At 44.3% G+C, this 115,343-nt stretch carries 86 protein-coding genes (2 of these 86 cut by a window edge); 45 read left to right on the forward strand and 41 right to left on the reverse strand.

The window, feature by feature from the left end:
- The 5 genes from LWP20_RS07115 to LWP20_RS07135 form a co-directional block, all read left to right on the forward strand.
- Nucleotides 1-1,840, forward strand: partial view of an ABC transporter permease gene (locus LWP20_RS07115; RefSeq protein WP_242927428.1) — the 3' portion only. 569 nt of this gene lie to the left of the window's left edge; the window shows 1,840 of its 2,409 coding nt (coding positions 570-2,409); its start codon lies beyond the left edge, outside the window; the stop codon is at nt 1,838-1,840.
- 334 nt (nt 1,841-2,174) lie between these two features.
- On the forward strand, nt 2,175-4,046 hold the full coding sequence (locus LWP20_RS07120; RefSeq protein WP_242927429.1) for a M61 family metallopeptidase: 1,872 nt from the start codon (nt 2,175-2,177) through the stop codon (nt 4,044-4,046).
- Nucleotides 4,047-4,077: 31 nt separating this feature from the next.
- Nucleotides 4,078-5,433, forward strand: a complete 1,356-nt coding sequence (locus LWP20_RS07125) for a TolC family protein (RefSeq protein WP_242927430.1) — start codon at nt 4,078-4,080, stop codon at nt 5,431-5,433.
- A 190-nt stretch (nt 5,434-5,623) separates the two neighbouring features.
- Entirely contained in the window at nt 5,624-7,936 is a 2,313-nt protein-coding gene (locus LWP20_RS07130) for a TonB-dependent receptor (RefSeq protein ID WP_242927431.1), read from the forward strand.
- Nucleotides 7,936-8,748: a DUF4249 domain-containing protein gene (locus LWP20_RS07135; RefSeq protein ID WP_242927432.1), complete on the forward strand. Its 813-nt coding sequence runs from the start codon at nt 7,936-7,938 to the stop codon at nt 8,746-8,748. The genes LWP20_RS07130 and LWP20_RS07135 overlap by 1 nt, the downstream gene beginning before the upstream one ends.
- Nucleotides 8,749-9,513: 765 nt before the next feature.
- Here LWP20_RS07135 and LWP20_RS07140 read toward each other — a convergent pair.
- From LWP20_RS07140 to LWP20_RS07155, 4 genes are all read right to left on the reverse strand, one after another.
- The gene (locus LWP20_RS07140; protein ID WP_242927433.1) at nt 9,514-10,329 is read right to left on the reverse strand and encodes a purine-nucleoside phosphorylase; all 816 of its coding nucleotides are present in this window, start codon (nt 10,327-10,329) and stop codon (nt 9,514-9,516) included.
- A gap of 280 nt (nt 10,330-10,609) precedes the next feature.
- Entirely contained in the window at nt 10,610-12,388 is a 1,779-nt protein-coding gene (gene sppA, locus LWP20_RS07145; RefSeq protein WP_242927434.1) for a signal peptide peptidase SppA, read from the reverse strand.
- A 216-nt stretch (nt 12,389-12,604) separates the two neighbouring features.
- Nucleotides 12,605-13,873: a replication-associated recombination protein A gene (locus tag LWP20_RS07150; protein WP_242927435.1), complete on the reverse strand. Its 1,269-nt coding sequence runs from the start codon at nt 13,871-13,873 to the stop codon at nt 12,605-12,607.
- A 150-nt stretch (nt 13,874-14,023) separates the two neighbouring features.
- Nucleotides 14,024-15,166 (reverse strand): AI-2E family transporter, encoded by a 1,143-nt coding sequence (locus LWP20_RS07155; RefSeq protein ID WP_242927436.1) that lies wholly within the window; start codon nt 15,164-15,166, stop codon nt 14,024-14,026.
- An 80-nt stretch (nt 15,167-15,246) separates the two neighbouring features.
- Here LWP20_RS07155 and LWP20_RS07160 point away from each other — a divergent pair, with 80 nt between their 5' ends.
- The 3 genes from LWP20_RS07160 to LWP20_RS07170 all read left to right on the forward strand — a co-directional run bounded on the left by LWP20_RS07160 (nt 15,247) and on the right by LWP20_RS07170 (nt 21,257).
- Nucleotides 15,247-16,152: a DMT family transporter gene (locus LWP20_RS07160; protein ID WP_242927437.1), complete on the forward strand. Its 906-nt coding sequence runs from the start codon at nt 15,247-15,249 to the stop codon at nt 16,150-16,152.
- Between the two features lie 234 nt (nt 16,153-16,386).
- Nucleotides 16,387-17,112 carry a hypothetical protein gene (locus tag LWP20_RS07165; RefSeq protein ID WP_242927438.1) on the forward strand — a complete coding sequence of 242 codons (726 nt, stop codon included), beginning with the start codon at nt 16,387-16,389 and terminating at the stop codon, nt 17,110-17,112.
- A gap of 299 nt (nt 17,113-17,411) precedes the next feature.
- Nucleotides 17,412-21,257, forward strand: coding sequence for a hypothetical protein (locus LWP20_RS07170; protein ID WP_242927439.1), 3,846 nt, complete (start codon nt 17,412-17,414; stop codon nt 21,255-21,257).
- A 197-nt stretch (nt 21,258-21,454) separates the two neighbouring features.
- Here the strand turns inward: LWP20_RS07170 and LWP20_RS07175 are convergent, their stop codons facing one another.
- The 4 genes from LWP20_RS07175 to LWP20_RS07190 all read right to left on the reverse strand — a co-directional run bounded on the left by LWP20_RS07175 (nt 21,455) and on the right by LWP20_RS07190 (nt 24,870).
- A complete protein-coding gene (locus LWP20_RS07175; protein ID WP_242927440.1) occupies nt 21,455-22,663 on the reverse strand; it encodes a multidrug effflux MFS transporter in 1,209 nt (402 codons plus the stop codon).
- 77 nt (nt 22,664-22,740) lie between these two features.
- On the reverse strand, nt 22,741-23,184 hold the full coding sequence (locus LWP20_RS07180; protein ID WP_242927441.1) for a hypothetical protein: 444 nt from the start codon (nt 23,182-23,184) through the stop codon (nt 22,741-22,743).
- A 52-nt stretch (nt 23,185-23,236) separates the two neighbouring features.
- A complete protein-coding gene (locus tag LWP20_RS07185) occupies nt 23,237-24,214 on the reverse strand; it encodes a YpdA family putative bacillithiol disulfide reductase (protein ID WP_242927442.1) in 978 nt (325 codons plus the stop codon).
- Between the two features lie 131 nt (nt 24,215-24,345).
- Entirely contained in the window at nt 24,346-24,870 is a 525-nt protein-coding gene (locus LWP20_RS07190; protein ID WP_242927443.1) for a GNAT family N-acetyltransferase, read from the reverse strand.
- A gap of 273 nt (nt 24,871-25,143) precedes the next feature.
- On the opposite strand from LWP20_RS07190, the gene LWP20_RS07195 reads away from it, so the two are divergent.
- Nucleotides 25,144-25,419, forward strand: a complete 276-nt coding sequence (locus LWP20_RS07195; RefSeq protein ID WP_242927444.1) for a YMGG-like glycine zipper-containing protein — start codon at nt 25,144-25,146, stop codon at nt 25,417-25,419.
- Nucleotides 25,420-25,598: 179 nt separating this feature from the next.
- Here LWP20_RS07195 and LWP20_RS07200 read toward each other — a convergent pair whose 3' ends face one another.
- The 4 genes from LWP20_RS07200 to lpdA all read right to left on the reverse strand — a co-directional run bounded on the left by LWP20_RS07200 (nt 25,599) and on the right by lpdA (nt 30,656).
- Nucleotides 25,599-26,828, reverse strand: coding sequence for a DEAD/DEAH box helicase (locus tag LWP20_RS07200; protein WP_242927445.1), 1,230 nt, complete (start codon nt 26,826-26,828; stop codon nt 25,599-25,601).
- Between the two features lie 141 nt (nt 26,829-26,969).
- Nucleotides 26,970-28,082, reverse strand: coding sequence for a fatty acid desaturase family protein (locus tag LWP20_RS07205; protein ID WP_242927446.1), 1,113 nt, complete (start codon nt 28,080-28,082; stop codon nt 26,970-26,972).
- A gap of 278 nt (nt 28,083-28,360) precedes the next feature.
- Nucleotides 28,361-29,119, reverse strand: a complete 759-nt coding sequence (locus LWP20_RS07210; protein WP_242927447.1) for a DUF3108 domain-containing protein — start codon at nt 29,117-29,119, stop codon at nt 28,361-28,363.
- Nucleotides 29,120-29,261: 142 nt separating this feature from the next.
- Nucleotides 29,262-30,656 (reverse strand): dihydrolipoyl dehydrogenase, encoded by a 1,395-nt coding sequence (gene lpdA / locus LWP20_RS07215; protein ID WP_242927448.1) that lies wholly within the window; start codon nt 30,654-30,656, stop codon nt 29,262-29,264.
- Nucleotides 30,657-30,865: 209 nt separating this feature from the next.
- Between lpdA and LWP20_RS07220 the strand changes: the two genes are divergently transcribed.
- A complete protein-coding gene (locus LWP20_RS07220; RefSeq protein ID WP_242927449.1) occupies nt 30,866-31,474 on the forward strand; it encodes a tetratricopeptide repeat protein in 609 nt (202 codons plus the stop codon).
- 258 nt (nt 31,475-31,732) lie between these two features.
- Here the strand turns inward: LWP20_RS07220 and LWP20_RS07225 are convergent, their stop codons facing one another.
- The gene (locus LWP20_RS07225) at nt 31,733-33,055 is read right to left on the reverse strand and encodes a M23 family metallopeptidase (protein WP_242927450.1); all 1,323 of its coding nucleotides are present in this window, start codon (nt 33,053-33,055) and stop codon (nt 31,733-31,735) included.
- A 278-nt stretch (nt 33,056-33,333) separates the two neighbouring features.
- Here LWP20_RS07225 and fabG point away from each other — a divergent pair, with 278 nt between their 5' ends.
- From fabG to LWP20_RS07245, 4 genes are all read left to right on the forward strand, one after another.
- Entirely contained in the window at nt 33,334-34,080 is a 747-nt protein-coding gene (gene fabG / locus LWP20_RS07230) for a 3-oxoacyl-[acyl-carrier-protein] reductase (RefSeq protein ID WP_242927451.1), read from the forward strand.
- A 151-nt stretch (nt 34,081-34,231) separates the two neighbouring features.
- Nucleotides 34,232-36,313 (forward strand): VWA domain-containing protein, encoded by a 2,082-nt coding sequence (locus LWP20_RS07235; protein ID WP_242927452.1) that lies wholly within the window; start codon nt 34,232-34,234, stop codon nt 36,311-36,313.
- A 108-nt stretch (nt 36,314-36,421) separates the two neighbouring features.
- Nucleotides 36,422-37,015 carry a GNAT family N-acetyltransferase gene (locus LWP20_RS07240; protein WP_242927453.1) on the forward strand — a complete coding sequence of 198 codons (594 nt, stop codon included), beginning with the start codon at nt 36,422-36,424 and terminating at the stop codon, nt 37,013-37,015.
- A gap of 52 nt (nt 37,016-37,067) precedes the next feature.
- Nucleotides 37,068-37,685, forward strand: a complete 618-nt coding sequence (locus tag LWP20_RS07245; protein ID WP_242927454.1) for a pseudouridine synthase — start codon at nt 37,068-37,070, stop codon at nt 37,683-37,685.
- 89 nt (nt 37,686-37,774) lie between these two features.
- On the opposite strand, the gene LWP20_RS07250 is transcribed toward LWP20_RS07245, so the two are convergent.
- From LWP20_RS07250 to LWP20_RS07275, 6 genes are all read right to left on the reverse strand, one after another.
- Nucleotides 37,775-39,439, reverse strand: coding sequence for a M1 family metallopeptidase (locus tag LWP20_RS07250; protein ID WP_242927455.1), 1,665 nt, complete (start codon nt 39,437-39,439; stop codon nt 37,775-37,777).
- A 155-nt stretch (nt 39,440-39,594) separates the two neighbouring features.
- The gene (locus tag LWP20_RS07255) at nt 39,595-42,522 is read right to left on the reverse strand and encodes a VPS10 domain-containing protein (RefSeq protein WP_242927456.1); all 2,928 of its coding nucleotides are present in this window, start codon (nt 42,520-42,522) and stop codon (nt 39,595-39,597) included.
- A 264-nt stretch (nt 42,523-42,786) separates the two neighbouring features.
- Nucleotides 42,787-42,987 (reverse strand): helix-turn-helix transcriptional regulator, encoded by a 201-nt coding sequence (locus LWP20_RS07260; protein WP_242927457.1) that lies wholly within the window; start codon nt 42,985-42,987, stop codon nt 42,787-42,789.
- The gene (locus LWP20_RS07265; protein ID WP_242927458.1) at nt 42,984-43,451 is read right to left on the reverse strand and encodes a hypothetical protein; all 468 of its coding nucleotides are present in this window, start codon (nt 43,449-43,451) and stop codon (nt 42,984-42,986) included. Before LWP20_RS07265 ends, LWP20_RS07260 begins: the two co-directional genes overlap by 4 nt.
- A 230-nt stretch (nt 43,452-43,681) precedes the next feature.
- Entirely contained in the window at nt 43,682-46,093 is a 2,412-nt protein-coding gene (locus tag LWP20_RS07270) for a TonB-dependent receptor (RefSeq protein ID WP_242927459.1), read from the reverse strand.
- Between the two features lie 17 nt (nt 46,094-46,110).
- Nucleotides 46,111-46,641 (reverse strand): PepSY domain-containing protein, encoded by a 531-nt coding sequence (locus LWP20_RS07275; RefSeq protein ID WP_242927460.1) that lies wholly within the window; start codon nt 46,639-46,641, stop codon nt 46,111-46,113.
- Between the two features lie 195 nt (nt 46,642-46,836).
- Between LWP20_RS07275 and LWP20_RS07280 the strand changes: the two genes are divergently transcribed.
- Both LWP20_RS07280 and LWP20_RS07285 read left to right on the forward strand, forming a co-directional pair.
- Complete coding sequence (locus LWP20_RS07280) at nt 46,837-47,280, forward strand: hypothetical protein (RefSeq protein ID WP_242927461.1); 444 nt, start codon at nt 46,837-46,839, stop codon at nt 47,278-47,280.
- 112 nt (nt 47,281-47,392) lie between these two features.
- Nucleotides 47,393-47,842 carry a hypothetical protein gene (locus LWP20_RS07285; RefSeq protein WP_242927462.1) on the forward strand — a complete coding sequence of 150 codons (450 nt, stop codon included), beginning with the start codon at nt 47,393-47,395 and terminating at the stop codon, nt 47,840-47,842.
- A gap of 74 nt (nt 47,843-47,916) precedes the next feature.
- On the opposite strand, the gene LWP20_RS07290 is transcribed toward LWP20_RS07285, so the two are convergent.
- Nucleotides 47,917-51,099, reverse strand: a complete 3,183-nt coding sequence (locus LWP20_RS07290; RefSeq protein WP_242927463.1) for a WD40/YVTN/BNR-like repeat-containing protein — start codon at nt 51,097-51,099, stop codon at nt 47,917-47,919.
- A gap of 190 nt (nt 51,100-51,289) precedes the next feature.
- Here LWP20_RS07290 and LWP20_RS07295 point away from each other — a divergent pair, with 190 nt between their 5' ends.
- Nucleotides 51,290-51,937: a hypothetical protein gene (locus tag LWP20_RS07295; RefSeq protein ID WP_242927464.1), complete on the forward strand. Its 648-nt coding sequence runs from the start codon at nt 51,290-51,292 to the stop codon at nt 51,935-51,937.
- 321 nt (nt 51,938-52,258) lie between these two features.
- Nucleotides 52,259-54,187: a molecular chaperone DnaK gene (gene dnaK, locus LWP20_RS07300; protein ID WP_242927465.1), complete on the forward strand. Its 1,929-nt coding sequence runs from the start codon at nt 52,259-52,261 to the stop codon at nt 54,185-54,187.
- 91 nt (nt 54,188-54,278) lie between these two features.
- Here dnaK and LWP20_RS07305 read toward each other — a convergent pair whose 3' ends face one another.
- From LWP20_RS07305 to LWP20_RS07315, 3 genes are all read right to left on the reverse strand, one after another.
- The gene (locus LWP20_RS07305; RefSeq protein ID WP_242927466.1) at nt 54,279-55,544 is read right to left on the reverse strand and encodes a toxin-antitoxin system YwqK family antitoxin; all 1,266 of its coding nucleotides are present in this window, start codon (nt 55,542-55,544) and stop codon (nt 54,279-54,281) included.
- A gap of 612 nt (nt 55,545-56,156) precedes the next feature.
- On the reverse strand, nt 56,157-57,152 hold the full coding sequence (locus LWP20_RS07310) for a hypothetical protein (RefSeq protein ID WP_242927467.1): 996 nt from the start codon (nt 57,150-57,152) through the stop codon (nt 56,157-56,159).
- A 10-nt stretch (nt 57,153-57,162) separates the two neighbouring features.
- Nucleotides 57,163-58,638: an MBOAT family O-acyltransferase gene (locus LWP20_RS07315; RefSeq protein WP_367615738.1), complete on the reverse strand. Its 1,476-nt coding sequence runs from the start codon at nt 58,636-58,638 to the stop codon at nt 57,163-57,165.
- A 653-nt stretch (nt 58,639-59,291) separates the two neighbouring features.
- Here LWP20_RS07315 and LWP20_RS07320 point away from each other — a divergent pair.
- The 7 genes from LWP20_RS07320 to LWP20_RS07350 all read left to right on the forward strand — a co-directional run bounded on the left by LWP20_RS07320 (nt 59,292) and on the right by LWP20_RS07350 (nt 67,453).
- Complete coding sequence (locus LWP20_RS07320; RefSeq protein ID WP_242927469.1) at nt 59,292-60,143, forward strand: ABC transporter permease; 852 nt, start codon at nt 59,292-59,294, stop codon at nt 60,141-60,143.
- A 6-nt stretch (nt 60,144-60,149) separates the two neighbouring features.
- Nucleotides 60,150-61,445 (forward strand): ABC transporter ATP-binding protein, encoded by a 1,296-nt coding sequence (locus LWP20_RS07325; RefSeq protein WP_242927470.1) that lies wholly within the window; start codon nt 60,150-60,152, stop codon nt 61,443-61,445.
- Nucleotides 61,446-61,463: 18 nt separating this feature from the next.
- Nucleotides 61,464-62,756 (forward strand): glycosyltransferase family 2 protein, encoded by a 1,293-nt coding sequence (locus tag LWP20_RS07330; RefSeq protein WP_242927471.1) that lies wholly within the window; start codon nt 61,464-61,466, stop codon nt 62,754-62,756.
- The gene (locus LWP20_RS07335) at nt 62,740-63,681 is read left to right on the forward strand and encodes a glycosyltransferase family 2 protein (RefSeq protein ID WP_242927472.1); all 942 of its coding nucleotides are present in this window, start codon (nt 62,740-62,742) and stop codon (nt 63,679-63,681) included. Before LWP20_RS07330 ends, LWP20_RS07335 begins: the two co-directional genes overlap by 17 nt.
- Nucleotides 63,682-63,791: 110 nt before the next feature.
- The gene (locus tag LWP20_RS07340) at nt 63,792-64,775 is read left to right on the forward strand and encodes a glycosyltransferase (RefSeq protein ID WP_242927473.1); all 984 of its coding nucleotides are present in this window, start codon (nt 63,792-63,794) and stop codon (nt 64,773-64,775) included.
- Nucleotides 64,776-65,414: 639 nt separating this feature from the next.
- Complete coding sequence (locus tag LWP20_RS07345) at nt 65,415-66,416, forward strand: glycosyltransferase family 2 protein (protein ID WP_242927474.1); 1,002 nt, start codon at nt 65,415-65,417, stop codon at nt 66,414-66,416.
- Nucleotides 66,395-67,453, forward strand: coding sequence for a glycosyltransferase (locus LWP20_RS07350; protein ID WP_242927475.1), 1,059 nt, complete (start codon nt 66,395-66,397; stop codon nt 67,451-67,453). The genes LWP20_RS07345 and LWP20_RS07350 overlap by 22 nt, the downstream gene beginning before the upstream one ends.
- 24 nt (nt 67,454-67,477) lie before the next feature.
- Here the strand turns inward: LWP20_RS07350 and LWP20_RS07355 are convergent, their stop codons facing one another.
- Entirely contained in the window at nt 67,478-69,433 is a 1,956-nt protein-coding gene (locus LWP20_RS07355; protein ID WP_242927476.1) for an LTA synthase family protein, read from the reverse strand.
- Nucleotides 69,434-69,813: 380 nt separating this feature from the next.
- On the opposite strand from LWP20_RS07355, the gene LWP20_RS07360 reads away from it, so the two are divergent.
- Nucleotides 69,814-70,506: a BT1926 family outer membrane beta-barrel protein gene (locus LWP20_RS07360; RefSeq protein ID WP_242927477.1), complete on the forward strand. Its 693-nt coding sequence runs from the start codon at nt 69,814-69,816 to the stop codon at nt 70,504-70,506.
- Nucleotides 70,507-70,568: 62 nt separating this feature from the next.
- Here the strand turns inward: LWP20_RS07360 and purE are convergent, their stop codons facing one another.
- Nucleotides 70,569-71,093, reverse strand: coding sequence for a 5-(carboxyamino)imidazole ribonucleotide mutase (purE, locus tag LWP20_RS07365; RefSeq protein ID WP_242927478.1), 525 nt, complete (start codon nt 71,091-71,093; stop codon nt 70,569-70,571).
- A gap of 3 nt (nt 71,094-71,096) precedes the next feature.
- A complete protein-coding gene (locus LWP20_RS07370) occupies nt 71,097-72,227 on the reverse strand; it encodes a 5-(carboxyamino)imidazole ribonucleotide synthase (protein WP_242927479.1) in 1,131 nt (376 codons plus the stop codon).
- Between the two features lie 160 nt (nt 72,228-72,387).
- Here LWP20_RS07370 and LWP20_RS07375 point away from each other — a divergent pair, with 160 nt between their 5' ends.
- The 3 genes from LWP20_RS07375 (at nt 72,388) to LWP20_RS07385 (ending at nt 75,277) form a co-directional block, all read left to right on the forward strand.
- Nucleotides 72,388-73,011 (forward strand): MarC family NAAT transporter, encoded by a 624-nt coding sequence (locus tag LWP20_RS07375; protein WP_242927480.1) that lies wholly within the window; start codon nt 72,388-72,390, stop codon nt 73,009-73,011.
- 69 nt (nt 73,012-73,080) lie between these two features.
- Complete coding sequence (gene hemE, locus LWP20_RS07380) at nt 73,081-74,127, forward strand: uroporphyrinogen decarboxylase (protein ID WP_242927481.1); 1,047 nt, start codon at nt 73,081-73,083, stop codon at nt 74,125-74,127.
- A 31-nt stretch (nt 74,128-74,158) separates the two neighbouring features.
- Nucleotides 74,159-75,277 carry a porin gene (locus tag LWP20_RS07385; RefSeq protein WP_242927482.1) on the forward strand — a complete coding sequence of 373 codons (1,119 nt, stop codon included), beginning with the start codon at nt 74,159-74,161 and terminating at the stop codon, nt 75,275-75,277.
- Nucleotides 75,278-75,362: 85 nt separating this feature from the next.
- Here LWP20_RS07385 and LWP20_RS07390 read toward each other — a convergent pair whose 3' ends face one another.
- The 5 genes from LWP20_RS07390 to LWP20_RS07410 form a co-directional block, all read right to left on the reverse strand.
- Entirely contained in the window at nt 75,363-77,162 is a 1,800-nt protein-coding gene (locus LWP20_RS07390; RefSeq protein ID WP_242927483.1) for a TrkH family potassium uptake protein, read from the reverse strand.
- A gap of 7 nt (nt 77,163-77,169) precedes the next feature.
- Nucleotides 77,170-78,162 (reverse strand): bifunctional heptose 7-phosphate kinase/heptose 1-phosphate adenyltransferase, encoded by a 993-nt coding sequence (locus LWP20_RS07395; RefSeq protein WP_242927484.1) that lies wholly within the window; start codon nt 78,160-78,162, stop codon nt 77,170-77,172.
- Nucleotides 78,162-79,376 carry a pyridoxal phosphate-dependent aminotransferase gene (locus LWP20_RS07400; RefSeq protein ID WP_242927485.1) on the reverse strand — a complete coding sequence of 405 codons (1,215 nt, stop codon included), beginning with the start codon at nt 79,374-79,376 and terminating at the stop codon, nt 78,162-78,164. Before LWP20_RS07400 ends, LWP20_RS07395 begins: the two co-directional genes overlap by 1 nt.
- Nucleotides 79,377-79,751: 375 nt before the next feature.
- Nucleotides 79,752-80,360: a recombination mediator RecR gene (gene recR, locus LWP20_RS07405; RefSeq protein ID WP_242927486.1), complete on the reverse strand. Its 609-nt coding sequence runs from the start codon at nt 80,358-80,360 to the stop codon at nt 79,752-79,754.
- Nucleotides 80,361-80,374: 14 nt separating this feature from the next.
- Entirely contained in the window at nt 80,375-80,656 is a 282-nt protein-coding gene (locus tag LWP20_RS07410) for an ATP-dependent Clp protease adaptor ClpS (protein WP_242927487.1), read from the reverse strand.
- A 259-nt stretch (nt 80,657-80,915) separates the two neighbouring features.
- Between LWP20_RS07410 and LWP20_RS07415 the strand changes: the two genes are divergently transcribed.
- The 5 genes from LWP20_RS07415 to LWP20_RS07435 all read left to right on the forward strand — a co-directional run bounded on the left by LWP20_RS07415 (nt 80,916) and on the right by LWP20_RS07435 (nt 88,636).
- Nucleotides 80,916-83,102, forward strand: a complete 2,187-nt coding sequence (locus LWP20_RS07415; RefSeq protein ID WP_242927488.1) for a S9 family peptidase — start codon at nt 80,916-80,918, stop codon at nt 83,100-83,102.
- Nucleotides 83,103-83,218: 116 nt separating this feature from the next.
- Nucleotides 83,219-83,827, forward strand: coding sequence for a nucleotidyltransferase family protein (locus tag LWP20_RS07420; protein ID WP_242927489.1), 609 nt, complete (start codon nt 83,219-83,221; stop codon nt 83,825-83,827).
- A 3-nt stretch (nt 83,828-83,830) separates the two neighbouring features.
- Nucleotides 83,831-84,373, forward strand: a complete 543-nt coding sequence (locus tag LWP20_RS07425; protein ID WP_242927490.1) for a hypothetical protein — start codon at nt 83,831-83,833, stop codon at nt 84,371-84,373.
- Nucleotides 84,374-84,563: 190 nt separating this feature from the next.
- Complete coding sequence (locus tag LWP20_RS07430; protein ID WP_242927491.1) at nt 84,564-87,863, forward strand: amidohydrolase family protein; 3,300 nt, start codon at nt 84,564-84,566, stop codon at nt 87,861-87,863.
- A 110-nt stretch (nt 87,864-87,973) separates the two neighbouring features.
- On the forward strand, nt 87,974-88,636 hold the full coding sequence (locus LWP20_RS07435) for a DUF8453 domain-containing protein (RefSeq protein WP_242927492.1): 663 nt from the start codon (nt 87,974-87,976) through the stop codon (nt 88,634-88,636).
- 4 nt (nt 88,637-88,640) lie between these two features.
- Here the strand turns inward: LWP20_RS07435 and LWP20_RS07440 are convergent, their stop codons facing one another.
- From LWP20_RS07440 to LWP20_RS07450, 3 genes are all read right to left on the reverse strand, one after another.
- Nucleotides 88,641-89,819 carry a serine hydrolase domain-containing protein gene (locus LWP20_RS07440; RefSeq protein ID WP_242927493.1) on the reverse strand — a complete coding sequence of 393 codons (1,179 nt, stop codon included), beginning with the start codon at nt 89,817-89,819 and terminating at the stop codon, nt 88,641-88,643.
- Between the two features lie 66 nt (nt 89,820-89,885).
- Entirely contained in the window at nt 89,886-90,635 is a 750-nt protein-coding gene (locus LWP20_RS07445; protein WP_242927494.1) for a 7-cyano-7-deazaguanine synthase, read from the reverse strand.
- 340 nt (nt 90,636-90,975) lie between these two features.
- Nucleotides 90,976-91,500: a 7-cyano-7-deazaguanine synthase gene (locus tag LWP20_RS07450; RefSeq protein WP_242927495.1), complete on the reverse strand. Its 525-nt coding sequence runs from the start codon at nt 91,498-91,500 to the stop codon at nt 90,976-90,978.
- Nucleotides 91,501-91,513: 13 nt separating this feature from the next.
- Here LWP20_RS07450 and LWP20_RS07455 point away from each other — a divergent pair, with 13 nt between their 5' ends.
- Complete coding sequence (locus LWP20_RS07455) at nt 91,514-91,651, forward strand: hypothetical protein (protein ID WP_242927496.1); 138 nt, start codon at nt 91,514-91,516, stop codon at nt 91,649-91,651.
- 400 nt (nt 91,652-92,051) lie between these two features.
- Here the strand turns inward: LWP20_RS07455 and LWP20_RS07460 are convergent, their stop codons facing one another.
- From LWP20_RS07460 to LWP20_RS07485, 6 genes are all read right to left on the reverse strand, one after another.
- Complete coding sequence (locus LWP20_RS07460) at nt 92,052-92,855, reverse strand: tellurite resistance TerB family protein (protein ID WP_242927497.1); 804 nt, start codon at nt 92,853-92,855, stop codon at nt 92,052-92,054.
- A 173-nt stretch (nt 92,856-93,028) separates the two neighbouring features.
- Complete coding sequence (locus LWP20_RS07465) at nt 93,029-93,805, reverse strand: adenine nucleotide alpha hydrolase family protein (protein WP_242927498.1); 777 nt, start codon at nt 93,803-93,805, stop codon at nt 93,029-93,031.
- Between the two features lie 431 nt (nt 93,806-94,236).
- Nucleotides 94,237-94,950, reverse strand: coding sequence for a pirin family protein (locus LWP20_RS07470; protein ID WP_242927499.1), 714 nt, complete (start codon nt 94,948-94,950; stop codon nt 94,237-94,239).
- Between the two features lie 248 nt (nt 94,951-95,198).
- Nucleotides 95,199-95,756, reverse strand: a complete 558-nt coding sequence (locus tag LWP20_RS07475) for an NUDIX hydrolase (RefSeq protein ID WP_242927500.1) — start codon at nt 95,754-95,756, stop codon at nt 95,199-95,201.
- 288 nt (nt 95,757-96,044) lie between these two features.
- Nucleotides 96,045-97,136: a CgeB family protein gene (locus LWP20_RS07480; protein WP_242927501.1), complete on the reverse strand. Its 1,092-nt coding sequence runs from the start codon at nt 97,134-97,136 to the stop codon at nt 96,045-96,047.
- Between the two features lie 58 nt (nt 97,137-97,194).
- The gene (locus LWP20_RS07485; protein ID WP_242927502.1) at nt 97,195-98,295 is read right to left on the reverse strand and encodes a glycosyltransferase family 4 protein; all 1,101 of its coding nucleotides are present in this window, start codon (nt 98,293-98,295) and stop codon (nt 97,195-97,197) included.
- A gap of 913 nt (nt 98,296-99,208) precedes the next feature.
- Between LWP20_RS07485 and LWP20_RS07490 the strand changes: the two genes are divergently transcribed.
- The 6 genes from LWP20_RS07490 (at nt 99,209) to LWP20_RS07515 (ending at nt 109,883) form a co-directional block, all read left to right on the forward strand.
- Entirely contained in the window at nt 99,209-99,808 is a 600-nt protein-coding gene (locus LWP20_RS07490; RefSeq protein WP_242927503.1) for a GNAT family N-acetyltransferase, read from the forward strand.
- Between the two features lie 54 nt (nt 99,809-99,862).
- Nucleotides 99,863-100,465 carry a phosphoglycerate mutase family protein gene (locus LWP20_RS07495; RefSeq protein WP_242927504.1) on the forward strand — a complete coding sequence of 201 codons (603 nt, stop codon included), beginning with the start codon at nt 99,863-99,865 and terminating at the stop codon, nt 100,463-100,465.
- Nucleotides 100,466-100,740: 275 nt separating this feature from the next.
- Nucleotides 100,741-103,815 (forward strand): SusC/RagA family TonB-linked outer membrane protein, encoded by a 3,075-nt coding sequence (locus LWP20_RS07500; RefSeq protein WP_242927505.1) that lies wholly within the window; start codon nt 100,741-100,743, stop codon nt 103,813-103,815.
- 22 nt (nt 103,816-103,837) lie between these two features.
- Nucleotides 103,838-105,223, forward strand: a complete 1,386-nt coding sequence (locus LWP20_RS07505; RefSeq protein ID WP_242927506.1) for a RagB/SusD family nutrient uptake outer membrane protein — start codon at nt 103,838-103,840, stop codon at nt 105,221-105,223.
- 225 nt (nt 105,224-105,448) lie between these two features.
- Nucleotides 105,449-108,427: a SusC/RagA family TonB-linked outer membrane protein gene (locus LWP20_RS07510; RefSeq protein WP_242927507.1), complete on the forward strand. Its 2,979-nt coding sequence runs from the start codon at nt 105,449-105,451 to the stop codon at nt 108,425-108,427.
- Nucleotides 108,428-108,443: 16 nt separating this feature from the next.
- Complete coding sequence (locus LWP20_RS07515; protein WP_242927508.1) at nt 108,444-109,883, forward strand: RagB/SusD family nutrient uptake outer membrane protein; 1,440 nt, start codon at nt 108,444-108,446, stop codon at nt 109,881-109,883.
- Between the two features lie 258 nt (nt 109,884-110,141).
- On the opposite strand, the gene surE is transcribed toward LWP20_RS07515, so the two are convergent.
- A complete protein-coding gene (gene surE, locus LWP20_RS07520; protein WP_242927509.1) occupies nt 110,142-110,915 on the reverse strand; it encodes a 5'/3'-nucleotidase SurE in 774 nt (257 codons plus the stop codon).
- Between the two features lie 121 nt (nt 110,916-111,036).
- Here surE and LWP20_RS07525 point away from each other — a divergent pair, with 121 nt between their 5' ends.
- From LWP20_RS07525 to LWP20_RS07540, 4 genes are all read left to right on the forward strand, one after another.
- Nucleotides 111,037-111,651, forward strand: coding sequence for a mechanosensitive ion channel protein MscS (locus LWP20_RS07525; RefSeq protein ID WP_242927510.1), 615 nt, complete (start codon nt 111,037-111,039; stop codon nt 111,649-111,651).
- 40 nt (nt 111,652-111,691) lie between these two features.
- Nucleotides 111,692-112,135 (forward strand): DoxX family protein, encoded by a 444-nt coding sequence (locus tag LWP20_RS07530; RefSeq protein WP_262914551.1) that lies wholly within the window; start codon nt 111,692-111,694, stop codon nt 112,133-112,135.
- A 474-nt stretch (nt 112,136-112,609) separates the two neighbouring features.
- Nucleotides 112,610-114,367, forward strand: a complete 1,758-nt coding sequence (locus LWP20_RS07535) for a M14 family metallopeptidase (protein ID WP_242927512.1) — start codon at nt 112,610-112,612, stop codon at nt 114,365-114,367.
- A gap of 155 nt (nt 114,368-114,522) precedes the next feature.
- A protein-coding gene (locus LWP20_RS07540; RefSeq protein WP_242927513.1) for a hypothetical protein crosses the window boundary here: on the forward strand, nt 114,523-115,343 show its 5' portion. Its footprint extends 457 nt past the window's final position; only the first 821 of its 1,278 coding nucleotides appear in the window; its start codon is at nt 114,523-114,525; the stop codon falls past the right edge of the window.

Here is a 115,343-nt window from a genome sequence, read left to right on the forward strand (position 1 = left end):
TCCTTCCGGGCTTGTATCCAATATGTCGGTGCGTAACCGTTTGTCTCCTGTAGAACTCAAGAACCTGTGGTTTAATTTAAATTACTATACCTATATACTTTTGCCTGGAGAGGCACAGAAAAGTGGTATTCAGCAGCAGCTGGACAACCTGACAACCAAAACAATAAACCCTTGGCTAAAGGAGAACAGACTGAATGCGCAAATGCGCTTTTTGGTGCAGCCTCTTAAAGATATTCATTTTGATTCGCGCTACGCCCACGGCCTCGCTCCTACAGGTAACATGGCGTATGTTTATATTTTTAGTGCAGTTGCCGTTTTCCTGCTGCTTATTGCAAGTATAAATTACATGAACCTGGCTACTGCCCGCTCTGCAAAACGTGCAAAAGAAGTAGGTTTACGCAAAGTTGTCGGGGCCGACCGCACACAGCTGGTCAGCCAGTTCCTGGGCGAATCATTGTTGTTAACTATACTGGCCATGTTGCTGGCGCTGGCTTTAGTGGAGGTACTACTTCCGAGCTTTAACACGCTTACCGGCAAGTATTTCACCTCGGGCTTGTTCCTGCAGTGGGAGTTTATGCTGCTGCTACTGGCCATCATACTTCTGGTTGGCGTGGTAGCCGGCAGTTATCCTGCATTTTTCCTCTCGCGCTTTAAACCTGCCGATGTACTTAAATCGGATAAGATGCCAAGAAGCGGAAGCGCCATCCTGCGCCAGGCACTGGTTGTAGTGCAGTTCAGCATTTCCCTTATCATGATCATCGGTACAATTGTGGTTTTTGCCCAGATGCGCTTTCTTAAAAACTCTGACCTGGGATTTAAAAAGGAGCAGATATTGGTAATTGATGTTCCGTATGGCGATTCTACACTGGTAAAACGACTGCCTGTTATCAAGCAAAAGCTACTGCAAAACCCAAATGTAGTTCAACTATCAAACTCCCACAGCATACCTTCCGAGTCGCTGAACCGCACCCTCATGCTGGTAGAACAAGACGGAAAAATGGTGGAGAAGACAATAGACATAATGGCGGTAGACTATGATTTTATACCTCTGATGGGTATTGAAATGCAGGCTGGCCGTAACTTCTCCAAAGACTTTAAGTCAGATGTAGATGGTGGTTTTATCATTAATGAAGCTGCTGCAAAATGGCTTGGCTGGAAAGACCCAATTGGTAAAAAAGTGAATACCGGCGATACGACACTCGTTGGTAGAAACGCCAAAATAATCGGGGTTGTTAAAGACTTTCATGTTCAGTCGTTGCATTCGGAAGTAAAGCCGCTGGCACTTGAACTGAGACCGGAATCTCCGGGCTACCTGCTGGCACGCATTGCACCGGAGAACCAGGAAGCAACCATACGATTTGTTGAAGAGCAATGGAAACAGTTCGACCAGAAACATCCGATGGAGTACTTCTTTATGGATGAGTTCTTTGACCGCCAGTATAAAGCTGAAGAAAAAATGCTGACCGTGTTTGGCTACTTTGCCGGCCTGACTATACTTATTGCCTGCCTCGGCTTGTTTGGTCTGGCATCTTTTACGGCTGAGCAGCGCACCAAAGAAATAGGCATACGCAAAGTGCTGGGTTCATCTACCGGAAATATCGTGCTGCTGCTTTCTAAAGATTTTGCCATACTGGTTGTAATTGCCATTATACTTGCCAGCCCGGTGGCCTGGTACGGCATGAATAAGTGGCTGCAGGACTTTGCGTACCGCACCGATTTAAGCTGGTGGATATTTGCCCTGGCCGGTACAGCGGCACTCATAATTGCTTTACTTACTGTAAGTTTCCAGGCTGTAAAAGCCGCTACTACAGATCCGGTTAAAGCCATAAGAACAGAATAAGCTGGTTTGTATAAGTTGTTTTAAGGTGAGACTTCAGGCGGTGCAGCCAGTCAGCTGCCCGCCGGAGGTTCCTTAAAGAGTCTAATATAAAGTATAGCTACTGGTAAACACTTATACTTTAGCAGCCCTGCAGGGAACTAAGATTTTAAGAATAGGCCTGCCAGCAATAGTTTATCTAGGAAAACAGCCTGCTAGTCGAAAAGGGTGACAAGCTATTTGCCAAAATAGTAGTTTTAAAGTATAACCGGCTCAATTACAAGTATAAACACGCTGACTTTCCATACAATAAAACCCTAATCCGACCTTGGTTCGTTAACTGACGAAAACAACGATCATGATGCTAAAGAAAACGATACTTCTGCTGGGCCTTGGCCTCCACCTTTGCTTTTCAGGTTTTGCTAATGGCCAGGATAAAGCCGGCCAAAAGTATAACTTCACCCTGGACCTGACCAACGTGCAAAACGATAAGGTAATGGTAACAATGCTTGCGCCAACTATCAGCCAGAACGAGATCGTGTATAACATGCCTAAGATTGTGCCGGGCACTTATTCCGTATCGGATTTCGGTAAGTTTGTAACAGATTTTAAAGCGTTTGATAAAGCCGGAAATCAACTGAAAGTTGACAAGCTGGATACGAACCGCTGGAAAATAAATAACGCCACTGCCCTGTATAAAATCTCTTACTGGACCGACGATACTTTTGATGCTCAAACGAAAGAAGAAGCCATTTTTGAACCGGGCGGCACAAACATCGAGGCTAACAAGAACTTTCTGCTCAACACCTTTGGTTTTATCGGCTATTTCGATGGCATGAAACAGGTACCTTATGAGCTTAACATTACCAAACCAACCGGCTTTTATGGCTCAACGCCACTAAAGGCAGTTTCTACCACGGCAACTGCCGATAAGTATGTAGTGCCGGATTACATGGAGCTGGCCGATTCACCGCTGATGTATAACAAGCCCGATACTACCATCATCAACCTCGGCAAAACAGAAGTACTGGTATCGGTTTATTCACCAACCGGGCGTGTTACTTCAGCGCCTATCGCTGAAAACGTTAAAAGTATACTTGAAGCACAACGCAGCTACCTGGGCGGCACCCTGCCGGTTGATAAGTATGCTTTCATCATTTACGTGCCTGAACGCCCGGGTAAATCAGGTTCTTATGGCGCGCTGGAGCATTCCTATTCATCGGTATACTACCTGCCAGAAATGCCAGCCGAACAGTTTAGCACCACCATCCGGGATGTGGCCGCACACGAGTTCTTCCATGTGGTAACGCCGCTTTCCATCCACTCCGAAGAAATCGGCAATTTTGATTTCATTAACCCTAAAATGTCAAAGCATTTGTGGCTGTACGAGGGTGTAACAGAATATTTTGCATCACATGTGCAGGTATATGAAAAGCTTATTCCGATTGAGGATTTCATGCAGAAGATCCGCGAGTACATCATCACTTCCAGAAGTTACTATAACGATACGCTGCCATTTACCGAGATGAGCGCGCAGGTGCTGGATAAGTATGAAAAACAGTATCCGAATGTGTATCAGAAAGGGGCTCTGATCGGGATGACACTGGATATTAAGTTGCTCGAATTATCAGACGGAAAGTATAGCCTGCGCAACCTGATGCAGGACCTGGCCAAAACCTACGGCAAAGACAAACCTTTTAAAGACGAAGAGCTTTTTGATAAGATTACAGAGCTTACTTACCCGGAGGTCCGCCAGTTTTTTGCCCGTTATGTAGAAGGCCCGGAGCCACTGCCTTTGCAGGAAACTTTTGAAAAAGTTGGAGTAGAGTACCAGCCGGTATCCAAGCAGAAAATTAACTCTTATGGTGGTTTTACGCCCGGCTACGACCAGAATGCCGATAAAATAACCGTTGCTGATACCGAAGACCTGGATGCTTTTGGCAAGAAACTGGGCTTTAAAACAGACGATCAGTTGCTTACTATGAACGGCAAAGAAATTACGCCTCTTACCATACGCGACATTATCGGAACCCAGTTGCAGGAAATGAAGCCAGGTGAGCCGATCGTGTTTGAGGTTGGAAGAAAGAACAAAGCTGGCAAAATCAAAAAGAAAAAACTAAAGGGCAAAGTAATGCAGGTAGAAAGAGAAACACTGTATGTGCTGCAACCTGCCCCCGACGCTACGGAGCAGCAACTGAAGCTGCGGGCTGCATGGCTTAACCTGAAATAACAAACACCGCCACTAAGTATAAAATAAAACTATGAATCGTTTTTTTACCAGAGCCCTGCTCCAAAAGCTGGGAGGGCTACTTTTTTGCTCGTTTTTTTCTGTGCAGGCACAGGCGCAGCAGGTACTTACGCTGGAGCAAAGTATAACTTTGGCTCGGCAGCACAATGTAGCGCTGCGGCAGGCGCAATACAACACAACCAAAGCCGATGTAAACCTGCGCCGCACACAATTTGCCTACCTGCCAACCCTAACAGCCCGCGCCGATGCCAGCCGCATTAACGGTCTTACCTTCGATAATGTATCGGGGCAGGTGCGGCGCGGCAATACTACCACTTCTAACCCCTACATTGTGGGCCAGCTGGTGTTGTTTGATGGTTTTTCAAGGTACTTTGAGCTGAAAAAGGCAGCTGCACAGGCGCAGGCAGGCAAGTATAACCAGGCACAAGCCGAAATTGAGATGGAAGCTACCGTAACAGGCTATTTCCTGCAAGCTATACTTGACCGCGAAAACATTAACATCTCGAAAGACCGCATTGCCTTACTGCAGTCGCAGGTACAGAAAATGGAAAAGCTGGAAAAAGCCGGCACCAGAACAGAACAGGATGTATACCAACTGAAGTCGCAACTGGCCACCGAGCAGCTAAACCTGATTACAAACGAAAACAGCTACCGTGCTTCGGTGCAGGCGCTGGCGCTGCAACTGAACGCAGGTCCCGATGCCAACTACGAATTACAGGCTCCAACCACTACCATAAATATTTCTGCTCCGCTACTTCCCCTGGATTCTGTACTGGCACGGGCTCTGGCTCACTCGCCGCAACTGAAAGCTGCAAAAGCAAGTCTGGATGCCTCCAAACATAGTATGAAAATCGCACGCAGCGGCCTATCTCCGACGCTCTCGTTAGATGGCATTGTGGGTTCTAACTATTCCAATAACATACAGGAGCTTAACGCTGAAACAAACACCTATCAGAAAATTCCATACTTTGAGCAGCTTGATCAGAACCAGCAGAAGATAGTGCAGCTAAGCCTAAGTATACCGGTGTTTAAAGGCCTGAACAGCCACTTCGAAACACAGACTGCACGTCTTGATCTGCGCAACGCGGAACTTGATTATGTAGCCGTGCAGAACCAGTTACAGCAAACTGTTCAGAAAGCTTACCAGGATGTACTGGCGGCCCGCGAAAAGTATACCACCGCCCAGGCCAACATCGAGTATGCCGACAAAGCTTTTGAAGCGGCAAAGCGCCGTTACGAGGCCGGAACCATAGATCTGTTCTCCTACATGGAATCGTTGAACAATAAAAATAAAGTACAGGCCGAGCTGCTGCAAAGCACCTGCGAATTTTACTTCAAGCACCGTATTCTGGAATTGTACCAGGGATAAACTATTATTTTAAGATTTATACTTCTGAAGCCGCACCCAAACCGGGTGCGGCTTTCTGTATTTTAATGCATCTAAAAAATTTATAAACAATTGGCCTGCCTGCGCGTTACTTTGCCAAACATTGTAGTGCAACCATCAAATTATTAAACGGTTTACCTAACTTCACTTTTTCATCAACCCTGCCGCTGCCATGCGTGTACCTCTTTTTCTGATACCGGTTCTGCTTTTACTTTCGCTGTTTAACCCAGCCCTGGCGCAAACTTCTTTTAGCGTAAGAGGCTTTGTGCGGGCAGCCGAAACCGGTGAGCCATTGGTAGGGGCCACCGTGGCTGTACCTGCTTTGCAGACTGGTGCTATTACCGATGCCCGTGGCTTTTATACGCTTACCTTACCAGCAGGAGATTATACTTTACAGGCAACTTACATCGGCTACCAAACCACCACAAAGCAGGTTTCCATTATCAATTCAGACGAAACCATAAACATATCCATGGCTGCAGCCAACAGTCAGTTGCGCGAAGTAGTTGTAGAGGCAAATTCGTTGGAACAGAAGTTTAACGCCAACCAGATGAGCGTTGAAAAGCTAACCTCTAAGGAAGCAAAGTTACTGCCAGCCATTTTCGGGGAGGTAGACCTGATAAAAACGCTGCAACTGAAACCGGGCGTGCAGTCTGGTAGCGAGGGCACAAGTGGCTTGTATGTGCGCGGTGGCGGCCCCGACCAAAACCTGGTTTTGTTGGATGATGCCGTGGTGTATAATGCCTCCCACCTGTTCGGATTTTTTAGTGTATTTAACCCCGATGCCGTGGAAAGTGTAGAGCTATATAAAGGTGGATTTCCGGCGCAGTTTGGTGGCAGGTTATCTTCGGTGGTGGATGTAAAAATGAACAAAGGCAATCCGGACAGGCTGAAAGTGACGGGTGGCCTGGGCCTTATCGCCTCGCGCCTGACACTGGACGGGCCGCTGGTAAAAGATAAAAGTTCGTTTATACTTTCCGGCCGTCGTACTTATTTCGATGTATTCACACGCCAGATAAACCGCCTTAAAGAGAACGACAAAGACTATAACCCTATCCCCGATTATTATTTTTACGACCTGAATGGTAAAGTAAACTATAAACTGGGTGAGAAAGATGAACTGTTTCTGACTGCTTACCACGGCCGCGATTTCTTTGGCTTTGAAGATGATGACTTTAAGTTTCGCTTTGACTGGGGCAATACGGTAGGCGCCCTTCGCTGGAACCATAAATTCAACCCGCGGCTATCAGCAAACACTTCCCTGGTACATTCCGGCTACCAGTATACTATCAGCAACCGCATCGATATCTTCACTTTTAAACTGACTTCCGATATAAAGGATCTGAGCCTGAAAACGGATTTCGACCTGTTACTTGATGAAGGCCATACCTTGCGATTTGGTGCTTCGGCTACCAGGCACGATTTTACAGTGGGCCGCCTCAACTTCGATTCCGATGACAACCGCCTTTCTTTCAGTGCCGGCAACAAGTATAAAGCCAGCGAGTTTGGTGTGTATGCCTCAGATGATTACCTAGTAAATGCACAGCTTTCGCTTAACTATGGCCTGCGCGTATCGGGCTTTAACAGCGGTGGCAAAACATACTTTGCTTTAGAGCCGCGGGCATCGGCTAAGTATAATTTATCGGAAAGCCTGGCCTTGAAAGGAAGCTACGCCAGCATGATGCAGTACATCCATTTAGTGGCAAATTCAGGTGCGTCGTTGCCTACCGATGTCTGGTATCCGTCTACACCCGGCGTAAAACCCCAGCGCTCTCAGCAGGTGGCACTTGGAGTAAGTAAATTACTGAACAACGGCCAGTTTCTGCTTACCAACGAAGTATACTACAAGTGGATGCGCCGCCAGATCGACTTCCGCGACGGCGCTAACTTATTTGTGAACGACAGCCTGGAAAACGACTTTTTATATGGTAAAGGCGAAAGTTATGGCACCGAATTATACTTTGAAAAAATAAAAGGGCGCACCACCGGCTGGGTTGGCTATACTCTGTCCTGGACGTACCGGCAGTTTGATGAGATAAACGACGGCCGCCGCTTCCCTACCCGCTACGACCGCCGCCACGACATCAGCGTTGTGCTCTTGCACCAGTTAAACAAGCGCATCAGCCTGACAGGTGCATTTGTGTATGGTACCGGAAACGCCTACTCACTGCCTGTGGCGCGCTTTGCGTTTCAGGATGTGGAAGGGAAAGAGCCAACCGTAGTGCCCGTATACTCTGACCGCAATAGCTTCCGGCTGGCACCTTACCACCGCCTTGATCTGGGGCTTATACTTAAACTGCGGCCTAAACGCGGCGAATCTGACCTGAGCTTTAACGTGTATAACGCCTACAACAGGCGCAACCCATACTTTGTATACTTTGAACAGATAAAAGACGAGAACGACGAAGAAACCCTCAAATTTCAGGGCAAGCAAGCTTCGCTTTTCCCTATTATCCCTTCGGTTACCTACAACTTTAAATTCTGATGAAACTCAACTATAAACTATACTTGCTTCTGCTCCCATTTTTATTTTTTCTGGTTAGCTGCGACCTCGAAAAGGATATTGAAGTAGAATTGCCTTATCATGAGCCGCAGTTGGTAGTGGAGTGTTACCTGGAGCCGGGCAAACCGTTACGCGCCACCATACTCGAAAGCTCTGCTTATTTTGATGATCCGCAACCACCGCTTGTGCCCGATGCCGAGGTTTTTATCTCACATAACGGCCGCAGAACAAAACTAAGCTTTAAGCCTTTTTTCGATAGGGAGGCCCGTAAACTTTACACTCACCAACACGCAGAACTGGTAACCGGAAAACCAGGCGATATTTATAGTATAGAAGTAATAGATGGCAAAGGTCGCAAAGCAACGGGTTTTACCACCATCCTGCCCACCGTACCGATAGACACCGTAGAGTGGAAATTTAACGACAATGAGAAAGCATACCTGCTCACTACTTTCCAGGATGATGCAAACTCCCGCAATTTTTACCGCTACATGGTACACCGCGACAGCCTGAACACGGACTCTGACCGCGACTTCATAACAGACGATGATCTGACAAACGGCAAACGCACTTCCTACGGCTCTGCTTACGATTATGAAAAAGGTGATACCCTCATCATCACATTTTTCCACATTGAGAAGCCGTACTATGATTTTCTGCAATCTACTTCGGATGCTAAAAACGCAAATGGTAATCCTTTCTCACAGCCTTCTAAAATAAAATCTACTGTACAAGGCGGTTTCGGGGTATTTACTAATCTGGCGTATGACAGGAAAGTAGTGGTTATAAAGTAGGGTGAAATTTGAATCAGCTGCATAGTTAAAGCTTTTGCATTTGTGTAAACAGGCTATACTTCCAAGTATACTTTCATCCTCAGCTCTACTTGCCCATCGTTTCATTTTATACTTTGGTTCCCTCAGGCCGGGCGGCCTCGTCTTCGGGCATCGCGCTGCTTTCGCTTCCTTTGCTCGTTACCTCGCAATGCCTTTCAGGCACCGGAACCTCTCGAGGCGCTCAACCCAAAGACTGAAACATTTCTCATAGATATTGCTACTTTATAGTTTGAAATGATAAGCTTCGAAAATTATCGTGGTTATAGTTTCGTAGTGACAGGTCGCGACCTGTCCGCGCTCAAGGGCTGTAAATATAAACCGATAAAGTAAACTAAAGCGAAGGCATAAAGTCCCCCTTTGAAGGGGGTGAAGGGGGATGTTTATACTACCATTTTATTATGACACTATACTTCAAACTATAGCAAAGGCTATATAAGCTCCCCACCTAAGACAAGGAGGGGTTGGGACTGGTTGGACTATGGCAACTATAAAACCACACATTTAACTTTAGTGAGGGTAAAAACTCCCTCTCATGTTTTGGGAGTAGGGGCCGTCTTTAAAAGGGTAAGGTTCGAAGAAGTAAATTCCCCTCTCCGGAGGGGTGCAGGGGTGGGTTTATACTTTACTGTTGCAGTTTATACTTTGGCTGTATAAAAAATACCTCCAAAAACATAAAAAAGCCGCGAGAGGATATCCCGCGGCTTTATACTTAATCTCTTATACTTTCTACTGCAATTTTATCAGCTCACGAATTAGCATGGTCATGCGTGGCTCGGCGATGGCAGCAGCCTCCAGAATATCGGCAAGTTTTACTTTCTTCAGCCTGTCGGGCGTGCACATATCTGTAATAACCGAAACAGCAAAAACAGGCATGTTCATGTGGCGGGCAGCAATTACCTCCGGCACTGTAGACATCCCAACAGCATCAGCTCCAATAACACGCAGGTAATGGTACTCGGCGGGCGTTTCCAGCATTGGCCCAGGCACACTTACGTAAACACCTTCGCGCAGGTCAAAATCAGCATCTTCTGCAATTACCATGGCCTGGCGAATCATGTGTTCGTCGTAAACGTCGCTCATATCAGGGAAACGAGGGCCCAGATCATCCAGGTTTTTACCGATCAGCGGGTTAGATGGCTGCAGGTTGATATGGTCGGTAAGCACCATCAGTTCTGATTTGTTGAACTGCGGGTTAAGGCCACCGGCAGCATTCGATACAAACAGCTTTTGCACGCCCAGCAACTTCATTACACGCACCGGAAAAACCACCTGATCCATCGTATAGCCTTCGTAAAAATGGAAGCGCCCCTGCATTACAATTACTTTGCGGCCGGCCAGTAAACCAAAGATTAGCTTTCCTGAATGGCTTTCAACCGTAGAAACCGGGAAATGCGGAATATCGGCGTAAGAAAGGCTGTGCTGTACTTCTATTTCTTTAACCAATGCGCCCAGGCCAGTGCCAAGTATAATCCCGAACTCGGGGCCAAAACTGCCGGTAGTATTTTCTATGTAAGCTGCTGCTTCTCGTAATTGCTGCATCATATTTCTAAATGTGAAATGGCGTTTGTTATTTAAAAATGCGAAGTAGGGAATTTTATACTTCAGAATAAATGATTTTAATCACGTGATTTTCCATCATACAGATAATCAGCCCTACAAATTTACCTACACCGGCAAGTTGCAAAAAATTAGCCTCAGCTAAAACAAAAAACCGCCCCTGAAATTAAATTCAGAAGCGGTTTGAAGTATAGTCCTGTTACTGATTATCGTATTCCGGCCAGTTTATACTTGCAGTTATACTTTACAATCAGCACAATTAATTTTACTCAATGGTAAGATCGTACGGCATTCGGGCCTGTACGCCTCTGATGTTCTCTACTTTTTTGTAAAGCTTATACATCGGGTACATTTCGCCAAGCTCCGCTTTTACGGCACGCTCTTTTACTTCAGAACCCAGGTCGCCCAGCATCGAGTCGAAGAATGTTTTCTGGCGTGGCAATTCTTTTAAGCGGTAGTCTTTGTCTTTGATACCGGCTTTAGCTGCCGCAACTTCAATGGCTTTTTCAAGTCCACCAAATTCATCTATCAGCTTGCGCTCCTTCGCTTCTGTACCAGACCAAACTCTGCCCGACGCATATTGCTTCAACTGGTCCTGCGACATTTTACGACCCTGCGCAGCCTTGCTTGTAAATACTTCATAGATCTTGTTGATCTCGCGCTGCACAACCTGCTGCTCAAACTCCGTCATCGGGCGGCTTACCGTTGGCATATCAGAATATTTGCCGGTGCTTACATGGTCTATCGTTATGCCCAGCTTGTTGTTAAAGAAGCCCTGCATGTTTGGTATTACACCGAATACGCCGATACTTCCGGTAATCGTGTTCGGGTGCGCTACAATGGCGTCGCAACCCATGGCCATGTAATAACCACCAGATGCAGCCACATCAGACATAGAAGCAATTACCGGTTTTTTCTTGCGTGTAAGCTGAATTTCGCGCCACATTACATCTGAAGCTAGCGCGCTACCACCCGGCGAGCTGATTCGCAACACCACCGCTTTTACTTTGTCGTCTAGGCGGGCCTGGCGAAGTGCTTCTGCAAAACGGGTACTGCCAATGTTGTCATCATCGCCTTCGCCATCTACGATATCACCTTCGGCATAAATAACGGCAATGCGGTTTTTAGAGCTTTTTCCTTCTGCTTTGGCAGCCGCTTTTTTATACTTGTCCAGCGCGATCAGGTGCAGTTTTTCATCTTCTTTAATGCCGATCTTGCCTTTCATAAACGTGATCGCTTGATCGTAATAGCCTACGTCTGTGATCAGGCCATACTTCTTGGCATCTTCGGCTTCACGGATCAGCAGGTTATCAGAAATGTTCTTCAGCTCAGCGTAAGTCTTCTTTCTCGACTTGGCGATGTTCTGAAGCTGGTAATCATTAATAGAGTTCAGGAAAGAATTAACCTGCAGGCGGTTTGCTTCGCTCATCTTATCCAGGAAGAAAGGCTCTACGGCACTCTTAAACTCCCCTACCTTAAAGATCTGCGGTTTGATATCGAGTTTCTCGAGTGTGCCTTTAAAGAAGAAAATCTCAGAAGCCATACCGTTAAACTCCAGCGCACCCATTGGGTTCAGGTATATTTTATCTGCCACCGACGAAAGGTAATACCCTTTCTCTGTGATGATATCGCCGTAAGAAACCACGAATTTACCCGACTTTTTAAACTCGATCAGTTCATTGCGTATCTCTTCCAGTTTTCCCATGCCGGAATCAACCATGCGCATGTTCAGGAAAATACCTTTGATGTTGTCGTCGTTTTTAGCTTTGCGGATAGATTTCTTGATCTGGTCTAAGCCATCGGAGCTTGATACAAAGCCAGAGAAAGGACCAGAAGAAAAGCCTAATTCATGGAAAGGACTCTGTGGGTCGCGTTCTGTGATCTTTTTATCGAGCTTAAGCTCCAGCACAGAGTTTTCGGCTACTTTTACGTCATCGTCTGAGGCAGCACTGGCAGCTATACCTATAAGTATGAGCACCGTGATGAAGAAGAATACGAGCAGGCCTACAATGGTTGCCAGCACATATTTCAGGAAGTTTAACATATTTAGTTTTGTGTTTGAGTTCTTATAAAAAGTATAAAAGCGGTTGTGGCTTTACCTACAATAAACAAATTTACTGCTTATAGTTCAATAGAAGTATCATACTTTCTGCACTATTCGACCAACCTGCCCATTTTCTAGACCAACTATGTGAGTGATGAGTTCTGCCTTCTAAGTTAATCTATTTACTACTCCTGACTCGTGACTCAAAACTCAGGACTAATAATTATACTTCTTGCCCCACTGCGCCTGTAGTTGCTTTCGCATTTCTACCTCGCGTCCGTTTTGCCCTGGTTCGTACAGCCTGGTCTGGCTCATACCTTCGGGCATAAACTCCTGCCGCACAAAATTGCCTTCGTAGTCGTGGGCGTATTTATAGTTGTTGCCGTAACCAATCTCCTTCATGAGTTTGGTAGGTGCGTTGCGAATGTGCAACGGCACCGGCAGGTTACCGGTTTGCTGTACCAGTGCCCTCGCTGTTTTAATGGCCTTGTACGTGGCATTGCTTTTAGGCGATGTGGCTAAGTATACCGTGCACTGCGAAAGTATAATTTCTGCCTCCGGGTACCCGATCATCTGCACCGCCTGGAAACACGATGTAGCCATGAGCAATGCATTGGAATTTGCTAAACCGATATCTTCAGAAGAGGCGATGAGTAACCTGCGGGCAATAAATTTAGGGTCTTCGCCGCCTTCTATCATGCGGGCCAGCCAGTACACAGCTGCATTAGGGTCGGACCCCCGTATAGATTTAATAAAAGCGGATACCAGGTCGTAATGCATCTCACCGGACTTATCATACATCACGATGTTCTGCTGCGCTACCTGTTTTACCAACTCATTAGTAACGACCACTTCGTCGCCTTTCACGCCTTCGGCTACAATCTCGAGCAGGTTCAGCAATTTGCGGGCATCACCTCCCGAAATGGTCAGCAAAGCTTCGTACTCCTCTACCCGCACCTTGCGGTAGCGCATCCATTCATCATCGGCAAGGGCTTTATCTACAAGCTCTATGAGTTCGTCTTTGGTAAGGTGCTTGAGTATGTATACCTGGCAGCGCGACAGCAAAGCCGAAATTACTTCAAAAGATGGATTCTCGGTAGTGGCACCAACCAGAGTAACCGTTCCTTTTTCTACAGCTCCCAGCAAGGCGTCCTGCTGCGATTTGTTAAAGCGGTGAATCTCATCGATAAAAAGTACTGTTCCCTGTCGTTTTTTGGCCTGGTCTATTACTTCGCGTATGTCTTTTACACCCGAGTTAATAGCGCTTAATGCCACAAAAGGCACTTTCATCTGGTTGGCGATAATGTTTGCTAAGGTAGTTTTACCTACGCCCGGAGGCCCCCACAAAATCATACTTGGTATAACGCCCCCTTCTATGTAGCGACGTAAAATGCCGGTTGGCCCAACCAGGTGTTTCTGGCCGTAATACTGGTCAAGGTTATGAGGTCGCATGCGCTCGGCAAGCGGTATGTTCGGATGATTCATCGGCTCTGCTATACTTACGGTACCCGATTTGGGTTTAAAACAAAACTACGAATTTGCGCGCAAAGAGGTAAGTATAACATTCCCGGAAACTTGTATACTTTGGATGGCGGAAAACTGTAAGTATAGATTACAAATAAGAGTGGAAACCGTTTATTTCTTTGGCGGCTCGATCTCATTTTCCTGCTCCAGCTTTTCCCGGACATACTTGCTCTTCCGCCTGAGGATCGGAAATTTCATTGGATTATGCCTCGGCCTTTCGTCGCCGAATAAAACGCCCCATTGTTTAAAGCCTTCGCTCCTGTCGAAAATAATTTTTAACACCGCAATTATGGGCAAAGACAGAAACATGCCCGGTATACCTGCCAGCTTACCACCTAAAATTACACCTACAATGGTAGCCAGTGCATTTATCTTCACTTTAGAACCTACAATCCGGGGCATCAGGATATTGTTATCCAGGAACTGCACCACCGCAATTGTGCCAAGAACTGTAAAAATGGGCCACAGATCAGCTGACGATGCCAGCGTTAAAAGTACGCCGATTATATTCCCTATCAGGGCACCTATGTAAGGTATAAGATTCAGGAAAGCGAAAATCACACCAATCAGCAAAGCATGTTTGATGCCGACAATCAGCAGAATTCCGCCTAAAAGTATAGTTATATAACTTATCTGGATCAGCAGTCCGAAAAGGTAGCTTTTTATGATAATTTCCATTTCGGTCATGGCTTCCTCTACCTTTTTATGGTTCTCCTCCGGAAACCACAGGAACACAAAGCGTAGCAGCAGATTTTTATAGAATAGCAGCAGGAAAATGTAGATCGGCAGCAAGCCCAGGAAGATGATGACGGAAGTTACAGAGAGGGCAGCCCCGCTCAGCAGATTGCCGGCATACGACAACAGTTTATTACTTTGCTCACTCAGGAAGTTTGCCTGCTCATCCGTGGACAAAGGAGTTTTAGCATCTATCCAGGCACTTAACGATCTCAGGTGCTTCATTACGTTTTCCTGGATTACTGGAAAATCATGTATGAGATTACCGATCTGAGAAGTCAGAAACCAGATAATCAAGGCCAGCACCAACAGCAGCGCGAGCAGGCTGATCAGTATAGCAAATGTATCGGGAAGGCCCTTTTTATGAAAGTAGCGGTAGATAGGCAGCAACATGATACTGAAGAAAAATGCAATCAGCAGCGGCGCCAGCACCCCTTTGCCTTCCACAATTATACAGCCCAGGAAAAAAAGGCCCATCAGCTCTATCGATCTTTTAACTGTTAACGGCAATTCTTTCATAGTACCTGTAGCTTTCCCGAGTCAACTTTTAGTATAGTTCTGTATACGAGCAACACAGAATAACCATGTACCTTTGCAGCATGAGTAAACAAGTGCAGGTGCATGCGGCGTTATTTATAGTAGCGCTTATTTATGGCAGCAATTACAGCGTGGCCAAAGAGGTAATGCCGGAGTTTGTTGGCCCCTATGGGCTGATCGTGATCAGGGTAGTTTCGGCAGCCATTTTCTTCGGTATTTTTTCGAGGCTGGTAGTGAAGGAGAAGATAGTTGGCCGCGCCGACAACCTGCGCTCTATTGCTTGTGGCGTTACCGGCATTGCCCTTAACCAGCTCTGCTTTTTCGGTGGCCTGAACCTGACGGCTCCCATTAATGCTGCCCTGCTGATGGTGATTGTGCCTGTCATCGTGCTCATCTTTTCGGCTATACTTCTGAAAGAGCGGGTTGGCAGCAGAAAAATAGCCGGAATTGTGCTGGCTTGTGCTGGGGCACTGTTGCTGATTTATACTTCGCGCGGCGAAAAAACCAGCGGCAATATTGTAGGCGATCTGCTCATAATCCTGAACGCAGTTTCTTTTGGCATGTACCTGGTACTGGTAAAACCCCTGATGCAGAAGTATAAAGCCATAACTGTAGTAAGCCGCATTTTTGCCGTTGGCGCTGTGCTGGTAGTTCCGTTTGGCTGGCAGCAGTTTACAGCACCCAACTATAGTTCTTTCCCGGTATCTATCTGGCTGGCGCTGTTGTTCATGGTTTTTGCTGTTACCATTATCGCCTATCTTTTCAATACCTGGGCGCTGCGTTATGCTAATCCCTCGCTGGTAGGCGCCTATATTTACCTGCAGCCTGTATTGGCTATACTTATAGCTGTTGGTTTTGGCAAAGATGTGTTTACAGTAGAGAAAGCACTCTATGCGCTGCTGATCTTCGCGGGAGTATACCTGGTTAGCCGCACAAAACAACATAACGTGGTGCAGGAGGAGGTATAACATATCACAAGCAATTCTATAGCTTCGATTTTTATACTTGACTGCAGCATCTCTTCACTTTCTTTAGTATTACTCTGGTTATCTCTCTTTTATTTTGATTTCACAGTCATTAAGAAGAGTTGACTTCTTATTGCCTTTAATTCAGCCTTTTACAGCCTTACTGAATTTATTCACTGATCCGGATTCATAAATAATATCTGTAAAACAATATATTTGCTTCCTCAAAATAAAACTATGGCTGAATTAGAAGTTGTAAAACACACCAAAGCAGTTTATAACGTAATGAAAGACCCACATACCAGCTGGAAACACAAGCTTAAGGAAACTTTGATAGAGATTGGGATCATTGTGTTTGCTATCACCTTATCGCTGTGGCTGCATAATTGGAGCGAGCATAACCATGTAAAACAGGAGGAGAGGGAATTTCTTACAGGCCTGAAGGTAGATTTGCAAAAGGACCTGACAGAGCTACAAGGTGATATAAAGACCTATAGAGAAGTAAAAAAGGGATTCAATTACTTTTACAATGTTGCATATGGCCTGCCTTTGCAGCCAGACAGTTTAAAGCACTACAAGTGGGTTTTGTACAACTCCACTCATTTTAACGCGAACAACAGCAGGTACGAAGGATTAAAAGCTTCAGGTAAACTGGGGATTATCGAAAATAAAGAGTTGCTGAATAACATTTTGGAGCTCTATCAGGAAGACATTCCCTGGATGAACTTGCTGAATGCAGACTTGAACAACTATAAGAGGGAAAGACTGGAGCCTGCCATAAATACTCTCCTGATCCAAGATAAGAACAATAACGGAAACTGGGAACAAGTGCTTCGTGAGCCACAAGTACAAAATAACCTAAGGCATTCTGCAAGTATTAATGAAATCATGGCTAAGTATGATGGTGTGATTGAAAAGTATAACAGAACCCTTGCTCTTATAGCTGAGGAAGTTAAGAAATAAACTTCTCCGGTTTCTCAAAAGAGGTATATGCAAGCTCTGAATTGCTGGAGTATACTTGGTTAATTAAAGTATAACCCTCAGCAAGTATACTTAGCAGTTTCCTATACTTCCGGGAAATACATTTAATTTGTAATGCACTTATGGTTACGAACTGTATGGAAGTATAGTTTATACTTCCATACATAGTGCAGATAGTAGGAGTAGGTACTCCTGCTAGCAGATAGTTAGCGGTAAGGCAAAAAAGACACCTGATAAGGACAAATCTCTTATCTTAAGATAATTACCAAAATTGAAATTAAATGAAATTGAAAATTTTTTACTCTTGGCAGACAACAACCAGCACTAAATATAATAAGAACTTCATCTTATCGTGTATTGAAAAAGCAGTTAAAAAGGTTAAACTAAAGCCAGAGTTAAAGGAAGTAGAATTTGTAATTCTTGAAGGTGTAACAGGTGAACCGGGCTCTCCGCAGGTTGCCTCTAAAATTGCTGACGAAAGAATTCCAACTTGTGATATTTTTATTTCTGACCTTTCAGTTGTAAATCACATTAGTACCTTTAAAAAATTTGTTCGAAATATTGTCGGAGACCAGTTCAAGCCATTCCAAAACAACAATGTAATTTATGAACACGGTGTTGCCTATAATGCAATAGGACTTGAAAAAATGATTGGCGTCTTAAATACAACGTATGGTTCGCCTAATGAAAACCCTGCCAACATTCCGTTTGACTTAAAACACATCCGATTTCCAATCGAATATACTTACTCTGAAGCAACAAAAAACAAAGAAGAGGTTCAAAAAAAATTAGTCGACGATTTAGCTTCGGCAATTAAGGAAACGGCAAAATTTGCTTTACAAAATCAAAAAAGCAAATTCCATCCTTTACAAGTATGGAGTGACTGGGAAAATAGCATTTTGACACCACAACAGTTTATTTCGAACGATAAAACTAAAGAAGTAACAAAGTTAGTTCTTGACGGCTTAACAAATGCCAATCAGACCATTAGAATCTTAGGTTTATCGGGGTTAGGTAAAACGAGAATTTTATTAGAAATATTTAGACCAATCGACTCTAATGATAATTCGATTTTGCTTTCAAGTCGAGTGCTTTACTTAAACTGTAATCTATACCCGAACGCAGAATACCAAACCATTGTTTCAAAAGCAATTTCAGAGCAAACCAACCCGATTATTATTTTAGACAACTGTTCAATAACAGTTCATAGACAGTTAATTCAACTTATTAATAGAGAAGGGAATAAAGCATCTCTAATTTCCCTTGATTCTAATCCTGAAGAGATTGAGAACGATAAAGTGACTGGTGTAAATTATATCATTTTAAGAAAAGAAGAACTGACATCAGTTGTTGATGAGCTACTATCAAGTAGATTCAAAAACCTTAAGGATGAAAGCAAACAAAAAATAAAAGATTTTTCTCAGGGAATTCCTTTAATGGCTGTTTTACTTGGAGAAAGCGTAAATAATGGAGAAGAATTCATTGGCAAGTTAGATGACAAAGAGTTGTTGGATAAACTTCTTGGAACGAAAGGTAAAGAAGAAAAACATAGGACAATTTTAAAGTCTTGTTCAATCTTCAATTATTTTGGTTTTTATGATGAACTGGCAACACAAACTGAATTTATTGCAAAAAGCACAAACATTACAAGTCTTAATGGTGATGACATTGTAAAAGTTAATGATTTCCATGAAACGTGTAATTACTATTTGAAGAGAGAGATTTTTGAAAAAAGAGGAAGATTTATTGGAATGCGTCCTTTCCCATTAGCTATGTCATTAGCTCAAGAATGGTTAGACCCATTAACTCCACAACGACTAATAAATGTTATCAATGAAATTGCAGGATTACAAGACCCTGACAGAGGCGATTTGTCTAAAGCATTTGCAGAGCAAATGAAGTATCTTGGGTACAATGATAAAGCTGTTCAAATAGTGGCCAAAATTATTGGACCTGGAAGCCCTTTTGATGATGCGGAAGTTTTAAACACAGAGTTGGGTTCACGCCTCTTCCGCTCATTCGTAGAAGTGAATCCAATTGCCGTTTCTCAAAATTTCAAACGTCTATTTTTAAATAAAACAATAGAGGAATTATTAAAAATAGAAGCAGGACGAAGAAACATAGTTTGGACTTTAGAAAAATTGAGCTTTGACAAAAGAACTTTTGCAGATAGTGCTAAAGTATTTCTCCAGTTCGCAATAGCAGAAAATGAAACTTGGTCAAATAATGCCACAGGTCAATTTTTACATTTATTTAATACACATCTTTCAGGAACGGAAGCAGACTTGGGTGAGCGTTGGAAAATTATTGAATGGATGTTAAACAAAGGCGATAAGCCACATTATGATTTTGCTATAAGAGCAATGAAAAGAGGGCTGAATTTCGGCCATTTTTCCCGAATGGGGGGTGCAGAACAACAAGGCAGTAAAAGATTAATTGACAACAATCCAACTTGGAAAGAAATAAAAGAATATTGGAATAACATTCTTAATAAACTTCTTGAAATTATTAAATTAAAAAATGAGTATTCTGATTTAGCTAGTGAAACTATTGCGAACAGTATAAGGGCAATGTTTCATACAAGAATGGGAGATTTGATATTGCCAATCTTGAAGGAAATTTCAGATTTGAAAAAAAATGATTGGGACGAAGGATTAAAAGGGTTGAAGTTCGCAAGAAAATATGAAAGGCATTTTATTCCAGAAAACCAACTTCAAGAAATAAATAGCTTGATTGAGTCACTTACTAAAACAGATTTCTCAACAAAGTATTTAACACTGTCAAGTTCTTATCATTTAGACAATGATGAGTCTTACTCAAGTGAAAAGCTAATTGAAGAAATCATCAAATTGGCTGATGAATTTATAACAACCAATGTTTCCTGGGAAGAAACCTTCCCAGATTTTTATCAAAATCAACAAGTTTTTTCTTACCATTTTGGCAAACGACTATCTGAATTATTGAAGGATGATAAAACTAAAATTAATCATTTTATTGATTACTCATTAGATATTATTTCCAAAATACCGCAGCAAGAAAGAAATTTCGCGGTCCTTGGAGGCTTCATCACAAATTCAAATGAAGAAATTAAAAAGGAGTTTTACTCAAACCTGTTTAAATCTTCCGAATTCAATTGTCAATTGTTTTACTTTCTTTCTATTGATAAGTCAGGAAAAGAATTTTTTGAATTATTGTTTCAACTAATTAATAACAAAGCATGCGATATAACTAATTTTTATTCCCTTTCATATAGCAATGCTTTAGAACAATTAAATTTTGATGAATTGAATGCTTTTAGCGAAAGGTTATTTGCATATGGAGATGAAGGCTATGCTGTTGTTTTTGATTTGCTTGCCGACCTTAGTCACAGAGACCAAGCTAAAAAAACACCACTTGTACCAATCTTAAAAAAGTGTATTTTAAGATTAGGGTTTAATCGAAAATTTAAACGACAATTAGACGATTATAAATGGACAGAAGCCATATCATCTATTATATCTAATGAAAACGAAGTTGACTTTGCTAAATTTATAAACAAGTCCGTAATAGATTCTATCACCTGGGAGAACTCATATCATCTTGACCATAACATTCAAAAGGTATATGAAATTTTATTGAAAGTGCATTTCCATTCAATTTGGCAAGATTTATCAGACGCATTACTTTCAACTGAAGAAAACTATATTAAATTTTATGGATTAAAGCATATTTTAGGTTCTCATATTGGCGGTGTTGGCCGCAGTGTTGGCGTGTTATTTGACGGTGACATAAATTCAATTTTTAGTTGGTGTGAAAATAACAAACCGCTTGCACCAGCAAGACTCGCGGAATTGACACCCATTTTTGACAATAGCAATACGGATTACGAAAAATGGCATCCAGTTGCACTTAGACTTATTGATGAATTTGGCGACATACAAGAAGTTCTTAGCAATTTAAGTTCAAATATGGGGACCTACTCGTGGACTGGTTCTATTGTACCTTTACTTGAATCTAAAAAGGAATTATTTAAACAATTAATCGACCATAAAATTGAAAGTGTCAGAGAATGGGCAAGCTCATACATAAGCTACCTTGACAAAGACATTGAACGAGAAAAGAATAGAGACGCAGAACTTTTTTTGTAAAATATTATATAAGAAAGATGATAAAATTAATATTAAAACAAAGAAGCCCGAACCATTAACAGCAGCTACCCAAAAGGGGTGGCTGAGTGGTAAATCAAGCTTTGTTCTTATTTCCAAATTTCTGATTGATTGACAGCGAATTATTCAGTAATCGCCACCTTTGGGTAGCTGCAAACCGTTAACAAAACAATTACCTATCAGCTCCCCGCTTCCACCATCATCGCTCTGGTAGCATATTTTCTAAACCCAAGCAGCAGGCTTAAACTGATAACTGTGGCACCTGCCATTACCGCCATCATTGGGGTAGAGGTGTTGTTGTGGAATGTACTGACCAGGGCCGAGGCAAGCGCACCGGTAGCCATTTGTATACTTCCCATAATAGCACTGGCGCTGCCGGCATTTCGGGCAAAAGGAGCCAGCGCCAGTGCCGTTGCATTCGGGCCGATGAAGCCTAAGCAGAACATGTAACTGAAAATCAGGAAAAGAGAACCTGTAGCCCCTAAAAACCCGAAGTAATTACCAAGCAGCAAAAGCATGCCAGCCACAAACTGCACGATACCTGCCCTTAGCGTTACCTGAGCCGATGTGCGGCGCCTGAGTGCCAGCCTATTAAGCTGGCTACCTAAAATAAAGCCAAAAGCGTTGGAGCCGAATACCCAGCCATATTGCGTTTCGGATAGGCCAAAAATGTTCATGAACACAAACGGAGAACCTGTAATATAGGCAAACATACCTGCCTGTGCCGTACTTGCCGCCAGCACATAAACTATAAAAACAGGCTCCTTCAATACAAGTATAAAATCACCCAATACGCGCTTTGGCTTTAACGATAAAGTTTTATCAGGGCCTTTACTTTCTGGTAGCAGAAACGCCACTGCCATTAACACCAGAAAACCAATACCCGTGAGCACGGCAAAAATATAGCGCCAGCCCAGCGAGGCAGTTACAAAACCACCAATAGTAGGTGCCACAATCGGGGCCACACCCATTACCAGCATCAGCATAGAGAATACCTTTGGTATATCAGAAACGGGGAACACATCGCGCACTACAGCACGGCTGGCTACCATGCCCACGCAGCCACCCAGCGCCAGTAATAAACGCAGGCCAATGAGCCACTCTACGCTGGGCACAAAAGCACAACCTATAGATGCCAGCACAAAAAGGCTCAGGCCAAAGATTAACGGTTTTTTTCGGCCAAACCTGTCTACCAAAGGCCCGTAGATAAGCTGCCCTACCGAAATGCCTATAAAATAACTGGTAAGCGAAAGCGCTACGTGCGATATATCGGTCTTAAGATCTTTGGCAATGGCCGGAAAACCGGGCAAATACATATCGATGGCGAAAGGCCCCAATGCTGCCAGTGCTCCAAGTATAAGTATAATGATGTTTTGTTTTCTAGTCATGTGATCTGTAGCTAAACCAGTTTAATGGTTTCTGAAATAAAAAAGCAGACTGCCAGCCTGCTTTATCAAGTTTATACTTACTGTAAAGGTATCCGGGTTTTAGGCTCGTACCTGAAAGCTATAGTATCCTGTTTTTGTGCACGTTGCGCTTCCATTACCACCAGGCTGCTGTCGCCTTGGTTCAGGACATAAAAGAAAGTACCATAGCCGGCCCACCATCCGCCGCAGGCCGAAAGCGCTTCTTTTGGGATGTCGTAGTTGCGGTACATTTCAGGTGCTAGAACAGAGCAGGTACTAACGGTATCTATGGCATGCTGCTGCTCGTTATAATGCAGGTAAACGATGGCTTTTGGTTCGGATTCTTCGGTGCCAGCTATTTCCTGGCATTCAAAACGGGCTTTCACCATCAGGGCTGGGTTTGGTAAAGGCTCCGGCAGTATTACTTTTTCCTGAGCGGGCTGTTCGTTGCCGCAGCCTGCCAGCGTCAGGAAAAGTATAAAGTATAAAATCAGATTTTTCATGTTGTGTTTGCAGGAAGTATAACTCCGGTAAAATTGCAGCTGCAAATTTAATTTAAAATCCGGTGCCAGCTTCTTCCGCAATGTTTTTTACGATCTTAATGGCATGCTCCCGCGAGTTCTCGATAAACCAGACATGCGTGTCCATGCCGCCACAGATAACACCGGCCAGGTAAACGCCAGGCAAATTGGTTTCCATGGTATCAGGGTCGTATTGCGGGTAGCGTTTCTGGTCGTTGGTGAGGTTAATGCCAAGCTTCTGCAAAAAACTGAATTCAGGCTGATAACCGGTCATGGCCAGTACAAAATCATTGGCAATCGTTACCTTGCCTTCCAGTGTTTGTATGTCTGCTTCGTGCTCTCTAATCTCTGAAACATTAGAGCTGAAATATGCTTTGATTGAGCCTTCTTTGATGCGATTTTCGAGGTCGGGCTTGGTCCAGTATTTTATACTTCCTAGCTCCGGTTCGCGCACCACCATCGTTACCTCGGCACCTTTGCGCCAGGTTTCCAGAGCAGCATCGGCAGCAGAATTGTTTGCCCCGATAACCAGCACCTTCTGCTTGTAATAATAATGCGGGTCGAAGTAATAATGGCGTACTTTGGGCAGCTCTTCGCCTTTTACATGGAGCAGGTTCGGGATGCCGTAAAAACCGATGGCGATAATAATATGCTTTGCTTTATAGCTTGCCTTGCTGGTAGTAATACTGTAATTACCCTGCTCCGGAACCACACCTGTAACTTCTTCAAACAGGTTAACATGCAGTTGGTGGGCATCTGTAACCCGGCGGTAATACTCCAGTGCCTCAGCCCGGTTTGGCTTCGCATGGATAGACGCAAACGGCATTCCGCCTATCTCCAGCCTGTCGGCGGTAGAGAAAAAGGTCATGTACAGCGGATAGTTGTAGAGCGAGTTAACCAAACATCCTTTCTCCACGATCAGGTAACTAAGCCCTGCCTTTTTTGCTTCTATGCCACAGGCCAAGCCAATAGGCCCGGCGCCAATAATGAGTATATCAAGTATAGTTTCCAATTATCTTTTTCTTACGTTATCAGGGAAAACAATTCTGCTGCGTTAGAAGGTTTCGTTCCAGAACAGGCGACTTGCTTTGTAGCTACCCAAAAGCTGTGAGGTAAAAGTATACTTCGGTTTAAAGTATAAAGCTATGCCAGTTCACGTTTCAGGATGTACATGCCGCGGTATTCTTCTTTCATAGCTTCAAAATCCAGGGTATAGGTGCCGCATTTTTCAAACCCGTTCTGCTCGTAAAAGTTTACCGCTGGGCTGCTGTCCATGGCTTTTAGCCAGACAATGCGCTTGTTTCTTTCCTTTGCAAAGGCTACTGTAAAATCCACAACTTCGCGGCCAATACCTTTGCCAACTGCAGACTTAACCAAGTATAACCTTTCCAGTTCCAAGCATTCCTCCGAAGTATACCCTTCCAGTTCTTTGTCTATGTTTAGTTTCAGGAAACCTGCCAGTTCGCCCTCATTATAAATCAGGAAAAAGGCAGCGTTGCTATCGGCTAAATCTGTTTTCAGGGCATTATCACTAAAGCTGCGGTCGATGTACCACATGCCGCCATCGTACCACAAGTATAAATAATGGTCGCCGTAGGAATTTATGGCAATATCCTGCAGCGTATACAGGTCTGAAGTGGTGCAGGGAGCAATGGTTATACTTTTCATAGTGCAAAGTTACGCACCAATACAGGATCCTTTTATAAAATGTGCCATAAGTTATTTTATACTTCTTACCTCCCCTTCGGGCACCCTCACTTTAACTAAAATCTTAATTGTATCCGAAACATACTAACCAGCATGTTTTTTTTTAAAACGGATATTACCAAGCAATTTAACAGCACCATTACTTATTGAATATCAACTATCTATACATCTGAAATTAAAAACTACGGTCTTAAAAATCTCGTAAAATAATACAATTACCAAACACAATTAACTATGAAAAATTTAAGATTAACGATAGCAACATTAGTAACCGTTTTCCTGCTGGCTGGTTGTGCCGGTGGTGACGGCTGGAGTAGAAAAGCGAAAGGAGCTGCTGTTGGTGGCGCTACCGGTGCCGCTGCCGGTGCAGCTGTGGGAGGCACAAGCGGTGCCGTAATTGGTGCTGCCGCCGGTACTGCAGCAGGGGGTGCCATTGGCCGTAAAAAAGACAAGAAAAAAGACCGTAAACGTTACGAAGGTTACAACGACAGAAAAAATGATAACAGGTAAAGTATAAACTCCTGTTTCGCATGTAACTGAAAAGCTGCTCCATTATTGGGGCAGCTTTTTTGTTTGCAGCTTGGATAAGACCTCAAGCGTGCCTGAACCTCGGAGCATCTGGTGTGATAAATTAATTCTCCTAGCACATAAGACGCTCGCAGGAGCTGCGCACGTTGCGAGGTCTGTAATTACCTTCTCCCCTTTCCGCCGCGTTTGCCTTTTCCGCCTCTGCGCTTATCATTTTTGTTTCCGGCATTGGCTGCTTCTATAAAATCTTTGGCAGTTAGCGGGTATGGGTGATTATCAATAACAGGTATGGCTTTGCCGGTTAGTTGCTGTATACTTACCAGTAAAGCAGTTTCGCTGGCATCGCAGAACGAGATGGCTATGCCGCTGGCGCCAGCCCTGCCGGTTCGGCCAATGCGGTGCACGTAGGTTTCAGCCTCGAAAGGTAGTTCATAGTTTATCACATGGGATAACGCTTCTACATCGAGGCCGCGGGCTGCAATTTCTGTGGCCACCAACACCCGCACCTCGCTGTTCTTAAATTTTTCCAGCGCAGCTTCACGCGTTTTCTGGGCTTTATCTGCGTGTAAAGCTTCGGCAGGCACGCCTGCTTCCGTTAACTCTCTGGCTACTTTATCGGCGGTTTCTTTTGTGCGGGTAAAAACGAGAGCACGCTGCATATCCACATCTTTGAGCAAGTATAAAAGCAGGTTCTTTTTATCTGCTTTCTTAACATAGTATACTGCCTGCTTAATGCTGACTGCGGCTGATGAAACCGGGGAAACTTCTACCTGCGCAGGATTCACGAGCATACTGTTAGCCAGCTTTTGAATTTCCGGGGGCATAGTAGCCGAAAAGAAAAGCGTTTGCCTTTGCTCAGGCACTGATTTAAGTATTTGCTTTACATCGGGGGCAAAACCCATATCCAGCATGCGGTCGGCCTCATCCAGCACAAATACTTTCAGGTTTTGCAGTTGCACAATTCCCTGGTCTATCAGGTCAAGCAAACGACCTGGCGTTGCGACTACAATATCCACACCCGACTCCAACAAATCAGTTTGTATTTTATAAGGCACGCCTCCGTAAAGTACTGCATGTTTTAAGTTGGTATACTTGCCGTAAGCCGTAAGGCTTTCTCCGATCTGGGTAGCCAGTTCGCGGGTGGGCGTAAGTATAAGTGCCCTGATTTGTGCACTACTTTCCTGCTGATCTTTTTGCTGGTAAATAAGTTGAAGAATGGGCAATACAAATGCGGCAGTTTTTCCGGTACCTGTCTGGGCGCAACCTATAAGATCTCTTTTCTGAAGTATAAGCGGAATGGCCTGCGCCTGTATGGGGGTTGGTTCTGAGTAGCCTTCTGCTTTTAAAGCTTCCAGAATCGGGGGAATCAGGTGCAGGTCTTGGAACGTCATGTAATTTATACTTCAAGAATATTGATCTGTTTTCCTGACAAAGGTAAAAGGAACAGGAGGCACTATCAAACCAGTACAAAAGCAAAACGGCAGAATGTTGGTTCTGCCGTTTTTTATACTTTATTTATCAGACTTCTATACTTAAGCTATTGCTTCGTTCAGGCTTGGCAGGCGCCCAAAGCGGTGCAAGGTGGCAATGTGCGAGCGAACCGCCTGCACGAAAGTTTTATTCTCCATGTATGGTATGCCAAACTCTTCGGCAGTTGTTCTCACAATTTCAGAAAGAGCCGGGTAATGCACATGGCAAACACGCGGAAATAGGTGGTGTTCTATCTGGAAATTCAGGCCGCCCACATACCACGACAACAATTTGCTACGGCGCGAAAAGTTAACAGTAGTTTCGAGTTGGTGTATGGCCCAGTCGTTCTCTATAGTGCCATGTTCATTAGGGCGCGGGTGGCTTGTGCCTTCTACGGTATGCGCCAGCTGAAACACCACTGTAAGTATAATACCGGCCACAAAGTGCATCAGCAAAAAGCCCAGCAGCACCTGCACAAACGGAATACCGAAAAGCAATGTAGGCGCAACCAGCATTATGAAAAAGTATACTACTTTTAAGGATACCAGCTTTAGCAGAAATTTCTGGTTTTCGGCTTTGGAATTAGCATTTACGCCGGTACGCTTAAACAGAAAATACTGAACAAAATCTTTTGCCAGCACCCAATAAAGCGTCAGTAAACCATAAAAACCAAACGCATAAAGCCACTGCAAGCGGTGGTAAAACTTAACATTGGTGTGTGGCGAAAACCGAAGTACCAACCTGTCCTGAATATCTTCGTCCATATCCACTACGTTGGTATAAGTATGGTGAAGAATGTTATGCTGTAGTTTCCAGTTATCTGCCGAGCCGCCTACGAGGTTCAGCGTGTATCCCATCAGGGAATTAACAGTTTTATTTTTTGAATAGGCGCCATGGTTGGCATCGTGCATTACGCTCATACCTATACCGGCCACGCCCAGGCCCATTAAAAACCATAAACCCAAGCTAATACTAAAGGTTGGCTGTAGGGTTAACAGCAGTATAAAAGGCACAATATAAATTGTAAGCAGCACTATACTTTTCAGCACCATTGTACTGTTACCTGTTCTGGAAAGGTTGTTGTCTTCAAAATAAGCGTCTACGCGCTTACGGAGGGTTGGAAAAAAGAGACTCTTCTCTTTGTTCACAAATTTAATTTTACTCTGGGGCTTCATGTGGTTTTGTATTCAAATAATAACTCACACGCAGAAGTAAATAAAATTCTAAGGGTGAATTGATAGTCTTAATCTAATTTAAAAGGCTGCCATGCAAGTATAAGTTCATTTACAGCTTAAGTGTTTACTTAACATAAGTATAAATACAGCCTGCCGATACTTAATATTTCTACAATATAAACAGAAAACAGACGGCAACTACCGTCTGTCTCCCAAAAACTTATAGCAAATTCTGAATATTAGTAAATTCCTTACCCGGGCTTGCTGTACTTTATACTTTAAATGTAATTACCGGCGGTTGTTGCCAACTTTATTTTATTCCGCTTTACACCATCAAACAGCTCTTCCATTTTTAGTACTTCATGCGTTTTTTTGCTGATCCAGAAAGTGGCGTAGTTGGTAGTGCTGTAGTCTATTTTTAGTAGCCAGCAGTCTGTCTGTGTGTTGTTTATAGTTTGTATCTTTTCAGAGCCGATAACTTTATAAGCATAATATTTAGGACTAGTGGCGCTGCCGGGATGGTAAAAGTTTACCAGGTATACGGTCTTGTCTTTCAGCGGCAGGCACTCAAATGTTTCCATATCCAGTTCCCAATCCAGGGTTGGCGCAGCGGCAGCCATGTTAAATTTTTTAAAGGCATTGGCTTTGGTAGTATCAGAACCTGTAATTTTATCCGGGTAAAAATTGAAAGCCGCTACGCCGCGGGCGCTGGTGCTGGTCTGGTAAATCGGCGTAAAATCTTTTTCGCAAACCGAGAATATTTTCCTGTTCGATAAGGTATCCGCTCCTATCCAGTTCTGACGAATTACCAGGCGTTCTTTGCCTTTAAAATTTTCGAAGCTGATGTTACGCACCCATAAACTCTGGCGCAGCACTTTGGGGTTGGCAGGAGTTTGTATGGTAACCAGATACTGGCGGGTGCCCGGCTTCAGTTGTTTAATTTTCAGGTCTTTGGCAGAAATACGCACCGTATCTACTTGGGCGCTAGCTGCTGTGAAGAGCAAAAAGGTAAGGGCTAAAAGAAATAATTTTTTCATAGTATAGTATTAGTGTTATAACAGCATAGACCCCAAAACCTGCTCCAGGGCTGCAAGGCAAGTATAATTTCTGAAAAATAAATAAACAAAAAGGCCCGGCTGGATAACCAGCCGGGCCTTGTGCTATAACTATAAGTATAACTTACAAGTGAATTACTTCGCCGTAGGCAGCTGCAGCAGCTTCCATAATGGCCTCGCTCATGGTAGGGTGTGGGTGAACCGCCTTGATGATCTCGTTGCCGGTAGTTTCCAGTTTGCGGGCTACTACAACTTCTGCAATCATTTCGGTTACGTTTGCACCAATCATGTGCGCGCCCAGGAACTCGCCATACTTGGCATCGAAGATAACTTTCACAAAACCATCTTTAGCACCGGCAGCGCTTGCCTTACCAGATGCAGAGAACGGGAACTTGCCAACTTTAATTTCCAGGCCTTGCTCGCGGGCAGCTTTCTCCGTTAAACCAACGGAAGCGATCTCAGGAGAGCAGTACGTACAACCCGGGATGTTGCCATAGTTAAGTGGCTCCGGATGGTGGCCGGCAATAGCTTCCACGCAGATAATACCTTCGGCAGAAGCAACGTGCGCCAGCGCAGGGCCAGGAACAATGTCGCCGATCGCGAAGATGCCATCCACATTTGTTTTGTAGAACTCATCCACGATAACGCGGCCTCTGTCTACTTTAATACCCATTTCTTCGATACCGATGTTCTCCAGGTTTGTCTGGATACCAACCGCAGAAAGTACAACCTCAGCTTCCAGCGTTTCTTCGCCTTTTGCAGTCTTAACTCTTACCTTGCTGATGTCGCCGTTTGTATCAACAGACTCAACAGAAGCATTTGTCATAATGTTAATGCCGGCTTTCTTGAAAGATTTCTCCAGCTGCTTCGATACTTCTTCGTCCTCTACAGGCACAATGTTCGGCATATATTCCACAACAGTTACTTTCGTACCCATTGCATTATAGAAGTATGCAAACTCAACACCAATAGCACCAGAACCAACCACAACCATAGATGCAGGCATTTTATCTAATGACATAGCCTGGCGGTAGCCGATGATCTTTTTGCCATCAATTGGCAGGTTAGGAAGCTCGCGCGAACGGGCACCTGTTGCCAGAATGATGTTGGTAGCTTCCACGATATCTTTTTTACCATCAGCATCGGTAACTTCTACTTTCCCTTTGCCTATAACTTTACCTGTACCAAAAATAGAATCGATTTTGTTTTTGCGGAACAGGAACTGAATGCCTTTGCTCATGCCATCGGCAACACCGCGGCTACGCTTAATTACAGCACCAAAATCTACAGAGGCCTCGCCAATGCTGATACCGTAGTCGGCAGCATGGTTGATGTACTCGAACACGTTAGCGCTTTTAAGCAATGCTTTTGTAGGAATACAGCCCCAGTTAAGGCAGATACCACCTAGCGACTCACGCTCGATAACACCTACTTTCATACCAAGCTGCGAAGCACGAATGGCTGCTACATAGCCGCCCGGGCCGCTACCAATCACTACTAAATCGTATTTTGATGCCATAATGTCTTTTTTAAATTGCTGGACAAAATTAAACGATAATCCCAACTTAGCAAAACATGGTAGCTACACTATAAAGGGGTACACTTTAGCATTAAGGCAGTAATAACATAGGATGAAAAGAGGAATTATATCCAAATTATAAATTTTACTTTTATCATTCTATTGATATTCTGAATTTTAAGCCGCCAAAGTACCTTTAAACCGATTGCATGAGAAAACATTTACTTATTATTTTACTCTTCCTGGTTTCTTTTTCAGCCTTCTCACAGAAGTCGGCTAAAGACTATTTTATGAGTGGAAACCAGAAGTTTAAAGCTGGGAAATACGCCGAAGCCATTAAAGACTATAACCTGGTACTTAAACAGGAACCAGAGCATGTAACCACACTTACCAACCGCGGTGTGGCCAAAGACCGCCTGCTTGATTATCGCGGCGCTATCGAAGATTTCACAAAAGCCATTGCCCTAGATCCCAAACACGCTGAAGCCTGGACAAGCCGTGGCCTATCGAAGTATAACCTGAAGGATTACCGGGGCGCCATCCTGGATTATGACAAAGCCATAGAGCTGAACGCAAAAGATGCTAAAGGCTATAATAACCGTGGCCTTGCCCGCTATGGTTTAAAAGATTATCGCGGCGCTATTGCAGATTATACAAAAGCCATTACCTTAAAGCCTGATTATGCCGAAGCATTTTACAACCGTGGCGCTCCAAAGTATAACCTCGGCGATAAAGCCGGCGCCTGCACCGACTGGACAAAGGCGAAGGCAATGGGCGTAAAAGAAGTAGACCAATATCTGAAAAATTACTGCCAGTAAGATTTTATACTTTTAAACTATAGAAGCGCAGGCCAACAGGTTTGCGCTTTTTTGATTTTTATAGTATACATACATCTGCACATTGCTCTTCCAAACTTCCAGGCTCGGGAATTTCCTGCTTAGGACATCCTTATACCTGTAGCTCAAACGTGGAAGCCGGAATTGCAACAGAAATCACAACAAAACCTGATTCGGACAAAAAAAGAAAGGCGCCACGCAGCGCCCTCCTTCTTAAACTAACTACTGAATACATACTTATTACGATCCAGCTGTCTTTTTATTATCTTCTGTTGCCAACAATTGCTGAGGTTTGGCAGCATCATAGTTCAATGCCTCCATTTTCTCAACAGTCTCCTCTTTTAAAGAAGCAAAAGCAGATTTGTTTTTCCTGTTGATAGGCTCTGCTAAAGGCAGTTTCACACGAAGTGCATCTACCTGCTTTCCGTTTTTCCAGAATCTGTAGCAAAGGTGCGGGCCGGTTGCCAGGCCGGTGCTGCCAACATACCCTATAGTTTGCCCCTGCCTTACGCGCGAACCTCTACGGATGCCTTTTGCAAATTTAGACATGTGCAGGTACTGGGTGGTATAGGTTTTATTGTGCCTGATTTTCACGAAATAACCATTGCCGCTGGTATATGCAGCTTCCTGTACTACGCCATCGCCTACAGTACGAATTGGGGTGCCGCGGCGGGCTGCAAAGTCGGTGCCCAGGTGTGGTTTGTAGCGCCTCTGCACCGGGTGGAAACGGCTTTTAGAGAAACGGGAGCTAATGCGGCTGAACTCCAGCGGCTCACGCAGGAAAGCTTTTTTTAAACTTTTACCATCCTGGTCATAATACCCTGTGCTGTTTCCTTGTTCAAAAGCGATGGCAAAAATCGGTTCACCTTCATGCTCAAAGTATGCTGATTTGATCTTACCGAATCCTATCGGATTGCCGTTTACCAGTTTTTCTTCATATACCAGTTTAAACTTATCGCCGGGCTGAATGCGGTTTAAGTCGAGGCGCCAGGCATAGATATCGGCAAAATGGTTTACCAGTTGCGCCGAACCACCTGCTGCAAGTATGGCATCGAATAAAGAGTTTTCAATTACGCCTCCAATCATGCGCTCTACTACTTCTATGGCCCGTTTTTCTTTTGTAACCGCCAATTCGCCCCGCAGGTCGTAGATCACATACTCTATGTCATTGGGTTCATAAACAAAAAATTGCGCTGTCTGGGCAGAGTCGCGGGAGTGCAGGATAGTATAGTTGCGGTTAGCGCTGATGCGGCGCACATTAAATACGCTTCTGGCTTTTCGCGATAACAAATCAATTGTAACGGGATTGATATTATAGTTCTGCAGTATCTGGGAGAGATTTTCGCCGCGCTCTACAGTGCCTTCTACAATTTCAAGCGAATCGGTTGGGATGCCGTAAACAATGGGTGCGGGCTTTTTTACGGCTACTGCGCTTTCTTCTGCTGAGGTTTCTTCACGCTTTAAAACCCTGTCGGAATTAAAGTTTACTGTCTGTGCTGCTGTAATAAAAATAAAGAGCGACAAAGCGATCAGGATGGCTAGTCCTACACTGCGTTTGAACATTACTGGGTACCTTAGAATTAAACTTGCCGCGAAAATATGTTTTATCCGTTAAAAATAAAAATCACCAACTCCACAATATTCACATTACAAACGAGTTGCAAACAAATCATTCCAAACAATTTTAGCACAAAGTGCAATTTACTCAAACGTGCAATTTTGTACTTTAACATCTTTCACACTAGTTTAACCAGCTAAACTTCAGCAGTTTACATTTTACTGTACTTGCTAAATCCGATACTTCGTTCGCATTTATAAAATCTTTTTTAACTTTGGCCACCATGAAGACATTAGAAGGAAAAGTAGCCCTGGTAACAGGAGCATCAAAAGGAATAGGCCGCGCCATCGCACAGCAGTTTGTGGAGGCAGGTGCACAGGTAGCATTCACCTACTTATCAAGCGTTGAAAAAGGCCAGCAACTCGAGCAGGAGCTTTCTGCAAACGGTGGCAAAGCAAAAGGTTACCGCTCCGATGCGTCAGACATGGCGCAGGCAGATAAGCTGATCGAAGATGTAATGGCTGATTTCGGAAAGATCGATATACTGGTAAACAACGCCGGTATTACCCGCGATGGCTTGCTGATGCGCATGAGCGAAGACCAGTGGGATGCGGTTATCAATACTAACCTGAAATCTGTTTTCAACCTGACCAAAGGCGCTACCAAACATATGATGCGTGCCAAGTCGGGTTCTATTATCAACATTACCTCGGTGGTAGGTATAAAAGGCAACGCCGGCCAGGCAAACTATGCGGCTTCTAAGGCTGGCAGCATCGGCTTTACAAAATCTGTAGCGCTGGAGCTGGGCTCACGTAACATCCGTTGCAACGCCATTGCCCCGGGCTTTATCGAAACTGAAATGACCGGCGAGCTGGATCAGAAAGTGGTTGATGAGTGGAGAAAGGCGATTCCGTTGAAGCGTGGCGGTACGCCGGAAGATGTGGCAAAAGCTGCCGTATTCCTGGCTTCTGACGATTCTGCCTACATTACCGGCCAGGTACTGCAGGTAGACGGCGGTATGCTGACCTAATTTTAAATAAAGAATTTTGAATGAGTGAATTAAAATCGCTCTGCAATAAATTTTACAAGACCAATGCTGCAGCTTTTGCGTTAGTAGCATTGGTCTTTTTCTTTTATCTTTAACTATAAAGTTCACATTCATCATTCATACTTTGTAAAGCGTGCTGTCTATTAAGCTGATAACCACTTACTCATCCTGGCTTATACTTGCCTGCCTGGCAGCGGGTGTGTTGTATGCATGGCTGTTGTATAGCAGGAAGTCGCCGTGGCCCCAAAGTATAAACTATGCCCTGGCCGCATTGCGCTTTGTAGTGGTAAGTTTTCTGAGCTTTCTGTTGCTGGGGCCGCTGGTGCGTTATATTTCCAACACTACCATAAAACCAACTATAGTTTTTGCGGTGGATAATTCGGAATCAGTAAAACTTTTCTCCGATTCGGTACAGTTACGCCAGGCACAGCAGGGCTTGCAGCAACTGCTTACCAAACTGGAAGACAAAGGCTATACTACCCAGGTGCGCGACCTGAATGCTTCTCAAAAGAAAAAAGACCTGCAGCAGCTTACTTTTACCCAGAAAGCCACAAACCTGGGCCAGCTACTTAACAATGTACGGGATGATTTTCAGGAGAAGAACCTGGCAGCGGTAGTATTGCTTTCGGATGGCATTATTAACCAGGGCACCTCTCCTACTTACGCCAACTACAAGTATAAAATTTACCCGGTTGCCATGGGCGATACCGTTCCGAAAAAGGATGTTATACTTGCCTCCTTGCGCTACAATAAAGTAACCTATAGCGGCAACCGTTTTCCGTTGGAGGCCGAGCTGCAGCAGGAAGGTTTCGGAGGCAAAACAGCTACCGTGCTGCTAAAAGAAAATGGCAGAATAGTAGACCGCAAAACTGTAACTATAAACCCACGCCAAACCATACAGCAAGTCCCTTTCCAGGTGATGGCTAGTGGAATTGGCAAGCGCCATTACGAAGTACAGGTACAGCCGCAACAGGGCGAGTTTACCACTATCAACAATACCAAGCACGCTTACATAGATGTGGTAAAAGGCAAAATAAAAATACTTGTTGCCGCCGCTTCGCCTCACCCGGATATTAAAGCCTTGCGCGCCGCCATCGAGTCGAATGAGAATTATGAAACAACCCTTTTTATACCTGGCCTCACTCCTTTTAAAACACAGGATTACGATGTAGCGGTATTGCACCAGCTACCGGGCCGCGCCTCCGGAGGCGAAGCAGCTTTAAACTTTGTGCGACAGAAAAAAATACCTGCATTATACATACTTGGCCCGCAAAGCGACATCCAGGATTTTAACCGGCTTCGGGTTGGTGTAAGTATAAATGGCGGCGGCAGCACCGATGATGTTACCAGTGTTGTAAACCCGAATTTCAGCACTTTTAAGCTGGCAGATGGCTCCACAGAAAGGCTGCAGCAATACCCACCGGCAAGTGTACCCTATGGCAACTATGAGCTCACACCAAATACCGAAACCGTACTTTACCAGCAAGTGGGGCGCGTGAGAACAAACAAACCGCTGCTGGCTGTGCAAACCGCCGGCGATAATCGTACTGCCACCTTACTGGCATCGGGCACCTGGCAGTGGCGCATAACTGAGGCTGCCCACCACCAGAACACCAGCGTATACGACAAGCTTATCACAAACCTGATTCAACTATTGAGTGCGCCACGGAACAAGAAACGCCTGAACGTATACCCGGTGCAGAACGAGTACACCAGCTCGGATGAGATACGGTTTGAAGCCGAAGCTTATAACGAAGCCCTCGAGCCAATTTACGGGCAGAACATTACACTTAAAATCTCAACTGAAGAAGGCCAAACCAGGACGTTTACCTTTGCTAATGGCGAAAACCAGGCCGGTGTTGACATTGGCTCTTTACCGGGCGGGCGGTATACATATGCAGCCACGGCACGCATAAACGGGCAATTACAACAGGATAAAGGCGAGTTTATAGTGGAAGAACTACAGCTGGAAGCACTAAATGCCGTAGCCGACCATAACCTGCTTTACCAGCTTGCCAGCAACACAGGCACCAGGTTATACTACCCAACGCAACTGCAACAACTCGAGCAGGACCTGCTGAAAGATGAGCCGAAGGATGTAATTTATAGTTCTGAAGAGCTGAAGGATGTGGTAGATATGAAGTGGCTGTTTTTCGTAATTCTGGCTTTGGTTTGCATAGAATGGTTTGTGCGCAAGTATAACGGTAGTTATTAGCAAGTATAAACTGTTAACGAGCGATACATCAACCACATAATCTACACGCAACCACGAATTTATAGTATAGAAAACTTCATCAGATTATTAATCCTGAACTTTATTCAAGTGAAAGCCACAGCCCCTAAACCTGTTATTTTAGAGACCAAACGCCTGTACCTGAGCGAGCTGAGCCCTGAGGTTTATACTTACCTGTTTACTGCCTGCAGTGATAGCGAAATTATGAATTACCTGGGCTTAAAAACGGATGCGGAACTGGCTGAAGAAAAAGACAAGTATAACAAAGGCTTGACGACCTATTTTCATACTTTCAAGAATTTCCGGTTGCTGCATAAAACTGATGGAACCGTGCTTGGTAAATGCGGTTACCATACCTGGATTGTGACACACCGCCGGGCTGAAGTGGGGTATGCACTTATCGGCGATGAACATAAACAAAAAGGCTATATGACCGAAGCCCTGGGCCCTATACTGGCTTATGGTTTCGAGGAGATGGGGCTGCGCCGCATTGAGGCTTATATCGCCGAGTATAACATTCCTTCAAAAAAATTACTGGAGCGCTTCGGGTTTCAGCAAGAAGGCGTTGCCCGCGAACATTACGTGGTAGATGGTGTGAACGAGGAATCTGTTTCGCTATCTCTTATTCGCCCGGAGTACGACCAACTGAAAAGCGCCTGGAACCTGAAGTATAAAGTGCGCTAAAGTATAATCCGGAATAAGGCCCTACCTTTGTAATTTATAATCAGTAATTCTTTTGAAGTATATCATCCTGAATAAACCTTACGAGGTACTGACACAGTTTACCGACGAGGCCGGACGCGCCACTCTGAAAGACTATGTGAAAGTACCCGGCATTTACCCGGTTGGCCGCCTCGACTACGATAGCGAAGGCCTGGTACTCCTTACCGATGACAAAACCCTGCAACACCGCCTCTCCGATCCCAAATTCAAGATCGAGAAAACATATTGGGTACAGGTAGATGGCATACCGACTGAGGAAGCGTTGGAAGAACTGCGCCGCGGGGTAAGTATAAAAAATGTAAAAACTGCTTCTGCCAAAGCACGTGTTTTAGAAGAAGAGCCGCAGGTATGGGAGCGATCAAAGCCTATTCGCTTCCGCAAGAACCTGCCAACCAGCTGGGTCGAGATCAAAATATCACAAGGTATGAACCGCCAGGTGCGCCGCATGACAGCTGCCGTAGGTTACCCTACCCTGCGACTTATACGGCCAAGTATAGGCCCCCTTACGATCGGCGATTTACAACCAGGCGAATACCGGGAACTTACGCCAGACGAGGTGAATAAACTGAAAGCCGTTAGTGGGAAAAGCGAAAAAGCTACTTATCGTCCCCCATTTAAGCGCAGGTTTTAAAACCTAAACTACAGTTAAAGTATAAAAGCGATTTGCCACACATACCAATGCTGCAGCAAATCGCTTTTATACTTTATACTTCCGGGCTACTAATTACCGGCCACTTTACCCGAGGTTACATAGAAGTTTTCGTCTACTTTCAGGTTTGGCCTTTTACCTGCTTTTATTTCTTTCCAGGCGGTAGTTGGCTCCAGCATGGTTTCTTTTCCGTTCAGGTATACCCTTACAGGCATGTCAAAACCTTCTACGGTATTGGCCCAACGGTAACTCAGATTCTTGCCACTGATCTTATACTCCAGTTTAGGAATGCGTACATCGCGCAGGTACTGATCGAAAACCGGGGTTAAGTTACGTCCGATCTGCTTGCTCAGGTAGTTTTCTATTTGCTGTGTGGTTACCGTCTGGTGGTAGAATTCCTGGTTAAGGCCGCGCAGTATTTCACGCCATTTTTCATCATTGTTAAGCAGATGGCGTAAGGTATGCAGCATGTTCGCTCCTTTCGGGTACATATCGCCGGAGCCCATGTTGTTTACATTATAGCTGCCGATTACCGGGCGGTCGTTCTGGATATTGGCACGCGTACCTATAATGTATTCGTTAGCCGCTTTTTTACCAAAATGATAATCCAGATACAGGCTTTCTGAATAAGCGGTAAAGCTTTCATGTATCCACATATCTGCAATATCCTTGTAGGTAATATTGTTGGCAAACCACTCGTGCCCGGACTCATGTATGATAATGAAGTCGAACTTCAGGCCCCAGCCAGTTCCGCTGAGATCTTTGCCTAAATAGCCATTTTTATACTTGTTGCCATACGTTACCGAGCTCTGGTGCTCCATACCCAGGTAAGGCACTTCTACCAGTTTATAGCCATCTTCATAAAACGGGTAAGGTCCGAACCAATGCTCAAACGCTTTCAGCATCATGCCTACCTGCTTAAACTGCTCTTTCGCTTTATCGAGGTTATACTTTAGTACATAGTAGTTGCAATCCAGGTCGCCTTTCTCGCCTTTATACTTCTCTCCAAAATGAGCATAATCGGCAATGTTCACGTTCACGCCATAGTTGTTGATCGGGTTTACGACTGCCCAATGGTACGTTTTAGTACCATCCTTATTCTCATTCACACCACGCAGCCGCCCGTTCGATACATCCATCAAATCCTTTGGCACTGTTACACTGATCTTCATGCTGTCGGGCTCGTCGTACATGTGGTCTTTGCAAGGCCACCACATGCTAGCACCATCGCCCTGGTTTGAGTTGGCTATAAAAGGTTTACCGTTAGCATCTTTCTTCCAGGTAAGGCCGCCGCTCCAGGGTGGGTTTGTGCTTACCTGCGGCTTGCCGCCATAGTATACCTCCACTTTATTTAGGGCTCCGGCCTGTTGCTTTTCAGTGAGTTTTACAAAAAAAGCATTCCCATCGCGCTTAAACTCCAGTGGCTTCCCGTTCTGAGTTATCTTCTGAATGTTCATGGGCTCCTGCAAATCTATCTGCATGAGTTGGTTGGGCGTAAGCACTTTGTATTGAATGGTGTTCACGCCTCGTATGGTACTGTCAGCCGGATTTACCCTGACATTAAGGTCATAATGTGTTAGATCCCACCAAACACGCTCAGGCGTAATAGCGCCGCGCAAAGTATCTTGCCGGGTAAACTGTGTCGTTTTTTGTGCCTGCACTGAAGCGGCGGCTGCAAGTATAAAGCCAGCTGCCAATGCACCTTTCAGCAATCCAGGAGTAAGGCGGTTTTTCATAGTTTGATTGTATGGAAAGTATAAAGTATAAGCTTATGGTTAACAATATAAGAAATTACTGCTTTATTTAATTTGGCAGGCACAGTTCTATTTTAACGAAACAACAAAGGCAGCCTTACGGGCTGCCTTTGTTGTTATATAAAGTAAGTATAAACTTAGCCTCTGGTTCTTACTTCAGGAGCTTTGATAGTGAATTCCTGTGTCTTTTTAGTACCATTGGTTTCTACTTCTATGGTATACTTTCCAGGTTGCAGGTAAATTACTTTATTGTCGGCTGGCGTTACTTTTAAAGGTTCGTCGCCTTCTTTTTTAGCGGCATTCAGTACCGTTTCGTACGCTTTAGCATTGGCTTCGTCTACAGATAAATTGTAACTCACATAGTTCAGGCCTTTTTCACTCTCATCTTTCAGTTCTTTCAGCAACTGCCCTTTATCCGATTTAACGCGGATAATGGTAGTACCCGCCGCTGAAGTATAAAAAGGAACAACCAGTTCCGGCTCAGTTACCTCACTCCAGGCACCTCTTTTCTGACCCCAGTTTGTGGCATAACCAACCGGTTTAAAAGCGAAAATATGCAGGTTCTCCTTCATTAATTCCGGCGAAAGTTGCTGCAGGTGCTCTACCGGCGCTATGTAGATAGAACGACCATGCGTGGCTACTACCAGATCATTTTCGCGCGGGTGAACCACCAGATCGTGCACGGAAACGGCAGGCAGGCCATTGCTCATGGCCATAAAGGTTTTGCCTCTGTCCAGAGAGAAGTATAAGCCGTGGTCGGTTCCAACATACAGTAGGTTCGGGTTTTTAGGATCTTCCTTTACCACGTTGATGGCTTCGGTTGGCAGGTTGCCGCCAATACGTTCCCACTTTTTGCCGTTATCATCGCTCACATACAGGTAAGGCGTGAAATCGTCGAAGCGGTAACCGTTCAGCGAAGTATAAACACGATCCTGCTTGTGCGCAGAGGCCACCACCGTAGACACCCACAGGTTTTTTGGGAGCTTGTCCGAAATTTTGGTCCAGGTATATCCCCCATCTTTTGAAGTATGAATAAGGCCATCGTCAGAGCCGGTATACAGCAAGCCAAAGCGCAGCGGCGATTCGTCTATACTTGTCAGGGTGCCGTAGCCCACATCACCTTTGCGGCCGCCATTGGTCAGGTCACCCGAAAGGGTTTCCATGTCTTCGCCCTTCTTCATGGAGCGGTGAAATTTGTTCGAGCCGAAGTATAAAATATCCTGGTTGTGACGGCTCAAAAGTATAGGCGACTCCCAGTTAAAGCGTAGCGGTGTTTCGCCCAGCTTATGCGTAGGTTTGATGAATGTACGCTCGCCGGTTTTGGTGTTATAGCGGGAGTAATTACCATATTGTGATCCGTTGTAAACGGTGGCATTATCGCGCCAGTCAACCTGCACCATCATGCCATCACCACCGCCAATGCGCTCATACGGGTACTTGCCGCGGCTTGTCCAGTCAAGGCTATACTTGTAGTTGCTCGGGCCAACCCAGGTGCCGTTGTCCTGCAAACCACCATACACGTTGTAAGGCTTGGCCATATCTACTGCAATAGAGTAGAACTGCCCTACCGCCGGGTTATTGGCGTAAAACCAGGTTTTGCCATCGTCATAGGTTATATTAATGCCACCATCGTTGCCGTTTATAAGGTAACCCGGTTTATCAGGGCTCACCCATAATGCCTGGTGGTCAGAGTGTACGTTATCGCCTTCTATACTTCGGAAGGTTTTTCCACCATCATCTGAAGTCAGAATAGGCACACCAAGTATGTAGATTTTATCAGGGTTGTGCGGTGCCACACGTACCACGCCAAAGTAGTAACCATAGCTGGAGTACATGTCGTCAATGTAGCTTTCGTGGGTTTTCTTCCAGGTTTTGCCGCCATCATCGGTTCGATATACTTCGGCACCTTTTACTTCTGTTTTATGGCGCTCAGCCAATGGATCTGTGATATAATCCGACAACGCAGCAGGCTTTAGCGTGCCACTTTTTACCATCGCTTTCAGGCTTTTGGCAGTATACTCGCGCGGAAAACGGTTCTGGTCCAGAAATGCGTTCAGGCTTTTGTCATCCAGTTTCTGGAATTCTTCTGCTGTCATACCTGCAAACAGGTCGTTGTCCAGCATTTCGGGTTTGTCATCTTTCTTTTCAACCGGACGGCGGTCATAGTTATCCACCAAAGCATACATTGTGTTCGGGTTGCCCGGGAACAGGCTCAAACCAATGCGTCCTACGTTTTCATTGTCGGGGAAGCCACTTCCAGCGGTGCTGATGTCGGTCCAGGTGTCGCCGCCATTTATGGATTTGTAAATGCCCGAAGATTTACCGCCTTCCACAAAATCCCAGGCACGGCGCTCGCGGTGCCACATGGCTGCATATACATTGTTTGGGTTTTTCGGGTCTACCTGCAGGTCGATGGCGCCGGTGTTAACGTCGCTGTACAATGTCTTTTTCCAGGTTTTGCCGCCATCCGTGGTTTTGTACACGCCTCGCTCTTTGTTAGGGGAGTACAAATGGCCTAAAGCTGCCACCCATACAGTGTTCGGGTCGGTCGGGTGCACGATGATCTTGCCAATGTGGTGCGTATCATCGAGGCCCATGTGCTGCCAGGTTTTACCACCATCGGTGCTTTTGTACACGCCCACCCCTGAATAGGACGAGCGGCTGGAGTTAGCCTCACCTGTACCTATCCAAATAGTTTCCTTGTTGTTCCAATCCACGGCAATATCGCCGATCGTCATAACAGCCTGCTCATCAAACAAAGGCTCAAACGACTGCCCGTTGTTTGTAGTTTTCCAGAGTCCGCCGGAGGCATAGGCTGCATAAAAAACAGTAGGGTCTTTCGGTGAAACCTCAATATCGGTGATGCGGCCGCTCATAATGGTTGGGCCAATGTTACGAAGCTTCAGGTTGCCGGCCAGTGAGTTTTGCTCCAGTTGCTGCCTTTTCTGGTAGGCTTCCAATCTGTTTTTTGCAGGTGTTGCCGTAGGCTGCTTCGTTTTTTTCTGAGCCTGTACAGCCCCACCAAGAGCTACCAGCAGCGCTACCAAAAGTATACGTTTTTGCATTTTATGAAATTGGGTGATAAGTATAGTTTGACTTTTTAAAGCTAGGGATTTATGCTTGAAATTTGAATTTACTTTGTACTATACTTTCCGACAGTTACTCATACTCCGTCTAATTTATCTATTTCAACTTATACTTTGGTAGCTTAATGGCCGTAAGGACTCCTCATAATTTTCCCGTTTAAACTTAATTATTCATCTCAGTTTTGTTCTCCCTCGCCCCACACAGATATAGAAATGGGATATTTGTCCCGGCTACGTTATAAATTAATCTTCCTCGCTCAGCTGAAAAATCTCTTCTACTGGTTTGCCAAACAGCTTTGCAATTTTAAGAGCCAGCACCGTAGAGGGCACATACTTGTTTGCTTCCATGGCGTTTATAGTTTGCCGGCTTACCCCTATTTTTTTGGCCAGGTCTTCCTGCGTAAAGTTGTGGATAGCACGTTCTACTTTTATACTGTTCTTCATGCTACTGCCTTTGCTGATTTGTAAAGTATAAAGTTGAAACGCACCAGGAAAATGAACAGCAATGTGAACATGTTAAAGATCATGATCTGGTAAAAGCCTAAACCATAAATGAAAAGGATGGAGAAGAGCAAAAAACCATAGTTAATGTAAGTGGCCCAAAGCAAAGACTCCAGCCTGATCTGGGCAATGTATTCGTCTTCGTCTTTCTCTTTGGAGAAAGCAGCCAGCAAACCACCTATAATTGCGGCAACTCCCACTAGCTCGTCAAACACATCATTCTTTACCAGCATCATTACCTTGTTTGCTTCAAACAGACCTCCATCATAAATGGCAAAAACCGAGGTTTCCCATTTAAAAGGAGTATAATCGAAGAGTGTGATCAACAGCCCAAGTATAAGGGCCGGCACAAAAAGCATCCACCCGATCAGCTTGAAACGGTGCGGAAAAAGAAAACGGTTGTTCATAGGTATATCTTGTATTAAAATTTGATATAAATGTAAACAATGTTTTACATTTAGCAAGTATACCTTACATAATGTAATGTTTATTTTACATTAACGACCCACTATTTAGTGTCAATTCACTTTAATTTTAAGTGAACTTGAAAGAAATATTAACGTCAAGAGTCCAAGCTTTACAGCTTCGGCTCTTGACGTTAAATCTGAAAGTATCTTATTTAAGAAACTAAATTTCCCTAAAACTTTCCTCTAAGTGTAAGTATAAAATTTCTGCCTGGAGCACTGATGCCAGAGGCAAACACCCGGTAATAGTTATCTGTAATGTTTTCCAGGGCTGCCTGTAGTTGCAGGTTTGGCGTGAACTGGTAAGCAGTGCGCAGGTTTAGCGTATGCCAGGCAGGCATGCCGTTTGGTGTAGCATATTGCAGGTTATCCTCTCCGTTGGGGTTGTAGTCTTCCAGCTTTTTTGCGCCATTATAAAGTATAAAAAACTCACTGCGCAGGCGCTTTAGCTGGAGGTTTATACTTGTTTTACCAAATACAGGAGGAATATGATCCAGAGGAATTTCGGTACTTTCTGACTTGATGCGCCCGTAAGTATAGTTTAGGGAAGAGCTCAGGCTCAGGTAATTTGTAAGATCAGCCTGCAGGCTTGCGCTGTAACCATGTAGCGTGGCTTTGCCCGCATTTACATTGGCCGTAACCTGGCTCAGTTGCCCGTTGTAAAGTATGAAATCCTGACCTGCGAGTAAATACGGTTGTGTTGTAATGGCATTGCGGTACCAGGTGCGGTAGCCAACCAACTCCAGGTGCAGCTTATCTTTTATACTTTTGGAGGCGCTTACTTCAAGGTTATAAGTATATTCCGGCTTCAGGGTTGGGTTGGGTACAATCACATTACCAGGAGTAGAATCAAATACTTTACTCAGGTCGTCTACATTAGGAGCCCTGAAACCTGTTGAGGCAAGTATAGCAAACCGCCAGTTGTTACCTGGTAAAATAACAGCACCAGCATTACCCGAAAGGGCATTATTTCGCTGCTGAACTTTATTTTCTAAAAAAGGAAAGTATGTTTTATCATCAAAATGTGCATCCAGCCCAACATAAGTATAACGAGCTCCTTCGTTTAAAATTAGCCAGGGTTTCACATCCCAGGTGTGGGTAAAGTATGCGGCAGCACTATGCATGCCGGAGCCTCCGTCAGGGTAACGGGTAGATGTGGCTTTATGCGCACCTGTAGTTATATTTTCTTCGTTTGCCTCAGAGGTAACGGCATTATAGCTTGCCTCCAGGCCGTATTGCAGGCGATGTGCGTTTATACTTTTGGCAAGATCGGCGTTGGTGCTGAAAACCTGCACATTTTCTGTTTTATGCGCCAGCTGGCTCTTTCCAAATCGGCGGTCATGCCGGCTTTCCTGCAGCCATTGGTAGGCTGTAATTACTTTGGCCTGGTCGTAGAGTTTTGTAGCCCCTGTTAGCGACAAAGTATAAGCTGCCAGCAACCTATCCTGAGGGCCATAGTACCATTGCGCAAACTTTAATTTACCGTTCGGCATTTCTGATAAGCGGTCGTAGCGTGGTATATCGGTGCTGGTGCTATACTGCAAATTCAGGCCGTGGCTAATGGCAGCGCTTGGTTTGTAAAGCAATTTCTGAAGCACATCGTATTGGGTATACCCTGTTGGCTGCTGCACAATTGGGTTTGGGTTGAGCAGCATGGTATCGCGGCCACCAATACGGGCAGCATAATAATCGCGGATGCCGTGTTCGCCGTAGGTGCCGCGGCGGTTATTGCCCTGGCGCAGGTTACCGAAATCCGATATTGTTATACTTGTCAGGCTACCCCACTTATTCCGGCCATAGTTTAACAGTGCGTGGATGGTTTTTTCGTCGGATGCAGTAGCATAACGTGTGAAGGCGCTTCCGCTCCATAAGTGTTTCTCCCCTACCACCGCAAGTTGTGGCTGAATGGTCTGAAAGTGCATTACACCGCCCAGCGCATCCGAGCCATACATCACCGACCCTGGGCCAAAAGCCACTTCCGCCTGCTCCAGCACATTGTTATCTAACGTAATGATGTTCTGCAAATGACCACCACGGTAAATGGCGTTGTTCATGCGCACGCCATCAATTACCATTAATACTTTATTGGCCTCAAAGCCCCGAATAATCGGGCTTCCGCCACCCATCTGGCTTTTCTGTACCAGCACTTTGCCGCTTTGCTGCATTACTTCGGCCAACGTTGGCTGGCTCATCAGTTGCAGTTCTCTGCGCTGTAGTACATCTACCTGCTGGGGCACCAGCCTGCGCTTAGATGAAAACCTTCCCGATGAAACTACCACTTCATCAAAAGCCAGCGTGCGGTGTGCAAGCCCGATTTTATAGTTTAGCTCCAGCAGCCTGCCTTTAGAAAACACCTCCGGTTGGTAGCCCAACAACAGAATCTTAACAGAATCGGAAGCAGCAAGGAGCGCGCTGATATCTGCCTGACCTTTAGCATTTGTCTGAACCGATGTGTGCTTATTTGCAGCATTAATAACTACACCCTGGAGTGGCTGCAGGGTAGCTTTATCCTGCACAGTTATAGTTTGGGCAACACTGTAATAACACAGCAACATCATGAGCGAAAGCCCCGGTAATTTTTTCATGTAGAGGTAAGCTATACTTATTCTTGTTTAAGTTTCCGGATCTTTTTTGGATAGAACCACAGGAAGAAACCGGTACCTGACAGCAGCACCAGACCCAGGCCCAGCACGTTCATCGATACAAGTTTAAATCCGTCGCTGATAATAGAGCCATCGTGTATTTTTTCGATCCAGTCGGAGTGGCGTTGCGCTACAGACAACACTTTGCCGGTGCTGCCGTCCAGTTGCACTTCCCAGCTTCCTTCCAGGAAAAGCACTTTTACCATTCCTTTCTCCGGGCGTGCTTCTATTCTATCTATCGGGTTGTTTTTTATACTTGCTGCAGAGTCTAAAGCGGCGGTGGATATGGCTGCCATGGTGGCAAGCGGCACCCATTTTTGCAGATCGGTGGTGCTGCCATCCTGAGTGGGAGGCTGTAATAAGTCTACATTTTTCTTCCAGCCCAGTGCAATGCCTGTCATACTACTGATGAGCACAAAAACGCCCAACGCCAGCCCCATGTATTTATGGTATACACGAAAATTGCGAAGCCTGCCGGTAATTTTTCTCACCTCAGCTTTTACAGTAGAAACAGTTTGATGCACGCGATAGATTAAAGAAAGTATACTTGCTCAATATGCTACAAAAGCGGCATATAAACAATGTGCAGACATCGGATTAATACCAAAGTAATTAAAATTTGCTTCTGACCTGCAACCAATTTGCTGCACTCATACTCTTATTGATGAACCCTAACCCTGAAACCCATGCTACCAAATTTATACTTATCGGCATTAGTGTTTTTATTAATCGGCAACGATTCGAACATAGATTCGGAACAGGTATACTTCGGGCAGAAATTTATACTTGGGCAGAACCAACAGGTAAGTATAACCGACAGCACTGCAACCGGAGAAGCCATAACCTTATCATGGGAAAGTATGACCGACAGCCGCTGCCCTACCGATGTGAAATGTATAACAGCCGGCGAAGCTGTACTTATCCTTCAGCTTCAAAATAAAGACCTGCAAACCATACTTACTAAAGTATATCAGCCCGGCACCTCTCCTGCTATTACTTATATCACAAACAGCCCGATACAGCTTGGCAAGGCAAAGTATAACCTCAGGCTTTTAAGTGTAAGCCCTTATCCTAACACGAAAAACACCTTCCGTATGCCCCAGGCAGAGCTTATTTTAGAAAAAATTTAATCCCTAATTATCAGGCTGTTCACTATAAAAACCTTCAAAATGGAGATTTTTTCACGCCTGCTTGCAACCCTTTTACCTGCGCTGGTACTCTTACCTATAAAAGTGGCTGATTATGTCTAATTACTTGTATCCTTTGCTGTTTGTATTAATGCTGGTGCAGTGCAACGATCTTGATCCAAAGCCGCGGCAAGCGCCATTTGAAAAAACTTTTACGCTGGTTAAAGGTAGCGAAATAACGCTTACAGACGAGGATACGAAAGAAGAGCTAAAAGTAAAACTGGAGCAGGTTTACGATTCCCGCTGCCCTACCGGCACAATGTGTTTTACCATGGGCAATGCCACAGTTATACTTAGCGCCAGCAACGAGCAGGAACAGGTAAAGGATATTAACCTTTGCATTGGTGCATGCCACCCGGAGCCAGTGCGCAGCAAACATACTATACCTCTGCAGGTAGGTACCCGGAAGTATACGATTACATTAAATGATGTAATACCTTACCCAAAGGCTGAAAATAATGACACAGCTAAAACTGTGGAAATGACAGTAACCCGCTCCTTTTAAAATCTAAGTTAAACATGCAAAAAAGCCCCACCATTAGGTGGGGCTTTTTTAGTTTTCATACTTTAACAGACTGCTTACAAAGAATCTGAACTCGGAGTAGATTCTGATTTTTTTACCGATATGGCATCAATCCCTTTCTCTTTTACCAGCTTGTTAAGCGCCGGAACATCCTGCGCCTGCACTTGCTTAAACAAATTTAGTTGCTGGTCTATCTGGGTAGTAATTTCCTTTTTGAAAGCGTAAGCCTGTTCTGTTGGCCTGAAATCGCCGGTGCTTACCTGCCCAACCAGGTTCGCCAGTTTGTTGTTCAGGCGTATCGGGAAGTTTAGCGGGTCCTGGCCGCTACGGTTTTTGGTCTGGTAAAGCGCTTCTTCAATCTTAGTGATCTTTTTATCGATGGCTGTAGCAGCATCAGTCACATCTTTATAGTTGTCCTGCTCTTTCAGATTTCCTTTCAGCGTATTTAGCTGGGCGCGCATACTTCTGATATCTTTTATAACATCATGGGTTTCGGTTAACTTGTCGCGTACTTCCGTCAGGAAAGTAAACTGTGCCAGCCTGTCTTCGGGTGTAGCTTTTGTGCGCGGGTCGGCAAGTATAACAAACTCCGTTTCCTGGCTTTCTTTACCTACTGTTAGCTTGGCTTTATACTTGCCGGGTATTGCTTTAGGCCCCTGCGTGCCGCCTCCCCACAAAATCATACCATCAAACTTGCTTGCTTCCGGGTAGCGCATATCCCATACAAACCGGTTAAGGCCTTGCTTCAGCTCCAGTTTATCCTTTTTCTCTTTGGCATTGCTGGCGTAGCTTCGGATCAGTTTGTTATGCTGGTCCAGTATTTCCAGTTTGGCTGTAGTGGCAGAATCGGGTTTTTGCTGCAGGTAATAATGTACCAGCACACCTCCCGGGTGGTTTTCGCCAGCTGTTTTAGAAGGGCCCCTGCTGCTACCGTCCATCTTATAGCTATCCATTGGCTTGTACAAGTGAAACTTCGCATCGGCTATACTTTTGTTTAGCTGGTGCAGCGGCGTTATATCATCAATCAGCCAAAAGCCACGGCCCTGGGTAGAAGCGATCAGGTTATCATTCTTAATCGTTAGGTCGGTGATGGAAACGATAGGAAGGTTCATCTGGAAAGGCTGCCATTTGTCGCCATCATCAAACGAAACATACATGCCATACTCGGTACCGGCATACAGCAAACCTGCCCGTTTTTTATCGGCACGCACTACACGGGTAAAATGGTTTTCCGGAATGCCATCCGTAATTTTTTTCCAGGTTTTGCCGTAATCGGTGGTCTTGTACAGGTAAGGCCGGAAGTCTCCGGATTTATACATGGTAGCCGCTACGTAAGCGCCGCCTTTTAGAGTTGGGTGCGGATCGATGCTGTTGATCATGATCCATTCCGGCATTTTCTTCGGCGTTACGTTAGTCCAGGTTTTGCCGCCATCGCGTGTTACATGCAGCAAGCCATCATCGGAGCCTGTCCAGATTACGCCCGGTTCTATACCTGATTCGTTAATGGCGAAGATCGTACCGTAGTACTCCACGCTGGTATTATCCTTTGTGATCGGTCCGCCAGATGGCCCTAGTTTGGTTGAATCGTTACGTGTCAGGTCGGGGCTTATGGTTTCCCAACTCTGTCCTTCGTTGTAGGTGACATGCACATGGTTAGATGTGGTGTATAATTTCTTCGGATCGTTTGGCGAGAACAGGATCGGGAAGTTCCACTGGAATCTATACTTCATCCCTTCGGCTCCATGCCCCATCGGGTTATCCGGCCACACGTTTATTACGCGCTCCTGTCCGTTGCTATGGTCTACCCTTGAAAGGAAGCCGCCATAATTTCCGCCATATACAATATCGGGGTTATTAGGGTCCACGGCCAGGTGTGCACTTTCTGCGCCAGCTGTTTCTTCCCAGTCGTTTTCGGTTATACTTCCGCCGTTAGAGCGATGCGAAATGCGAACAGTTGAGTTATCCTGCTGGGCACCGTAAATACGGTAGGGGAAATGGTTATCGGTTACCACGCGGTAAAACTGGCCCGTTGGCTGATTATCCATTGAACTCCAGTTCATACCGCCATCTGAAGTTACCTGTGCTCCACCATCATCGGCAATAACCATCCGTGCAGGATTTTCAGGTGCTATCCAAAGATCATGATGGTCGCCGTGCGGCGCGTTGGCCGATGTAAACGTTTTTCCGCCATCTTTGCTGCGGTGGTAAGATACGTTCAGTACATACACTACATCTTCGTCTTTGGGGTCAGCGAACACGCGGGTGTAGTACCAGGCACGCTGGCGCAGGTTACGGTCGTCGTTTACTTTCTGCCAGTTTAGCCCACCGTTATCCGAACGGAAAAGCCCGCCCTCTTCAGCCTCTACCATGGCAAACACCCTGTCTGATTTTACCGGCGATACTGCTACCCCTATTATACCCAGGGTACCTTTTGGCAAACCATCGTTTTTAGAAATGTCTTTCCAGGTATCGCCGCCATCCGTGCTTTTCCAGATACCAGAGCCCGGGCCACCTGAAGACAAGCTATGCGGCGTGCGGCGCACATTCCAGGTGGTGGCATAAAGTATACGCGGGTTCGACGGATCAAAGGTCAGATCAACAGAACCGGCATCTTTGTTCGCGAATAAGGTTTTCTTCCAGGTTTTGCCGCCATCTGTACTTTTATAAACGCCTCGCTCATCATTCGATTTGTAGAGGTCGCCCATTACAGCCACATACACTATATCAGGATTCTGCGGATGAATACGGATACGGCCTATGTGCTTGGAATCTTTCAATCCTATATGCTGCCATGTTTTACCGGCATCAACCGATTTCCACATACCAAAGCCGGATGACACATTTCCGCGCACTGTTTTTTCACCTTCGCCCACATAGATCACGTTAGGGTCGGCTTCGCTAACGGCTACAGCGCCTATTGAACCTCCGAAAAAGCCATCCGAGATGTTATCCCATGTAGAGCCGCCATCAGTAGTGCGCCAAACGCCGCCACCTACCGAGCCAAAATAATACAGGTTAGGTTTGCCCGGCACCCCGGTTACGGTGGCAGATCGCCCGCCACGATAAGGCCCGATAGATCGCCATGTTAAACCATTATAAAGTGTAGTATCTACGGTGTGGCTGGTGCTTTTTTGTTTTTTAGCAGCTTTTGTTTTCTGGGCCATAGCCTCAGGCGAGGCAAGGGCTAAAGCTAAAAGCAAACAGGCCGCACTCCCTGTTCTGCGCAAAGCAATTTTCATGTACTAAATGTTTAAGGTGAGATTACTAAGTTTATGCGGTATTGATTTATAAAACTTTAAGCTCAAAAGCAAGGCAAAGTATAAACACATTTAAGCTAACCATAGCCTGAGTCTTCTCTAAGCATAGTAGTATTTGCAGACTTCCATTTAAGCTGTAAATTGTGTTAAACATTCTAACTTTTAGCCTTTCATGAAACACATTTACAGTAAACTGCTGAAGCCCCTGTTGCTTCTGCCTCTTATGCTTATACTTTTTACGCAATGCACAACGCCCAGGCTTTCTATGCAGAATGGGAAGCAGGTACAGCAATTAGGTGTGTGCTTATACTTTGCGCCAGGCGTGCCCGAAGATTTCCAGGCTGATTTTGAAGATGCACTGGATGCTTATATAGTTCGGCACAACAATACGCCACATGCCTTTAAACTTACACAATGCCAGGATTCGAGCTCTCTCAGAATTCGGGTTGATGGTGTAAGCTATACCAACTCCAACCAACGGGCTGCCGGTATAGCACTTAGCGCTGTCGGCCTATTTGCTGTACCTTATATTATGGTATCGTCCGGGATGCCCTTTTATGCTTTCTTTTATTACTTCCCCAGAAACCAGACAGCGGCTACGATAGCGCTTACAGAAGACCTCGCCCAGCCTGGCCTGGGAATAATGAACCGGTCTTATAGTACAGGTGGCATGTTTGGCAACGACGAAAGGCAACGGTTGCGCCACAAACAAAAGTTTGACAAGCACCTGAACTACCTTTTTACTGAATTAGAGACCTCTTACCGAAGAACAAGTATAAAAAAGGCTAAGCTAACGCAGCTGGCACAAGTTGCCAATTAATTACTTTTTCTAAACTTTCATTCAGCAGCCCGACCCCGGAAATATTTCCGGGGTCGGGCTGCTAATATTTTATACATACCCGTAGTAAGGTTATCCTAGCCTGGCAACAGCATAGTTTGCCAAAGGAGTTTAACTTAAAGTGGAAGTTTTGTCGTATCTGGTAAGTATGGCTTTCAGGAGTTACGCCAAAAAGTATATCAGATGTGCTGCCAGTGACAGAATGACATAAAAAAACACCTGAAATATGCTTGGCACATGGCTTGTTATAGTGGTATCAACAGTAAAAGATTTCGATTAGAATTTATATAATAAAACTATAGAATGGGAAAGATAATAGGTATTGACTTGGGTACAACCAACTCCTGCGTTGCCGTAATGGAAGGTAACGAGCCGGTGGTTATACCTAACAGCGAAGGCCGCAGAACAACGCCGTCAATCGTTGCGTTTTTGGATGGCGGTAATGGTGAGCGTAAAGTTGGTGATCCTGCCAAGCGCCAGGCTATCACAAACCCTCAGAACACAATTGCTTCTATCAAGCGCTTTATGGGCCACAGCTACAACGAGGTTAGCGAAGAAGCAAAGCAGGTATCTTACAAAGTAGTACAGGGTGGCAACAACACCGTACGTGTTGAGATAGGCGACCGCCAGTACACGCCACAGGAAATTTCTGCGATGGTGCTTCAGAAAATGAAGGCTACTGCTGAAGATTACTTAGGCACAACGGTAACAGAGGCGGTTATTACCGTACCAGCTTACTTTAACGATGCACAGCGCCAGGCTACAAAAGAAGCCGGACAGATTGCAGGCCTTGAAGTAAAGCGTATCATAAACGAGCCAACAGCAGCAGCGCTTGCTTACGGCCTTGATAAAAAACACAAAGATCAGAAGATCGCGGTATTCGATTTAGGAGGCGGTACTTTCGATATTTCTATACTTGAGCTGGGTGATGGCGTGTTTGAAGTACTATCTACGAACGGTGATACACACCTTGGTGGCGACGACTTCGACCAGAAGATCATTAACTGGCTGGCAGAAGAGTTCATCAGCGATGAGAACATCGATCTTCGCAAAGACCCAATGGCATTACAGCGTCTTAAAGAAGCTGCAGAAAAGGCTAAGATCGAGCTTTCGTCTTCTAACGAAACGGAGATCAACCTGCCATACATTATGCCGGTAAACGGTATTCCAAAGCACTTGGTACGCAAACTGACTCGCGCTAAATTTGAGCAGCTTTGCGATGACCTGATCCGCAGATCTATGGAGCCTTGCAAAAAAGCGCTTCAGGATGCTGGCTTATCTACTTCTGATATTGATGAAGTAATTTTGGTAGGTGGTTCTACTCGTATTCCACGTGTTCAGGAAGAAGTTGAGAAGTTCTTTGGCAAGAAGCCTTCTAAAGGTGTTAACCCGGATGAGGTGGTAGCAATTGGTGCTGCAATCCAGGGTGGTGTACTGACTGGTGAGGTAAAAGATGTACTGTTACTTGACGTAACGCCGCTTTCACTGGGTATCGAAACTATGGGTGGTGTAATGACCAAACTGATTGAGTCTAATACAACTATCCCAACCAAAAAGTCTGAGACTTTCTCTACCGCATCTGATAACCAGCCATCTGTAGAGATCCACGTACTGCAGGGTGAGCGCCCGATGGCACGCGATAACCGTACGATTGGCAGATTCCACTTAGATGGTATTCCACCAGCACCTCGTGGTGTTCCGCAGATCGAAGTTATTTTCGATATCGATGCTAACGGTATACTTCACGTAACTGCTAAGGATAAAGCTACTGGTAAAGAGCAGAAGATCCGTATCGAAGCTTCTTCTGGCCTGACAGAGCAGGAAATTGAGCGTATGCGTAAAGAGGCGGAAGCCAATGCCGAAGCTGACAAAAAGGCGAAGGAAGAGATCGAGAAGCTGAACGCAGCAGACTCTATGATCTTCCAGACTGAAAAGCAGCTGAAAGAGTATGGCGATAAACTGTCGGAAGGCAACAAATCTGCTATTGAAGGTGCACTTGGCCAGCTGAAAACAGCACATGGCGCAAAAGACATCGCAGGTATAGATGCTGCCATTGAGGCACTGAACAATGCCTGGAGCGCAGCTTCGCAGGAAATGTATGCTGCCCAGGGCGCCCCAGGTGCTGAGGCAGGTAACGGCCAGGCTGGCGGCCCGCAGGGTGGCCCACAAGGCGCATCTGCTGATGGTGGCGTAACCGATGTAGACTACGAAGAAGTAGACGGCAACAAGTAATTAACGATAAATTTAAATATAAAGTCCCCTGTCGAGTTTCGGCAGGGGACTTTTTTGTTTTGGAGTAGTATAGCAGAATATAAAATTCACTTTACAGTTTTGATGGCCTGTACCACGGATCTTTTTCAAAATAATGTTGCCCTAAGTTTCCGCCTTGTGGTTGATGATGATCTTGTCGGGTTGGATCACCTTTATACCTTTTATTATCATTCCTTTTGCTGCTAATCTCCCTCTCAATTTTGTTCATATAATTAAATGTAAACTCCACCTGCATTGGTACATGCTTGCCATAACTTAAAGCAGGCAGCCAAGGGCCTAAATTTTCAAGAGCTTTAACCAGATGTGATTCATATCCTGTATCGCTCTTTGTTGTAAACTCACTCAAACTTCCGTCAGAATCTACATAGAAGGCAATTGTTATTTCTGAGGATTTTAACTTTTCATATTGTAATTCATCAAAATGTAAGTATAAATCATCCTTTAGGTTCAACTCACCTTTGGGGTAAGCAGGAAGGAATGCATTAGCAGGATTAACTTCGCATGTACTTACCGTTAACTTTTCGGCATTCACAAGAGCTAGTTCCTGTCCTAACCCAAAATATCTTACACCATCAAAATATACACCTTGTTTATAACCTTTCACAAACTTACCATTATGATAAACTTGGTTTAGCTGAGTTCGTGTACGACCGGTATATTGATCCCATCTTCCTTCCAGTAATCCGTCCTTCACTTTCCCCCTCCAGCTAATGGCTTTAAAGTTATCTATAGATCTACTGTTGAAGTGATAGATAATAGCGTTTCCATTCCCATTCTTTACTAGTTGTTTTCCATCGAAATCCCATACATTATTCAATACCAGTTTATCATCCTTAATAGTGAAGCTATACATCGGTTTTCCATCTGGGAAAAAATACTCCCAAGAGCCAACCATAAGCCCCGACTCATACTGACCCTTTTGCCAAATATTACCGTTCATGTAGCGCATTACAAATTCTCCATCCAGGTTGCCGTTCTTATAAGTACCTTCTACAAGTAATAAGCTATCGAATCTATAGTCTTTGAAGGGTCCATCGAAGACCATATTTAAAGAATCGAAAGCTGAAACTCTGAAAAAAGAAGCACAAACAGGAGATACCAGCTGATAATCACTCCTGAAGTAAAACCTGTTTTTATCCTTACTAAGATTTTCAATACATTCTGAACTATCAAAAGTGATGGTACTGTCTGCCATGGCTCTAAGCTGTGTAGTAGGAGAAAAACTAGATGTAGCTAGAACCTGGGCTTTTACAGAAAAACCGAAAAAGGCAAAAAATATGGTAAGGAGAAATATCTTAAATAGAGTGATTGTTTTCATAAGGAACGGAATCTTTTATAGGTGTCTCTAATAAAATAGTATTCAATATACAATATTTTATATAACTCCGTATGTCGATATTGTCTTGAAACCTGAAATAAAGTTAATGCTCATGAAATCTCTGGTTTAAGTACCTCTAATCAAAAAACTATTTACTTTAGATACCTATCCTGTTTTCGGCTCTTTCACAAATCACATTACCTTATCCTTTAAACTGACTTATACTGCTCAAGCTTTTTTGTAACTGAGGCAGTAAATGCGCTGACGATCTTAGCGGCCAATATATAGTTGTAGCTATGTAGTGGCCCACAAGGTGCATCTGCTGACGGTGGCGTAACCGATGTAGACTACGAAGAAGTAGACGGTAACACGTAATAAATGATAGATTTACATATAAAATCCCCTGCCGAAATTCGGCAGGGGATTTTTTTATTATCTTGTTCGCTACTCTTAGTTTGAATGCCAGGTTGTAGCCCTTTTGGCTCTACCTTAAAAAGTCCATCTTGCTTGTTTATTTCATATAAGGCAAATTATCTAAGCACTGCACAGGTAATCAAAGTATCGTGCTAAATTATTCTGGTACCCGGGCAAAAACTTCCAATTTTCGAAGGATTATTCGGCAACTGTCAGCTTTACAGGAATACGCCTATCCTGTAGCGGATCAATATTATTAACCTCATTCACAAATAACCAGGAATACAATTCAGAGCTCTTTTCATCTAGGTGTGTCCCATCTGTAGTTTTAAAGTAATCTCCGGCAGGAAGCGGAAAGTAAGTGTAACTTGATTCAGGAAAAGCCTTTTTTAACGCCTCTCTTATCTGTAATCTTTCCGGTGACAAAGAAGTAGAAGCTTCCTGCGGTATTTCAAAGAAAATAACCTGCGCCTGATGATTAGTAAAATAATCTACATACGTCTTAAGTTCTGCCATCTGCTGCGAAACGTATAAATTTTCCGGCATCCCAGTTTGTAAAGAAACCAGCTTTATATTGGCCTTGCCTGTAACACTTTCAGTTGATGGATATTTTTTTGCTGCTTCTGCTAAAAGTACTGCCACCTGCTCCTGTACCTGGTTCGGAGAAAGCTGTTTGTCCTCAACTTTTTGCCCGATTTTTTTTACTAATTGTGCTGTAAGCGATGGCTTAACATAATCGAGCGCTGCAAAGGCAACATAGGTTAAAGTATTAATAAGTTGGTGCTTTTCGTGCAGTGCCGGCAGGTATTGCTTCACAACGTTCATGTTGTTCTCAATGCCGGAATCCACAAATGCAGCATCAATTTCTTTATGCAGCATGTTGGTTTCGATGTAGATGTGTTCCGGCTTTTTTCCACTACGCTTTATGAGTTCCAATCCATCAAAAACGCTCTTTCCTCTAAAGGATAGGTTGAAAAAATCATTTGGTAAAATATTCATATCCAACCTGGTTGATACCGATGAACCAACCACTACATTGGGTTTTACAGCAGGATTGAGCAAGTATTCCTGTACTTTGATCAGGTTTTCCTGCTGCTGATTTTGAGGGATGTAAAATTTAGGCTCCAGTACTTGTATGGCAAAATTATACCCGATAAAAAGAACCAATGCCAAGCCGAATGCACGCTTTATCATGATGATGTTATTAAAATTGGAAATAGATAAATTCGTTTGCTGTTCCGCTGTTAACAGCTAGCATAAACAGCATAACAGCATAAAGGGCAACTTCAGTTTTTCTTATAACAAAAGCCACAGTAAGCTTTTGTGCATATAGGTAATGCAGGTGGTATAAAACTACTGGCAGCGAGTACAGGATAGTGTACCCCATAATAGCGTAACCAAGTGAGCCCGGCGCAATGTGCCAGTTTGTGAAAAGCGCTTTGAAATAGAGCACGGCATAAGAAAAGTCAGGTAGTTTAAAGAGCAACCAGGCCAAGGTAACAAAGCTGAAAACAAGTACCATTTGTACAAAACGGATCAGCCCCGTATCTGGAAGTTTTATTTTACTACCCAGGAAACGTTCCAATGCAAGTGCTACCCCATGAAAAGTACCCCAAACGGCATAGCTCCAGGCTGCTCCGTGCCACAAACCACCCAGGAACATCACAATCATAAGGTTCAGGTAAGTACGGAAAGCGCCTTTCCGGTTGCCTCCGAGCGGCACATAGAGGTACTCTTTCAAAAAACTTGATAGCGAAATGTGCCACCTGCGCCAGAACTCCGAAAAAGACCGGGAAATGTACGGAAAATTAAAGTTATCCATGAGCCTGTACCCAAATAAGCCTGCTACGCCAAGCGCGATAAGCGAGTAACCGGCAAAGTCTGCAAAGATCTGCATTGAATATCCCAGCAACATTACAATCAGTGTTATGGAAGCATAGCGTTCAAAGTATGGATAGGCAATCCAGAATGTCTGGTCTTTGAGGTTATCTGCAACTACCATTTTCAGGAAATAACCAACTACAAGGCACCTGAAACAGTATTCCCAGTTAATATCTTTCAAAGTTTTTACTGCAATCTGGGGTATAAAATCGTAGGCTTTAACAATTGGCCCTGCTACCAGCTGCGGAAAAAAAGAAATAAAGAAGATTGTGTTTCTGAAATGTTCCATAAAGCCTTTCGGAACTATACTTTCCCTTTTATCTTCTTTGTAAGTATCGAGCACCAAGCTTATACCCTGAAAGGTATAAAAAGAGATACCCACCGGCAATGGTATTGTGAGTAGGAAATTACTTAGATTATCATTGGAGCCGCTGAATACTGTAGAGGCAAATAAAGGGCTATACTTAAAAAAAGCCAATATACCCAGGTTAGCAATAACACCTGCTGCTGCAATTAGCCTGCGTTTGTTTTGGGCTCCCCATTGTATAAAATAACTGGTTACAGCATTTATAACAATAGAGACTAAGAGCAACAGGAGCAGTATCGGCTGGCTTGTCGCATAAAAGCAAAAGCTTGCTAGTATAAGTATAACTACCTGATACCTTTTAAGTGCTGTTGCATAGTACAAAAGCATCGTAACAAACACAAGAAAAACGAAATTAAGGCTATTGAAAAGCATATTTACATAAATTTGAAGCCCAGTAATTAGAAGCAATCCGACATCACAAGCCCATAACATAGTACTTTACATAGCTATATTATGAATTTAATATGCAATTCAACGAATATAATTATAAATAGTTATATTATAATTTAAAAAATTAATATTTAATTCACGCTAATTATTTTGCAAAATTTAAACTTAATATAAACCAATTATGAAATTTATGGGTTAAATATAGTTATTGGACTTAATAATTCATTAAAGAGCGAATGAAGGTATTTTATTCTAAGAAGCAATAATTGTTACCTTCCTAAGGGCGTAACTGATGTAAAATACGAAGAAGTAGACAGCAACAAGTAATTAACGATAGATTTGAATATAAAAAACCCCTGTCGAGTTTCGGTGGGGGTTCTTACGTTAAATCAATTAGTAAGTGTTTCAAACAAATAAGCAAAGCATAATAAGACTCAGCTTATTAACTCTGCGATAGCTTCCCACTTCTGGCTACTGACATCATCATCTTCAATCTGTCAATTATTTTATCAAGTATGGTTTTTTCAGGCAAATTCAATTTATAGTGAAGCTCAGTTAACTGGAATACTTTTAAAGCTAGTTCTTCCACATCAAGTGTTCTGTATTTTATTAAAAAAATAATTATTTTAATTATACACTTTACATTTATTACGTAATCATAATAAATTTCTACAAACTGCAATACTACATCTTCTATGGCCGAAAGGAAACACTGGGAGTGGGAAATCAATAATTCATCAAGTTACTGGGGTGCATCATTAGCAGAGTTATGGGCATACAGGCACCTGCTGGCTAGTCTCGTCAGAAAAAACTTTTTGGTTAATTATCAGCAGACCATTCTTGGGCCTGCATGGATGTTCCTGCAGCCTATATTAACACTTGCTACTTATACACTGATTTTTGGAAGGTTGGTGGGTTTATCTACGGGCACACTACCGCCTGTACTATTTTATTTCTCAGGCATTATACTCTGGAACTTTTTTAATGAGTGCTTCGGTGGTACTGCTAACACTTTCCGGGAAAATGCACAGGTTTTCAGCAAGGTATATTTCCCGCGCATAATCACACCCTTGTCCATATTTTGTACACAATTCATCCGTTTGTTCATACAGTTGTTTCTACTGTTTCTGCTCTATTGTTACTATATTCTATTCAGAGATTTTATACCACGCCTCGACACTTGGTTTTTTGTATTTCCGGTAGCACTGCTTGCTGTTGGATCTATAGGCATGGGATTAGGGCTAACCTTATCTGTGATCACAGCCAAGTATAGAGATCTGTCAGGCTTTGTACAATTGGGTATCCGGCTTCTTATGTTTGGCACACCTGTAATTTATCCTCTTACCTACCTGGCTCCCGATATGCGCTGGATAATACAACTCAATCCACTTACCTCCTTGTTTGAGCTTTTTAGGTTTAGCCTATATGGAGAAGGAGTAGTAATCTTTCCATTCTTAGCCTACAGCCTGTTTTTTGCTGCTCTGCTGTTGGCAATAGGATTGTTGCTGTTCAACAAAAAAGGAGACAGTATCATCGACATTGTATAAAAAGTAATGGCAGAGATTTCAATAGATGTCCAAAACCTATCAAAGCTGTACCACTTAGGCACCTTTGGTACCGGGTCTTTCAGGCAAGACCTGCAGCACTGGTGGGTAACTAACGTTCTGAAGAAAGAGTCCCCATTCTTTCAGGCGCACCGAGCGAAGCAGGATGATGTAAATACCCTGTGGGCACTTCATGATGTTAGCTTTGAAGTAAAAAGTGGTGAAGTGCTTGGCATTATTGGAGAGAACGGCTCCGGCAAATCTACTTTACTTAAAATAATCTCCCGCATTACCCGACCAACACAGGGTGTAGTGAGAGGTAATGGCAAAGTAAGCAGTTTACTGGAAGTAGGAACAGGCTTTAATAACGAATTAACCGGAAGGGAGAACATCTACTTAAGCGGCTACATTCTTGGGATGAGCCGGGACGAGATCAGGCGAAAATTTGATGAAATCGTGGAGTTTTCAGGCGTTGAACGTTTTATTGATACGCCGGTAAAACGTTACTCTTCCGGTATGTATGTCCGGCTTGCGTTTGCTGTAGCTGCTCACCTGGAACCTGATATATTAATTGTGGATGAGGTATTAGCAGTAGGCGACACTGACTTCCAGAAGAAGTGCATGGGCAAAATGCATGAAATATCCCAAACTGATGGCAGAACCATACTTTTTGTTAGCCATAGTATGCAGGCTGTAAATAGTCTTTGTGATAACGTGCTGTGGTTACAAAAGGGCCGCATACAGCAATGGGGAGATGCATCGGAAGTGGTAAATAAGTATGTTTCCAGCATTCAGAAACATTGCCTGAAGCAGGAATGGAAAAAAATGGAGGAAGCGCCGGGGAATGAAAGCATCAAGGTCAAGAGCGTGGAACTTATTCCCCATCTGGATGACACTTTTGATGTAATCGATATCAGAACACCTTTAACCGTCAGGTTCCAGCTTTGGAATCTGGAACAGAATAGTAACATCAGCACCCGGATGCTGCTCTTTTCTTATAGCGGCGAGTGTATTTTCACAGTACTTTCCTCGTCTGTAATGTGTTACAGGCCAGGAATTATTGAGGGAGAGTGCCTTATTCCCGGAAACCTGCTCAACGATGGTTCTTATTTCATATCATTTAATTTCCTTAAAAACACAGCCATTCACCTCTTGGATTTTAACGAGTGCCTCTCCTTCGACATGGAAGATTACCGTGGAGATCTGAAATGGTATGGCAAATGGTGGGGCGCGGTAAGGCCCAAACTTCAATTTTCTTTACAGCAAAAGGAAAGAGAGCCCTTCTGGTTAAGCAGCATCAGTTAGTACTAATAATCTATTCGCATGAAGGCATACCCACCCTACCAGATCACGCACATTCAGCTGAACGAACAACAACTTCCGCCACAGCCGCATGATAAGCACACAGGAAACTATATCGTGTTATGGTGGAAGGATATTGCACTAGGCCATTTGTACCTGGATCCAGGCACACGGCTTACAGATGAGGAGTTTTACACTAAATTGATTGATACGATTCAGCCTGCCTTACAGTATTATACAAAAGCAGTGCCTGAAGGAGATGGACATTGGCAGCAGCTGTTAATCACAGGGCCATTCGAGCAATTTGTAATGCACATGGAACGTGTCTTTTCAAGCTGGACTGTGAAAGAGATACCTGAAAAAGTACCGGTTTCTGTTGTAATATGCACACGTAACAGGGCATCCGATCTGCACAAATGTCTCGGGCTGCTCACGAAATTACGTTGCCTTCCCGAGGAGATCATTGTGGTAGACAATGCACCCACCGATGAATCTACTTTAGATGTTGTGAAACTCTTCGCAGATGTTACCTATTTGAAAGAGCCCAGAGCTGGTCTGGATATTGCCCGCAACACAGGCGCAGCGAGCGCTAAAGGTCAAATCATAGCTTTTTGTGATGATGACGTGATGGTACACCCTTTGTGGATTTACAGGCTTTGGCAAACATTTCAAAACACTTCGGCAGTTGCCATGACCGGCTTGGTGCTGGCGGCAGAACTGCATACGGAGGCCCAGATGATCTTTGAGAAACATTGGAGTTTTAACCGCGGGTATGTTGACAAAACGTATGACACGGATTACTTTAATATGCATTTATCTAAAGGCCCTCCGGTATGGGAAATTGGAGCGGGAGCTAATATGGCTTTCAGGAAATCCATCTTCGATGAAGTAGGTTATTTTGATGAACTGCTCGATGTGGGAGCTGCCGGCTGTAGCGGAGACTCTGAGATGTGGTACAGAATACTTCTAAAGGGCCATACGATCCTGTATAACCCAAGAGCCATCGCATTTCATCGCCACCGCCATGAACTGACTGCCCTGCACAAACAACTTTTTAATTATATGCGTGGGTTTGCAGCAGCGGCCCTTATCCAGCAAGACCAAAACCAGCGGGCAGGGTACCGGCGGCGTTTGTTCCTGCACATGCCTCGTTATTATGGAAGGTTATTGTATAAGGGGTTCCCACATTATACTTTCCGTTGCAAAACACTGGGTTCGGAAATCCGTGGGGTGCTCTCTGGTATGCTGTATTATCTGGCCAACAGGAAGAGACGGCCAACACTAAACATACAAACAAATGTCAAAACAGCATGAAACACAGCTCTTGGTATCCGTTATAATTCCAAGCTTTAATCATGGTGCTTACTTAGGTGAAGCCATTGAGAGCATCCGGAAGCAGACTTATACCTTAATCGAAACCATAGTCGTGGACGACGGCTCAACTGATAATACAAAAGAGGTAGTGCAGCGGTACCCTGAGGTAAAATATGTTTACACAAAAAATCAAGGACCTTCCGTAGCAAGAAATATAGGTTTAAGACACAGTACGGGGGAATACCTGGTATTTCTGGACGCAGACGATTACCTCTACAAGGACGCAATAGCGATAAATCTCAGCTTACTGAAAAGAAACGAGCAACTGGCTTTTGTTTCCGGTGGCCATCATAAAATTCATACCGAAAGTAGTTGGGTCCAACCAGTTGTAAATGAAGTAAAAACTGATCATTACATTCATTTGCTGAGAGGCAATTATATAGGGATGCCCTCCACTGTGATGTACAGGAGATGGGTTTTTGAAGATTTTTTATACGATACAACTATTACACCTTGTGAGGACTATGATTTATACTTGAGAATTTCGAGAAAACATCCGGTGATGCATCATGAGCACATCATTGCGGCTTATCGCTTGCATGGCTCAAACACATCAAGCAACATTTATTTGATGTTAACCACAGCACACCGGGCTTTAAAGCGCCAGAAGAATCAACTCGTTAACGCTGCTGAGGTAAAGGCATATGAGGAGGGTTTGGTGTTTTGGGAAGCATATTATATACAGGAACTCTTCGAGCGAATTAAGAAAACAAATAAGCTTAATAAAGGAGATTTTCAGATGCTATTAAAGTATGATTCCACTTTCCTTTACACTTTTATAGTAGCGAAAACAAAAGCCATACTATGGAGTTGGGGGCGGAAGTATACACCGCCTACACTCAAAAAAATATTGAAAGCGCTCTGAAAAGGATGACGCCAGGCACATTCAGAAATTAACTTTGTGCCAATTATTAGATAAAGAACAGCAGCAAGCTACGATAAACAAACAGAAGAACTTTTATTACAACATCTTTCATGGAACGCATTCCAACTTCCCCACCAGTTATTAAACCGCTTGATCCTTCGGCTGAACGCCCGATGTGGTCGGTCATGATTCCGGTTTACAATTGCGCTCAATTTTTAGCAGAAACGTTGGAGAGTGTTATGGCACAGAATATACCTGCAGCATACATGCAAATTGAGGTAGTGGATGATGCAAGTTCTGACGCAGATGTGGAAGAACTGGTAAAGCGAATCGGGCAAGACAGAATAAAGTATTACAGACAGCCTGTAAATGTGGGTAGCTTACGCAATTTTGAAACTTGTATTAATCGGGCACAAGGTCACTTGGTCCATATCCTGCATGGTGACGATCGAGTGGTTGAAGGGTATTACCTCGCTATTGAAAAACTTTTTAAGCAATATCCGGAAGCTGGTGCGGCTTTTTGCAGGCATCAGATCATTGATGAAGATGGCAAGGTATTAAGAATCAGCCGATTCCTTGAAATGCAAAAAAATGGTTTACTCGACAACTGGCTTCTTCGGATAGGTAAATGTCAGCGTTTGCAGTATGTATCTATAACGGTTAAAAGGGTAGTATTCGAGAAACTTGGTGGATTTTATGGCAGAACCTATGGAGAGGACTGGGAAATGTGGGTACGTATTGCCAAACACTTTCCAGTCGCTTATACACCGAAAGTTTTAGCAGAATACAGAAAGCATACAAATTCTATCTCAGCTGCCAAAATTGTAACAGGCGAATATTTAGCAGATATTGCCGCCTTGATCAACATCATCCAAAACCACATCCCACCCGAGCACCAAGAGGAAATCAGGAAGGAAGCTCAGAAGAATTTCGCCCATTATGGAATGGGAGTGGCAAACTTACTTTGGCGCACTTCTCAAAACAAAGCATATGTGAAAGCCAACCTGAAGGAGATATTTAAATTGCATATAGATAATAGCCTTTGCGTTAAAGCTGCTAAGATTTATGTGAAAATGATGATAAACAGGCATTAGATCTGTAATTAAATTGTAGATTATTCATCTCACACCTTAGGTTCGGGCAACTTGTTTATCTTTCTTACTAAAATATCAGGCCTAAGCCACAATTTCTCTGAATGTATTCGAGGTACCCGATAAAGCTCTCGCTGAAGAAATTACAGAGCATTAACCTAGATAAATAGAATAACACAGGAAGTACAAATCTGCTCCAAATCCCCATCAGGTTCCAGAAAACAAAGAGATATGTAATTAAAGTAAGAATGGGCATTAAGAGTGTCTATAGCGGGCCAATGATGGTTTGCTGGCACTTCAGTAGAAAATCTCTCCTCACGTGGCTGGTAAGCAAATGTCGGTAGGCCCACAATACGCATTTATATTTGCTATGCCTTTATCCTCAGATGAGTAAGTATAATAATCTAAAGAAAATCAGCTAAAAGGATCAGTTATAAACCAACCAATTTGGTAGCTATAGAAGTCATTATTTACAGTTTACTGATAACCCATTTAACTTATTGTAAATTCATTATTTAGATATTTAGGCCTAAATAGTATTACTAAAATAATTTAATTTTTAACTAAAATAACATAAAAACTGTCTATTTTATTTGGCGTCTTTCCGTATAGCACTAATCAGGCCTCTGTTTGAATTTTACAATGCACCGTATCCCAACTTCCCCACCCCATATACTTCCGTTATCTATTGAAGATAAAGACAGGCCGTTATGGTCAGTGATGATTCCGGTTTATAATTGCGCAAACTATTTAGCCGAAACCTTAAATAGTGTACTATCACAGGCCATGCCGGAGAAAGATATGCAAATAGAAGTTGTTGATGATGCAAGTACAGATACAGACGTAGAAGCATTAGTAAAACACATCGGCAATAGCAGAGTAAAGTATTTCAGACAGCCAGAAAATGTAGGTAGCCTACGCAACTTTGAAACGTGCATAAACCGGGCAAAAGGCAAACTGATCCATATACTGCACGGTGACGACAAAGTAAGAACAGGTTATTATTCAGCTATAAGCCAGTTATTCCGGGATTATCCCGAAGCCGGAGCGGCATTCTGCAGGCATAACTGCATAAATGAAACCGGCCAGCAAGTGTATAGCCAGCCTTCGGAAATGAAGCAACCAGGAATATTAAACAACTGGCTTCCGAAGATTGCTGAGCGCCAGCGCACCCAATATGTGGCCATTACAATCAGGAGGGAAGTATTTGAGAAACTTGGAGGGTTTTATGGTATAACCTATGGAGAAGACTGGGAAATGTGGGCACGCATAGCAAAGCATTATCCCATAGCCTATACCCCCGCTATGTTAGCTGATTACCGAAAGCATTCAAGTTCTATTTCAGAAAACAAATACCGTACTGGCCAGCATATAAAAGATATTGCACAGGCCATAGAACTCATCCAAAGTCATTTACCGCAGAGCCAGCGAAAAACTATACTTCAGAAATCTAAAAGATACTACGCGCATCATTGCATGAAAATAGCCAATCAGCTTTGGCGAAAGTTACATGACCAGCAGGTAGTTGACACACAGGTAAAACAGGTGTTATACCTGCACAAAGAACCATGGCTCTATTGGAAAATTACACAGGTATATATTAAAATTTTCTTGCATACTCTATGGAGAAAGGTGTTACAATAGTAGTTTGTACGTATAATGGTGCGCATCTGCTTCCGGATACCATCCGGCACATTGCGCAGCAACGCGTCAGGTCTACTATTCCATGGGAAGTTATAGTAGTAGACAATGCCTCAACTGACAATACATCAGAAGTAGTGCAGCGGGAGTGGGGAAAGTATAATTCTGACACAGCATTCTCTTTGCTTTACCAACCCACGCAAGGCCTGACTTATGCCCGTGAGCTGGCCTTGGCAAGAGCACGGTACGAATATGTACTGTTCTGCGATGATGATAATTGGTTAAACCAGGACTACGTAAGTATAGTTTTCGACCTCATGATACAGCACCCTAGAATAGGGGTACTTGGCGGCCATGGCGAACTAGTCTATGAAAAACTCCCCCCGGATTGGGCATCAGCTTTTACTATGTTTGGGAATGGTCCGCAGGAAACATCATCGGGCAAAGTAAAAAGAAACATTGTTTATGGTGCCGGATGTGTGTTAAGGAAATCAGCTTTCCTTAAGATACTTGATGCCGGATATAAACCATTACTAACAGGGAGAGTGGGCCAAAACCTGAGTTCAGGCGAGGACTATGAACTCTGCTATGCTATTGCACTAGCTAACTATGATATCTGGTATGACGCAAGATTGCGCTTTAAACATTATATGCCCAAAGAAAGAATAGAATGGAAATATTATGAGCGCTTTTTTACTGAAGGCATCCAATGCGTTGAAGTGCTTATACCTTATTCTATTATTTTAAATTACGGAGTTAAAAGTTCTTCTCAGTTTTACCTAAAACTATTCCGCCTCTTTCTATCTAATATAAAGCAGCTATATCTACTATTGCTTAACAAGTTTAAACACCCGATTAACTCTACAGAAGCTAAAATAAACACACTAATGCTTAAGAAAGTATCAGCCAGGTTATGGACTTTCAGGAAGCACCGTGTTATGAAAAACAACTTTGTTAAAATACTTAGCCTTAATCAGAATAAAATGAGAGATTATGCTGAAAAAGAAGCCAACCTTATACCGTACGAATATTTAAATTAAAGCCAGTAACGGTTTAGTAACGCTTTAGTACCGCTTTTGTAAATTCCTGTCCTTGTTGCCCGAATGTGCTACCGCCTGCTGCACCACCTGCTGATGATACTGTACCCAACGCGCCAGGCGTTTATGGCTTAACTCTACAAAATCAGGTATTTCACCAGCCAGGTTATACTTCTCATCCTTATCTTTCCGGAGGTTATATACTTCTGTGGTGTTGCTGGTAGCGTTAAAAATAACCTTTAAATCCTGGGTGCGGTAACCAAACAGGTAATCTGAATACGGATTCAGGAAGTAAGCTCTGTTGCTGTGTGCCGGGTCGAAAAGACTGGTACCTTGCCAGGCCTGAGGCGCCGTAAAACCCAATGTTTCCATAATGGTAGGAGCTATATCTATATGGCCTCCAATCTGTGCCTTTTTCTGGCCTTTATATAAAACAGGATTTATGAATAATAAAGGTACATGTAAATTTTGCTCGTAAAGCCCGGAGGCATGACCGTACATATTATGTTTGCCAAAAGCTTCGCCGTGGTCTCCTACCACTACAACCAAAGTAGATGCTGCCAGCCCTCTGCGCTCCAGTTCATCCATTAATTTCCCAAATACGGCATCACTGTGTTGCAGGGCATTCAGGTAACGGTTAAGATCTTTATACTCAACTCCATAATCTTTTTCAGGCCCTGAGGTAAAGTATGGGTAATGTGTCTGCATGGTCCAGAGCGTAGCAAAAAAAGGCTTATTTGCTTTTTGCTTAGGTATCCACTCCAGGGCCGCATCTACCATACATGCTTCATCTACGCCATCCAGATACTCCCATTGCGAATCAAATTCAGCTTTATTGCAAGGTATAGTCTGGTAATCTGCCACTTTATCAAACTGCCTTAAAGCCAGGAACTCATTCATGCGCGCAAACTTATTATCTGATGCCTGGAAAAAAGCAGTTCTGTACCCTTTGCTGTGTAACTCTGAGCTTATAGTTGGCCAATTTATACCTGGGTGCTCCTGCGTGATAGATTCGTATGAAATTTTAGGGTATAAAGACCCCAATATAGATACAAGTGCATTATGGGTTGAAGGAATATGCGCGTAGATATCTGAAAACAGCATAGATTGATTTAAGTACCGCTTCAGATTTGGGGTAACATCATACTTCGGGTTATAGCCTGCCACATACTCTGCAGGCACAGACTCCATTACAAACAAGATCAGGTTTTGTATGCCGGCATTCTTCGCAGCTGGTAATTTAGTTCTTGCTTTGCTCTGCTCAATTTCATTTGCGCCTGGGAAAGGCTCAAAATCAGCGGGCAGCTCCATGGTAAACAGGTTAGAACTACTTTCTATAGATGAAACACAGGATGAAATGAAAGCTACCACCGGATTTGCCGTAAGGCCATCCGCTAACTTCTCATTAGCCAACTGAGCTTTACCAGCCACCAAATAAAGCAAGGCAAAACCGGTGATACTATAAAATGCATACTTCTTATACCTGAACATGGTAAAGATGCGCCCTAAGCCATAGTATACCATAATTGCTGTAATACCCATAACCAGACTTAGAGCCAGCAACTGCATAAAAAACTTTAGTGAAACATTTGCCAGAATTGCGGTTTTGCTATCGTTATTGCCCAGAAAGTCTGAATAGTAAAGCCACTGGTAATTAAAAGGCACGCCTAATATTCTTACTGCCTTCACATTTACAAGGGCGATCAGGATATGGAGCAATACCAAAGCAAGGTATCCGTAGCCTAAAAAGTAGAGCATTTTTCGGCTGTTTCTGAAAAAGTATACTAACAGCACTGCCATGGTTCCAATGCCCAAGGCATAAACTACATCGTTGTAACTGGCTACAAAAACATTAGCAAGCAGCGAAGGATTTGATAAAGTATAAGCATAGCTTTTATAAATAATCTTACACCTCACGATCATATGCACTAGCATCAGACCAAAGGTCAGGCTACAGATCCAACGGATTAAATGTTTATACATGCAGTAAAAATTGGTCAGGGATTAATAATTTACTGATTGGTTTCAGTAATTATACTTATATACGTAAAGCGATCAGCTGTTAACAGCCTCAAACATAAGCTAGTTTTGTATATACGATAAAAATTATATTCGGCTTAAAAATTAGCGCTGATAGATAAAGCCAGAGGCAACCAGGGTAAAACAAGGCTGCCTCTTTTGCTTTAAAGTCTTCAAAGTATAATTTATCTCCACGGGACAATAAAATCAGTTTGAACGGACGAATTCAGCTTAAAACTCATTCATTAAATTAACTATAGCAAAATTCTTCTGCCCTCGTTTGCATAGTTTTGTTAATTTTAAATATAATTTGTAGTATATAGCAGCTACTTAATACAAAACTTATGAAACAACTTATACTTTTAGCGGGCAGCTTGCTTACTATACTGCATGCCTCTGCCCAAATTCAGCCTAAATCTATTTTTATTAACTCGGGCTTTGGCCTGAAGATGGAAAATAGTGGAACAGGGAATTCCAAAGCTTTTCAGATAAGCCCATCGGTGAATTACCTGATTAACGAAAGGTTGTCAGTAGGATTATTTGTCGCTTATGGTAAAGAATCCATGAATTCAGAAATAAACAGGTCCGTACCTTATAACGGTGGATACTATAGCAGCACCAGCGCCTCTGAAACTAAATCCAGGTCTTTATATGCGGGCCCTCAGGTACGTTATTACCAGCCTGTTCATGAAAAGATTTTCCTTTTTGCAGAAGCCCGAACGGGCTATGCCTATCAGTCTAAGGAAGCAAGTGTGTCCAATTCCAGTTACTATAATAATGGGAGCATTCCTCCGACAGGAACAGCTAACGATTACCTGAATACGAAAAGCAGCTCTGCTGCCATTCAGGCAAATGTGGCGCCAGGTCTGGCGTATTTTATCAAACCAAGGCTTGGTCTGGAACTGAAGGTAAATGTTTTGAACTACACGCATGGTATGGATAGCAGCGCTTTACAAGAAGGGGCAGAACAACCCAAGAGTTTTGAAGCCGACTTTAGTTTAAAGAACACAAACTTAGGTCTAAGCTTTTTCTTCTAATCAAAGCAAAAAAGAGAAAAGGCCGCAACTTAAATTTGCGGCCTTTTCTCTTTTTTAAGTTTCTAATCCAGGTCTCTGTCACCCCTTCTCAGTTCCTCCACAGAGCGCATTACTTTATCTTTCAGGCCGGTTTTATACTTTTCCAGCCTGTCAGCTACGGCAGCATTGGTAGTGCCAATTATCTGAGCAGCAAGTATACCTGCATTTAAGGCGCCATCCAGAGCAACTGTAGCAACGGGCACGCCACCTGGCATCTGAAGTATAGATAACACGGAATCCCAGCCATCAATTGAGTTACTTGATTTAACAGGCACACCAATTACAGGAAGTGTGGTTAAGGATGCCACCATACCTGGCAAGTGCGCTGCTCCACCGGCACCTGCAATAATCACCTTCAAACCTTTTTTGCGGGCCTGCTCTGCGTACTCGAACATGCGGTGCGGCGTGCGGTGCGCCGAAACTATAGTTAGTTCATAGGGTACGCCCAGCGTTTCCAGAATTTCGGCAGCGGCATCCATTATCTTAAGGTCTGACTGGCTGCCCATAATGATACCTACTAAAGCTTGTGTTGTGTTTTGCTCGGCCATGGTTTATGCTTTAACTTTAATTACGTTTTTAATTTGCTCTGCACGCTGCTGCGCTTCTTCTATAGTTTGGCCCAGCACGGTAATGTGTCCCATTTTGCGGGCAGGTCGGGTATACTTTTTACCATACAAGTGAATGTATACACCCGGCACAGCTAATGCTTCCTGCAAACCTTCATATTTCGCTTCACCATCGTAGCCGGGTTCACCCAGCAGGTTCAGCATTACGGCAGCGCTTTGTATTTCGGTAGAACCCAACGGCAGGTTAAGTATAGCCCGCAGGTGCTGCTCGTATTGCGATGTGTAGTTTGCTTTTATAGTATGGTGGCCACTGTTATGCGGACGAGGCGCTACTTCATTCACCAATATAAGCCCGTCTTTGGTCAGGAACATTTCTACGGCAAGTATACCTACCATATCAAAGGCTTCAATAACGCGCGTTGCGATCTCTATGGCGTGGCGCTGTAGTTTATAGGCAACATTGGCTGGCGCGAAAAGCGAATCAACCAGATTATGTTCCGGGTGGAAACTCAATTCTACTACCGGGAAAGCTGTTACTTCGCCGTTGGCGTTACGGGCAACTATAACCGATATCTCTTTCTCAAAATCTACCAGCTTTTCCAGCACACTCGGCTCTTCAAAACCTTTCCCAAAATCGGCTTCACTGGCAATGCGGGTTACACCTCTCCCATCGTACCCTTCGCGGCGTAGTTTCTGAAAGGCGGGCAGAAAATCTATACTTTGCTCCAGCTCCGCTTTATCTGCCAGTATCTTAAAATCTGAAGTCGGGATGCTGTGCTCACGGAAGAACTCTTTCTGAAGGCCTTTGTCCTGAATGGTTTTTACTGTTTTGGCACCCGGGTATACTTTCACACCTTCCTGCTCCAGTTTTTCTAAAGCATCGGCGTTTACGTGCTCAATCTCTATTGTAAGAATGTCGCACTGCTTACCAAACTCATAAACCGTATCGAAATCCCGGAAACTGCCTACAAAAAACTCGTTACAGATGTCCTTGCACGGTGCGTTCTCGTCGGGGTCTAAAACTAACGTATAGATGTTAAAATCGAGCCCGGCCTGCATCAGCATGCGTCCCAGTTGTCCGCCGCCAAGTATACCAAGCTTTACTTCTCCTTTCATAGATGGGTGTTTTGGGTGATTGTTCCTCAAAAATAAGGATTATACTTAAACCTACCCGACCTTACAACAGTATTCTGCTTCTGCCGTTAGATAGGCTTTGAATTATATACGCAAAGTATTATATTGATAGCTTAACTTTTCCTGAAACCGCACCAAATTAATGGAAATTATACTTGCCACTTTCTCTGCCTTATTTTCTGTAGTCAATCCTTTCGGCGCTATGCCGGTATTTCTTACGCTTACCCAGGACGATACGCCAGCACAACGTAACCAGCAAGCCCTAAAGGCCTGCTTATACATGGTGGGCATACTGGCAGTATTTTTCCTGGCCGGGCAGTACGTGCTTAACTTTTTCGGTATACGCATCCACGACCTGCGCATTGCAGGTGGCCTTATGATTATGCGTGCCGGTTTTGAATTGCTAACGCCCGGAGCCAGTAAAAAGAAAATTTCCTCGGATGTAGTGGAGGAAAGCCAGATGAAAGAAGACATCTCGTTTACCCCGTTGGCTATGCCGATGCTTTCCGGACCCGGTGCTATTGCGGTAAGTATAGCCATGTATACCACCTCGCTTTCTTATATGGATATGGCGCTTATACTTGTGGCTATCGTTCTGCTGGCAGCCGTTTCTTATATTATTCTGCGTTTCTCGCACCAGCTTACGCGCTATATGGGCAAAGCAGGTTTGTCTGCGTTATCCCGCATCATGGGTTTTATTGTGCTTTCCATCGGGGTTAACTTTATAGTTTCGGCTATACATGCGTTGTTTTTTGCAGGGCGGTAAGTATAAATCCTCTCTTTTGATGATAACAATCAACTTCTGACAATCGGCAATTTAGCTTATCTTTGTACCATGCAATTGAAGAACGACCTGCTTATAAGAGCTGCCAAAGGAGAACCTGTTGAGCGCACCCCGGTATGGCTGATGCGCCAGGCCGGCAGAATTTTACCTGAATACAGAGCTGTACGCGAAAGCCTGAGTGGTTTTAAAGAACTGGTGGAGACGCCCGAGCTTGCCGCTGAGGTAACTATACAACCAGTTGATATACTGGGTGTTGATGCCGCCATTATTTTCTCTGACATACTGGTAGTGCCTGAGGCAATGGGCTGCACTTACGAGATGATCGAGAAGCGTGGACCTATTTTCCCGAAGACCATCCGTACCGAAGCCGATCTTAAAAACCTGATCGTTGCCGACCCACACGAGCACCTGCATTATGTGCTGGATGCTATTAAGGTTACTAAAAAAGCTTTGAATGGTCGTGTTCCTTTAATCGGTTTTGCCGGAGCTCCCTGGACTATACTTGCTTACATGGTAGAAGGCAGCGGTTCTAAAACGTTCTCGCATGCACGTGGCATGTTGTATACTAACCCTACGCTGGCGCACCAGTTGCTCCGTATGATTACGGATACAACTATAGCTTATTTAAAGGCCCAGGTAGAAGCTGGCGCCAACTTAATTCAGGTATTTGATTCGTGGGCTGGTATACTTTCGCCTGCCCATTACCGCGAGTTCTCTTTGCCATACATCAGCGAGATCTGCAACGCCATCCGTAATGTGCCGGTAACGGTATTTGCTAAAGGTGCTTTCTTTGCGCTGGAAGATTTCAGTCAACTGAACTGCGAAACCATCGGCTTAGACTGGAATATGGATATCCGTACATCCAGAGCACAGGTTGGACCTAACAAAACCTTGCAGGGTAACATGGACCCATGCCTGCTTTACAGCTCTTTCGACAAGATCGAGAAAGAAACCAAAAAGATGCTGCAGGAGTTTGGACCGCAACGCCATATCGCCAACCTTGGACACGGCGTTTACCCGGATACTGATCCTGAGAAAGTAAAATGCTTTGTACAGACAGTGAAGGAATACGGAAGTGCGGTAAATAATGCCTCATAGTTATACCTTCGCAACCTCAAACCATAACTGATTGGAGATAAAGCAACAAGCCCAACGAAGTATAAACAATGCAGTTTTTGTACTGCTGCTAATACTCTTAAGCTGTTTTGGAGCTTTTGCTCAATCCGATAGTATACAGTCTGCAAGTCCTGAGGTAAAATTCTCAGGGTTTGCAGACATTTTTTATGCCTATGATTTTAACGAGCAAGCGGGTAACTCACGTCAGCCTTTCTTTTACAACCATAACAGGCATAACGAGTTTAACCTTAACCTGGCCCTTTTAAGAGCTGCTATTACGCACACAAAGTACAGGGGAGCCATTGCATTGCAGGCAGGAACCTACGCCTCCGATAATTATGCTGCTGAAGACAACCTGCTGCAACATGTTTTTGAGGCCAATGCAGGTGTAGCTTTAAACACTAAAGGAAATCTGTGGTTGGATGCTGGCATTTTCGGTTCGCATATAGGTTTTGAAAGTGCTATCTCGATGGATAACTCTACACTTACACGCTCTATACTTGCCGAAAATTCTCCATACTTTCTGTCAGGAGCCAAAGTAACCTATACTCCCAATGATAACTGGGCCCTTTCTGCCATTATCTGCAATGGGTGGCAACGCATAAAACGTGTGGAGGGTAACTCCCGCCTTTCTTATTGCACACAGGTAAGCTACACCAACGGCGATACCTATACCTTAAACTGGAGCACTTTTGCAGGCACCGACGACCCGGATACTACCCGCAGGATGCGCTACTTCAATAACCTGTATGGCAAGTTTCAGCTTACAAAAAACTTTGCCTTAACCACCGGATTTGATATTGGAATACAGCAGAAGTATAAAGGCAGCAGCTCGTATAATTTATGGTACAGCCCCGTTGTAATAGCGCGTTATCAACTTAATCAAAACTGGGCAACCGCAGCAAGGGCAGAATATTATTCCGATAAAAACGGGGTGATTATAGCCGTGCCTGAAGGCTTTAAAACCAGCGGAGCATCTGTAAACCTGGATTACACTCCGGCTAAAAGTATAATTTGCCGTGCAGAAGCAAGATGGCTGAAGAGCAACAACAAGATATATGTAAAAGATAACCAATTGGTTAAGGATAACTTTTTTCTGGCAGGTTCTATTGCATTCGGGATAAACAGGTAGGAACCTTTGTAGTACAGAAAAGCAAAAATCCGGCACTTTCTGCTTTAGCGAGAGCCGGATTTTTGCTTTATACTTTAACCCGATATTACCCTACTACTAAGTGTGTGGATGGATATTTGTAATCTGTTGTAGTGGCACGGGTACTTAGGGCAAGCGCCAGCGTAATGGTACCTACTCTGCCAATGTACATCGATAGTATAAGTATAACTTTACCCACATCCGAAATACCAGCGGTTATACCTGTACTTAAGCCCACTGTAGCAAAAGCTGATACCTGCTCAAAAGCCAGACGTATGATATCATATTGTGGGTCTGTAATAGAAAGTATAAAAATACAGGTAAGGTTGATGATGGCTGCGAAAGCAAAAACTGAAAAGGCTTTATAAGCTACAGATTGCGGAACTGTGCGCCGCCCGATCTCCAAATGCTTTTTACCCCGGATAGTAGTGATTACAGAAAGCAGTATAACTACAAAAGTAGTTGTTTTGATACCGCCACCCGTAGAACCAGGCGAAGCTCCAATAAACATCAGTACAATAATCAGCAGCATCGTTGGCACAGCCAGCCCAGACATATCTACTGTATTAAACCCAGCAGTACGGGTAGTTACAGACTGAAAAAATGAGGTGATAAGAGATTCTGAGAAATTAAGGCCTGTGAGCGTTCTGTTATACTCCAGAAAGAAAAAACCTATAGTTCCTATCGCGATCAATGCTGCCGAAGTATAAATAGTTACCCGCGACAGCAGTTTCCAGTTTTTCCAGGGGGAATTCATCCGCTCGCGCATAGCAGCCGGCGACAACACATCAAGTATGGTAGGAAAACCTATACCACCAAAAATAATAAGGAAAGCGATAACAAGGTGCAACAGGTAAGAATGACGAACCGGCAACGTGTACAAGCCCTCCGGGTAAAGCGAGAAACCTGCGTTGCAAAACGCCGAAACTGAGTGGAAAACAGAATAAAAAATCTTGGCTCCTAAGTCAGCAAACTGCGCATCGCGGCCCCAGGTCATAAAAACAGCTATAGCCCCTATTGCCTCTATGGTAAAGGTTAAGTAAACCAGTTTTTGCAACAAGCCCCTGGTAGAGTAAAGCGACTCGCCCTCTAACAACTCATACATGGCCACGTGCTGCCTTATTCCTACTCCGCTCCGCATCAGCGACACGAAAAAAGTTGCGAATGTAAGTATACCCAAACCACCCATTTGTATAAGTAGCAACAGTACAACCTGCCCTCCAAAAGTGAAGTATGTGCTAGCATCTACTACCGCCAGACCCGTTACACAAGAAGCACTGGTAGACATGAACAAGGCATCCAGGAAGCGCATACCCTCCGGAGCGTGTGTCATTTTGGGTAGCATAAAAAGCCCTGCTCCTGAAAGAATAAGTATTATAAAGCTTAATATAAAAGCAAAAGAAGGCTTTATACTTAGGGAACGCTGGTGGATCTTTGTTTCGAGCAGCTCAATTACCAGCAGCACCAGCATGTAAAGCGATACTGCTACCCGGTAAAATTCTACTGAAAGCGCCACTCCTATACTTTCGAAAACATTATATACTACAGGCACTCCTAACAGGTAAGTACCCACATGGTTAATAAGGATGAGCGCCATCAGTATACCTTCGAACCAGGTACGCCTCAGAAATTTTATACGCTCGAAAGCATAAAGTATGCGCAGAAAATAGATAAGCACAAAAACAGCCAGTATGGCATCAATGGCATAAAAAAGCAGCCGCAGCGTTTCGGGGCGCTCAACTACACCATGCGCATACAGCAGCAAACCAACCGCTACCAGCGTTAGCACATAGGTAGTGCGGCGCATGGCGGCATAAGCTGTTAATTTACTGCCGTACAGGTGCCTGTTAAGCCATTCTGTGTTCATTGGTGTTTTATAGTCTTATGTGCTGTGCTTCTTCAAAAAGTTTTTGCTTGTTAATCGGCACTACTCCCACTTGCTCGCATACCAGGCCGCCACCCAGGTTACTCAGGCCAGCCAGAAATGGCATAGTAGTTTGTAATGCCATACACAACGCAGCTATACTAATAACTGTGTCGCCGGCACCCGAAACATCGGCTATAGCGCGGCGATGCGCCTCAATGTACGTGTGCTTCTGTTCTTCGGCTATAAAAACACCCCTTTCTGATAAAGTAACCAACACTTGCTTTGCCTGCAAACGGCTTTGCAACGAAGCAACAGCCTCTTCAAAAGCATGCAGGTTTTCATCGGCAAAATCAACCTTAAGGCCTTCTTTCAGCTCTTTCAGGTTTGGCTTAAACAGCGAACAGCCTACGTAGCTCAGGAAATTCTTTTTCTTCGGATCTACTACAGTCGGAATATTGCGCTCGTTGGCAAGCTGTATAAAACGCTGAATGTTCTCTTCTGAAAAAACACCTTTGTCATAGTCCTCAAACACTACTACATCGGCCTGATTCAGCAATTTCAGGTAGCGTTCCTCTAAATGTCGCTCTTCATACTCAGCCAGGTTATGCTCTATTTCGGAATCAACGCGAAGCAACTGTTGGGCTCCGGCAATAATGCGGTGCTTTATTGTTGTGATGCGCTCCGGGCTCTGCACAATGCCGTCCGTTTTCAACTCCTTATCTTCCATCAGGCGCAGGAAATCTGCCCCATCCTGGTCGTCGCCAATAACAGAGCAAAGCAATGGTGTGGCACCCAGCGCCTGTACGTTCAGGGCTACGTTGGCAGCGCCGCCCAGGCGTTTTTCACTTTTTACCACATTCACAATCGGCACAGGTGCTTCAGGTGAAATCCGGTTCGATTTTCCCCACAAATAGGAGTCGATCATAACATCGCCCACTATAAGCACTGTAAGCTTATCGAAGGCGGCAAAAATATCTTCTAAACTTGAAATCTGGTTCATTACTGTAGCTTTTCTAGGCTAAGTTTAATGCGGTGCATCGCTTCTGTAAGTTTTTCGTCGGAGGTGGCATACGAGAAACGCATGCACTGTGGCGCCCCGAAGGCTTCTCCGCTCACTACTGCTACTAAGGCATCGGTTAACAGGAACATGCTCAGGTCTAAAGCGCTGTTTATAGTTGTGCCGTTATAGGTTTTACCAAAGTAGTAGCTCACATCCGGGAAAATATAAAAAGCACCAGCCGGAACATTTGTCTTAAAACCAGGTATGTCGCTCATCAGGCCCAATACCAGGTTACGGCGACGTCGGTATGCTTCCCGCATTTCTTCTGCCGATGCAGTTCCGCCCTGCAATGCAGCATAGGCAGCTTTTTGGGCAATAGAACAAGTTGCTGAAGTGATCTGGCTCTGCATTTTATCGCAGGCAGTGGCAATCTCTTTGCTGGCCGCCAGGTAACCTACACGCCATCCCGTCATGGCATAACCTTTCGAAAAGCCATTAATGGTAATTACTCTGTCTTTGATAAAATCGAAGCTGGCCATGCTGGCGTGCTTGCCCTCAAAGTTGATGTATTCGTAAATCTCATCGGCAATAACGTGCACCTGCGGGTATTTCTCCAGCACTTTTGCCAGGGCATATAATTCATCTTCTCCAAACACCGAACCGGTAGGGTTACAAGGCGACGAGAACATAACAACTTTGGTATTAGAGGTAATAGCGTTCTCTAACTGCTCTGCGGTAACTTTATACTCATTCTCCAGGCGGCCCATCAGCGGTACCGGCACACCTTCTGCCAGTTTTACGATCTCTTCGTAAGAAACCCAGTAAGGCGAGAAAATAACAACTTCATCGCCAGGGTTTACAAGGCATAAAATAGCGTTAGCTATACTTTGCTTTGCTCCTGTTGATACTACTATGTTCTCTGGTTTATAGTCGAGGTTATTGTCTCTTTTGAATTTATCGGCAATTGCCTGGCGCAGCTCCGGGTAACCGGCTACGGGTGTATAGAAAGTAAATCCATCGTCGATGGCTTTTTTGGCGGCATCTTTAATATACTGTGGTGTCTGGAAATCAGGTTCTCCGAAGCTCAGACTTATAACATCATGGCCCTGCGCAGCTAATTCACGCGCTTTTTTAGCCATTGCTATTGTTTGTGACTCTGCCAAAGCAGCAATTCTGTCTGATAAAATACTGCTTACCTCTTCAGTCTCGTGCATGTGATTTGATATTTAGGTGCCAAAGTTACTTATTATACAACAGACTTTCCAATGTAGCAGGAATTGGTTATTGAGAGTTAAGTATAAATCAGCGTTTGTTTCTTAATATTAGCTTCATCCCTAACTCTTATTCGCCTATAGTTTAATAGTTTGCTTTGGGGCGCTCCAAGTGCGCGAGGGCTCGTTTTACCGTTTGGCGCTGTGTAGCTGAAGCTGCTTCCGAGCTGCTTCGGCTACCCTAATGGGCACCGGATACACCCAGACTTCTCACAGAAAACAGGGAAAGCTCTTACATCAATTAATTTAAAACCAGATTTTTGAAAGTATAGAATGGCATAAAACAAAAGCGCCACAACAAGTTGTGGCGCTTTTGTTTTAGCTTTTGCCGTAGGCTGTTCGCTCTACAATGCTGCGGCCCAGCGTTATTTCATCGGTATATTCCAATTCGCCGCCAACAGGCACGCCCCTTGCAATAGAAGTGATTCGCACAGGCTGGTCGCGAAGTTTACGGGTAAGGTAAAATGCAGTGGTATCGCCTTCCATAGTTGGGCTGATAGCCAGCATGATCTCTTTTACTTCTGAGTTTGGCAGGCGCTCCAGCAACGAATCGATGTGCAGGTCTGACGGGCCAACGCCTTCAATAGGTGAGATAACACCTCCTAGTACATGATACAGGCCCTTGTACTGCGCTGTATTTTCAATTGCAATAACATCCCGGATATCACTTACAACACACAACAGGCTGCGGTCGCGGAGGGGGTTGGTACAAATGCTGCATACTTCCGTATCCGAAATGTTATGGCACTGCTTGCAATGCTTTACTTCGGTGCGCATTTTCACAAGCGCTTCGGCCAGCAAAAAAGTATCTTCTGACTCTTCTTTGAGCAGGTGCAAAGCCAAACGCAGGGCAGTTTTTCTACCCACACCCGGCAGTTTTGCCAGCTCTTCAACGGCATTCTCAATCAGCTTCGACGGAAAATTCATCTAACCTCCTATCGTTACTGTACGTCCGCAGACAGGTCTTTATCATGCAGGGCGGTACACATACCGGCCAGCTCTTCATAAGAACCAACTTTAACCGTGCATTGCCCTTTATAATGAATCAGCAGGGTGCATTGCTCTGCCTGCTCAGCCGTGTGGCCGCATACTTTTATGAGTGTTTCGATCACGTGATCGAATGTATTCACATCATCGTTGTATACTACCAGGTTACGCAGGTCAGTGCTCTCTTCCAGCACCAGTACATCCTCTTGGTGTAAAATTTCAGTTCCAATATTCATAGTGCAAAATTACGAAATTTAAAGGATTTTATGAACATAAAACTCAACTATATACAATGTGTTTCAGTACATAAACCCTTATGTTGAAGTATAGTTTACAACAAAATTACCCTGCTCTTAATTCCGGCTATTATACTTTAAACCACTGCCAACAGCCTTAAAACCGAATGTTCCGGTTTGATTTTTGTTCTGTAAGTATAATCCTGCTTTCTTAGCATTTTATTACCTATACTTTCACACACCTACTTTACTAGTGAACATGCAATTTCAAAATCACTTTAAGCGGTTTGCGCTTTTTGCCCTGCTGTTAACGGCTGCGCTGCAGCTACAGGCCCAGGACAAGATGCTGACCATGGAAGATGCCATTATTAATCCGGCCCTGAACCCTGAAAACCTGCGCCAGCTAAACTGGATAAAAGGCACCGACGATTTCTCTTACCTGAAACAAAACGGCAAAGAAGCCATACTGATGCGAGGCAATGCAAAAGCATCGAAGCAACAGGAAATACTTACGCTTACCAAATTAAATACTGCTTTGCAGGCAGCAGGCGCCGAGGTGCTGAAAGGTTTTCCGCAAGTGCAGTGGGTAGATGGCAGCACATTTATATTTACTGCCCAGAACAAAGTATACAAGTATGATTTAAAAGCCGGCAAAGCGCAGGCAGTTACTTCTTATGCAGCTGAGGCGGAGAACACAGAATTTGACCCTACGCTGCAACGGCTGGCTTACACAAAAGGCAATAACCTTTATATTTCTACAGCAGGTGCGCCCGATGTAGCCGTTACCAACGAGGCAAACGCTGGTATTGTGAACGGGCAGGCAGCTCACCGCTCGGAGTTCGGTATCTCTAAAGGTACTTTCTGGTCGCCAAATGGCAGCAGCCTGGCTTTTTACCGCATGGACCAGACCATGGTAACCGACTATCCTTTAGTAGATGTTACCCCACTTCCGGCTAAGCTAAACAACATTAAGTACCCGATGGCAGGCGGCAAAAGCCACCATGTAACAGTGGGCGTTTATAACCTGAACTCAAAGAAAACCACTTTCCTGAAAACAGGCGAACCAGCCGACCAGTACCTGACAAACATTACCTGGAGCCCTGACGAAAAGTCGATCTACATTGCCGTACTTAACCGCGACCAGAACCACCTGAAACTGAATCAGTACGATGCTGCTACCGGTAATTTTGTAAAAACACTTCTGGAAGAGAAGCATGAGAAGTATGTGGAACCCGAGCACGGTTTATACTTTGTACCGGGCAAAAACAACCAGTTTGTATGGGTAAGCGAGCGCAGCGGCTTCGATCATTTATACTTATTTGATACTAACGGCAAGCAATTACGCCAGCTTACAAGCGGCAACTGGATGGTAACCGATATACTTGGCTTCAGCAAAAACGGCAAAGAGCTATACTATACTTCTACTGCCGAAAGCCCACTGGAGCGCCATGTTTATGCGGTTTCACTTGATAAAGGAAAGTCTACACGCCTTACACAAGGCAGCGGTACACACTCTGCCAGCCTTAGCCCGGCAGGCAACTATTTTATAGATAACTACAGCAGCGAAGCAACACCACGTAAAATATGGGTAGTTGATACAAAAGGCAAAACCCGCCAGACATTGCTGACTGCAAAAGATCCGCTTACGGCTTACAAACTGGGCGAAACAACCATATTCCCGATTAAGGCAGAAGATGGCACCGATCTTTACACACGTATGATCACGCCTCCGGATTTTGATAAAACTAAAAAATACCCGGTAGTAGTTTACTTGTATGGCGGCCCGCATGTGCAACTGGTAAATAATAGCTGGCTGGCTGGTGCTAACCTTTGGATGCACCTGATGGCCCAAAAGGGATATGTGGTTTTCACGATTGACTCGCGCGGATCAGGCAGCCGTGGCCTTGCTTTCGAAAACGCTACGTTCCGCCAGCTGGGTACTGTAGAAATGGCCGATCAGCTCCGAGGTGTTGAATACCTGAAATCGTTGCCATATGTAGATGCTAACCGCATGGGCATACATGGCTGGAGCTTCGGAGGATTTATGACTACTAGCCTGATGCTACACTCGCCTGAAACATTTAAAGTTGGAGTAGCCGGCGGTCCGGTTATCGACTGGAAGTACTATGAAATTATGTACACGGAGCGCTACATGGATACTCCGGAGCAAAACAAGGAAGGCTACGAAAAAGCAAACCTGCTTAACTACATCCCGAACCTGAAAGGCAAGCTCCTGATGATACACGGAACTGTAGACGATGTAGTAGTTTGGCAGCACAGTTTATCGTTCTTAAAAAAGGCCGTAGACGAAGGCGTATTGTTGGATTATTTCGTTTATCCGGGGCATCCACACAATGTAAGAGGCAAAGACCGCGTGCACCTGATGCGCAAAGTTACACAGTACCTCGACGACACCCTGAAGCCTGAGAAAGACGCAGCTCTTTGATTTTAAGAGATATTCTTTTTAATTTTGAGCGTGGCATCGTACAAACGGTGCCACGCTTTATTTTTTTGCTGCCTTACTTATAGGCCATAACCGGCCTGTTCCATGATCATGTAATTATGACAAAAGCCAGCACCCCTCTGCCCCAACCGGCAAGCAGAGCGGTTAGTAAAAAACAATTGTCGGACAGCAACAACGATTTAAATTATTGGCTCGCGCAGCCGGCAACTGCCCGTTTGGCAGCTTTGCAACATCTGCGCCGCCAGTACAGTATTTTAGTGCCAATGGAGCTGACGAACGATTTTCAGGATTTCATTAAAATTCTTAACGCCTGCCATGCCGAGTATCTGGTTGCGGGCGGATTTGCAGTAGCTGTGTATGGTTACCCACGCTATACCGGCGACATCGACATCTGGGTAAAACCTACAAAAGACAATGCAGCAAGAGTGTTGCAGGCTTTAAAGGAATTTGGCTACACAGAAGGCCAGGTTACCTCTGAAGATCTGGTAACGCCTGAAATTGTTGTACAACTGGGTTACCCGCCTAACCGCATCGACCTGGCAACAGGTTTAGCTGGTGTAGAATTTGAAACTTGCTGGAACAATAAAGTGTCTATGCCGTTTGGCGATACAATGGCTTATTTCATCAGCCTTGATGATCTGAAACAAAACAAAAAAACCACTGCCCGTCAGCAAGACCTGCTCGACCTGCAGAACTTACCGGACTAAAAGATGCCTGCTCCCTCTTCCGCCTTCAAGAAGGCTGTTCAAAAGCTTAGTGAAAAAGAAAAAGAAGCTCTCATCCTGAAGGCCGTGCGGCGCGATGCTGAGCTTTACGACCTATTTTCTTACGAGCTGGAAGAAACCACCCTGGAGGAGGTATACGACAAAAGCGCAGATACAATTCATAGTCTGATGATCAATGCCAGTGGCCGCAGCCTGAGCAAAGCCCTGGCAAAAGCGTTGCGTAAATCCATTAAAGAAATAGCCCGTTTCAAGCGCATCACCAAAGATCAGAAAGCCGAGGTAGAGCTGCATTTATACTTGCTGCGGCTGATCTTCGATAACTTTACCGGCCAGTTCGATAGCTATTACAAAGTATTTTATACTTCGTCGGCAAGGCTGTTGCTGCGTACCATCCAGCTCATCCAGAAAAACCTGCACGAGGATTATCACCTGGAGTATAAAGAGCAACTGGATGATTACCTCGAGCAAATACACAGCCGTAACAAGCCCCTATCTTTTAAATTACCTGCCGCTTTTGAGGTTGAGTAAAGTATAAATTTATATTTCTACAGTTTGTTTTGCCCGCTACTGGTGCATTTCTTCCATTTAAACAAACTTCTCAATTCCCGCATTTCTTACTGCTAAAAGCAGTTTAAACATCATCTCCTCCTAATGCTATAATTTATACTTCAAAATCATTAGATTTGGAGACTAACTAAACTAACTGCTTATCAATACCATGAAGAAACGTACTTATCTGAGTATGTTCCTGGCGGCGGCGCTTGCTCTCCCTTGCAGCACCGCATTTGCCCAAGACAAAAAAGATGACAAGAAATGGAAAGTGGACGCAGCCCACGGAACCGAGAAAGAAATTACCGTAACCACCGACGAAGGCACCTGGATGAGCCTGGACGTAAGTCCGGATGGCAAAGAGATCGTGTTCGATATGCTTGGCGACATCTACATTATGCCAATTTCAGGTGGTAAAGCAAAGCTATTGCGCACTGGCCGCCCTTACGAAGTGCAGCCCCGTTTCAGCCCCGATGGCAAGTTCATTTCCTTTACTTCTGATGCAGGTGGCGGCGACAACATCTGGATCATGAAGCGCGACGGCTCCGATGCCAAACAGATCACTACCGAGAATTTCCGTTTACTGAATAACGCTGTCTGGACGCCGGATGGCCAGTATCTGATTGCCCGCAAGCACTTTACCAATACACGTTCGTTGGGTGCCGGTGAAATGTGGATGTACCACCGCACAGGTGGTGCAGGTATACAATTAACCAAGCGTAAAAACGACCAGCAGGATGCCGGCGAGCCATTTGTATCACCGGATGGTAAGTATGTGTATTACTCTGAAGACATGAGCGGTGGCTCTACCTTTGAGTATAACAAAGACCCGAACGGCCAGATTTATGTTATCCGCAGAGTGGATCGTAACACAGGAGAGATCGAAAATATAGTTACCGGTAACGGTGGCTCGGTTCGCCCGACTATTTCCAGAGATGGCAAACACATTGCTTTTGTGCGTCGTGTGCGTACCAAGTCTGTGCTTTTTGTACAGGACCTGAAAACAGGCGAGCAATGGCCTTTAACGGATAACCTGAGCAAAGACCAGCAGGAATCATGGGCTATTTTCGGTGTGTACCCGTCTTTCTCCTGGACGCCAGACAACAAGAGCATCGTTTACTGGGCAAATGGTAAGATCAATAAGATTGATGTTGCGAACCAGAAAGTAACCAACATTCCTTTTGAGGCTACTGCTACGCATTATGTTTCGGATGCAGTGCGCCACGATTTCAGCAAGAATGGCGGTGTTTCTCCAAAAGAGTTTACAGCTAAAGCTATTCGCCACGCGGTTACATCTCCTGATGGTAAGATCCTGGTATTTAACGCGGCCGGTCATATCTACAAAAAAGAATTACCTAACGGAAAGCCGGAGCGCATCACCAAAAGCGCTGATTTTGAGTTCTATCCTTCGTTCTCGCCAGACGGAAAGTATATCGTTTACTCTACCTGGAATGACGATAACTACAGCGCCCTGATGAAGCTGGATATCCGTAAGAAGAACGCTAAACCAACTAAACTTACATCTGAGAAGGGTTTCTATACCAATGCATCATTCTCGCCAAATGGTAAGTTTATAGTTTACAACAAAGAAGGCGGTAACAACCACATGGGCTACGCGCACGGCAATGAGCGTGGTATTTACTACATGGAGGCCGATGGCGATAAGCCAACTTTGGTTCAGAAAAACGGATCTTCGCCGCTATTCAATGCTACTTCTGACCGCATTTTCTTTACAGGTTATGCCGGTGACAAAGCTGCCTTTAAGAGCGTAAACCTGCAGGGCAAAGAAGAGCAGACGCACTATACTTCAAAGTATACTGACCAGTTCTACCCAAGCCCGGACAATAAGTGGATCGCGTTTATAGAGTTGTTTAACGGCTATGTGGCTCCATTCTCAACCAACGGTTCTGGTTTAGACCTGAGCGCTGAAACCAAAGCAGTTCCGGTTGCCCGCTTCACCCGCGATGCCGGTACAAGCATCCATTGGTCTGGCGACAGCAAAAAAGTGAACTGGGTACTTGGTGATGAGTATTTCTCAAATGACATCAAGAACCGCTTCTCGTTTGTAGAAGGCGCTCCTGAGAAACTGCCTGCTATTGATACTACCGGTACAAAGATTGGCCTTGCACTGAAAACAGATATTCCGGAAGGTAAAGTAGCTTTTACGAATGCGCGCATCATTACCATGAAAGGCGACGAAGTGATTGAAGGCGGAACTATAGTTGTGGATGGCAACCGTATTGTGGCTGTTGGTAAAGGTGTTGCTATACCTAAAGATGCCAAAGTAATAGACGCTGCTGGTAAAACGATAATGCCTGGCTTTGTGGACGTGCACGCACACTTAGGTACATTCCGTAACGGTATGAGCCCGCAGAAGCAGTGGTCATATTTTGCAAACCTGGCTTATGGCGTAACCACTACCCACGACCCTTCATCCACTACAGAAATGGTATTCAGCCAGTCGGAAGCTGTGAAAGCGGGTGCTATGGTTGGTCCGCGTATTTTCTCTACGGGAACTATACTTTACGGTGCCGATGGCAACTTTAAAGCCGTAATCAATAACCTGGACGATGCCCGTTCGCATCTGCGTCGTATTAAAGCGGTTGGTGGTTTCTCGGTGAAGAGCTATAACCAGCCTCGCCGTGAACAGCGCCAGCAGGTAATACAGGCTGCCCGCGAACTGGATATGACGGTGGTACCGGAAGGTGGTTCTACGTTCTTCCATAACATGAGCATGATCCTAGACGGCCACTCTGGCATTGAGCACAACATACCTGTTGCGCCACTTTACAAAGACGTAGTAGATGTATGGAAAGCTTCACAGACTGGCTATACTCCTACTCTGATCGTGAACTATGGCGGTAACTCCGGTGAGTATTACTGGTACCAGAAAACTAACGCCTGGGACAAAGAGCGCCTGCTGAAATTCACACCGCGCTCTGTAGTGGATGGCCGCTCACGTCGCGTTACCTTAGTACCTGACGAAGAGTATCAGAACGGTCACATCCTGACTTCAGAAGCAACTACAAAACTGGCTAAGTCTGGTGTAAAAGTGAACCTGGGTGCTCACGGACAGCTACAAGGCTTAGGCGCGCACTGGGAACTATGGATGCTGCAGCAAGGTGGCCTGAGTAACCTGGAAGCGCTTCGCGCCGCAACACTAAACGGTGCCGAGTATATTGGCATGGGCAAAGAAATTGGCTCGCTTGAAGCTGGCAAACTGGCTGACCTGATCGTACTTGACAAGAACCCGCTGGAAAATATCCAGAACTCGGAGCATGTGAAGTATACGATGGTAAATGGTCGCCTGTACGATGCCGCTACAATGGCTGAAACGGGCAACTATAATAAGCAGCAAGGCAAGTTCTGGTGGGAAAACAGCCGTACCGCCACCGCATTCGATTGGCACGAAGGCACGGACACCCGCTTCGAAGGTATAGCTGGTGAGCATTGCACTTGTAGACACTAAGAATCCAGAAGTATAAAGTATAAAAAGCGGCTACCCTGATTGGGGCAGCCGCTTTTTTATTTATCTTAATTAGTTAACTTTAATTCAGGTAAAAACTTGAATACTGTGGAATGAAAATTAATAGAGCATTAATTATTAGGTTATGTTTTGCAATAATTATTATTGCTTCTCTTTTATTAACTGCAAATAGAATCTTGGATAAAGATTGGTCGACTGTTACAGCTAGCATATCATTAATAATTGCGGTAATCTCTGCGTGGATTGCTTATGACACTTTCCATCACCAAGCTTTAGCTCAAAAGCCACAAATTGTTATACAGCCAAACTTTGTAGATAGATCAGGCTTGATTTTATTGTCTATTATGAATCACGGAGAAAATCCGGCTTACAATATCACCATCAAATGGCATAATCCAATTATAAATTCTAAGGATGAGATTTTTTCTTTTAGTAATGGTTCTAAAAAATATGATATCCTTGTACTAAGTAAAAATGAAAAAGTGTCAACATTAGTTGATGGATTAACAAGTTTTTATAATAAGTATAAGGATGCAGATTTAGAATATTCTGGAGTCATAACCTACACTGAAGATCTAAAGTCGCGAAGAAAAAATCATCAAAACTTTAATTTATCTCTTACTTCTTATAAAAGGCTTGTTAACGAAACTGACTCTGGTATAACCCACAATAAGCTGCAAAGCATACCTGATCATCTTGCTTCATTACAGAAAGAGATACATAGTTTAAGAAAAGAACTTTTAACAATTAAATAGACAGCTACTTTTTCACCGCTGTCAGCACCCGCTTTATCAACTCATTCGGGTTGCCGTTGTGCCAGCGCCAAACTATAACGATGTCGTGCTCCGGGTCTACCCATACGGTATTCTGGCCGGCGCCTAAGGCTGCATAGCTGGTAGTTGGGGCATCGGGCCATGCTTTGCCTTCGGTATTCAGCCACCACAGGTAACCGTAATCCGGACCAACAGGGCCACGGGAAGTAGTCGCTTCTTTTACCCATTTCTCTGAAAGTATTTGTTTGTTTTTCCAGCGGCCATTGCGCAGGAACAGGTATCCGAAACGAGCTTCGTCGCGGGCACTTATCCAGAGGCCGCCTCCCCAGCGTGTGCCGCCGCTTACCGATGGCATTTGCTTTCCATTTATCTCAACTATAGAATTTCTATATGGCACCCACTTCCAGGTTTCAGAAGCATCAATCGGGTCCATTATTTCATCTTCAAGCACTTCCGGCAGAGGCTTCTCCCAGAGCCGCAGCAACGATAAGGCAAAACGGTTGATGCGGACATCGTTATACTCGTAAAAGCTGCCTGGCTCCTGCAGCTCGCGTGGCTTGCGCTCTCCACGGCCAAAAGCTTCTTTGCCTACAAAGTCATACTTCTTTCCCCACATTTCGCCTTCCCACTCGCTCGTCTGGCGGGCATGGTGCTCCCAGTTTACTTTGCTGTTCTGTTCCGTATCATAGCCACCGTCTTTCACGTACTTTGCCACCGGATCGTTTATACTTTGTATCATGCCCCTGTCTATGGTTAAGCCAAGTATAGTTGACAGAAAGCTTTTGGCTACACTATAAGTTGGGTCTGCAGCTTTGGTATCGCCCCACTCTGCTACAATGTAACCGTCTTTAATAATAATGCCGTTTGTGTTGGCCCGTGTAGTTGGCAAAGGCCCAAGAGGCTCCCCGAAGATTTCTTTCTGCGTAGAAAAGTCTTTTTCTATCTGGGTTGTTTCCTGTGTTTTGGCCCACTCTACGGCCTGTTGCAATAAAGCAGCATCCATACCTAGCTGTTCCGGTTGCTTTTTCTCCCAATTGTCGCCTTTGCCGGGGTAGTAAACTTTGGTCTGGGTTACTTTAGCTTGCTCTGTTGTTGGCGTGGCTTGCTGCTGGCAAGAAAATAAGCTAACTGCCAGCGCCAGCGCATAAAACATATTTCTTCTCATCTATCAGAATGAAGTTTAGTTATTTTTCTAACTCAATCTACAAAAAGAAACTTACTATTCTGAGATCTATGATGGTTTTACAAGTTGCTTGATTGGGCGCTTTATGCCAAACTCAAAAAAATGCCTGGCCCTGCTGCTGAGCGGTAACCGGTAGCCCATGCCATCTTTTATTACCAGGCTACAGGGCACACAAACACCACATGATTTTTTTGATTTGGTTGGCTTATGACAGAACCAGGTATGGTTCATAATATTTTCGAACTTATACTTAATAGCTAATGCCCGCATATCCTGCTTGGTAAGCTCTATGAGCGGATATTCGAATTTGCCGAAAAAATGAACATCCGGGTTAACTGGTTCTTCTTTAAGCCGGTAACTACGCCTGTTCTCTGGCTCTTCTCTTTTCAGGAAAGGATAAACGTGCCTGCCCATAAAGCTATCCGGCCTGCGCTCTACCGATAATTGCAGGTTATCTATTCCGAACTGCAGTGCCAGCCTTGCCAGCCATTCATACTGTATACCTAACCGCTCTTTGTTTGCCATGCGCCAGTAACGTTCTGTTATTTCCTGGTTAGGCTTTATATCCTCGAGTTTAATAATGCGACTTTCAGGAAATCGGTTTTTTGCTTTCGGATTCTTCTGCAGAATACTATCCCGCAACAATTGCATGGTTTGTAGCTCTATGGCAGTTGATGCTCTATTGGAATCTATTACATAGTATGTCTGTACACTTTTATTCTCTACCAGAAGTAACTCTAACAATCTGTAAGTAGAATCCCAGCCTCCAGTCCATAATAAATTGGAAATGTGTTTCATCAAAATTGGATTAGTGTTGTGGCCCTGCCTGCACTTAAAATACAATACAATAGAGCATTTTTAATATTATACACTTACGCGTACCACTTCTCCAATACTAGGATTATAAAAACAATTATCAGGGTTAAAAAACGAATATGATACTGAAAATTAAATTCTGGCAATAATAAATTTATACTTTACCTTAAAGATTCATTTATTGATAAACAGAAATTTATAAATGACAAGAAACCCACACTACTTCACTGATAAGTTACGGGTAAGTAAGGCACTAAAAAATGTATAGATGAGTAATGCTGGATATTATACCGTGATACAGTGCTGTTTATACTTGTTAAACTCAGTGAACAACATTAGCCATCGCAACTGTTTTAAAGGCTTTGCGAAGCGGCCGTTTTATTTTAAACTCATAATAATTTGAAACACGGCTGGTAAACGGCACCCGGTGCCCCATACCTTCCAGAATAGCTATATGGCATGGCATGCACACGCCACAAGGCTGTTGCTTACGATTAGGCCGGTGGCAGAACCAAGTCTCTTTCATTACATGGTAAAAGCCATACTTTATTGCTATTTTCTGCATATCCAGTTTTGTAATTTCAATAACAGGCCATTTAAAACAACTGAATAAGCTGACTTCTGGTATAGCAGGTGTGTGCATTAACCGATAGGATGTGTTATCAGCCGGGTTTTCACGAGCCAGAAATGGCCTGATATGGCGACCAACAAAAGTATAAGGCAAAGGTGTTTCTATAGATAGCTCCAGATCATTGATTCCTAACTGAGCCGCCATTCTGGCTAACCACTCATACTGTTCGCCTAATCTTTCTTTCTTCCTTATCTGGTTATATAAGGCCGTTATCATTTCATTCGGTTTTATGTCGTTTTTCTCAAACACCCTGGATGGCAATAACCTCGCTGCTGCATCTGGCCAGTTTTTTACAATTAATGCCCTGATCCTGGACATCGTATCGAGCTCTTTTTTAAAAGAAGGCCTGTTAGAATCTATCACATAAAAAGTTTGTACCTGCTTTTTTCAAGCAACAGTAGTTCTAACAGACGGTAGGTTGAATCCCAACCACCAGTCCATAGAAAATTGGCTGTTTGTCCCATAAAGTATATTCTGCAGTAAGTTTGGTTTATTTTTCATAAGCAAATGATATTCAATACAATACACCTTCATTAAGAAGTTAGAATATACGGTTGCAATTATATTTAGTATAATATTATTATATTTATTTTAAATATAATATCACAAACCATACTGTAAATGCTAGAGTATGGGTATGCATCCGAAACCAATTATTACCATACTTAATAAGCTGATTTTATTTGAGCCTTCTTTTTAAAACTATAAAAAAACGGCTGAGGCAATAATTGCCTCAGCCGTTTTAAGAAATTATGTATTGGTTTATACTACCAGCCCGATTTGCGCTTCCCGCCGCCAAGTATACCACCTAACAGCGATCCTAAACCACCAGAATTCATGCCTCCATAACCTCGCCTGCCATTAAGGCCACCCAACACCGATATTAGCGAGCCAAGGCCGCCACCTGTTTGCCTCATGCCTCCACCCATCATACCACCACCAAGCAGGCCACCTAATAAACCGCCACCCATAGTACCCATTCCTCCTAGCCTGCCAGTTCTTCGCCTGCGGCCTCTGCTCATTACTTTTGCCAGCACCAGTGGGGCCAGAATGCCTAACATACCTTGCACCATTTGCGGCGATATACCAGCATTTTTAAACATATCGCCAAAACCACTCTTATTCATAAATGCCTGTGATGTAGGATCTTCACCTTGCTTCTGTGCTTCGTCGGCTTTATTAACATATTGGTCTAATATACTGTACTGATTCTGATCAATGCCCAGGTAATCGGCAATTTCCTGGATGCGTTTTTGTTCATCTGCTGTATACTTACCATCGGCTTTGGCAAAACTGATAATATCTGTTACAAACGTAAACCGCAACTGGCTCTGCTTTAGCTGGTCAAGGCATTTTTGCAGACTGATCTGGGAAGGGTTCCTTGCAATCTGGGTCAGCTCCTGCTGCAGGTTTTCGGGCAGTTCTGCTGCCTCACTCATCACCTCCAGAAACTCAAGTTCTTCGTCAGATGCATGCCCGTCGGCAGAGGCCAAGGTAGCCATGGCACCAAAATAAGCCCCTTTTTCTTGTATGGTATAGTCTTTTAATAATGTAGTTTGTTCTTGTTCCATTAGCTTTCAGATGTATAGTTTGGTTCTTATTAACGAACTGTTTGGCAGCAGGTTAAAGTTACCAAACGGATATTAAGCGGCCTAGTAACAATAAAGCCTGTGCGCTATTTTAGCGCACAGGCTTTATACTTTATTTTACATCCTGATTATCAGGCGAATAATAAATTTATACTTTAAGCTGACATAAAGCTTACCAGCATAGTAGCTTGTTGCAGCGTTTTCTTCAGGTTAGGCTTCATTTTTACCTCGAAAAAGTTGCGAGCCCGGCTTACCATTGGCAGGCGGTGCGACATACCATCTTCTACCACAATGCGGCAAGGCATGCAAACGCCGCACGGAATACCAATTTTTGTAGGCTTGTGGCAGAACCAGGTTTTGTTGAGTACATGTATAAACCCATGCTTAGTGGCAATGGCTTTCATATCAAGTTTTGTAAGCTCAATAATAGGCCATCTGAAGCAGTTGAAAAGTATAACATCCGGATTCAGCGGCTGGCGGGCCAGGCGGTAAGTTGTTTTGTCGTCAGGGTTTTCGCGCTCCAGAAACGGCCTGATATTGCGCCATACAAAGTTATTCTGGCGTGCTTCAATAGAAAGCTCCAGGTCATTTATGCCGAACTCAGCGGCCATGCGGGCAATCCATTCATACTGTATGCCCAGGCGCTCTTTGGTAGCCATGCGCCAGTATTGTTGTGTAATAGTATCGTTAGGCTGTATGCTTTCTTTTTTTACAATTTTGGTAGGCAACATCAGTTTAGCTTCCGCTGGCCAGTTACTTTTAACAAGCCTACGGATCTTTTCCATTGTTTTAAGCTCAACCGGCGTCGACTTGCGGTTGTTATCGATAATATAATAGGTTTGCACCTCTTTTTTCTCAAGGAGGAGCAGTTGAAGCAATCTGAAAGTAGAATCCCAACCACTAGTCCATAGCATATTCACAGGCTTGCTCATAGGTATTAGTAATGTAAAGAGTTATAAAAAATAAGCGCAACTATAAGCATATTCATATTTGAGCTAAATTAGAATAGTTAAAGAAAGAGCACTGTATTTTAATTTCTATATATAATTATTGGTTTCAAGTAATTACGATATACCTGTAAAAAGGTGTTTATTTATATATATAATTTAGTTAAAAAATTTCTTCACAAATCCTGAGCAATGAAATAGCCTGTAAATACACTGCAAAAGTCTATACTTTATTATATTATACTTTGAAGCTATTTGTTTCTGATGGACAGAAAACCTGAGTTATTTGTTTCTTTATATGAGCCAGCAGCTGAAAAAATGGCTTAAACAAGAAGCCTTAATACAACATAAAAAAAGGTGCTCTACAGAATATAAATTCTATGGAGCACCTTTATCAGGTTTTCAGAACTAAATAATTAACGCATAGGCACTTCCATTAGCAGGACTTGCGCATCAGCGATGGCTTTAATGTTTAATGATTCTGCATCTGTAATTCCCATGCCATCGCGGCGGCTAAGGTTTTCACCATTTACCTCTACAGCGCCTTCCAGCACAAACACATAAACTCCCTGCCCCTGCTTATGTAAAGTATAGGTCAGTTCTTTTCCGGCGTCAAGGTTTGCGAGCGAAAACCAGGCATCCTGGTTTATCCAAATGGCACCATCTGTTTTTTCCGGCGATACCACTGTCTGCAATTTATTTTTCCGGTCTGCTACCTCAAAAGTCTTTTGCTCGTAACGCGGTGTTATGTCGTGCTCTTTTGGCAGCACCCAGATCTGCAAAAAGTTAACCTGCTCTGTTTTGGAGTGATTATACTCTGAGTGCGTAAGCCCGCTTCCGGCCGACATGATCTGTACATCGCCCGTATTGATTACTTTGCTTGTACCGGTAGAATCTTTATGCTCCAGCGCGCCTGCCAGCGGAATAGAAACAATCTCCATGTTATCGTGGGGGTGGGCGCCAAAACCCATACCCGGCGCTACAATATCATCGTTTAGCACGCGCAGCAAGCCAAAACCCATTCGCTCGGGGTTATAATAGCGCGCAAAACTGAATGTGTGGTGAGAATCGAGCCAGCCATGATAAGCGTGTCCTCTTGTATCTGCTTTGTGAATTATATTTTTGCTCATTGCTTTATACTTTATTTTTCTAATTACCTGCTATACTTCCCGCTGACAATGGATTTTAATTAATCTTAAATATTACCATGTGACTAACAGGTTTCAAATATACAACCTTTTAATGTACATACAATTAATGTACATACATAGTTTCAAATTATTGTAATTAAAATAAGTAGTCAGCTACAAATAACTAGTTTCTATTTTAGCAAATCCAAAGCAAGTATAAACAGGATCTGACAAACAGCTACTACCAATTAACTTTCTGCTAACTTCCTGAGGGCGAGCAAACAAAGCGCAACCGATCCGGAAACATTGATTTTACCGCTGAGTACCATACTTTCTACTTCATGGAGCGGTACTTTTAAAACTTCTATGCTTTCGGTTTCGTCCAGGTCTTGTTCGGCTACTTTTTGTGCATTGCGGGCAAGGAAAAAATAGATCTTATTCGTGTCTTTTGTAGGGTTATCAATCACCTCCAGCAAGGGCTCCACATTATCGGAAGTATAGCCGGTTTCTTCCAGCATTTCCCTTATGGCCGCGGCTTTTGGTTCGGTTTCGCCTTCGTCAATTACGCCACCCGGCAACTCTATAAAAATACCACCGGCAGCATGTTTGTACTGGCGCACAAAAATCACATGATTATCATCTGTTACCGGAAAAGTAAGGACCACATTCGGCCGTACGCTTACAAAATAATCATCCAGAACCTGTCCATCGGGCAGCTCTACGTGGTCGCGGCGCAGTGTATACCATTTATGATCAAAAACTATATCCGACTTCAGCGTCTTCCAATGCTCAATTTCCTTTATCATTCTTATATCTTATTCTTGGGGGTCTATTTTATACTTTACGCTACAAAACAAAGCCACGCCGGTGCTATGCACAACAGGCGTGGCTACTTGTTTAAGGTGAGATTTTTACCGTTTCCCCTGGAAAACATTTCGCAGGTTTTAGGGTTAATTTATACTTTAATCAGCAGCAAAACTATTAGGCTCTACTGCTGCTGCTTGGCTCAAAAACGACCGGGAAGTGTAGGTTTATACTTCGCTGCACTAACATATAAACCGATTCAGTTCCTAAACATAACCAAGACTAATTACTTAAGCAACCTGTTCTTTCATTTCTGTTTCTACAGTCATCAATTCCTGAACGTATTTTTCAAGCTCCAGGGCACGGTGGGCAGCGCTATGTTGTGTTACTACTTTTTTGCGGGCACGAGCGCCAATTGCCTTGCGCTCAGAATTGCAGATCTCCCGCAAATAGCAAAGCGTATCTTTTGCAGACCTGGCTACCAGAATTTCAGAACCGATATCAAAAATAGAATCCAGCCCATCCCAGTATTCCGAGATAATTGGTGTGCAACAAGCTGCTGCTTCGAAAAGGTGTGCAGTTGGCGAATAACCTGCTTTGCGCATGTCTGAGCTGGTCAGCTGCTGCGTAAAGCGCTGGCTGTTATAGAAACTTCGATGCTCCTTTGGTTCTAATTTTTGAATGCGTTCTATATTTTCAGGCCAGGTTATACTTTTAGGAAGTTGCATACCTGCTACAGCAAACCTGCCTTGCGGCCACTGTTTTGCTGCTTCAACCATTAAACTTTCCAGGGCCGGCTGTTTATCATCAGCATTCATGTTAAGATAGCCCAGATCCCATTTTAACTCCTGGTATTCGGGGAAGTAAAGATCAGAATCGAAGGAAAAATAAAGTGCCCGCGCTGCAGGAGCTCCATACTTCTTTTCCAATAGCTGCAATGTTGGCCCACCCGTTACAGATAAGTATAGATCATACTTCGGAATAAGGCTTATGTTTAGATAGTTGCAGTTCTGCCGCTTAAGTTGGGCCAGCGTTTGAGTTGTATTAAAGTCGTAAAAGGCCTTAATACCAAAGGCAGTCTGTACCACCCACTCTCCTACTGCTACGCCTTCTGTAACTTCAGAACCAACAATAACGAGTTCAGCCTCGCGTACCTGCTCTGTAAAACGCTGTTGCAGGTCATCTACAGATGCGTAATGCTCGGTCTTACAATAATCCAGACTCAGGAGGTTATCGGTGGCAGTTTGCAAAGGTTTATCACGTTCCAGGAAAAGCACCTCATGCCCTCTCTTTTTAAGCTCTTTCACCAGGCCACGCATGCTGGTGGCGTAGCCGTTTCCGAAGGACGTTGGTATGGTCTGGCCAAGTATAACGATGTTCATGCCTTTGCCTTTTTAAATAGTTTTACTTTGTAAAATGGTAATCTGAATGGTAATGAGCTTATACTGCAACCGGCGTATTTATGAGCTGACGGTAAATGTGTCCGTAGTCCTGTGCCATTTGGTCTGAAGTATAACCGTGAGAGCGTTTTACTGAGCGGCAAGCCATAATGTTACGGCAAAACTCGTCTTCAATCAGACTGTTGATTGTATCGCGAAGGTCGTCTGCATCCTGTGGGTTTACATACTTGGCAGCATTTCCCCAGACCTCAGCCTGGCTTTCTGTTTTACCAATTACCAACGCACAACCCGACATGGCTGCTTCCAGAATGGTTAACCCGAAAGGCTCATACTTGGCAGGCAACGCGTAGATAGATGCTCTGGATAGCCAGTCAGATACTTCTTTGTTGCTTAGCTGGCCGAGAAAATGAACGTTCTCCAGTTCTATCGTTTCGCCAGTGGAAGGGTGTTTGTCTTCGCCGGCAATATATACCGGCCACTGCAGTTCTGAGGCAATATGAGCCAACATTGAAATATTCTTGGCTTCGTCCCAAACGCGGCCCATGCTAAAGATAAAAGGCTCTTTACGGCCAAACTGGAAATGATGCTGACCGCGACCATTGTAGATGACAGTACTGTTTTTGAACGGCCCGTATAGTTCATCGGCCTGGTGCATCATGGCCTGTGTTGGGGCCACTACTACATCAGCTGCCTGTAAACCTTTTGTAACTAACTCTTTATACTTGTTCCACTCTTTTGGTGCTTCTTCATCCTTAACGGCACGCCACCAAGACATTACGCACGAGTGCACCACCACCACCACTGGCTTTCCCCAGTTCAGGCTACCGTGCACCATCCCGTTCAGATGTATCAGGTCTGGTTGTACTTCGTCGCGGAGTTGCAACAACCACTCGCCGGCTTTCTCAACGTCTTTCCAGGGTTCATCCATCCACTCCAGTTTATACTCGCTTTCATAGATAGTGAGGTTAGGTATAGATTCGATATCGCGGCGCTGCTCCTGGCTGAGTGGCGAGCCCATAGTAGCTACTGCTACCTGTGTGCCAAAAGGAGCAAGTGCTCTTACTAACTCCAGCGTGTACGTCCAGACACCGCCAACGGTATCCGATGTCATTAAGATCTTTGAGGGATGATGTGCTTCCATGATGTTATCTTCCGTGAATTTTTATCTGAAACTTCTGCAGTTTTTATACTTAGCTGCTTTGTTTTAAAACTTTATATTTTATTTAACCCAGTTCCGGCTTTCTCTATGTTCCCTTATCAAATCCTGAAACTAACCTATCACTAAGCTAATTAGCGTCAGGCAAGGTAGTATTCACATGCTGGTTACCTGTAATACAGAAACAGAGACAAGGGTGATTTGCCAGCTATAACACGCACCTTATACTCAGGCGCTGGTTTTTATGCCGTTCCGAATGCTGTTGGGGGTATAATCTGATTTATGGTTAGTAAAGTTTGTTTCATGCTGAAAGTAAAAATGCCTTCGCTAACCCGCCAAAGCGGATAGCCAATAATCTGAATACTGAATTATATATTTTAACCCTATAGGTATGGGTATAAAGCGGAACATAATTGTTAATGTCTTTTAGTACAGCCTCGTTGGCTGGCTCTATACCTTGCGTGTAATTTCTGGGATCGAGTTTGTGGGTACAAAAGATAAGTAGCCACTCCGGTTAACTTCCGGAACCAGGCCATGCACGGATTTTACGTTCTGTAACTACCTTGCCAGCCAAATTTATGGGGTTCCTGTTTTCCGGTGCATTCTATTACGGGTTCACTTAACTTTCTGTTGGTTAAGTCACTCCCTTTTTTTCCAAATTTCCGTCAATTGCTTATTTAAACTACCTTTTCAACCCAAAACACACTGACAATCAGTACCTAATAAATATTAAAAATTTCTAATGATAACATAATTTGCTATGCCTATACTTCTCTGATGCTGGTAAGTATAAGTAGGGGAGCCTGCTTAAGATAATGGCAGAAAAAAGTATTGGTTTGGGGAGAGCGTAGGTATTACCTTATATTTAGGAAGTAAACCAAAGTATAAGTATAAACCCATGAATTTCGGTCAGGATATTATTTTAGAGGATAACCGCGTATTGCTGAGGCCGCTTCGGCTTACGGATGCTGCCAAACTGCAACCAATGGCCCTGGATGAAGATATCTGGAAGTATACCGTAACCAGAATTGGAAACGAACAGGAGCTGCAGCAATGGGCCGCCGAAGCAGAACGTAACAGGCGGGAAAACCAGCGTTATACTTTTGTTATACTTGATAAAGAGACAGATACACTGGCTGGTAGCACAAGTTATGGGAACATATCGGTTGCAGATAAACGCCTCGAAATTGGCTGGACCTGGCTGGGAAAACCCTACAGAGGAAGCGGGCTGAACAGGCATTGCAAATTCTTGCTGCTCTCTTATGCTTTTGATGTACTGCAGTTTGAGCGGGTAGAACTAAAGACTGATGTGCTAAACCTGCGCTCGCGAAAGGCAATGTTAAAAATGGGAGCAACCGAAGAGGGCATACTGCGCAGCCATACCCAGATGCACGATGGCCGCCGCCGCGACACTATATTTTACAGTATACTACGGCACGAATGGCCCAAAATCAGGCAAACAGTTTTTCAGGATCTGCATTTCAAAAACAAAGTATAACCCAAACCTACTGCCTCCTGCGTATACTATGGCCAAACAAAATGTGCCATACTATTGAGCCCGGCTAATCCCATACGTTCCTCCCATCACCGAATTATACTTATCCGGCATGCACGCCCTGAGGTATCCCGGAAGGGTTTATTCAGTGCCAGTGCTGCCAGGCAATATACCTCTGATTACGATGCCGCTTCTGTAGAACAATTTGTGCTAAGCCATGAAGCCATACCTTACAAAGAAATCAAGAAAGTACATTGCAGTACGCTTATCCGCTCTCAGCTCACGGCTAAAGCTATTTTCGGCCCGGATACAAACTTGGTTATTGATCATACTTTCCGGGAATTTGAACGCCGTGTCTTCTCACTTCCGTTGCTGAAGTTACCCATCAGCCTGTGGTTACTGGCTGCCCGGATAGCCTGGTTTCTGGGGTTTAACAGCAGTGGCATAGAAACTTTCAGGCAGGCCCGCCAACGTGCCAAAGCCGCAGCTGCGCTGCTTGTTAACGATGCCGAACAAAACCAGACGGCAGTGCTGGTGGCGCATGGGCTGCTAAACTTTTTTATCCGAAAAGCTTTACAGCGCATGGGCTGGAAAATAATAGAAAAAGGAGGAAGAGGCTACCTGGGGGTTACAGTTTTAGAAAAGGAACCAATTGCCTAATTTGCCAAATGCAGCTTTAAAATTCTATTTAATATCCAGCACAGTAACCCACAACTCTGCTTTAAATATAGATTTAGTAGTATATTTACTCTTCTACTGAATGTAAAACCATTCAGGCATTACGCCTACTAGTCCCCAATTTTAACTCTTCTAAACAAATAACAACTCAGTATGTTGATTTAAAGCATATTACACCTTTTGAAATATAACTATAACTATATAAAATACAATAAGTATAATACTCTGATTTAATATTCAACATTTAATTAAAATCTATGAAGAAGAATTTACTAATGAGCTTCTTTTTAGTCTTTGCGCTGATTGGCAGCGTATGGGCTCAGACTCAGACTGTATCCGGAAGGGTAACATCAGCCACAGACGGTTCGGCCCTGCCTGGAGTAACCGTGCTGGAAAGAGGCACTACAAATGGTGTAACAACAGGTGCTAACGGCGATTTCACGCTTTCTGTGCAGCCAAATGCTACGTTGGTTTTCAGCTTTATTGGCATGATGCCGCAGGAGATTGCTGTAAACGGAAGGTCAACTATAAATGTGCAGATGCGCACCGATGAAAAGCAACTGAGCGAAGTGGTAGTTACAGGTTATGGTACCCAGGAACGTCGTGAGGTAACCGGCGCTACAGCTAAAGTAACCTCAAAGGAGCTGGAAAACTTACCCATAGTTGGTGTAGATCAAGCCATGCAGGGCCGTGCAGCTGGTGTTCAGATTTCGCAGAACTCCGGTACACCAGGCAGCGGTATCAGCGTGCGTGTACGTGGTGCCACCTCAATTTCAGCCAGCAACCAGCCACTTTATGTAGTTGATGGCGTACCAATGACAACCGGCGACTTCTCTCAGTTAGGTTATGGCGGCCAGAGTGTAAATGCCATTGCTGACCTGAACCCAGCCGACATCGAATCTATCGACATCCTGAAAGATGCTTCAGCAGCTGCTATTTATGGTTCGAGAGCGGCAAATGGTGTTGTACTGATCACCACAAAACGTGGATCGGCGCGCAAAACCCAGATAAACTTTAACGCTTATACCGGTACCCAGAAGATGTGGAAAAAACCAAATTTTCTGAATGCAGCAGAGTATAAGGAAATCATGACGGAAGCCTACGTGAACGATGGCTACCTTGATCCTGGCTCAACCTTCGATGACTTTATTGATTTTTACTACGGAGGCATAGATTTTGAGCAAACAGATACAGACTGGATTGACCAGGTTACACGTGATGCCGGCATCCACAACTATGAAATATCGCTTAATGGTGGCGATGCCAAAACGCGTTATTACCTGTCAGGCAACTACTTCGATCAGAAAGGTATCATCATCGGCAGTGAGTATAAACGTTATTCTACCCGCCTGAACCTGGACCACCAGATAAATGATAAACTTGCTATGGGTACCAGCATTCAGCTGAGCCGCTCTGACAATAGCCGTATCGTTAGCGACAACACCTTGTATGGTCCTTTTGCAAACTCACTGGCTGCATCACCAATCTGGCCGGTATACTATGATGAGACCGCCAAACAATATACAAGGCCAAACTACTTCTATACTAACCCGGTAGCTGAAGGCACCGAAAATGATGATGAAACACAGAACCTGCGAGCTATAGGAAACATCTTTGCGCGCTATACTGTGGTTCCGGGCCTGGATGTGCAGGTAAAAGGTGGTTATGATGCACTTAACGTTGATGAGCGCCGCTATACACCAACAAATTATCCTGGATCTTCGGCAACAGCCGTGGGCGGCTCTGCCACCAATGGTACCACAACAGTTACCAAACGACTTTTAGAAGCCACTGCAACTTACACCAAGCTCTTTAATGAGTTACACAATGTATCTGCTGTAATTGGTACCAGCACCGAATATAATACACTGCGCCAGGCTTTTGTAACTGGTGAAGGCTTCCCTGGCGAGCAATTCCGTTATGTAGCCAGTGCAGCGCGTGTAAACGCAGGTTCTAACTCTTTTACAGAGAACACACTTCTTTCTTATTTTGGACGTGTAAACTACTCGTTTAAAGACAGATACCTGCTTGGCTTAAACTTCCGTGCAGACGGTTCATCCCGTTTTGGCGAGAACAATCGCTTCGGTTTTTTCCCGTCTGTTTCTGTAGGCTGGAGGTTAATTGAAGAAGAATTCATGTCTGGCTTAGAAGCTTTAAGCGAGCTAAAACTTCGGGCATCTTATGGGATTACAGGTAACCAGGAGATCGGAAACAACAGCTTCCAGGCACTGATCACAGGATCTAATTACCAGGACCAGCCAGGTATCGCGCTTACGCAAATCCCTAACCCGGATCTGAAATGGGAAGAAACAAGCCAGCTGAACCTGGGTGCTGACCTAGGTGCGTTAAACGGACGTGTTAACCTGGCCATAGATTATTATATCAAGAAAACAGATAATCTGCTATTTACAAGACCAATAGCCACCCAAAATGGATTTGCTGGCTATCAGTCTAACATTGGTGCTACAGAAAACAAAGGCTGGGAATTTGCCTTAAACACTGTAAACATTGATGGCGAAGGCGATGGTTTCCGCTGGACATCAGATTTTAACATCTCTTTTAACCGAAACAAAGTAACAGAGCTTTACCAGAACCAGGACATTTTCTACGGTTTTGGTGGTAACTCGCTCGTGCTGCGCGAAGGAGAGCCTATAGGTACATTCTATGGTTATATTGCTGATGGTGTTTACAGCACAACAGACGAAATTCCGGCTTCACGCCAGGCAGAAGGTGCACAGGCCGGCGATGTAAACTTCCGCGACATAAACAACGATGGCATTATTACAGACGATGACCTAACCATTATAGGAAATGCACAGCCTAACTTTGTAGGTGGTTTAACAAACGTTTTCCGATACAAAGGCTTTGACCTGAACGTATTCTTGCAATTCTCGCAAGGTAATGAAATTGCTAACCCGGCACACCAGTACCAGATGCACCTAGGCAACGACTTCCTCGATGATAACATGCTGGATGATGTAAAAGGACGCTGGAGACAGGAAGGCGACAAGACCGATATACCTCGTGCCACTGTTGATGACTTAAACGATAACAACCGTAGCAACTCATCCAGATTCATATACGATGGCTCTTACCTGCGCTTCAAGAACGTAATGTTAGGTTATACTTTGCCTGCATCTGTAACAGAACGCGTTAAGATGAGAAGCGTACGCGTTTATGCTCAGGCACAAAACCTGCTTACTTTCACAGACTACCCTGGATTTGACCCTGAAGTAAACTTTGCCGGTACTTCTAACACAACACTTGGCGTAGACTTTTATACTTTCCCGCAGACCCGTACCATCACATTTGGTATAAACGTAGGTTTCTAACGAGCTAAAGGATACTAACATCATGAAAAAATATTCGATTATACTTTTTGCGGCCCTGAGCCTTGGTGCTTTCAGTAGCTGCGACGACATTCTGGATGTAGAGCCCACAACGGCTATAGAGGCAGAAGGTGCGGTTAAAGACTATACTACACTTAACCGCGAGGCCCTTGGTGCATACAGCGCTTTGCAGTCAGGTAACTATTACGGTTTCCGATACCTGCTTTACCAGGATGTTTATGCTGATAACATGCTGCATGCCGGTACTTTTACTACTGACCGCGAAGCATCGGCAAGGCGTTTTAATGCTTCTAACTTACAATTATCCAGCACTTGGGCATCTATTTACACAGCAATTAACCGTGCCAACATTACCATACGCGATGCCGACCGCCTCACCAACATCAGTGAAGAGCAGCGCGCGGGCATAAAAGCGGAAATGTTGTTTATAAGAGCGCTTGCACACTTTGATCTTGTAAAGGTTTTTGGCGGTGTACCCATTGTTACTACCCCTACAACCACTATAGCAGAAATTCAGAATGCGCCACGCTCAACAGAAGCTCAGGTATACGATGCTATAATTACTGATCTTCAGAATGCCAAAGCGGCTTTTGAAACTGCAGGCAATACTGCCAGCGCACTGGGTAAGCGCCGCAGCAGTGGCCTTGCTGCTTCTGCTCTGCTGGCGAGAGTGGCTTTACAACGTGGTAATAATGCACTGGCCGAACAGAATGCTAATGAAGTGATTACAAGTGGGGCGTATACTCTGGAATCAAATTTCGCTAACATCTTCACTAGCGAATCTGGTCGTGAAATTATTTTCGAACTTGATTTCACACTTAACGACCAGAACGCGCTGGGCACAGCTTCAGATCCAGCCTCAGCAGGTCAGAAATTTTACCTGCGTGAAGCTGCTTTCAATGTTTTCAAAGCATCCGGAGATAGCGGAGACAAACGCTTTGCCGCAACTACACGCCAGCAAGGCACCCGTTACAGGTTGCTGAAGTATGAAGACGTTACAAACAATGCTGATAACGTACCGATAATACGTCTTGCTGAAATGTACCTGATCCGGGCTGAGGCGCGTGTAAGGCAAACGGCGAGTGGTGGCAATAATATTCTGCCAGCCGACTTACAGGTAATTTCCGATATCAACATGATACGCTCCCGAGCCGGTTTATCTCCTGTAACTGTACTAACCAACGCGCAGGCTTTAACAGAAATACTGGCACAACGTCGCCTGGAGTTTATTGGCGAAGGCTTCCGTTTTATGGATTTAAAGCGCTATAATCAGACTTGCGAACGCCTGGGTTTCTGCCCTGAAGACCTGACAGACTTCCGCAACTTATGGCCAATTCCATTACAACAGATTGAGGTTAACCCTAACCTTACTCAGAACCCTGGTTACTAATAACCGACTATAGTATAAAAAAAGAGGCTTCGGAAACGGAGCCTCTTTTTTTATGCCCTTTTATAATATCATCCGCATTTTCTGTATAGCCTCTCCAGAGTAAACAGCTTAAATCCTTGGCCATTTCCGGGAACATCATACTATTAAAAATTTATAAAATCTTTATATAATTTAATTCGTTTAAAATATATTCCTATAAAAACATCACCAAATATCTTCCAAAACATGAAAAAAATTATACTCCTGTTAGTGCTGTACCTTTCTTTAGTTGGTGAGGTATGGGCACAGACATTAACCGTTTCTGGTCGGGTAACATCAGGTACCGATGGCTCAGCCTTACCAGGGGTTACGGTACTCCAACGTGGCACAAGCAATGGTACAACTACTGGCTCCAATGGTGAATTTAACCTGACTGTACCAACCAATGCTACTTTGGTATTCAGCTTTATAGGTATGGCTACCCAGGAAATACCTGTAAACGGACGATCTACTATAAATGTAACACTCCGTGCCGACGAGAAACAATTGAGCGAAGTGGTAGTTACAGGGTATGGCACGCAGCTTAAGCAGGAACTTACCGGTAACATAGCCCGGGTATCAGGTGATGAGATTGCCAACATACCGACTCCAACGCTGGAATCTACACTGCAGGGCCGGGCAGCTGGTGTGTATATTAACCAGGGTAGTGGCAAGTTGGGCTCAGGATTAAATATCCGTGTAAGGGGCTCTTCATCTGTTTCGGCAAGCAACCAGCCGCTTTATGTAGTAGATGGCATACCCGTTACGTCAGCCGACCTGGGTTCTGCCAACGCTGAGCCCCTAAACCCTATTGCCGACATCAACCCCAACGATATAGAATCGATAGAAATCCTGAAAGATGCATCTGCAGCCGCCATTTACGGTTCAAGAGCCTCCAACGGTGTAGTACTGATAACAACCAAAAGCGGCAAGGCTGGTAAAACAAATGTTAACTTTAACTACTATACAGGTTTTAGCAAAGCTACCCGCATCCGGAAGTTTTTAAACTCGCAACAATACATAGAGCTGTTTACAGAAGCTGCTGAAAATGAAGGCTACGATGCCGCAGAGGAATTTGAAGGCAACGGACTGGACATCAACTCAACTTATAATCAGGAGTGGTGGGAAGAACCATTCCGGACCGGCAGTGTATCACAGTATGAGGTAACACTGAATGGTGGAACTGAAAAAACACGCTTCTACATAAATACCAACTATAATACACAGGACGGTATTATCATTGGCAACGAATTCGACAGGGCTTCCGGGCGCTTTAACCTGGACCATAGTATAAACGACCGATTCAGGGTGGGTACCAATATCTCATTAATCCGCACTTTGAACCAGCGTGTATCAGACGACAACGCCTTTTCTAACCCGGTACAGCTGAACGCTCTTCCTCCTATCCAGCCAAAGATTGACCCTGCAACCGGCGAATTGAACAGGAATACATTATACTATAATAACCTGATCGATCAGACAGACGGCTTTAACGAGGCTACCACACACAGAACCATAAGCAACGCCTTTCTTGAGTTTGATATTCTTAAAAACCTGACCTTCAGAACTGAACATGGCATTGACTACCTGAACTTAAAAGAAGAGTTATACTTGGGGCGTAATACCGAAGATGGCGGACCAACCGGCTATGGCTACCAGAACCAGCTCACTTCCACTAACTATAACACCAACAACACTTTAACTTTCAATACCCTCCTTAATGATATACATAAATTAGAGCTACTGGGCGGTTTCAGTTATCAGCGAAGCAGAACAGATGCAGGCTCTGTAGAAGGACGCGGTTTCCCGAACGATAACTTTAAGAAAATAGCCAGCGCAGCCCGTATTACCAGTGGCTCCACTACAGGTACCGGCTATAATTTTGCTTCATACTTTGCCCGAGCCAATTATGTACTAAAAGAGCGTTATCTGTTCAGTGGCAGTGTGCGCGTAGATGGTTCATCCAGGTTTGGCGAGGGTAACCGTTATGGTACCTTCCCGGCAGCTTCAGTTGGATGGATCATCAATCAGGAGCCCTTCCTGGGAGGGGTGAATACGGTTAGCTTCCTGAAACTGAGAGCCAGCTATGGCCTTACAGGAAATGCCGAGATCGGGAACTTTGCCCCGCTAGCCCTGTACGAAGCTAATTTTTACGCAGATCAGGCAGGTATTATACTTACCACCCTACCAAACAAGGATTTGCAATGGGAAAAAACAACCCAGTTTGATGTAGGCCTGGACTATGGTTTATTCGACGATAGAATAACAGGTGAAATAGACTATTACGTTAAAAATACCAACGACCTGCTACTTAACCTGCCAATACCAGGCTATAACGGCTTTACCATCATTACAAAAAACCTCGGAAAGCTGGAAAACAAAGGAATTGAGTTTGTAATAAACTCCCGCAACCTGGTTGGAGCATTTGAATGGACCACAAACTTTAATATTTCCCGCAACCGCAATAAAGTAACCGACCTGAACGGATCTACCATCTTTGGCGGTTCCCGTTTTGTGGGCCAGATCAGAGAAAACGAGCCGATGGGCGTTTTCTGGGGTCCTAAGTACGCAGGCGTAGACCCTCAGAACGGCGATGCCTTATACTATGTGAAAGCCGGTAGCAACGAAACCACAAACGACTACAGCCTTGCCGAAGATCAGAAAATTGGCGACCCCAATCCTGAATTTCTGGGAGGTATAACCAACAATTTCTCTTTCAAAGGATTTGATTTGGGTATACTTATGCAGTTTGTGCAGGGCAACGACCTTTATAATGTGGCAGGCTTCTTCCAATCGGTTAACGCTGATTATTTTGATAACCAGACAACAGATCAGTTGGATAGATGGCAGAACCCGGGAGATATAACAGATGTGCCGCAAGCCAGGCTCTACGCCGGAAACGGAGCAGGCAAGTCTTCCAGGTGGGTGCAGGATGGTTCATTTCTGCGCATCAACTATGTAAACCTGGGCTACAATATTCCTAAAGACCTGATTGGCAGGCTTAAGTTAGCTTCTGCTAAAATATACCTGCAGGCAACAAACCTTGCTACTTTCACTGATTATGAAGGCTATGACCCTGAAGTAAACACTACCTACTTTGGCCGCAGCAATATTACCCTTGGCCACGACTTTTATACGCCGCCGCTTGCCAAAACATTTACAATAGGTATAAACATCGGTCTGTAATTAAACCTCTGAGATCATGAAACTTAAAAATAAAATACTAACGATTATACTGCTAACCTTACTGGGTGCAACCGCCTGCGATGACATGCTGGATGTAGAACCGCAACAGGGGGTAAATGCAGAAGATGCCATTAACACAGCTGATGACCTGGAAAGTGCCGTGATAGGTATGTATTCTATATTAGGTGGTCCGCAGCTTTACGGCACTAACCTTATAATTCTTCCAGAGCTGTTAGGAGCCGAAGAAAACCTGCGTTGGCGGGGCACTTTCCAGAGTTACCGAGAGCTGGAAGGCAAAACCATGACAGCAGATAATGCCGAAGCCAGCCGCACCTGGATAGCAGCCTACAATGCCATCAACCTGGCAAACATCATTTTGAGCAACCTAGATGTAGTTGAAGACCAGGACCAGCGTGCCAGAATAGAGGGTGAAGCTCTTTTTGTAAGAGGTACTATGCATTTTGAGTTAGTAAGGCTTTATGCCAAAGACTGGAACGATGGTGACCCTGCGCAAAATCCAGGAGTGCTCGTTCGCACTACACCAACTACTACAGAAGCCGAAGCCAGAACGCAATATGACCGTGCAAGTGTAGCTGCAGTTTATACACAGGTAATACAGGATTTACAAAGAGCAAAAGAGTTACTGCCCGAGATAAACGATAACCGCGCTACCACATATGCTGCCAGCGCTTTTCTGGCAAGAGTATACTTGCAGAAAAGCGACTTTACCCTGGCCCGTGACGAAGCAAACCGTGTAATAGAGAGCAATTTATACAGACTCAACCCAACGGTAACGGCTGCTTTCCGAAACGACAATACTGCAGAAGTGATATTTGAAATACAGCAGAACGACCAGAATAATGCCGGCGATGCAAATGATGGATTATCTACGTTTTATGCCAGTTTGCCCGGTATCGGAAGAGGCGATGTACAGATCATCAGCGATTTTGATCCGGATGCCAATCCAAACCGCTATACCACCTACGACCTGTATGAGGAAAACGACACCCGCCTGACAGATCTTTTCTACATAGGCTCTGGCAGACGTGCAGGGCGCATATATGCGGGCAAGTGGCTAAGTCCGGGCCAAAACCTGCCTATTGTTCGCCTGGCAGAAATGTACCTGATTCGGGCCGAAGCAAATTTTAGACTAGGTACATCGGTTGGTGCCAGCCCAGTAGCAGACGTTAATATGGTGCGTAACAGAGCGGGTATAACAGAACTTACCCGTGTAACCCTGGCTGATATTTTGTTGGAACGCCGCCTGGAACTTGCCTATGAAGGAGCCCGCATACATGACCTGAGAAGGACAAAGACAGATTTACAGGGGCGCGATGCCGACACCGGTGAAATACTCTATACTATTCCCTGGAATGATCCGACCCTCATACTTCCTATTCCGAAACGTGAGATTGATGCCAGTGGCGGTCAGTTGGAGCAAAATCCTGGGTACTAAACCCATACCTTTACAAAAAAGAGGGCCTGTAGTAGGCCCTCTTTTTTTATATCCCAATTTCGCAATCAGTAATAATTTTAAGTTATACTTTAAAGCTACAGACTACCCGAAGCTGGAAATGTTTCTCTATTAAATCATAATAACTTATATTAAATAAAGAGTTTATACTTCCCTGTTTAAAATGAGTAGAGTTGCAAAGTATAAAAAGCGCCCGCAACTAAAGTATAGCTAAAGCGGTGTTTTTATAAAGTATGGTTCCTAAATATCCCACTCGTTAAGTATGGAAATGGCATGGTGAGCAGTCATATCATACTGGCAAGGCACCACTGAAACATAATTATTTGAAATGGCCCACTCATCTGTATCTTCTCCTTTATCAAAGTTAACGAAGCTGCCTGTCATCCAGAAGTAGCGGCGGTTGCGTGGGTCCAGGCGCTCATCAAACTCTTCCTGCCATTTAGCATGCGCCTGACGGCAAATTTTAACGCCCTTTATTTTCTCCTTGCCCTTCATCGGGAAGTTAACATTCAAGGCGGTGTTCTCTGGTATCCCATTGTCCAGGGCCTGGCGGATGATCAGCTCTACAAATTCTTCGGTATGTGAAAAATCAGCTTCATGGCCGTAATCGCAAAGCGAAAAACCAATAGCCGGCATACCTTCAATAGCTGCCTCTATGGCCGCCGACATAGTACCTGAATACAGCACGCTTATACTTGAGTTGGAGCCATGGTTGATGCCACTTATTACAAGGTCAGGTCTTCTGTCTTTCAGCACGTGGTGCTTGGCCAGTTTCACGCAATCAGCCGGCGTGCCCGAACATTCGTATGCCTCTACATCAAGGTCGTTAAAAGCAATAGATTTATCCAGGCGCAGTGTATTACCTATTGTGATGGCGTGCCCCATTCCAGATTGCGGCCCATCAGGCGCTACTACCACAACTTCTCCCAATTTCAAAGCCACCGTTACCAGTGTCCGGATGCCAGGCGCAGTGATACCGTCGTCGTTCGATACCAATATTAATGGTTTAGCCATTTCTACTATATAAAGTTAATTTATAATATAATAAACGAAATATGATTTCGTGCTAATATACGACAACCCGCTTCAGGGCATCAAGGTTTAACAATAAAATAACTTATTTACAACAGATAAGATGTTCAAGAATATAATTTACGCCATACTGCTGGGAATAGCCATGGCTGCCTGCCTGGATAACCGTGAAAATGTTAGTGAAGAAAAGGCCACAACTGCCAGCGAAACAAGCCCTGTAATTCCTTCTGAGGAAATCCCGGAAATTGACCCTGCAACGTTTCTGATTGCCAAAGACCAGGCAGGAAGTATAAAAATCGGAATGCCGGTAGAGCAAATGCGCCAAAACGTGCCCGCCGCTTTTACTATAACTGACACTATCTTAAACAAGGAAGGACAGCAATATACTGCTTATGTACTAAAAACTGCAGGCGAAAAACGAAGCCTGTTGGTAGAGCAAATCTGTGAGCCAGCCTGCAAAGTATGGCGAATTACTGTACTAAGCCCTGATTTTAAAACAGCAAGCGGTATAGTCATAGGCTCTAAGTATGATGAGGTGCGCCAAAAGTATAAAATTAACTATGTGAGCCCTGGCGAAGGAATCTTTGTAGCAGTAGATGAAGCAGCCGGCTTCAGTTTTGTTCTGGATAAGCCTAACTTACCCGCCGGCAACCCCGCAAACCTAAAGCCTGATGATATTCCAGCTAATACATTGGTGAAAAGCATTTTAATATATTAGGCTTTTGCAATATTTAACGATTATTCGTAACATTGCTTTCATGGCACTACTTCGCTCACGTTACAATTACAGGCCACTTGGTCTTCTACTACTTAGGTTAGGCATAGGCTTTATGTTTATTTTACACGGCTGGCCCAAACTGGCAGGTGGCCCTGAGAAATGGGCACAAATTGGCAGCTCCATGGAAATGTTTGGGGTTAGTTTTGCTCCGGTATTCTGGGGTTTTATGGCAGGCTTTGCTGAAGCTGTAGGTGGCTTTTTACTAATGATAGGCTTGTTCTTCAGGCCTGTTTGTGTGCTGTTATTTATAACGATGGCAGTAGCAACTACAAGTCATGCTCTTTCTGGCGACGGATTTGGCGGTTATTCCCATGCGGCAGAAGCTGCCATCCTGTTCTTCTCCCTGATCTTTATCGGCCCTGGCAAGTATAGCCTGGACAATGCATTATTCCCGAATAAGAAAGATCGCAACAGGTACTTTTAATTACCAACAAGTACAAGGATATATTAAAAGCAGAAGTGTAATAGCTTCTGCTTTTTTATTTTCTGCAAACCGGTTTTAAGCAGAAATTTTAGTTTTCGATTAATTAATCTTTACCGTTTTCCCCTTTGTCATTTCGAGCAGTAGTGAGAAATTTTATTCGCTAAAGTATAAATTCACCCATGGCCCATCCCAGGAGAGGAATTCCGCTAGTGTGCTTGTTTACGTATAGTTTTATAGTTGCCTTAATCATCTCCCAACCCCACCCTAAACCATTCCTGTAATTTCAACTTCAAAAGGGCACATTCGGCTATTTTTACTTTCCTGTCATACCGGCAAAAGGAAAGATATGAACTTTCCAAAGTATAAACTACGGCTTAAATCTGATTCCCGTACCAAGGCTGAAATGATTTTTAACTCTACCATTTCTAAGCAGAAATAACTATCATTACAAACTCATCATTACAAACCTTATTCATGTTATCAACTCTACTACTGGCGGCCCTGCTTAGTACAGGCGCTCCCGATAATAGCAAAACTGACTTAAAAACACCTTACGAGAAAGGAAATGGCAACCAGACTGCCACCTACGAAGAAGCTATAGACTGGTACAAGAATTTCGACCGTGCTTACGAGGAAGTGAAGATGGTGCCTTATGGCTATACTGACTCCGGCAGGCCCTTACACCTGGTAGTTATTTCTACAGATAAAGATTTTGATCCGGCTTCTATCAGGCAAAAAAATAAACGTGTATTATTAATCCAGAATGGTATACACCCCGGTGAGCCGGAAGGTATAGATGCGACTATGATGCTGGCGCGCGATTACCTTCAGGATAAAAACCGCCGCAAGCAGCTCGATAACGTTGTACTGGCCATTATTCCGGTATACAACATTGGCGGTGCTCTTAACCGCAACAACCATACCCGCACGAATCAGAACGGCCCGGAAAGCTATGGTTTCCGGGGCAATGCCCGTAACCTCGACCTGAACCGCGACTACATCAAAACTGATTCAAAAAACGCCCAGCTCTTCCACCTCGTTTTCCGCGATTGGGACCCGGATGTGTTTATGGATAACCATACGTCCAACGGGGCCGATTACCAGCACGTGATGACGCTGATAGGAACGCAGCACAACAAACTAAACCCAACACTAGCTGGCTACCTGAAAGGCAAAATGCTTCCTGCGCTTTACGATGGCATGAAGAAAGACAAATTCCCGATGGTGCCCTACATGAACACTGTAAATGAAACGCCGGATAAAGGCATTATCGGTTTTATGGAGTCTCCGCGCTACGCCACAGGTTATACTGCGCTTTACAACACCATTGGTTTTGTGCCCGAAACGCACATGCTTAAGCCTTTCGACCAGCGCGTAAAAGCAACTTACCAGCTCATGGAAAACATGATTGAAACCGTAAGCCGCGATGCAAAAGTAATAGGTGAGTTACGTGCCAAGGCAAAACAGGAAACACTGGCTCAGAAAAACTTCCCGTTGGATTGGAAACTGGATACTACTAAAGTAGAACAAATCCCTTTTCTGGGCTATGCCGCCAAGTATAAACCTAGTGAAGTAAGCGGTTTGGATCGTTTATACTATGACCGTAAGGCCCCTTATTCTAAAAAGATAAACTACTACAATACCTTTACGCCTACAGTAACAGTACAAAAGCCGGTGGCTTACATTATTCCGCAGGCATGGCGCGAGGTAATTGACCGCCTGAAACTTAACCAGGTGCAGATGCGCCAGCTTAAGCGCGACACCACCATCACCCTCGATTCATACTATATAACAGATTACAAAACAGGCCAGCGACCTTACGAAGGACATTACCTGCACAGCAACACAAAAGTTGAGACGCGCACCATACCACGCCAGTTTTTGAAAGGCGATTACGTAGTTTACCTGAACCAGGAAGCAAACCGCTTTTTAGTGGAAACACTCGAACCGCAGGCTGTAGATTCTTACTTTAACTGGAATTTCTTCGATTCTATACTGATGCAGAAAGAGTATTTTTCGAGCTATGTGTTTGAAGACCTGGCTGCAGAGTATCTGAAAAAGAATCCGAAGCTACGTGAGCAACTCGAGGAGCGCAGAAAGAAAGACCCTGAGTTTGCAAAAAATGGTCGTGCCCAACTGGATTTTGTATACCGCAACTCGCCTAACTATGAGCCTACACACAACCTTTACCCGGTAGGCCGCCTGATGCAGGACATAAAACTTCCGTTGTAAAGTATAGATTGCTCAGAAAGTATAAAAGCCACCTACGCAGGTGGCTTTTTTGTTGGCTTATACTTTGAAATTTTAGTAGCCCCGCAGTTTATACTTAGTTAACGCCTGAACTATAGGCCTTTACAAGAGTAAACTATAGGATAGCAAGTATAACTATGGAGTTACCGGAAGGCTTTCAGAAGATGATGGATTTTGGCCTTGTAGAAGCATTGCTTGGCCGCCGCTCCCGCCGTTTTTTTATGGGTGCCGAAATTCCGGATGGCATTTTTGCCTATAAATCGAAACAGGCTCCTCTCCCACTTTCTGAGCTTGAAAAACTGCTTGTTGTTGCGGCCTGTGCCGGTAATACAAGTTGGCACCACATGATCTTTAGGGCGCAGCGCTATGCTCCGCACCTTTCGAACTATGCTGGCGCAGCAAGTGGACGTACTTTCCCTTCTGCTGCCGGTTTCCATACAAGTATGACATTTTTTACGGATGATGAAGGTGTTTACGTGCTTAATAACCGCGATGCTCCGGCCACTGCTGAAAGAGATAAGGATGGAAACCTGAACCTGGAAGATGTCTTAAATGCATTGAAAAGCCAGATTACAAAACTACAGAATGGGCGTGTGGGCGTGCCCTGTGAAGTACCTTATATAGAAGCGCATAATACCTGGGTTGTAAATAAGCCTGGCACGCTGCTGGTTATGCCTGTTGGCGATCTGTCGCAGCATGTATTGCTCGGTTTATGCTATATGCTCCAGAATGGAATGGTGCTGACTGATGACATCAACAAAAGACCAATTCCCGGAATAGAAAAGTATAACCATATGCTAGCCCCGCAAAGTGTATGGCCCATTACTTTTCTGGAGCAATGGTCGATGGCGGAACTGGCGGCGGAATTAAGTACGAGCTGCTATGCCGGTGCCCTGATGTTGCAGGCAATGGGCCTGGGCGGCTGGATGTTTGATGGCGTTGACCCCCTAAGTATGTT

The sequence above is a fragment of the Pontibacter vulgaris genome (assembly GCF_022758145.1).
Taxonomy (GTDB): Bacteria; Bacteroidota; Bacteroidia; order Cytophagales; family Hymenobacteraceae; genus Pontibacter; species Pontibacter vulgaris.

Coding starts and splice junctions, on each gene's coding strand:
- LWP20_RS07120 (WP_242927429.1), top strand. CDS start 2,175: ATGATGCTAAAGAAAACGATACTTCTGCTGGGCCTTGGCCTCCACCTT.
- LWP20_RS07420 (WP_242927489.1), top strand. CDS start 83,219: ATGACAAAAGCCAGCACCCCTCTGCCCCAACCGGCAAGCAGAGCGGTT.
- LWP20_RS07510 (WP_242927507.1), top strand. CDS start 105,449: ATGAAAAAAATTATACTCCTGTTAGTGCTGTACCTTTCTTTAGTTGGT.
- LWP20_RS07455 (WP_242927496.1), top strand. CDS start 91,514: ATGTCGTTTTTCTCAAACACCCTGGATGGCAATAACCTCGCTGCTGCA.
- LWP20_RS07170 (WP_242927439.1), top strand. CDS start 17,412: ATGAAATTGAAAATTTTTTACTCTTGGCAGACAACAACCAGCACTAAA.
- LWP20_RS07225 (WP_242927450.1), bottom strand. CDS start 33,055: ATGTTCAAACGCAGTGTAGGACTAGCCATCCTGATCGCTTTGTCGCTC.
- LWP20_RS07340 (WP_242927473.1), top strand. CDS start 63,792: ATGGAACGCATTCCAACTTCCCCACCAGTTATTAAACCGCTTGATCCT.
- lpdA (WP_242927448.1), bottom strand. CDS start 30,656: ATGGCATCAAAATACGATTTAGTAGTGATTGGTAGCGGCCCGGGCGGC.
- LWP20_RS07155 (WP_242927436.1), bottom strand. CDS start 15,166: ATGAAAGAATTGCCGTTAACAGTTAAAAGATCGATAGAGCTGATGGGC.
- LWP20_RS07205 (WP_242927446.1), bottom strand. CDS start 28,082: ATGAAGCCCCAGAGTAAAATTAAATTTGTGAACAAAGAGAAGAGTCTC.
- LWP20_RS07500 (WP_242927505.1), top strand. CDS start 100,741: ATGAAGAAGAATTTACTAATGAGCTTCTTTTTAGTCTTTGCGCTGATT.
- LWP20_RS07285 (WP_242927462.1), top strand. CDS start 47,393: ATGTCTAATTACTTGTATCCTTTGCTGTTTGTATTAATGCTGGTGCAG.
- LWP20_RS07360 (WP_242927477.1), top strand. CDS start 69,814: ATGAAACAACTTATACTTTTAGCGGGCAGCTTGCTTACTATACTGCAT.
- LWP20_RS07465 (WP_242927498.1), bottom strand. CDS start 93,805: ATGAGCAAGCCTGTGAATATGCTATGGACTAGTGGTTGGGATTCTACT.
- LWP20_RS07375 (WP_242927480.1), top strand. CDS start 72,388: ATGGAAATTATACTTGCCACTTTCTCTGCCTTATTTTCTGTAGTCAAT.
- LWP20_RS07290 (WP_242927463.1), bottom strand. CDS start 51,099: ATGAAAATTGCTTTGCGCAGAACAGGGAGTGCGGCCTGTTTGCTTTTA.
- LWP20_RS07265 (WP_242927458.1), bottom strand. CDS start 43,451: ATGAACAACCGTTTTCTTTTTCCGCACCGTTTCAAGCTGATCGGGTGG.
- LWP20_RS07410 (WP_242927487.1), bottom strand. CDS start 80,656: ATGAATATTGGAACTGAAATTTTACACCAAGAGGATGTACTGGTGCTG.
- LWP20_RS07335 (WP_242927472.1), top strand. CDS start 62,740: ATGTCAAAACAGCATGAAACACAGCTCTTGGTATCCGTTATAATTCCA.
- dnaK (WP_242927465.1), top strand. CDS start 52,259: ATGGGAAAGATAATAGGTATTGACTTGGGTACAACCAACTCCTGCGTT.
- LWP20_RS07425 (WP_242927490.1), top strand. CDS start 83,831: ATGCCTGCTCCCTCTTCCGCCTTCAAGAAGGCTGTTCAAAAGCTTAGT.
- LWP20_RS07165 (WP_242927438.1), top strand. CDS start 16,387: ATGGCTGAATTAGAAGTTGTAAAACACACCAAAGCAGTTTATAACGTA.
- LWP20_RS07320 (WP_242927469.1), top strand. CDS start 59,292: ATGGCCGAAAGGAAACACTGGGAGTGGGAAATCAATAATTCATCAAGT.
- LWP20_RS07270 (WP_242927459.1), bottom strand. CDS start 46,093: ATGAAAAAATTACCGGGGCTTTCGCTCATGATGTTGCTGTGTTATTAC.
- LWP20_RS07130 (WP_242927431.1), top strand. CDS start 5,624: ATGCGTGTACCTCTTTTTCTGATACCGGTTCTGCTTTTACTTTCGCTG.
- fabG (WP_242927451.1), top strand. CDS start 33,334: ATGAAGACATTAGAAGGAAAAGTAGCCCTGGTAACAGGAGCATCAAAA.
- LWP20_RS07350 (WP_242927475.1), top strand. CDS start 66,395: ATGGAGAAAGGTGTTACAATAGTAGTTTGTACGTATAATGGTGCGCAT.
- recR (WP_242927486.1), bottom strand. CDS start 80,360: ATGAATTTTCCGTCGAAGCTGATTGAGAATGCCGTTGAAGAGCTGGCA.
- LWP20_RS07430 (WP_242927491.1), top strand. CDS start 84,564: ATGAAGAAACGTACTTATCTGAGTATGTTCCTGGCGGCGGCGCTTGCT.
- LWP20_RS07460 (WP_242927497.1), bottom strand. CDS start 92,855: ATGGAACAAGAACAAACTACATTATTAAAAGACTATACCATACAAGAA.
- LWP20_RS07255 (WP_242927456.1), bottom strand. CDS start 42,522: ATGCAAAAACGTATACTTTTGGTAGCGCTGCTGGTAGCTCTTGGTGGG.
- LWP20_RS07490 (WP_242927503.1), top strand. CDS start 99,209: ATGAATTTCGGTCAGGATATTATTTTAGAGGATAACCGCGTATTGCTG.
- LWP20_RS07515 (WP_242927508.1), top strand. CDS start 108,444: ATGAAACTTAAAAATAAAATACTAACGATTATACTGCTAACCTTACTG.
- LWP20_RS07200 (WP_242927445.1), bottom strand. CDS start 26,828: ATGACGTTCCAAGACCTGCACCTGATTCCCCCGATTCTGGAAGCTTTA.
- LWP20_RS07525 (WP_242927510.1), top strand. CDS start 111,037: ATGTTCAAGAATATAATTTACGCCATACTGCTGGGAATAGCCATGGCT.
- LWP20_RS07220 (WP_242927449.1), top strand. CDS start 30,866: ATGAGAAAACATTTACTTATTATTTTACTCTTCCTGGTTTCTTTTTCA.
- LWP20_RS07345 (WP_242927474.1), top strand. CDS start 65,415: ATGCACCGTATCCCAACTTCCCCACCCCATATACTTCCGTTATCTATT.
- LWP20_RS07390 (WP_242927483.1), bottom strand. CDS start 77,162: ATGAACACAGAATGGCTTAACAGGCACCTGTACGGCAGTAAATTAACA.
- LWP20_RS07475 (WP_242927500.1), bottom strand. CDS start 95,756: ATGATAAAGGAAATTGAGCATTGGAAGACGCTGAAGTCGGATATAGTT.
- LWP20_RS07355 (WP_242927476.1), bottom strand. CDS start 69,433: ATGTATAAACATTTAATCCGTTGGATCTGTAGCCTGACCTTTGGTCTG.
- purE (WP_242927478.1), bottom strand. CDS start 71,093: ATGGCCGAGCAAAACACAACACAAGCTTTAGTAGGTATCATTATGGGC.
- LWP20_RS07470 (WP_242927499.1), bottom strand. CDS start 94,950: ATGAGCAAAAATATAATTCACAAAGCAGATACAAGAGGACACGCTTAT.
- LWP20_RS07445 (WP_242927494.1), bottom strand. CDS start 90,635: ATGAAACACATTTCCAATTTATTATGGACTGGAGGCTGGGATTCTACT.
- LWP20_RS07485 (WP_242927502.1), bottom strand. CDS start 98,295: ATGGAAGCACATCATCCCTCAAAGATCTTAATGACATCGGATACCGTT.
- LWP20_RS07280 (WP_242927461.1), top strand. CDS start 46,837: ATGCTACCAAATTTATACTTATCGGCATTAGTGTTTTTATTAATCGGC.
- LWP20_RS07530 (WP_262914551.1), top strand. CDS start 111,692: ATGGCACTACTTCGCTCACGTTACAATTACAGGCCACTTGGTCTTCTA.
- LWP20_RS07450 (WP_242927495.1), bottom strand. CDS start 91,500: ATGATAACGGCCTTATATAACCAGATAAGGAAGAAAGAAAGATTAGGC.
- LWP20_RS07160 (WP_242927437.1), top strand. CDS start 15,247: ATGAGTAAACAAGTGCAGGTGCATGCGGCGTTATTTATAGTAGCGCTT.
- LWP20_RS07505 (WP_242927506.1), top strand. CDS start 103,838: ATGAAAAAATATTCGATTATACTTTTTGCGGCCCTGAGCCTTGGTGCT.
- LWP20_RS07305 (WP_242927466.1), bottom strand. CDS start 55,544: ATGAAAACAATCACTCTATTTAAGATATTTCTCCTTACCATATTTTTT.
- LWP20_RS07325 (WP_242927470.1), top strand. CDS start 60,150: ATGGCAGAGATTTCAATAGATGTCCAAAACCTATCAAAGCTGTACCAC.
- LWP20_RS07180 (WP_242927441.1), bottom strand. CDS start 23,184: ATGAAAAATCTGATTTTATACTTTATACTTTTCCTGACGCTGGCAGGC.
- LWP20_RS07330 (WP_242927471.1), top strand. CDS start 61,464: ATGAAGGCATACCCACCCTACCAGATCACGCACATTCAGCTGAACGAA.
- surE (WP_242927509.1), bottom strand. CDS start 110,915: ATGGCTAAACCATTAATATTGGTATCGAACGACGACGGTATCACTGCG.
- LWP20_RS07535 (WP_242927512.1), top strand. CDS start 112,610: ATGTTATCAACTCTACTACTGGCGGCCCTGCTTAGTACAGGCGCTCCC.
- LWP20_RS07440 (WP_242927493.1), bottom strand. CDS start 89,819: ATGAGAAGAAATATGTTTTATGCGCTGGCGCTGGCAGTTAGCTTATTT.
- LWP20_RS07310 (WP_242927467.1), bottom strand. CDS start 57,152: ATGATAAAGCGTGCATTCGGCTTGGCATTGGTTCTTTTTATCGGGTAT.
- LWP20_RS07315 (WP_367615738.1), bottom strand. CDS start 58,638: ATGTTATGGGCTTGTGATGTCGGATTGCTTCTAATTACTGGGCTTCAA.
- LWP20_RS07210 (WP_242927447.1), bottom strand. CDS start 29,119: ATGAAAAAATTATTTCTTTTAGCCCTTACCTTTTTGCTCTTCACAGCA.
- LWP20_RS07395 (WP_242927484.1), bottom strand. CDS start 78,162: ATGAACCAGATTTCAAGTTTAGAAGATATTTTTGCCGCCTTCGATAAG.
- hemE (WP_242927481.1), top strand. CDS start 73,081: ATGCAATTGAAGAACGACCTGCTTATAAGAGCTGCCAAAGGAGAACCT.
- LWP20_RS07260 (WP_242927457.1), bottom strand. CDS start 42,987: ATGAAGAACAGTATAAAAGTAGAACGTGCTATCCACAACTTTACGCAG.
- sppA (WP_242927434.1), bottom strand. CDS start 12,388: ATGTTAAACTTCCTGAAATATGTGCTGGCAACCATTGTAGGCCTGCTC.
- LWP20_RS07400 (WP_242927485.1), bottom strand. CDS start 79,376: ATGCACGAGACTGAAGAGGTAAGCAGTATTTTATCAGACAGAATTGCT.
- LWP20_RS07415 (WP_242927488.1), top strand. CDS start 80,916: ATGCAATTTCAAAATCACTTTAAGCGGTTTGCGCTTTTTGCCCTGCTG.
- LWP20_RS07370 (WP_242927479.1), bottom strand. CDS start 72,227: ATGAAAGGAGAAGTAAAGCTTGGTATACTTGGCGGCGGACAACTGGGA.
- LWP20_RS07480 (WP_242927501.1), bottom strand. CDS start 97,136: ATGAACATCGTTATACTTGGCCAGACCATACCAACGTCCTTCGGAAAC.
- LWP20_RS07175 (WP_242927440.1), bottom strand. CDS start 22,663: ATGACTAGAAAACAAAACATCATTATACTTATACTTGGAGCACTGGCA.
- LWP20_RS07150 (WP_242927435.1), bottom strand. CDS start 13,873: ATGAATCATCCGAACATACCGCTTGCCGAGCGCATGCGACCTCATAAC.
- LWP20_RS07250 (WP_242927455.1), bottom strand. CDS start 39,439: ATGAAAAACCGCCTTACTCCTGGATTGCTGAAAGGTGCATTGGCAGCT.
- LWP20_RS07190 (WP_242927443.1), bottom strand. CDS start 24,870: ATGAAAAGTATAACCATTGCTCCCTGCACCACTTCAGACCTGTATACG.
- LWP20_RS07435 (WP_242927492.1), top strand. CDS start 87,974: ATGAAAATTAATAGAGCATTAATTATTAGGTTATGTTTTGCAATAATT.
- LWP20_RS07295 (WP_242927464.1), top strand. CDS start 51,290: ATGAAACACATTTACAGTAAACTGCTGAAGCCCCTGTTGCTTCTGCCT.
- LWP20_RS07125 (WP_242927430.1), top strand. CDS start 4,078: ATGAATCGTTTTTTTACCAGAGCCCTGCTCCAAAAGCTGGGAGGGCTA.
- LWP20_RS07195 (WP_242927444.1), top strand. CDS start 25,144: ATGAAAAATTTAAGATTAACGATAGCAACATTAGTAACCGTTTTCCTG.
- LWP20_RS07135 (WP_242927432.1), top strand. CDS start 7,936: ATGAAACTCAACTATAAACTATACTTGCTTCTGCTCCCATTTTTATTT.
- LWP20_RS07140 (WP_242927433.1), bottom strand. CDS start 10,329: ATGATGCAGCAATTACGAGAAGCAGCAGCTTACATAGAAAATACTACC.